This is a genomic window from Anatilimnocola aggregata (assembly GCF_007747655.1).
GTDB classification, from domain to species: Bacteria; Planctomycetota; Planctomycetia; order Pirellulales; family Pirellulaceae; genus Anatilimnocola; species Anatilimnocola aggregata.
In genome coordinates, this window is record NZ_CP036274.1 from 6,919,003 (window position 1) to 7,034,345 (window position 115,343).

The 115,343-nt window shown below is 57.3% G+C and carries 82 protein-coding genes and 18 tRNA genes (2 of these 100 only partly in view); 60 read left to right on the forward strand and 40 right to left on the reverse strand.

Annotated features, from left to right (window positions below; all coding sequences use genetic code 11):
* From ETAA8_RS26035 to ETAA8_RS26055, 5 genes are all read left to right on the forward strand, one after another.
* Positions 1-654, forward strand: partial view of a PA14 domain-containing protein gene (locus ETAA8_RS26035; protein WP_145095571.1) — the final stretch only. Its footprint begins 2,106 nt before the window's first position; 654 of the gene's 2,760 nt are visible here — the last part of the coding sequence; its start codon lies beyond the left edge, outside the window; it ends in the stop codon at positions 652-654.
* 58 nt (positions 655-712) lie between these two features.
* Entirely contained in the window at positions 713-2,197 is a 1,485-nt protein-coding gene (locus ETAA8_RS26040) for a PQQ-dependent sugar dehydrogenase (RefSeq protein WP_145095574.1), read from the forward strand.
* Between the two features lie 389 nt (positions 2,198-2,586).
* A complete protein-coding gene (locus ETAA8_RS26045) occupies positions 2,587-3,108 on the forward strand; it encodes an RNA recognition motif domain-containing protein (RefSeq protein WP_145095577.1) in 522 nt (173 codons plus the stop codon).
* Between the two features lie 143 nt (positions 3,109-3,251).
* Positions 3,252-3,722 carry a 6,7-dimethyl-8-ribityllumazine synthase gene (ribH, locus tag ETAA8_RS26050; protein WP_145095579.1) on the forward strand — a complete coding sequence of 157 codons (471 nt, stop codon included), beginning with the start codon at positions 3,252-3,254 and terminating at the stop codon, positions 3,720-3,722.
* Between the two features lie 210 nt (positions 3,723-3,932).
* Complete coding sequence (locus ETAA8_RS26055) at positions 3,933-5,264, forward strand: TMEM143 family protein (RefSeq protein WP_145095582.1); 1,332 nt, start codon at positions 3,933-3,935, stop codon at positions 5,262-5,264.
* Between the two features lie 6 nt (positions 5,265-5,270).
* On the opposite strand, the gene ETAA8_RS26060 is transcribed toward ETAA8_RS26055, so the two are convergent.
* Both ETAA8_RS26060 and moaC read right to left on the reverse strand, forming a co-directional pair.
* Complete coding sequence (locus ETAA8_RS26060; RefSeq protein ID WP_145095585.1) at positions 5,271-6,272, reverse strand: polyprenyl synthetase family protein; 1,002 nt, start codon at positions 6,270-6,272, stop codon at positions 5,271-5,273.
* A gap of 20 nt (positions 6,273-6,292) precedes the next feature.
* On the reverse strand, positions 6,293-6,832 hold the full coding sequence (moaC, locus tag ETAA8_RS26065; protein WP_145095588.1) for a cyclic pyranopterin monophosphate synthase MoaC: 540 nt from the start codon (positions 6,830-6,832) through the stop codon (positions 6,293-6,295).
* A gap of 199 nt (positions 6,833-7,031) precedes the next feature.
* On the opposite strand from moaC, the gene ETAA8_RS26070 reads away from it, so the two are divergent.
* Positions 7,032-7,358 carry a DUF3817 domain-containing protein gene (locus ETAA8_RS26070; protein WP_145095591.1) on the forward strand — a complete coding sequence of 109 codons (327 nt, stop codon included), beginning with the start codon at positions 7,032-7,034 and terminating at the stop codon, positions 7,356-7,358.
* Positions 7,359-7,832: 474 nt separating this feature from the next.
* On the opposite strand, the gene guaA is transcribed toward ETAA8_RS26070, so the two are convergent.
* On the reverse strand, positions 7,833-9,401 hold the full coding sequence (gene guaA / locus ETAA8_RS26075; protein ID WP_145095594.1) for a glutamine-hydrolyzing GMP synthase: 1,569 nt from the start codon (positions 9,399-9,401) through the stop codon (positions 7,833-7,835).
* A gap of 148 nt (positions 9,402-9,549) precedes the next feature.
* On the opposite strand from guaA, the gene ETAA8_RS26080 reads away from it, so the two are divergent.
* The 11 genes from ETAA8_RS26080 (at position 9,550) to ETAA8_RS26125 (ending at position 14,360) form a co-directional block, all read left to right on the forward strand.
* Entirely contained in the window at positions 9,550-9,915 is a 366-nt protein-coding gene (locus ETAA8_RS26080; protein WP_145095597.1) for a DUF4145 domain-containing protein, read from the forward strand.
* A gap of 60 nt (positions 9,916-9,975) precedes the next feature.
* The gene (gene uvsE, locus ETAA8_RS26085; protein ID WP_145095600.1) at positions 9,976-10,932 is read left to right on the forward strand and encodes a UV DNA damage repair endonuclease UvsE; all 957 of its coding nucleotides are present in this window, start codon (positions 9,976-9,978) and stop codon (positions 10,930-10,932) included.
* Between the two features lie 43 nt (positions 10,933-10,975).
* Positions 10,976-11,203, forward strand: coding sequence for a hypothetical protein (locus tag ETAA8_RS26090; RefSeq protein WP_145095603.1), 228 nt, complete (start codon positions 10,976-10,978; stop codon positions 11,201-11,203).
* Positions 11,193-12,962, forward strand: a complete 1,770-nt coding sequence (locus ETAA8_RS26095) for a proteasome accessory factor PafA2 family protein (protein ID WP_202921281.1) — start codon at positions 11,193-11,195, stop codon at positions 12,960-12,962. Before ETAA8_RS26090 ends, ETAA8_RS26095 begins: the two co-directional genes overlap by 11 nt.
* Positions 12,963-13,300: 338 nt before the next feature.
* A tRNA-Phe gene (locus ETAA8_RS26100) sits at positions 13,301-13,372 on the forward strand.
* Between the two features lie 121 nt (positions 13,373-13,493).
* A tRNA-Glu gene (locus ETAA8_RS26105) sits at positions 13,494-13,566 on the forward strand.
* A gap of 267 nt (positions 13,567-13,833) precedes the next feature.
* Positions 13,834-13,905, forward strand: a tRNA-Lys gene (locus tag ETAA8_RS26110).
* 58 nt (positions 13,906-13,963) lie between these two features.
* A tRNA-Lys gene (locus ETAA8_RS26115) sits at positions 13,964-14,037 on the forward strand.
* Positions 14,038-14,058: 21 nt separating this feature from the next.
* Positions 14,059-14,129, forward strand: a tRNA-Gly gene (locus ETAA8_RS34945).
* Between the two features lie 76 nt (positions 14,130-14,205).
* Positions 14,206-14,279, forward strand: a tRNA-Pro gene (locus ETAA8_RS26120).
* Between the two features lie 6 nt (positions 14,280-14,285).
* Positions 14,286-14,360 (forward strand) — tRNA-Asn (locus ETAA8_RS26125).
* Positions 14,361-14,432: 72 nt separating this feature from the next.
* Here ETAA8_RS26125 and ETAA8_RS26130 read toward each other — a convergent pair.
* On the reverse strand, positions 14,433-16,835 hold the full coding sequence (locus tag ETAA8_RS26130; RefSeq protein WP_145095608.1) for an arylsulfatase: 2,403 nt from the start codon (positions 16,833-16,835) through the stop codon (positions 14,433-14,435).
* A gap of 552 nt (positions 16,836-17,387) precedes the next feature.
* Between ETAA8_RS26130 and ETAA8_RS26135 the strand changes: the two genes are divergently transcribed.
* Positions 17,388-17,780, forward strand: a complete 393-nt coding sequence (locus tag ETAA8_RS26135; protein WP_145095611.1) for a hypothetical protein — start codon at positions 17,388-17,390, stop codon at positions 17,778-17,780.
* Positions 17,781-17,848: 68 nt separating this feature from the next.
* Here the strand turns inward: ETAA8_RS26135 and ETAA8_RS34950 are convergent, their stop codons facing one another.
* The 4 genes from ETAA8_RS34950 to ETAA8_RS26155 form a co-directional block, all read right to left on the reverse strand.
* On the reverse strand, positions 17,849-18,346 hold the full coding sequence (locus tag ETAA8_RS34950) for a hypothetical protein (protein ID WP_202921282.1): 498 nt from the start codon (positions 18,344-18,346) through the stop codon (positions 17,849-17,851).
* Between the two features lie 253 nt (positions 18,347-18,599).
* Positions 18,600-20,594, reverse strand: a complete 1,995-nt coding sequence (locus tag ETAA8_RS26145) for a hypothetical protein (RefSeq protein WP_145095614.1) — start codon at positions 20,592-20,594, stop codon at positions 18,600-18,602.
* 327 nt (positions 20,595-20,921) lie between these two features.
* A complete protein-coding gene (locus tag ETAA8_RS26150; RefSeq protein ID WP_145095617.1) occupies positions 20,922-21,392 on the reverse strand; it encodes a hypothetical protein in 471 nt (156 codons plus the stop codon).
* 207 nt (positions 21,393-21,599) lie between these two features.
* Positions 21,600-22,463: an FkbM family methyltransferase gene (locus tag ETAA8_RS26155; RefSeq protein ID WP_202921283.1), complete on the reverse strand. Its 864-nt coding sequence runs from the start codon at positions 22,461-22,463 to the stop codon at positions 21,600-21,602.
* A gap of 1,047 nt (positions 22,464-23,510) precedes the next feature.
* Here ETAA8_RS26155 and ETAA8_RS26160 point away from each other — a divergent pair.
* From ETAA8_RS26160 to ETAA8_RS26175, 4 genes are all read left to right on the forward strand, one after another.
* Positions 23,511-24,704, forward strand: a complete 1,194-nt coding sequence (locus ETAA8_RS26160) for a DUF3419 family protein (protein ID WP_145095623.1) — start codon at positions 23,511-23,513, stop codon at positions 24,702-24,704.
* Between the two features lie 44 nt (positions 24,705-24,748).
* A complete protein-coding gene (locus ETAA8_RS26165; RefSeq protein ID WP_145095626.1) occupies positions 24,749-25,477 on the forward strand; it encodes a class I SAM-dependent methyltransferase in 729 nt (242 codons plus the stop codon).
* Between the two features lie 133 nt (positions 25,478-25,610).
* Positions 25,611-27,452, forward strand: coding sequence for a S1C family serine protease (locus ETAA8_RS26170; RefSeq protein WP_145095629.1), 1,842 nt, complete (start codon positions 25,611-25,613; stop codon positions 27,450-27,452).
* 24 nt (positions 27,453-27,476) lie between these two features.
* Positions 27,477-29,924: an efflux RND transporter permease subunit gene (locus ETAA8_RS26175; protein WP_145095632.1), complete on the forward strand. Its 2,448-nt coding sequence runs from the start codon at positions 27,477-27,479 to the stop codon at positions 29,922-29,924.
* Here ETAA8_RS26175 and ETAA8_RS26180 read toward each other — a convergent pair.
* The gene (locus ETAA8_RS26180) at positions 29,895-30,968 is read right to left on the reverse strand and encodes a Gfo/Idh/MocA family protein (RefSeq protein ID WP_145095634.1); all 1,074 of its coding nucleotides are present in this window, start codon (positions 30,966-30,968) and stop codon (positions 29,895-29,897) included. The genes ETAA8_RS26175 and ETAA8_RS26180 overlap by 30 nt on opposite strands.
* A 17-nt stretch (positions 30,969-30,985) precedes the next feature.
* A complete protein-coding gene (tdh, locus tag ETAA8_RS26185; protein WP_145095637.1) occupies positions 30,986-32,095 on the reverse strand; it encodes an L-threonine 3-dehydrogenase in 1,110 nt (369 codons plus the stop codon).
* 219 nt (positions 32,096-32,314) lie between these two features.
* On the opposite strand from tdh, the gene hisD reads away from it, so the two are divergent.
* The 4 genes from hisD (at position 32,315) to ETAA8_RS26205 (ending at position 35,794) form a co-directional block, all read left to right on the forward strand.
* Complete coding sequence (hisD, locus tag ETAA8_RS26190) at positions 32,315-33,670, forward strand: histidinol dehydrogenase (protein WP_145095640.1); 1,356 nt, start codon at positions 32,315-32,317, stop codon at positions 33,668-33,670.
* A 45-nt stretch (positions 33,671-33,715) separates the two neighbouring features.
* Complete coding sequence (gene hisC / locus ETAA8_RS26195) at positions 33,716-34,765, forward strand: histidinol-phosphate transaminase (RefSeq protein WP_145095643.1); 1,050 nt, start codon at positions 33,716-33,718, stop codon at positions 34,763-34,765.
* Positions 34,766-34,773: 8 nt separating this feature from the next.
* On the forward strand, positions 34,774-35,367 hold the full coding sequence (gene hisB / locus ETAA8_RS26200; RefSeq protein ID WP_145095646.1) for an imidazoleglycerol-phosphate dehydratase HisB: 594 nt from the start codon (positions 34,774-34,776) through the stop codon (positions 35,365-35,367).
* Positions 35,368-35,431: 64 nt separating this feature from the next.
* On the forward strand, positions 35,432-35,794 hold the full coding sequence (locus ETAA8_RS26205) for a four helix bundle protein (RefSeq protein ID WP_145095649.1): 363 nt from the start codon (positions 35,432-35,434) through the stop codon (positions 35,792-35,794).
* A 56-nt stretch (positions 35,795-35,850) separates the two neighbouring features.
* On the opposite strand, the gene ETAA8_RS26210 is transcribed toward ETAA8_RS26205, so the two are convergent.
* Both ETAA8_RS26210 and ETAA8_RS26215 read right to left on the reverse strand, forming a co-directional pair.
* Entirely contained in the window at positions 35,851-37,179 is a 1,329-nt protein-coding gene (locus tag ETAA8_RS26210) for a 6-phosphofructokinase (RefSeq protein ID WP_145095652.1), read from the reverse strand.
* Positions 37,180-37,512: 333 nt separating this feature from the next.
* Positions 37,513-39,435, reverse strand: coding sequence for a carboxy terminal-processing peptidase (locus tag ETAA8_RS26215; protein ID WP_238397570.1), 1,923 nt, complete (start codon positions 39,433-39,435; stop codon positions 37,513-37,515).
* A gap of 376 nt (positions 39,436-39,811) precedes the next feature.
* On the opposite strand from ETAA8_RS26215, the gene ETAA8_RS26220 reads away from it, so the two are divergent.
* The 3 genes from ETAA8_RS26220 to ETAA8_RS26230 all read left to right on the forward strand — a co-directional run bounded on the left by ETAA8_RS26220 (position 39,812) and on the right by ETAA8_RS26230 (position 44,610).
* Positions 39,812-40,819 carry an L-threonylcarbamoyladenylate synthase gene (locus tag ETAA8_RS26220; protein WP_202921284.1) on the forward strand — a complete coding sequence of 336 codons (1,008 nt, stop codon included), beginning with the start codon at positions 39,812-39,814 and terminating at the stop codon, positions 40,817-40,819.
* 44 nt (positions 40,820-40,863) lie between these two features.
* The gene (locus tag ETAA8_RS26225; RefSeq protein ID WP_145095658.1) at positions 40,864-43,233 is read left to right on the forward strand and encodes an ATP-dependent helicase; all 2,370 of its coding nucleotides are present in this window, start codon (positions 40,864-40,866) and stop codon (positions 43,231-43,233) included.
* Positions 43,234-43,410: 177 nt separating this feature from the next.
* Entirely contained in the window at positions 43,411-44,610 is a 1,200-nt protein-coding gene (locus tag ETAA8_RS26230) for a PQQ-binding-like beta-propeller repeat protein (RefSeq protein ID WP_202921285.1), read from the forward strand.
* 19 nt (positions 44,611-44,629) lie between these two features.
* On the opposite strand, the gene ETAA8_RS26235 is transcribed toward ETAA8_RS26230, so the two are convergent.
* A complete protein-coding gene (locus ETAA8_RS26235; protein WP_145095664.1) occupies positions 44,630-45,601 on the reverse strand; it encodes a DUF1559 family PulG-like putative transporter in 972 nt (323 codons plus the stop codon).
* A gap of 67 nt (positions 45,602-45,668) precedes the next feature.
* The gene (locus ETAA8_RS26240) at positions 45,669-46,118 is read right to left on the reverse strand and encodes a hypothetical protein (protein ID WP_145095667.1); all 450 of its coding nucleotides are present in this window, start codon (positions 46,116-46,118) and stop codon (positions 45,669-45,671) included.
* A gap of 584 nt (positions 46,119-46,702) precedes the next feature.
* On the opposite strand from ETAA8_RS26240, the gene ETAA8_RS26245 reads away from it, so the two are divergent.
* The 3 genes from ETAA8_RS26245 to ETAA8_RS26255 all read left to right on the forward strand — a co-directional run bounded on the left by ETAA8_RS26245 (position 46,703) and on the right by ETAA8_RS26255 (position 51,955).
* Positions 46,703-48,883 carry a glutamine synthetase III family protein gene (locus ETAA8_RS26245; RefSeq protein ID WP_145095669.1) on the forward strand — a complete coding sequence of 727 codons (2,181 nt, stop codon included), beginning with the start codon at positions 46,703-46,705 and terminating at the stop codon, positions 48,881-48,883.
* Between the two features lie 265 nt (positions 48,884-49,148).
* The gene (locus ETAA8_RS26250) at positions 49,149-50,468 is read left to right on the forward strand and encodes a glutamine synthetase beta-grasp domain-containing protein (RefSeq protein WP_145095672.1); all 1,320 of its coding nucleotides are present in this window, start codon (positions 49,149-49,151) and stop codon (positions 50,466-50,468) included.
* A gap of 158 nt (positions 50,469-50,626) precedes the next feature.
* Positions 50,627-51,955, forward strand: coding sequence for a dipeptidase (locus tag ETAA8_RS26255; protein WP_145095675.1), 1,329 nt, complete (start codon positions 50,627-50,629; stop codon positions 51,953-51,955).
* A 138-nt stretch (positions 51,956-52,093) separates the two neighbouring features.
* Here ETAA8_RS26255 and ETAA8_RS26260 read toward each other — a convergent pair whose 3' ends face one another.
* The 3 genes from ETAA8_RS26260 to ETAA8_RS26270 all read right to left on the reverse strand — a co-directional run bounded on the left by ETAA8_RS26260 (position 52,094) and on the right by ETAA8_RS26270 (position 58,464).
* Positions 52,094-53,560, reverse strand: a complete 1,467-nt coding sequence (locus ETAA8_RS26260; RefSeq protein WP_145095678.1) for a DUF1501 domain-containing protein — start codon at positions 53,558-53,560, stop codon at positions 52,094-52,096.
* A gap of 16 nt (positions 53,561-53,576) precedes the next feature.
* Entirely contained in the window at positions 53,577-56,669 is a 3,093-nt protein-coding gene (locus ETAA8_RS26265; protein WP_145095681.1) for a PSD1 and planctomycete cytochrome C domain-containing protein, read from the reverse strand.
* Between the two features lie 133 nt (positions 56,670-56,802).
* Positions 56,803-58,464, reverse strand: coding sequence for a hypothetical protein (locus ETAA8_RS26270; RefSeq protein ID WP_145095684.1), 1,662 nt, complete (start codon positions 58,462-58,464; stop codon positions 56,803-56,805).
* A 227-nt stretch (positions 58,465-58,691) separates the two neighbouring features.
* Between ETAA8_RS26270 and ETAA8_RS26275 the strand changes: the two genes are divergently transcribed.
* Both ETAA8_RS26275 and ETAA8_RS26280 read left to right on the forward strand, forming a co-directional pair.
* Positions 58,692-60,200 carry a carboxypeptidase M32 gene (locus ETAA8_RS26275; RefSeq protein WP_145095687.1) on the forward strand — a complete coding sequence of 503 codons (1,509 nt, stop codon included), beginning with the start codon at positions 58,692-58,694 and terminating at the stop codon, positions 60,198-60,200.
* 50 nt (positions 60,201-60,250) lie between these two features.
* On the forward strand, positions 60,251-61,264 hold the full coding sequence (locus ETAA8_RS26280) for a S1/P1 nuclease (RefSeq protein ID WP_145095691.1): 1,014 nt from the start codon (positions 60,251-60,253) through the stop codon (positions 61,262-61,264).
* A gap of 355 nt (positions 61,265-61,619) precedes the next feature.
* On the opposite strand, the gene ETAA8_RS26285 is transcribed toward ETAA8_RS26280, so the two are convergent.
* The 3 genes from ETAA8_RS26285 to ETAA8_RS26295 all read right to left on the reverse strand — a co-directional run bounded on the left by ETAA8_RS26285 (position 61,620) and on the right by ETAA8_RS26295 (position 65,943).
* The gene (locus ETAA8_RS26285; RefSeq protein WP_238397571.1) at positions 61,620-62,306 is read right to left on the reverse strand and encodes a 3-keto-disaccharide hydrolase; all 687 of its coding nucleotides are present in this window, start codon (positions 62,304-62,306) and stop codon (positions 61,620-61,622) included.
* 99 nt (positions 62,307-62,405) lie between these two features.
* Positions 62,406-62,903 carry a ribonuclease domain-containing protein gene (locus ETAA8_RS26290; protein WP_202921286.1) on the reverse strand — a complete coding sequence of 166 codons (498 nt, stop codon included), beginning with the start codon at positions 62,901-62,903 and terminating at the stop codon, positions 62,406-62,408.
* Between the two features lie 4 nt (positions 62,904-62,907).
* Complete coding sequence (locus ETAA8_RS26295) at positions 62,908-65,943, reverse strand: PVC-type heme-binding CxxCH protein (protein ID WP_145095694.1); 3,036 nt, start codon at positions 65,941-65,943, stop codon at positions 62,908-62,910.
* Between the two features lie 89 nt (positions 65,944-66,032).
* Between ETAA8_RS26295 and ETAA8_RS26300 the strand changes: the two genes are divergently transcribed.
* From ETAA8_RS26300 to ETAA8_RS26310, 3 genes are all read left to right on the forward strand, one after another.
* Positions 66,033-67,019 (forward strand): NAD-dependent epimerase/dehydratase family protein, encoded by a 987-nt coding sequence (locus ETAA8_RS26300; protein ID WP_145095697.1) that lies wholly within the window; start codon positions 66,033-66,035, stop codon positions 67,017-67,019.
* A 168-nt stretch (positions 67,020-67,187) separates the two neighbouring features.
* Positions 67,188-69,119: a biosynthetic arginine decarboxylase gene (gene speA, locus ETAA8_RS26305; RefSeq protein ID WP_391484796.1), complete on the forward strand. Its 1,932-nt coding sequence runs from the start codon at positions 67,188-67,190 to the stop codon at positions 69,117-69,119.
* A 121-nt stretch (positions 69,120-69,240) separates the two neighbouring features.
* The gene (locus ETAA8_RS26310; RefSeq protein WP_238397572.1) at positions 69,241-69,864 is read left to right on the forward strand and encodes a transposase; all 624 of its coding nucleotides are present in this window, start codon (positions 69,241-69,243) and stop codon (positions 69,862-69,864) included.
* A gap of 71 nt (positions 69,865-69,935) precedes the next feature.
* Here the strand turns inward: ETAA8_RS26310 and ETAA8_RS26315 are convergent, their stop codons facing one another.
* From ETAA8_RS26315 to ETAA8_RS26325, 3 genes are all read right to left on the reverse strand, one after another.
* Positions 69,936-71,318 carry a DUF1501 domain-containing protein gene (locus ETAA8_RS26315; protein WP_145095700.1) on the reverse strand — a complete coding sequence of 461 codons (1,383 nt, stop codon included), beginning with the start codon at positions 71,316-71,318 and terminating at the stop codon, positions 69,936-69,938.
* Between the two features lie 13 nt (positions 71,319-71,331).
* Entirely contained in the window at positions 71,332-73,833 is a 2,502-nt protein-coding gene (locus ETAA8_RS26320) for a PSD1 and planctomycete cytochrome C domain-containing protein (RefSeq protein ID WP_145095704.1), read from the reverse strand.
* 135 nt (positions 73,834-73,968) lie between these two features.
* Entirely contained in the window at positions 73,969-74,829 is an 861-nt protein-coding gene (locus ETAA8_RS26325; RefSeq protein WP_145095707.1) for a M48 family metallopeptidase, read from the reverse strand.
* 173 nt (positions 74,830-75,002) lie between these two features.
* On the opposite strand from ETAA8_RS26325, the gene ETAA8_RS26330 reads away from it, so the two are divergent.
* The 3 genes from ETAA8_RS26330 to tsaD all read left to right on the forward strand — a co-directional run bounded on the left by ETAA8_RS26330 (position 75,003) and on the right by tsaD (position 78,917).
* Positions 75,003-76,355 carry a Gfo/Idh/MocA family protein gene (locus ETAA8_RS26330; protein ID WP_145095709.1) on the forward strand — a complete coding sequence of 451 codons (1,353 nt, stop codon included), beginning with the start codon at positions 75,003-75,005 and terminating at the stop codon, positions 76,353-76,355.
* A gap of 103 nt (positions 76,356-76,458) precedes the next feature.
* Positions 76,459-77,871, forward strand: coding sequence for a S41 family peptidase (locus tag ETAA8_RS26335; RefSeq protein WP_202921287.1), 1,413 nt, complete (start codon positions 76,459-76,461; stop codon positions 77,869-77,871).
* On the forward strand, positions 77,868-78,917 hold the full coding sequence (gene tsaD, locus ETAA8_RS26340) for a tRNA (adenosine(37)-N6)-threonylcarbamoyltransferase complex transferase subunit TsaD (protein WP_145095715.1): 1,050 nt from the start codon (positions 77,868-77,870) through the stop codon (positions 78,915-78,917). Before ETAA8_RS26335 ends, tsaD begins: the two co-directional genes overlap by 4 nt.
* 358 nt (positions 78,918-79,275) lie before the next feature.
* On the opposite strand, the gene ETAA8_RS26345 is transcribed toward tsaD, so the two are convergent.
* From ETAA8_RS26345 to ETAA8_RS26375, 7 genes are all read right to left on the reverse strand, one after another.
* Complete coding sequence (locus tag ETAA8_RS26345; RefSeq protein WP_145095718.1) at positions 79,276-79,614, reverse strand: hypothetical protein; 339 nt, start codon at positions 79,612-79,614, stop codon at positions 79,276-79,278.
* Positions 79,615-79,841: 227 nt separating this feature from the next.
* Positions 79,842-80,111, reverse strand: coding sequence for a hypothetical protein (locus ETAA8_RS26350; RefSeq protein ID WP_145095721.1), 270 nt, complete (start codon positions 80,109-80,111; stop codon positions 79,842-79,844).
* Positions 80,112-80,116: 5 nt separating this feature from the next.
* Positions 80,117-80,458, reverse strand: coding sequence for a histidine triad nucleotide-binding protein (locus ETAA8_RS26355; RefSeq protein ID WP_145095724.1), 342 nt, complete (start codon positions 80,456-80,458; stop codon positions 80,117-80,119).
* Positions 80,459-80,563: 105 nt separating this feature from the next.
* The gene (locus tag ETAA8_RS26360; protein ID WP_145095727.1) at positions 80,564-81,850 is read right to left on the reverse strand and encodes a beta-ketoacyl-[acyl-carrier-protein] synthase family protein; all 1,287 of its coding nucleotides are present in this window, start codon (positions 81,848-81,850) and stop codon (positions 80,564-80,566) included.
* A gap of 103 nt (positions 81,851-81,953) precedes the next feature.
* Positions 81,954-82,499, reverse strand: coding sequence for a 3-hydroxyacyl-ACP dehydratase FabZ family protein (locus tag ETAA8_RS26365; protein ID WP_145095729.1), 546 nt, complete (start codon positions 82,497-82,499; stop codon positions 81,954-81,956).
* A gap of 86 nt (positions 82,500-82,585) precedes the next feature.
* Positions 82,586-82,978, reverse strand: coding sequence for an acyl carrier protein (locus ETAA8_RS35740; RefSeq protein WP_145095732.1), 393 nt, complete (start codon positions 82,976-82,978; stop codon positions 82,586-82,588).
* A gap of 75 nt (positions 82,979-83,053) precedes the next feature.
* Positions 83,054-83,596, reverse strand: coding sequence for a 3-hydroxyacyl-ACP dehydratase FabZ family protein (locus ETAA8_RS26375; RefSeq protein WP_145095735.1), 543 nt, complete (start codon positions 83,594-83,596; stop codon positions 83,054-83,056).
* A 452-nt stretch (positions 83,597-84,048) separates the two neighbouring features.
* Here ETAA8_RS26375 and ptsP point away from each other — a divergent pair, with 452 nt between their 5' ends.
* On the forward strand, positions 84,049-85,812 hold the full coding sequence (ptsP, locus tag ETAA8_RS26380) for a phosphoenolpyruvate--protein phosphotransferase (protein WP_145095738.1): 1,764 nt from the start codon (positions 84,049-84,051) through the stop codon (positions 85,810-85,812).
* Positions 85,813-85,879: 67 nt separating this feature from the next.
* On the opposite strand, the gene ETAA8_RS26385 is transcribed toward ptsP, so the two are convergent.
* Positions 85,880-87,538: a phosphatase PAP2 family protein gene (locus tag ETAA8_RS26385; RefSeq protein WP_145095742.1), complete on the reverse strand. Its 1,659-nt coding sequence runs from the start codon at positions 87,536-87,538 to the stop codon at positions 85,880-85,882.
* Positions 87,539-87,736: 198 nt separating this feature from the next.
* Here ETAA8_RS26385 and ETAA8_RS26390 point away from each other — a divergent pair, with 198 nt between their 5' ends.
* Positions 87,737-88,054 (forward strand): hypothetical protein, encoded by a 318-nt coding sequence (locus ETAA8_RS26390; RefSeq protein ID WP_145095745.1) that lies wholly within the window; start codon positions 87,737-87,739, stop codon positions 88,052-88,054.
* A gap of 186 nt (positions 88,055-88,240) precedes the next feature.
* Here ETAA8_RS26390 and ETAA8_RS26395 read toward each other — a convergent pair whose 3' ends face one another.
* Complete coding sequence (locus tag ETAA8_RS26395) at positions 88,241-88,708, reverse strand: EVE domain-containing protein (protein WP_145095748.1); 468 nt, start codon at positions 88,706-88,708, stop codon at positions 88,241-88,243.
* An 87-nt stretch (positions 88,709-88,795) separates the two neighbouring features.
* Between ETAA8_RS26395 and ETAA8_RS35685 the strand changes: the two genes are divergently transcribed.
* Entirely contained in the window at positions 88,796-88,918 is a 123-nt protein-coding gene (locus tag ETAA8_RS35685) for a hypothetical protein (RefSeq protein ID WP_261343581.1), read from the forward strand.
* A gap of 205 nt (positions 88,919-89,123) precedes the next feature.
* Here ETAA8_RS35685 and ETAA8_RS26400 read toward each other — a convergent pair whose 3' ends face one another.
* The gene (locus ETAA8_RS26400) at positions 89,124-89,678 is read right to left on the reverse strand and encodes a DUF420 domain-containing protein (protein ID WP_238397573.1); all 555 of its coding nucleotides are present in this window, start codon (positions 89,676-89,678) and stop codon (positions 89,124-89,126) included.
* A gap of 213 nt (positions 89,679-89,891) precedes the next feature.
* Between ETAA8_RS26400 and ETAA8_RS26405 the strand changes: the two genes are divergently transcribed.
* From ETAA8_RS26405 to queC, 4 genes are all read left to right on the forward strand, one after another.
* On the forward strand, positions 89,892-90,479 hold the full coding sequence (locus tag ETAA8_RS26405) for a peroxiredoxin family protein (RefSeq protein ID WP_202921288.1): 588 nt from the start codon (positions 89,892-89,894) through the stop codon (positions 90,477-90,479).
* Between the two features lie 251 nt (positions 90,480-90,730).
* Positions 90,731-90,804, forward strand: a tRNA-Ile gene (locus tag ETAA8_RS26410).
* Between the two features lie 95 nt (positions 90,805-90,899).
* Positions 90,900-92,468, forward strand: coding sequence for an AMP-dependent synthetase/ligase (locus ETAA8_RS26415; RefSeq protein WP_202921289.1), 1,569 nt, complete (start codon positions 90,900-90,902; stop codon positions 92,466-92,468).
* Positions 92,469-92,502: 34 nt separating this feature from the next.
* On the forward strand, positions 92,503-93,204 hold the full coding sequence (queC, locus tag ETAA8_RS26420) for a 7-cyano-7-deazaguanine synthase QueC (RefSeq protein ID WP_145095760.1): 702 nt from the start codon (positions 92,503-92,505) through the stop codon (positions 93,202-93,204).
* 11 nt (positions 93,205-93,215) lie between these two features.
* Here queC and ETAA8_RS26425 read toward each other — a convergent pair whose 3' ends face one another.
* From ETAA8_RS26425 to pilM, 3 genes are all read right to left on the reverse strand, one after another.
* Positions 93,216-95,366 carry a hypothetical protein gene (locus ETAA8_RS26425; protein ID WP_145095764.1) on the reverse strand — a complete coding sequence of 717 codons (2,151 nt, stop codon included), beginning with the start codon at positions 95,364-95,366 and terminating at the stop codon, positions 93,216-93,218.
* Positions 95,367-95,495: 129 nt separating this feature from the next.
* The gene (locus ETAA8_RS26430; RefSeq protein WP_145095767.1) at positions 95,496-97,004 is read right to left on the reverse strand and encodes a hypothetical protein; all 1,509 of its coding nucleotides are present in this window, start codon (positions 97,002-97,004) and stop codon (positions 95,496-95,498) included.
* A 66-nt stretch (positions 97,005-97,070) separates the two neighbouring features.
* The gene (gene pilM / locus ETAA8_RS26435) at positions 97,071-99,563 is read right to left on the reverse strand and encodes a pilus assembly protein PilM (protein ID WP_145095770.1); all 2,493 of its coding nucleotides are present in this window, start codon (positions 99,561-99,563) and stop codon (positions 97,071-97,073) included.
* 582 nt (positions 99,564-100,145) lie between these two features.
* Between pilM and ETAA8_RS26440 the strand changes: the two genes are divergently transcribed.
* From ETAA8_RS26440 to tig, 13 genes are all read left to right on the forward strand, one after another.
* Positions 100,146-100,218 (forward strand) — tRNA-Val (locus ETAA8_RS26440).
* 5 nt (positions 100,219-100,223) lie between these two features.
* Positions 100,224-100,301, forward strand: a tRNA-Leu gene (locus ETAA8_RS34955).
* Between the two features lie 36 nt (positions 100,302-100,337).
* Positions 100,338-100,408 (forward strand) — tRNA-Glu (locus ETAA8_RS26445).
* A 183-nt stretch (positions 100,409-100,591) separates the two neighbouring features.
* Positions 100,592-101,665, forward strand: coding sequence for an SDR family NAD(P)-dependent oxidoreductase (locus ETAA8_RS26450; protein ID WP_145095773.1), 1,074 nt, complete (start codon positions 100,592-100,594; stop codon positions 101,663-101,665).
* Positions 101,662-102,831 carry a zinc-dependent alcohol dehydrogenase gene (locus ETAA8_RS26455; RefSeq protein WP_145095776.1) on the forward strand — a complete coding sequence of 390 codons (1,170 nt, stop codon included), beginning with the start codon at positions 101,662-101,664 and terminating at the stop codon, positions 102,829-102,831. The genes ETAA8_RS26450 and ETAA8_RS26455 overlap by 4 nt, the downstream gene beginning before the upstream one ends.
* Positions 102,832-102,953: 122 nt before the next feature.
* Positions 102,954-103,028 (forward strand) — tRNA-Asp (locus ETAA8_RS26460).
* 26 nt (positions 103,029-103,054) lie between these two features.
* Positions 103,055-103,133: transfer RNA gene (locus ETAA8_RS34960), tRNA-Leu, on the forward strand.
* 8 nt (positions 103,134-103,141) lie between these two features.
* Positions 103,142-103,223 (forward strand) — tRNA-Tyr (locus ETAA8_RS34965).
* A 21-nt stretch (positions 103,224-103,244) separates the two neighbouring features.
* Positions 103,245-103,325, forward strand: a tRNA-Leu gene (locus ETAA8_RS26465).
* Positions 103,326-103,441: 116 nt separating this feature from the next.
* Positions 103,442-103,513: transfer RNA gene (locus ETAA8_RS26470), tRNA-Arg, on the forward strand.
* Positions 103,514-103,544: 31 nt separating this feature from the next.
* A tRNA-His gene (locus ETAA8_RS26475) sits at positions 103,545-103,620 on the forward strand.
* 515 nt (positions 103,621-104,135) lie between these two features.
* Positions 104,136-104,208, forward strand: a tRNA-Gly gene (locus ETAA8_RS26480).
* A gap of 336 nt (positions 104,209-104,544) precedes the next feature.
* Entirely contained in the window at positions 104,545-106,044 is a 1,500-nt protein-coding gene (tig, locus tag ETAA8_RS26485; RefSeq protein WP_145095779.1) for a trigger factor, read from the forward strand.
* Between the two features lie 95 nt (positions 106,045-106,139).
* Here tig and ETAA8_RS26490 read toward each other — a convergent pair whose 3' ends face one another.
* The 4 genes from ETAA8_RS26490 to ETAA8_RS26505 all read right to left on the reverse strand — a co-directional run.
* A complete protein-coding gene (locus ETAA8_RS26490; protein WP_145095782.1) occupies positions 106,140-107,477 on the reverse strand; it encodes a S1 family peptidase in 1,338 nt (445 codons plus the stop codon).
* Positions 107,478-107,801: 324 nt separating this feature from the next.
* Positions 107,802-110,642: a leucine--tRNA ligase gene (gene leuS / locus ETAA8_RS26495; RefSeq protein WP_145095785.1), complete on the reverse strand. Its 2,841-nt coding sequence runs from the start codon at positions 110,640-110,642 to the stop codon at positions 107,802-107,804.
* A 102-nt stretch (positions 110,643-110,744) separates the two neighbouring features.
* On the reverse strand, positions 110,745-113,084 hold the full coding sequence (locus ETAA8_RS26500) for a hypothetical protein (protein WP_145095788.1): 2,340 nt from the start codon (positions 113,082-113,084) through the stop codon (positions 110,745-110,747).
* 93 nt (positions 113,085-113,177) lie between these two features.
* Positions 113,178-115,343, reverse strand: the 3' portion of a protein-coding gene (locus ETAA8_RS26505; RefSeq protein WP_202921290.1) for a PQQ-dependent sugar dehydrogenase. It continues 816 nt past the right edge of the window; the window shows 2,166 of its 2,982 coding nt (coding positions 817-2,982); its start codon lies beyond the right edge, outside the window — the gene reads right to left on this strand; its stop codon occupies positions 113,178-113,180.

A 115,343-nucleotide genomic window follows, 5' to 3' on the forward strand; every position in this document is an offset into this window, starting at 1 on the left:
TTCGACGAAGCGATCATGTATCGCAACTTCATCGAAGGAGCCGGCTCGCGAGCCATCGGTGTGGGCTATCCCGAAAAGCTGAACCTCGCCTTTGATGCCAACAATTTGCGGCTGGCGATGATCTGGCATAACGGCTTTATGGATGCGTCGCGTCATTGGACGGGCCGCGGTGTCGGTTACGAACCGCCGCTGGGCGACAATGTCGTCAAGCTGCCCGATGGTGCACCCTTCGCAGTACTGAAGAGTTCGGCGGATGCCTGGCCGACGGAAAAGCCCAAGGACATCGGGTATCAATTCAACGGCTACCGCCTGGGCGAGAAGCAGCGGCCGACGTTCCTCTATTCGTTTAACGGAATTCAGGTCGAAGACCAGCCCGCTCCGATCGGTGAAGCTGGTGTTTTCACGCTCGAGCGAAAGCTGGCGTTCAAGGTGGCCGAAGGAAGCGAAGTTCCCGCCGACTTACAATACCGGGCCATGGTGGCGGATAAGATCGAAGCGGCCGATGGCGGTTTCAAGGTCAATGGTGAATGGCTGCTGAAGATTAAGTCTGGTCAGCAAGGCATCGTGCGCCAAAGCAACAACAAGAGCGAACTGCTCATTCCGATTCGTTTTGAGAATCGAGGAGCCAATCTGACGATCGAGTACGATTGGTAGTCGTTAGCTATTCGCCTGGGGTTGTTTCAACCAACTAACACATAATCTGGATATATCGATGTCAACTTTCCCGCTTTCCACGCGCGCACTTGCTTTGCTCGGCGCACTTCTGGCAACTGTTACTGCCTCGGCTCAGGCCCCCAAGGAAGAGGACTACTACAAGATCGTCCGCTTCCCCGTTCCCGAATACATCAGCTTGGAAGCGGGGGGGCTCGAATGGATGCCCGACGGCAAGCTGGCGATTTCCACTCGCCGCGGCGATATCTTCTTGCTCGATGAGCCTCTAACGAACACACCTGAGCAGGCGTCGTTTGCCAAATACGCTGGCGGCCTGCACGAGGTTTTGGGGCTGAGCATGAAAGATGGCTGGCTCTACGCCACGCAGCGGTGTGAGGTCACCAAGATTAAGGACGAGAACAAAGACGGTCGTGCAGATATCTTTCATACGGTTAGCGATGGCTGGGAGATCAACGGCGACTATCACGAGTACGCGTTTGGTTCCAAGTTCGATAAGGAGGGCAATCTCTGGGTCGTTCTCTGTTTGACCGGCTCGTTCGACAGCAAAAACAAGTATCGCGGCTGGTGCCTGCGGATCACGCCCGATGGCAAAGTAATTCCAACTTGCAGCGGCGTGCGATCACCGGGTGGCATCGGCATGAACGCAGCGGGGGACATGTTCTATACCGACAATCAAGGCCCCTGGAACGGCGCGTGCAGCCTCAAGCATCTCAAGCCAGGCAAATTCGTGGGACACCCCGGCGGCAACGGCTGGTATGAAGCGACGGACGGTGCCATTGGCCCGCGGCCCGAAGACCCCAAAAGCGGCAGCCGGATGATGGTCGAGGCCAAACGGATTCCTCAATTAGAGCCGCCAGCGGTTTACTTCCCTTACAACAAGATGGGCCAGTCGGCTGCGGGTATCGCCACGGATGTTTCGGGTGGAAAGTTCGGCCCGTTTCAGAATCAATTGTTCGTTGGCGATCAGACCCACAGCACCGTCATGCGTGTGTGTCTCGAAAAAGTGAAAGACCACTATCAAGGAGCGTGCTTTCCATTCCGCTCGGGCATGGGATCCGGTTCGTTGTCGTTGCTGTTCAACAACGATGGTTCGCTTTTTGTGGGTGGCACCAATCGCGGGTGGGGCTCGCGGGGAACACAACCCCACTCACTCGACCGCATTGTCTGGACCGGCAAGACCCCCTTTGAAATTCTCGAGATGCACGCCAAGCACGATGGCTTTGAATTGACCTTCACCGAAAAGGTCGATGCTGCGACCGCTGGCGACCCCAAGTCTTACAAGTTGTCGACCTACACATACATCTATCAGGCCGCCTATGGCAGTCCCGAAGTCGATCAAACGACTCCCGAAATTACGAAAGTAGAAGTCTCTGCCGATGGCCTAAAAGCTCGCTTGTTCGTGAACGGCTTGCAGGAAGGGCACGTACACGAACTGCAATCGGCCGGTGTAACTTCCGCAACTGGCCAACCATTGCTGCACAACATGGCGTACTACACCCTGAACTACATCCCCGCTGCTCCGTAGTCCCATGGAATGGGCAAGTAATTCGGCTATGCGGCGGCAACAGTTTGTGTCGTAGTTCGGCGCTGAGACTGACCATGCGCCAGGCAGATTTTTTTGCCTGACTTGCTCTTTTTACGGGTTTCGCTAACGGTTATATTTCCCCCGAATGCTGGCGCAGTTGCCGCGCGAACTATGACCCGAGCGGTACCACTGGATGGTTGGATTCGCTTGTCCGAGAGCCTTATCTACTGGTCAACGAGGCCGTTTACCTTGGTCGAACGTCCATCTGTTGAACATACGAGGCCCAGGAGATTCGATGGATGCCTGGTCGCTTAGTAACAAGCGGACATGGGCAACTGTTCTTCGGCATGCACACGTGTGTTTTGGGATTATTGTTACAGGATTGTCGTATGAAGCGGATTTATGTGGGCAACCTGCCCTGGTCGTACTCCTCCTCAGACTTAGAAGCGCTGTTCGCCGAGTATGGTCAAGTTGCAGCAGCGGAAGTGGTCATGGATCGCGAAACCGGCCGCTCGCGCGGTTTCGGATTCGTCCAGATGGCGAACGATGCCGACTGCGAACCGGCGATTGAAGGACTGAATCAACAAGATTGCAACGGTCGGCCGTTGGTCGTAAACGAAGCGCGTGAACGCACCTCTCGTCCGAGTGGCGGGGGCGGCGGCGGTGGTTATGGCGGTGGAGGGGGCGGCGGATATGGTGGTGGCCGCGGTGGATATGGCGGCGGCGGTGGTGGTGGAGGTGGATACGGCGGCGGCGGTCGTGAAAGCCGTGGCAGTTACGGTGGTGGTGGCGGTCGGGATGGAGGGAGCCGCGACGGTGGCTACGGTGGTGGAGGTGGTGGGGGCGGCGGTTATGGCGGTGGTGGCCGCGATCGCGACCGTGATGGCGGTGGCGGCGGACGCCGCTACTAAGAAGCTCCCCACAGAACGTTTTCTCGCGATAGAATGAGGTAACGCCAGCGGCACGGCATCGATTGCTGTGCCGCCTCTGTTTTGCAAACTCGTCGCGCCAGTCTCAAACTAGCGCTGACCTCGTATTGAAAGCGTCCCCGCAAATGCCTCGCACGTTCGATGGCGCCACCGGCCCTGTTGCTGGTCGCTTTGCGATTGTCGTTTCCCGCTACAACGAAAACGTCACTGGCAAGTTGTTGCAGGGGGCAATCGAGACGCTGACCCAAGCGGGCATTGCCGACGACGATATCGACGTCGCCTGGGTGCCCGGTGCCTGGGAAATTCCTCTCATCGCCCAGCGCATGGCCGAGACTGGTCACTATGCAGCAGTGCTTAATCTGGGCGCCGTGATTCGTGGCGAGACGACGCACGACGAGCACATCAATCGTCAGGTTAGCTTGAGTCTGGGTGAACTGTCGCTGGTGACCGGGGTCCCCATGCTCTTTGGCGTGCTGACGGTGAATTCGCTGGAGCAGGCGATTCATCGCTCGGGGGGCAACGTGGGGAACAAGGGGATGGAATGCGCAGAAGCGGCGCTGCAAATGGTCCGTCTGCTGGCACAATTGCCCGAGTAGCACCTTCTCTGAATCCCGCAGCTTTCCTGCTTCAATTTGAAGTGTCCCTGCGAGCACACATTCTGTATCCTCCGCGCTGAAATGCTGCAGCGCGAAAGCTAGGGCCGTCGATATTCGAGTCGCAGCGCTACCACTGCGCGCATCCGCAAGGTTGTCCGCGTGCCAGCATCGAAATCTGCATTACAGTTCTGAGGATGGAGCTTGCTGTCGATGACATCAAAACCAAACACGGCCGCCAGCTCAGCTGTTCCCAGTGGCAAAGTCAAAGCACGTGCGCCCAGTTCCGTCGCCCGCGAATTGCCTCACGATCGGACAGCTCGTCCGCTCGAGCACTTCATACCCATTCGGAAATCCGATCTGGCCCGCATCTTGCAAAACGATGCGGCACTCGAACTACACGAGCGCGAACCCTTCGCCCACTTCTGCAAACTGGTCGAAGCCACGCTGCATCATGAATTCCATCAGAACTTGGAAGAGTTGAAGGACGCCTACGCTCCGTTCGATCCTGATGCAGAACCCAAGCCGCGTGAAGTTCTGACCATCGATCAACGTGAGGGACTGGCCTTGCGGTTGTTCGACCGCTTTGGCGAACTGCTACAGCGGGCGAACTTCCGCCGGTTATCGGCCGACGAATTGCAGTACTCATTACAAACGCACAACGAGTTGGGCGTCGAAGTGTTGGCCAACCTGGCCATCTTCGAACGTTTGGAGATCTACGTTCGCGGCGATGTGGTCGGGAAGAAGACGTTTCGCAACTGGAGCCGCTTGGGCCGCTGGCAAGAGGCTGAGATTTGCACTTACCAACGGCTCGCCCTGATGTTCCGGCTCAAGCCCGGGTCAGCCAGCAGTCAGCCGCTCGATCCGTCAGCAGTTGTCCTCAAGCTGTTCAAAAACATTCCTAAATCCGATATCGAGATGCTCCTGCCAGGGACCCAAGTGCGCATGTCGCTCGTCGACAAAGGCAAAATCTGGTTGCCAACACTCTCCGGCGTCGCCTTCACGCTCGTCAAACTGGTGCAAGGGGCAGCTGCGGTGGCGTTCGCCAGTTTTCAAGGGACGCTCGCCTTCCTGGCACTCCTCAGTGGCGTCTTTGGCTACGGGCTCCGATCGTTCTATGGCTACTTGAATACCCGCGATCGGTATCACCTTAACCTGACTCGCAGTTTGTATTTTCAGAACTTGGACAGCAACGCCGGCGTGATCCATCGGCTGCTCGATGAAGCGGAAGAGCAGGAGTTTCGCGAAATTTTATTAGCCTGGTGGCTGCTGCGGCAAAGTGGCTTTGCAGCAGTGACCAGTGAACAACTCGATCGTGATGCCGAAGCCTGGCTCGAAAAGAAACTCGGCCTGCATGTCGATTTTGAAGTCAGCGATGCGCTCGCCAAGTTGCAGCGGATGGGCCTTTGCCGGGAGATGCCGGGTGGGAAGTACCGTGCAGTCGATCTCGAAAGTGCGCTGGCGACACTCGATCGAGCCTGGGATCAACAGTTCGAATTCAATACGTCGCAGCCGCCAAGCATTCCGTTGCGCCGCGCTGCATAGTTCGGCTCAATGCGATCGTTGAACTACGAACTCAGCAACCATCTGCAGGACCGATTTCGCTGGCGAGTCTGGCAAGCAATCGAGCCGGCCGCGCGATTGCGCCGCAAACTCTTGGGCCCGCTGCTTGGCGTATTCCAAGCCACCATAGCGATTCAAATAAGGCAGCAGCGTCGTCGGCGTCGCCTGTTCGGTGGTCAGCAGTTCCAACAGCTGCCGCCGATCTTCGGCCGAAGCTTCGCGCAGCGTGTGAATGAGCGGCAACGTGGGCTTCTGCTTTTCGAGGTCGGTTCCTAGCGATTTACCGGTCGCGTCTTCTTCACCTTCGAGGTCGAGCAAGTCATCGGCTATTTGAAAAGCGATGCCGAGTTCGCGGCCATACAAATCGAGTTGCTCCACCTTCGCTTCCGGTAGTCCCGCAAAGAGCGCTCCGAGACGACAACTGCAGGCAGTCAGTTCCGCGGTCTTGGCTTCGATCACTTGCAGGTATTCCGCTTCGCCCAGATCGAACTGCCCGCGAGTTCCCTTTTGCCGCAACTCACCTTCGCAAACGATGTTGGTGGAGTGACCGATCAGGCGACACCCCAGCACGCTATCGATGGTGCTGGCCAGGTGAAAAGCATGGGTGAACAGATAGTCGCCCAAAAGTACGCTGGCTTCGTTGTCCCACCGGGCATTCACGGTGGCGAGGTGCCGGCGCATCTGAGCGTTGTCGAGCACGTCGTCGTGAACAAGCGTGGCCGTATGCACCATCTCGACTACGGCGGCCAGAGTCAGGTGCTCGCTGGTGACCTTGCCGGCTGCCTTCGCAGTAAGCAGCAACAGGGCAGGACGAAGTCGCTTGCCGCCAAGCAGGCAGCCGTAACGAACAAGTTCATCGACGTATGGATGCGGGTGATGCATCTCTCGCCGGAAAATGGCTTCGACTTGGGCCAACTCTTCCGCTACGGGAGCGTAAAGCGTTTGCAGCGCAGGAGATAACGTACCGGGGTCGGCGGTGAGCGTGGACATAGAAACTGCATCCTGCCGCGTCATGATTCGTGGTCCGGCTGAAGGGCCGGTCCTTCCAAGCTCTTTACCGCAGCGGGGACTGCTGCTTCACGCACAAAATGGCCACTTCGGCCCCCCGTCTTCTCTTCCAACTGAACTCGCTCGATCACCAGCCCGCGATCGATGGCTTTGCACATGTCGTAAACGGTTAAGGCTGCTGCAGATACAGCGACCAGGGCTTCCATTTCGACTCCCGTTTTCGCGCTGACTCGCGTGGTGGCAGTGATAGCCAGAGCATCGCTTCCCAGGTACTCGAAAGCGATTGTCACTCCTTCGAGAGGCAACGTATGGCAGAGGGGAATCCATTCAGCCGTCCGCTTGGCGGCCATGATTCCGGCCAGGCGAGCGACTTCCAGCACATTTCCCTTAGACAGCGTTCCCTGCCGAATTCGCTCCAAGGTCGCGGCCTGCATGCGGACAATCCCGCTGGCGGTCGCAGTTCGCAGGGTCACAGCCTTTGCCGAAACGTCCACCATGCGACTGGCACCCGACTCGTCGAAATGTGTCAGTTCGTCGGGCACGGCAGCAGGTGATTCGCTGTAGAAAACAGGGTGGAAACGAGTATTAAGAATAACTTCCGCCCCCCAACCTGAACAGGCAGGAGGCTGCACGTTGGCGAGGCAATGCTCCGGCCGTTGTGTGGGATTCAAAACGTGTGGAGAATGAGCGGCGTCGGTTGATCGTCTTCGCAGTCCGGCCCCGCCATTTGCCCTTCAAAACATGCTGAACACACCGCTGAGCCGCCTTCGCTGGATCGGCTTCCTGGAAGGACTTTCGTACCTGGTGCTGCTCCTGATTGCGATGCCGCTCAAGTACTTGGCCGATCAACCCGAGGCTGTCCGGATTGTCGGCGGGCTGCACGGCGGGCTCTTTGTCTTATTTGTCCTGGCAGTGGCCGAAGTGACCCTTCGTCGCCCTTGGTGGTCCCCCAAGTTTTGGGGAGCGGCCGCTTTGGCGTCGGTCGTGCCGTTTGGCACCTTCATCTTGGACCGCTGGCTGTATCAAGTCGAACAGCAAGATCTCGCCCATAGATCGCAACTGAAATAACTTCCCAGCAGCGGCCAATCTTGACAGCTAGCAGGTGTATTTTACATCCGCTAACTGAGCGGGTGCGCTGTTAAACCTTGCCGGCAGGCAAAGGGCTGCGGACTGTGCCGCTCGTGCCGTTTGAGGCGAAGCTCCCTTCTTTGCGGCGCATGCCGGGCAATTGCAAAATCATGGTTGTAGGAGTGCGGACTGGTCGATTCCATTCTTGCCGGCAAGTTAATTCCCGAACGAACCGGTCCCGCCAGTAACTCCGCCCGTCTATTGCCCACCCCTCGCTCAGCACACTGACTCACCCCGTCAGTCCTCGACAATCCCCGTGTCGAGTGGGTGCTAGAGCTCTAAGAGGCTCGGTCGTTCCCCGCGACCGAGCCTTTTTCCTTTTCTTGGCGGGATAGGCATCTTGCCTGTCACTTGTAGCGTGGGCTTTAGCCCACGTCTTCTCGAAGTTCTACGTGGGCTAAAGCCCACGCTACATCATTCCCACTCAATCGTGGCTGGAGGTTTGCTGCTGATATCGTAGCAAACGCGATTCACACCCTTCACTTCGTTGATAATGCGAGTCGAAATGCGGGCGAGCACTTCGTAAGGCAGGTGCGTCCAGTCGGCCGTCATGAAGTCGTCGGTATTCACGCAGCGAATGGCGACGACGTTTTCGTAGGTGCGGGCATCCCCCATCACACCGACGCTTTGCACCGGCAACAGCACCGCGAACGCTTGCGAAGTCGTGCGATAAAGCCCCGCAGCCTTGATCTCTTCAATCATCACGGCGTCGGCCTCGCGCAGCACATCGAGCTTCGGCTTCGTAATGTCGCCTAAGCAACGGACGGCAAGCCCCGGCCCCGGAAACGGATGACGCCAGACGAGATCTTCGGGCAGGCCCAGTTCAAGCCCCAGGCGGCGAACTTCGTCCTTGAATAGATCGCGGAGTGGCTCCACCAATTTGAAACCAAGTTCTGCGGGCAGGCCGCCCACGTTGTGATGCAGCTTGATCGTCGCAGCAGGACCGTCGATGGCCGCCCCACTTTCGATCACGTCGGGATAGAGTGTGCCTTGAGCGAGAAACTCAACATCCTTGATTTTCAATGCTTCGCGCTTGAAGCACTCGATGAACGCGTGGCCAATGCGCCGGCGTTTTTCCTGCGGTTCGGTAATACCTTCAAGCGTTTTCAAAAACTCCGTTTCGGCCTGCACGACATGCAAGTCGGTCTTGAAGTGGTTGCTGAACTCGGCGATGACAGCCGCTTGCTCATCTTTTCGTAGTAGCCCGTTATCAACCAGGATGCACGAGAGTCGTGGACCAATCGCTTGATATAGGAGCGCTGCAGTCACTGCCGAATCGACGCCACCGGAGAGGCCGCAGATCACACGGCCATTCCCAATTTGCTCTTTCAGGCGGCCGATCGTTTCGCGAGCAAAATCTCCCAGCTTCCAAGTGCCGCCGCAGCCGCACACGGTCGTCAAAAAATTATGCAGGATGTGACTGCCGAGCGGCGTATGTGTCACTTCTGGATGGAACTGCATCGCATACACGGGTAACGTGCGATGCCGCACGGCCGCGATGGGGCAGGTTCCTGTTTTCGCGAGCGGGATGAAGTCGTCCGAGACGCGGCTGACCTGGTCGCCGTGACTCATCCAGACATCGATCTGAGCGGGAACACCAGCGAACAGGTCTCCCTGCTCGGTGATTTGCACGCGAGCGCGACCATACTCGCGAGCCGGTGCAGAGTCGACTTTGCCGCCGAGCGTATCGCAAGCCAGTTGCATGCCGTAGCAAATGCCGAGCACCGGAACACCCAGCGAGAAGAGTTTTGGGTCGCAGCGCGGCGCACCCTTTTCGTACACGCTGTTAGGCCCACCGGAGAGGATTAATCCCCGCGGGTTATGCTTCTTGATCTGTTCCGCCGTGATATCGTGGCGGACGATCTCGCAATATACGTTGTTCTCGCGAACGCGGCGGGCAATCAGTTGGGCATATTGCGACCCAAAATCGAGCACCAGCACACGCTCAGCCGCAATCCCAGCACCGACAGAATTCGTTGACATCGGCAAAACGCAGACCAAAAGAGGAATGGCGAGCAATCCGGCATTTTAAGCGTCTTGGTCCTCCGCGCAGAGGGGGCCAGCGACGAAAATCCTGGCAGCCTATGCTGACTTGCCTCCCCGGCCTTTTGCCTCTTTTTTTTCGGGCCCTATGAGCGATATCGAACTCGTGGTGAAGCGTTGCAAACGGCTGGAAAGTCTGCTCACGGAACACTTTGGTGCCGATGGTCGGGGACTGCACGAGAAGATCAGCAGCGTGGAACGGGAACTGACGCCGGCGCTGGTTAAGCGATTGCGTTTTATTGCCAGCGTGCGGAACAAGCTGGTTCATGAAGCCGATGCCGACAAGTTGCAAGATCGCCGCGCGTATCTCGAAGCGTGCGACAAGTCGGAACTGGAACTGAAGAAATTGGCCGGTGTTCCGACCGGACTATCGTGGCCGCGGACGTTGCAAACCATTGCGTTCATTTTGTTGTTGATCGGACTCGTAATCATCTTATTCGCGATCCGCAGTTGACGGCGGAGTAAAGTGAAGCCGAAGTCAGTCCTGCATTTCACAACGGGCGATTGAACCACCATGCGACTCGGCCTCTGCTGCCAATTTGCCAACGAGCCCATCAAGTTCAAAATCACGACGGCACTTGCTTGCAAAAAGCTGTCGCGCGAAGCGCGGCTCGCGAAGATCTCGGCCCTGTGCGTCAACAACGCCCAGTCTCTCGAACAGGCAATTCTCTACTGCGAGAATCACCACATCGGTGCCTTCCGTGTGCTCAGTCAATTGTGGCCTTTGAAGACGCACCCCGAATGCGGCTACCAACTGGCGGAGTTGCCGGAAGTGGAGCAAATTGTTGCGCAGCTATTAAAGTGCCGCGAGTTAGCCCGGCAGTCGCACGTGCGGTTGTCGTTCCACCCAGATCAATACGTGGTGCTCAATTCGCCACGTGACGAAGTCGTGGCCAGTTCTCTGGCGGAATTGGAGTATCAGTCCGAAGCGGCCGAACTCATCGGCGCGGATGTCGTGAACATTCATGGCGGCGGCGCGTATGGTGACAAGCCCGACGCGCTCGCGCGGTTTCGACAAAACCTGCAGCGGCTGTCACCGCGTGCTCGCGCGTTAATCACGCTCGAGAACGACGACAAAATCTATTCGCCAGCTGACTTGCTCCCGATTTGCGAGGCGGAACAGATCCCACTTTGTTATGACGTCCATCACCATCGTTGTTTGCGTGACGAACTTTCCGTCGAAGAAGCCACGACTTCCGCCATTCAAACCTGGGCAGCTGATCGCCAGCAAGCGCGCGAGCCTCTGTTTCACATTTCCAGCCCGCTGAACGGCTGGCATAATCCGCAGCCGCAGTTACATCACGATTACATCGATCCTGCCGATGTTCCGAGCACGTGGTTGCACTTGCCGATTGCGGTAGATATCGAAGCCAAAGCCAAGGAACTAGCCATCAACAAGCTGCAAGCGTGGCTGGCGACCAGTGCGATAGCGGGTGAAGTGGTGTCTTCAAAACGTGCGCGAACTTACTGATTCGGCGACCGCGCGCTTGCCGCTTGCGATGACCGCAGTTAGGATGAATTCCTTCGCAGCCTCGCTGGTTGATGACAGCCCGTTCTCCGCTTTTTGTGATGCAGGTGACGACATGGTTCGCAGTGACGTAGTGAAGCCAGAAACAGTCGACATTGCCGAAGCTGCTCCGGTTCGCGACCTGAGCGAAGTGCTCAACCAAATTCAAGTCGACGCCAAATCGCAGGCAGCTGAATATCTGCACGAGACGGAAGTTCCGTACGGTGGCGAGTAAGCCGGCGATCTTCGAGCGCTTGATCGGGCTCGAAACTGAATACGCCCTGGCGATCTCGAATTCGGCAGCAGCTTACACCGAGGCCAGCGAGCCCGGGGGAAAGTACCGTGTTTATCGGCACTTAGTTGCCGAAGTACGCAAACGAGTCCCGACCGTCGAAGCCCGGAACATGAAAGAGGGGATCTTTCATGCCGCCGGCGGTGCCGTGTGGTTCGAAGCGGAACGCCCCGCAGCGGGTGGCGGCCTGATTGAAGGAGCCACTCCCGAATGCCGCAGTCCTCGGCAGCTTTTGGCCTGGCAGCGAGCGCAGGATGAACTTCTTTCGCAGGCCGCCAGCGCAGCCTTTGGCGATGAAGTTCGGTTGCTCAAGAACGATCGCGATGCCCACGGCAACATTTACGGGGCACAAGAAAATTACGAAGTCGACCTGGCCTCTGGGTTCGGACTGATTGCCTGGCGAATCTCGTTGGTCCTAGTGCTGCCTCTTGCAGCTCTTACTTGGATCGCGCTCTGGCTGCTCATTGGAATTGGTCGAACCTATACTTTGCTCGCGCTGATTGGCTACTTAATCGCCTCGCGCTGGATGAAAGAGCCGCAAGGACTCGCGCGAGTTTTGTTTGGCTGCGAACTCGAACGCCTCGAAGAAGCAGGACCGACCGGGCCGCGCTGGCTCGAAGCAACCTTGGCCGTTGTCACCCGCGTGCTGATTTTTCCGATCGCCATTGCTCTTTACTGTCCGCTGGAACTGTTTGCATTTCGCAAATTGCGTCGGCAATTGACGCCGTTCCTCATCTCGCGACCCATCATCGCTGGCACAGGAATGATCGACAACGACGGCAAGTTTCATTTGGCCGACAAAGCACCGGCGATGAATTGCTTGACCGGGTATGGCGGCATGCTGGCGGATCGCCCCGTTTACAGCTTTGGCCATTTCTTCAAAACCGCCTATGCCGATGCCTGGCTCGACCCGCTCGAATATGCGTCTCTTTTTCAGCAGCGGCAACGACTGCAGATCGCGCTCGGCGATTCCAACCGCGCGGATGTCGCCGAGTACCTGCGCATCGGTACCACGCTGCTGGTGATCGACGCCATTGAGGCGGGCTGCCTGCCGGCGGTCGCCCGAATTCGTCAGCCCCTGCGAGCGCTGCGGGCCATTTGTGCCGATCCCACGCTCAAGTTTCAAATCCCGCTCGTGGGCAAGCGAACCTGTACGGCGATCGAATTGCAGCGTTTCTATCTGGATGCATGCCGCGCTTTTGTCGATCAAGCAGACAACCCACCAACCGAAGCGCGGCAAATTTTACGACTGTGGGAAGAGACTCTCGATGCGCTCGAAGAGGATCCGCAGGACCTGGTCGGTTCGCTCGATTGGGTCACGAAGCAATTCCTGCTCAGCAAAGCCGGACCTGATGCAGCGTGGGAGGTGCGAAAGAAAATCGACCTTCGCTACTCCGAACTTTCGGACGAAGGCTATTTCGAACGGCTGCGTAGCACCGGCATCACCGAACAGTTGCTCGCGCCAGCGGAAATCGACTATGCCCTCCGCAATCCGCCGACGGGCACTCCCGCCACGGTGCGCGGGCGCTATATCCGCGAGTTCTCGGGGGGCGAGGAAGCAATTGCCGTCAATTGGCAGCGAATTTATCTCGGTTCTGGCCGCAAAGAGCGTCAAATCGATCTTAGTCGCTATCGCCCGCTTCATCCCCCTGCTCCGCGAGCAAGCAGCAAGAAATCTCGCCGTAAAGATCGTGGCGCATAAGCGAACCGGGAATAATCGGTTCACTGGCCGCATCGAATCTCTAGCGACACGTTTCTAGCGTGAATAGTGCGAACCTTTGTTTTCTGCTGCCGTCTAATCTTACAGACAGTCGCTTTCGCACACCAAGTTGCAGGATTCAGTTCCATGTCAGTCATTCGTCCGGGCATCAACGAACAAGAACGCCAACGGAAACTTCCCGGTCTGCCAGTCGGCAAACCGGTGAATTTCGTGTTTGGTAATCGTTCGCGCTGGTGACACCCGGTCTTGTTGACCGCAACCGCTTTTAAAAGCCCGGTGTCACCAACGCCGGGCTTTTTTCGTGGACTTTTCGCACTTTGGGGTCGGTAGCTGAGACGGTGTAGCGCCTGGTTGAAGGCCAGGAGACGAGGATTCGAGCACCTCCCGACCCACTGAGGAAAGAGATGAGGGATGAGGGATGAGGGATGAGGGATGAGGGATGAGGGATGAGGCGAAACGCATGCTTTGTATTCCTCTCGCATCTCACCTCCCGTCCCTCGCCCCTTCCTCCTTGGCCCGTTCGTTTAGTGGTACAGGATGCCGCTTTTTCAAAGCGGCGAGATGGGTTCGATTCCCATACGGGCTACTGAATAAATGTTTGTTTTTCTGAGCCGGAAGCGTCAGCGCCCGGAGAGCTCACCGAATCACCCGACCAGAAACTCTCCGGGCGCTGACGCTTCCGGCTCACGATCACACATTCACAACCATGGTAGTCGCGGGCTGGTATGCCTGACTTCGGCTGATAACCGAAGCCCGCTGAGTTCGATTCTCAGGACTACCAGTTCAGACCCGCGTAGGAACCAAATCATGCACCGCGATTCAACATCCAAACGCTGGCGACTCGGCAATTTCCAGGGTCGTGGTGTAACGGCAGCATGACGGACTTTTACTCCGTCCGGTGTGGGTTCAAATCCCTCCGGCCCTATGACAGTCTGGTGCCCTTCCCAGCGCGCGAATCGAGGAGCGAACCAAGAACAATCAACGGGACCAAGGTGTTAGTGGCAGCATACTCGGCTCTTAACCGAGCTTGGTGAGGGTTCGAGCCCCTCTGGTCCCACTACAGGCAAGTTTACGATACGCGCCCATGAGGTAACGGCAACCTACTGCTTTGCCAGGGCGGAACTGCGGGTTCAATTCCCGCTGGGCGCTTTGTCGTGGGATAGGCCACCCGCTTGTCAGCGAGCAAGCAATTTGTGACAGGCAGGAGGCCTATCCCACATAACATCAGGATGTAGGAAAGTGGACTACTCCGCGTGCCTCGGGCGCACGAGATCGCTGGTTCGAATCCAGCCATCCTGACTTCATTGCGGTGGTTTCCGTGTTGGTACGGAGCGGCGGCTGTTAACCGCCTCGACGCAGGTTCGATTCCTGCCGCCGCAGCTTCGGGGCGAGCGATTCCCCGCTTCTTCTGCAACGGACCACAGTTCGTTGCGAAAGTGAACCACTCACCCGCTACTTCAAATCAACCGTTACCTGGCGGATTTTGCCGGTGAACTTGTTGTTGCCTGCTTGATAGTCGTCGCTCACTGGCGTTTCGCCATCCTGGCCAACATCGGCACCTTCGTCCGCCGAGAAGATAAAGCCTTGCGTGCGCTCGATGCGCCCTTCGCCGACCTTCTCGCCGTTCACCAGCAGCACTCCCTGGCCACCCTTGCCGAAGCCGCCGCCATCGTAAGTAAACTCGAAACGGATGGTCGCTTTGCCCGGCAAAAGTGGCTTCGTGGCGGCCACTTTATCCGTACGCAGACCAAGGAAGTTGTAAGCGTAAGTTGGCTTGCCATCTTTCACATACAAGCTCCAGCCACCAAAGCGCCCCGCCTGAGCGACAATGACACCGCTTGCACCGGTCGTGGGAATCTCGACATCGGCTGTGATGCTGTGCGATTGGTTCTTGGTGTTGATGAATACGTTCTCCGACATGCCGGTCATGCCTTCATAGACGGTCAGCGACTTGCGACCAGCCATGAGGTCCGGACGACCCACGAGCGTTGCGTTCAGCCGTTCGAGCATCCGATCGTCCAGCGGCAGAACGGTGTACTTGAGCGCCTCTTTGAGGAACAACTCTTGAAGCTCTTTAAGCTTGGCAGGATTCTGGGCAGCCAGGTCATTGGCCGAACTAAAGTCTTCGTCGACGTGATATAGCTCCCAGGTATCCTCGAGGAATGGATGTCGGACCTTCGCTTCCCAAGGAGCCTTATGAACCGTGTGGGCCAGCCAACCATCGTGATAAATGCCACGATTGCCGAAGATTTCGAAATACTGCGTCTTGCGTCGATCCTGGGCAGTTGCATCGGCGAAGGTGTAGAGCAGACTAACCCCTTCGATGGGCGTTTGCGGCGTCGTGTTAACGACCTTAGGCTCTGGCAACTGTGCTGCCTCGAGAATGGTCGGCGCAATGTCGATGACGTGGTGCCACTGCGAACGGAGCTCACCTTTCGCGGCAATGCCTTGCGGCCAGTGGACGACCATGCCATTGCGCGTGCCGCCGTAACTGCCGGCGACTTGCTTGGTCCAGGTAAACGGTGTATCGCCCGCGACTGCCCATCCGGCGGCATAGTGTGGATAGGAATTCGGGCCACCTAATTCGTCGTAATGTTTTAAAATCTCGGCCACGCTTTCAGGCACACCATTGAAATAAGTTGCCTCGTTGAACAGGCCGTTCATCGTTCCTTCGGCACTCGCGCCATTATCGCCCACGATGTAGAAGACCAGCGTGTTATCGAGTTGGCCCAAGTCTTCGATCGCTTGAATCAATCGGCCAGCTTCGTAATCGGCGTACTCGCCAAAGCCTGCGAAAATTTCCATCTGCCGCGCAAAAAGCTTCTTTTCGTCGGCACTCAGCTGGTCCCAGTCCTTGATGGCCTCGGGCTTGCGAGCCAGTTTGGTACCAGCTGGCACCACGCCGAGCTTGATTTGCCGTGCCAGCGTTTCTTCGCGGAGCTTATCCCAGCCTTGATCGAACTGGCCTTTGTATTTGGCAATCCACTCCTTCGGCACATGGTGCGGCGCGTGCGTGGCTCCCGGCGCAAAGTAAGTGAAGAAGGGCTTGTGGGGTGTGAGCGATTTTTGCGAATTCGTCCACCGAATTGCCTGATTCGCCAGGTCGGTCATCAGGTGATAGCCGGGCGCATTCGGGGTCTCGATTTTGTTGAGCCCTTCGTACAGCCCGGGGGCCCATTGGTTCGCTTCGCCCCCAATGAAGCCGTAGAAGTGATCGAAGCCAGAGCGAGTCGGCCAGCGGTCGGTTGGGCCGGACGGGCTCACCTCCCAGGCAGCCGTCTCGTGCGATTTGCCGAAGGCAGCAGTGCTGTAGCCATTCAGCCGGAGCATCTCGGCCAACGGAGCGACGCTATCGGGCCGCTTGCCGGTTTGACCGGGAAAGGCAGTCGCTGTCTCGGTGATCGAGCCCATGTTGCAAACGTGGTGGTTCCGCCCAGACAGGAGTGCGGCCCGTGTGGGTGAGCAGAGGGCCGTGGTGTGGAATTTGTTGTACTTCAGCCCATTTTTCGCGAGCCGTTCGAGCGTGGGCATGTGAACGGGGCCGCCAAAGGCGCTCGACTGGCCGAAACCCATGTCGTCGATCAAGACAATCAGCACATTGGGCGCGCCCTTGGGTGCCGTCACTTGAAACTGCGGTGGTGCCTTGGCGTTGCGGGCATCGAGGGTTGTAATCGGCGCGAGCTTGGGTTCTGGAATCGGCAGTTGCGTCCGATCCAAGACATAGGGTCCAGCTTCGCCGGGTGTTTGCTTTTCTTGGGCCTGCCCCTGGTTCGTCAACTGGCTGTCATTGGCAAAGTAGAGCGCCAGTCCCGCAACACACACGCAGGCAGAATAAATGAGAGATCGTGGATTCATGGTAGTAAACACACTCCGTTTCCGGGCCCAACAGAACATGATGAGTATCAAGCAAGAGTAGAAGGAGTAGCCTAATGCTGGGGGCAGATCGGAGCCAGTCGGGAGCAAAATTATCAGCGCGTCGTGCGACATTCACGCGATTGAATCGCAACATTCATGCGCGCGGGATATGTGCGGTCTAGGTACAGCCTGATGCCAGAAACGGCAGCTGGCCGAATCTTCAGTGGTCTTAAGTTGACAGCGCCGCCGGCAGTCGAAACCCTTTATTCGGGACGCACGCTACAAACGGCGCGGCCCCAACCGCAGGCCAGCTAGACCAGTCATTAAGAGCCGGGAGAACGGCCCGTTATGTGGACTGGCAGAACAATTCGCCTCGATATGGCCGCGATTGCCGCCCGCGGGCATCCGCCTTGCTAGGTAGTTGCCGGCGAAACGAACCGCACCCTGCCCGTGCGCAGCCGGGCATTGTTTGTTCTTGGAATAAGGACAGCGATCAAGAAGTTACCAAGTCCCAATCAGTCCGTGTCGTCGCCAAACGTTGAGGAACCTGCCATGTTGAACACCGCCGAATGTCTCCCCTCTACGAGTCTTACCAAACAGTTCGTCCGCTCGAAGCGAGCAATCGCGATCGTCGTGTCGAACGAATCAGGAAGCGAACCGCTCGCAGCTGATCTTTGCTTCTCATTGCGAGGGTCCTTGTTGCTCGCCTCATCCGGCCAACAGTTGGCCGATTTGACGTGGGATCACGAGATTGTGTTTTGCTCCGTCGGCCTCATCACCGCGGGCAATCCCGATTCAATTTTGACCAGCAGCAACAGCGGCGTCATCCGCCTCTCTCACGGTACTCTCTGGCAAGGAGAGATCCCCTGCTGTCGCCTGCAAGGCCAACAATGGCGCTGGCTCAACCCCGACTGCAGGTGCAACGAGATTCATTTGCATGCGTGAGGCGACCACCATAGGTTCGACCGTTACCTGGAACAACAGCTCTGTTAAGCCAAGTGCCTTTGCCTAAGCTAAGCCGGAGCTGCAGGTGCGGCTTCTGGAGCTGCAGCTGGGGCCGGACCACCGCCTCCTGGGTATGGAGAATAGGCTGGAGCTGGCGCGGGGAAGGCACCACGTTCGCGCCAGGGTTCTAAATTGTAACGCGAACGCATTCCCGGTCCGTACATGATCCAGCGCCCAATCGCCGTTCGCTCAGCGGGGTCAATCGGCTCGCCAATAACCGCTTTAAGAACGGATTCATGAATTTCGCCGGACTCTCCCCGTTGTGTGATTGTCAACCAACGGAGAACTCGACCGCGGTCTTCTGCTGACAACGTGCCACCATCCCGAATTGTTTCAAGTAAACCAGTAGGGGGCATCACCTCGTAATCCACAACGATTCGCTCTAAGCGGCGAGGCTGCACGCGAACACGTTCATTCAACCAATTGTTGATCGGTGCGGCCTCTGCAGGCGTAACGATGCCCGTTGTTAGTGCGGATTCCAAGTTTTCGCGTACAATCGAAGGCATCGCAATTTGCTCATGGAGTTCCGTATACTGGGAAATTGCTAGGCACAAACTTGCAGTGGCTGCAACCAAGCACAACACTGCCATCCAAAGTCCTACCTGAAGCAAAATTCGCGGCCTGGCAGCAACGCCGTCGTTAGGACTGCCAAACGCCAAGTCCTGCCTAAACAGCAGAACGAACGCGATAGGTGTAACCAGGAGCGTGCCGATGATCGTACCAAAAACGAACACGTATGGAGCCACAATGCGTCCTCACTTAGCGAATCTTGGCGGCGCGAAAATGTTGCCTCAGTCGTTCAACCTCCCGCATGCGAGCTTCTTCATCCGAAGGAAAATGCAACGCATCGGGCACGAGAGTGTCAAAGCAAACTCGATCAATCTCCATACCGTCCGTACTAACAACGGCCTCCCACCGACCAGACTGAAGCACCTTCAGTTTCAAATAGGCGCTTACGGTACCCAGTGGGTTAAGAAACCTGTCAACCATCATCACCCGCCCGTTCCACTCTCCCTCGCGAATGCCCCCGAGATCTATTTCGTCCTGGAGTGTAACGTGGTCCACTCCCTTCGGTTCATACAGGGGAGGCGAAAACTGCGAGGCAAACTTCTCAAGCAGGGCAAGTCCAGTTGGAGCTGGAGCTGCCACCGATAACTTTGACGGAGCGGGACGCGTCTTGCGTGGATCAAACTCGTGAAGTCTTCCCGTCCGTTGGTAGTAGCACCAACCAAACGGCATTGGCTCGAAGTGTCGCAATTCGTACTTCTGCCCAGAGAGCGACTCGTAAGTCGCATTCAAGAGCACTTCGTCTCCGAAGTAAACTTGCGTTGTATTTCGCAGGTCGGCAATCGTATCAATGATTTGATACCACACCCCCTCATGTTGAAAGTAGATGGACTCATCTGGCGTCAATGGCTGTTGCAACAATTCGACATACATCGGATACTGAAGAACCGGGGAACCACTTTTTGTGGAGACACTCCATGGCTCTTCCTGATACGCATGAGAGAACTCTCGCTTCCTTAACTCAGCTCGAATTGGGTCCAACTTCACGGGCCAAGGTGAAATATCTCGTCCAGGCCGAGGCAAGTCGATCTGCAAGGAATCACGATGAAGAATCGAGGCATATCCTGTTGCCAAAACCACACCGGACGAAAGTCGAATAATAGCGTTTACATCCAATGCGGGGCCCAACCCAGAATTCCCAATCGCAAACGACGCGAAGCTCCATTCTGCCGTCGGATCCGCATCCAATTCGGACCCGACCACCTGCCCGTAACTGTAATGAAGAGTCGATGACTCAAGGAACGGCGTGTCGTCCAAAGCTGACCAAGGAAACGTCCTCTCTTGTAGGAGGCGCACCCTTACCGATACGTCCGACACAAACTTGGTGCCAATACGCCGCCGATTTCGAATGTCCAACTTCAGCCGATACTCAAAAGACGAAGGTCCGTCCACAGTTAAGCTCGGCGGGATAATCGGCGATTGAAACGAGATTTCCGATGCACCGCGAAACAGCGTGGGCGGTACTACGGCCGACACCTCAGGGTCCAGTGGCTTAGCTGGCTCCACTATAAACTTCTCACGATACGTCCCCGTATTGTTGAAATAAAACTCGGAGAATTCACGCGCTGTTTTCTGACGTTCGGATTCGCTGATTGTCAAATAGAACGGCGACTGCTGTCCTGAGGAACTGACCGAGTAGGGAAAATGCATATCTGCGGACGTCAGCTCAAACCCGTCCTGCAAGGCAAGAAACAACCCAGCAATTGCCGACAGAAGAATCGGCAATGCAATGAGAACTGCCACCACGCGCTGCCGACGTTGCTGGCGCGTCAAAACTAGCACTTCGACATCACGCAGCGCGCTTATCGCACTGCGTAAATGCTTGCGAGATTCAACCCAATGAATGGCGGTGACGTTTTTACTGGCATCGCAGATTGTTTCCTGGATATTCGCAACCTCTGCCTGAATGATTCCACGTAACTCGGCAAGGCGACTACGTCCCGGTCGTGGCACGAGGTGATCAAGAGTACCACGTTGTGACGAAGTGACGGCAGCTGTCGCGGCTTCACAAAGCTCACGGCGGGCGATAACTCGGCCGGGCTCGTCGAGTTCACTAAAAGGAACAGCCAACTTGCGTTCCATTAGTGCCAGGGCATCGTGAAGTGAATTAAACGGACCTGGCGATTCAGTAGCAAATGAGCTTGCAATAGCAGGCAAAACTTCACTCAGCGAAACCATAAACTTCACTCAGCGAAACCATAATGCTTCCCTGTAAAGGCAGCAGTGCAGGCGCACGGATTCGCTGATCTTATCCGAGAACTTCTATAAGTCAAATTATTGCCAAAAATTATACTACACAAAACAGATCGCCGAACCAAAATACTAGTGTTGTCTTTGGCAAATCTGATTTAATATCAGACAGGAGTGACAAATAGTGTCACTCCTTGATAGAGGAATCGACAGCACGCCGGGGACACAATATTCAGCAACTTAGCATAGCGTGTTTGCTGGTTTCTCCTGACTTGAGATTAAAGGGATAGGTTGGAACGCAATATTCCATCAGAACGCGACGTACTATTTGCCCTTCCCTTCCCGAAAGCTGAGGGTCATGAGCAGGACCTCGGCGATGTCGGCGGGGGTTTTGGCTTCGGTGTGAAAGTTGATGCCTTCTTTGGCCGTGGTCGAGGTGACGACGAGGTGGTCGTTCTTGCCGTGGGCGACGAAGATTTGGCGGCCGCCGATGGTAGTCTCTTTGAGCCACTGACGATCGTTCTCGCGCACGCGCAGGGCCTGATTGACCAGGCTGCCGCCGAAAACAGGAGCACCAGGAGGCGGGACGTTCCCCATTTCGAAGTTGATCTTCAGCCCACCTTTCTTCTCGATCACGCCGACAACGCTATCGAAGCCTTGTTTCGGTTCGTAGGCATAGCCGGGGAGCAGGGTAATCTCGAAGCCGCCGGGCAATGCTGTTTGGGCCCAGGCCGGCACAGCTGCGAGCGTGAGGAGCAAACCGCCAACGAGCGCCAGAGTCTGTTGCGAAATCATGGGGGCCTCTGCAAAGGGTAGACAGGTGAAATAAGGGGAGCGGCAACTTGCCGGTCGTTGGGTGCAGGCGCGGGAAGCAAATGGCTCACGGGCTGGGAAGCCTGGACCACGCGAAAAGTCCAGCCGAGCCCACAGGTCAGGGATAAGACGAGAAGTAGAAATGATTGGTTTGCACCCGGCAATAAAGTTTCTTGAGGGAATAATCAACTAGCCTGATCCTAGGGCGAGAAATGCCTGATAATCGTCGCGCCAGCGAGCCTGCGGCGAGAGGATTCGAGGCAAGCGCGATTGAATGCCCGTTTCGCGTGGGATGGCCAGCAGGTTGATATCACCCGTGCCGGGAAAGAGGTTTTCTTTAACGCCCCGGAAGTTGTCCGGAGAGAAAAACGCCGCGAAGTGCCAATAACAGTCGTACGACCTGGCCTGCAGCCAACCAATGGCCTGTGCGGTTGCCGGACCTTCTTTGGCTTCCATGTAAATATGAGGGCGAGTGCGTTCGATCAGGTCGGTGGCACCGAGCAACACGTCGAAGTCCATTCCCTCCACATCGATCTTGATCAATCGGCAGCGCGCGAGGGCCAGTGAATCGAGCGTCACGAGCGGGGTCCGTTCGCCGGGGCCCGAAGAGGTCACGCGCACAGCTCCAAAATTTCCCGCCTGGTCTGGTCCTGGAATCGGAATGAGCACTTCGCCGGCCGACTTACCCACCGCTTCGCGGCGGACCTGGGCGAAGGTAATGCCGTTGAATGTGAGGGTGGCGCACAACGCTTGGGCCACCAAAGGCTGGGGCTCGAACAGGATGAGCTTGCCTTGCGCCCCGACTTTGGCGGCCAAGGCCAACGCAACTGTGCCCACATTGGCCCCAACATCAATCACGACATCTCCCGGCCGCACCAGCTCCGCCATCAGGCGATTTTCGCTTTCCGCGAACTCACCGTAGACTTCGAGCGCTCGGCCAATCACTTCGTCGCGTGGCAAAAAGACCATTGGACCGTGCCGGCAAGTCCGCACACAGAAAACGGTGTTCTGCGAGGCATCTTGCAACTTCAGATCGGGAATGATGTTCGCCATGACGGGTTCGCAATTGCGGTCGGTGCCGGTGAGCATTGGAGCAGGGGAGTGGAATGTTCGCAAATGCCAGTAGCTGAACGATCGATGGATGTCCGATTGCCAGACTTGGTTAACCGGGCCGCTTGCGGCCGTTTGAACTGGTAGTTCGCTTATTTTGCAGTTCACCCTCGCAAGCGAGTGAGTTAACCAGATGACATTTAAAGCTAGTTGGACTACTGGTCACCGTGAGACATTTTTGCCGGAACATTTTGCCAAAATGGCAAGACCAACCTAGTCAACGGTTCGGGGTCTAATGATTGCGGCGTTTTGTCACTGTAGGTTCTGGCCGCTGGCCGGTACTTGGAGCGGTGAGACACCGAAGTGGGAGTTGACGGACGGATGATCCAATGCTGCCCCCAACTACCGACCAGGATCACATCCGGCGGATGTGACCTAGCTTGTGGGCGGTGCAGGGAGATAGCAACTTCGCAAAGTGAAAGGAGATGGTGAATTATGGAAACTGATAGGGCGGAGAGGAAAGTCCCAAGGGAAAGCGATTCGCCCTTGCTTGCGAGCGGAAAGTGGCGAGCAACTGCGGCGCAACTCGGATTTAAGTCGACGATAGTACCTGTTCAAAGTGGAAACATTCCGGAAATAGATTCTGGACATTTCCTTAACACAAATTGCACAAGCCATGAACGGCCAACGGGTTAGGCGAGATTTTCAAATCGACAACATCTGAATTAACGGAAATTTTTCCCCTGTTCAAGCAACCGTAAACGTGAATTTGAACAGGTCTGGCCAGCCGCGTCGAAGCAGGACCAGAGCAGGCGACGGAGATGATTTGCGGCGAGGGAAACTCCCTTAACGAGAAAAGGAAATTCGCCGATTATGGAAATTTCCGCGAGGAAGCGGCGGGGGGAGCGGGTCGGTTCGTTGCCTTGTGACCGATGGGGGAGGCGGTACAATGGGCGGTTTGTAGATTTCAAGGAAGCAGTCGCTGCGGGCCGTCCTTTTGGGGAGCGGATTGCGGCGAGGTGTCAGCCGTTCTTGGGCGGGGATGAACGAATGTCGTTCTTGGATTGGGTTAGCGGGCGGGTTTTCAAATTCGTCCACGGTAACAACCTGGTGTACAACACCTGCTGGGAAGATCCCCGGTTGGATCACGTGGCCTTGAATCTGGGGCCGCAAGACAACGTGCTGGTCATTACGTCGGCTGGTTGCAACGCCCTCGATTACGCCATCAAGGGCCCGAATCACGTGCATGCCGTCGATATGAATCCGCGGCAAAACGCCCTGCTCGATCTGAAGAAGGCCGGCATTCGCGCACTGGAATACGAAGACTTTTTTAAGCTGTTCGGCCAGGGCTATCACCCGAATGCCCGCAAGCTGTATCAGGACAAATTGCGGAAAGAACTGCCGCAGTGGTCGCAGAATTATTGGGATCGCTGGATCAAGTTCTTCGGCGATAAGAACCGCAGCTTTTATTTTCGCGGCACCAGCGGGCAGTTCGCCCGGATGATCAAGATTTATACCGACCGCGTGATTCGCGTTCGCCCGCTCATCGATGCCGCACTCAACGCCAAGTCGATTGAAGAGCAACGTGAGATTTACGACAAACAGCTGAAGGCCAAGTTCTGGTCGCGGCCAATGAAGTTCGCCATGAATCGCGACACGACGCTGTCGATGGTCGGTGTGCCGAAGGCTCAGCGCCGGCAAGTGGAGAAGCAATATGAGGGTGGCATTCTGAAGTTCGTGCAAGACAGCGTGGAAGCTGTTTTTCGCGATTTGCCGCTGCAAGACAACTACTTCTGGCGCGTCTATATGACGGGCAGCTATACGCCCGAATGTTGCCCCGAGTATCTCAAGCCGGATAACTTTCAAAAGCTCAAAGGTGGACTCGTTGACCGCGTGACGACGCACACCGATTCGGTGCAGGCATTCTTGGAACAGCACAAGGGAACCATTTCGCGGTTCGTGTTGCTCGATCACATGGACTGGCTGAGCGACAAGTTCTTTCCGCTGCTGGAACTGGAGTGGCAATCGATTCTCGAACGCGCTGACCCCGGCAAGACGCGAATCATCTGGCGCAGTGGCGGCTTGCGGACGGACTTCATCGAAAAGGTCAGCGTGACGGTCGATGGAAAACAGCGGATGCTCACGGAGTTCCTGAAGTTTCATCCGGACCTGGCGGCCGAGTTGCACGAGAAGGACCGCGTGCATACTTATGGCAGTTTTTATATTGCGGACCTTGCGGCCTGATTTAGTGTTGCACCTTGAGCTTGCCTCGTTAGCGGAATCAATCCATGGGTTGGTGGTCTGATCTGAAAATCCTCTATCACCTGGCACTCAAGCCAGTGCGAGGGAAAGACCACGCTGCAAGGCTCGAGAGTTTTTACTCGGGCCAGGCCGAAGCTTACGACGACTTTCGTAAGCGACTGCTCAAAGGCCGGCAGGAGATGTACTCGGCAGTGCCCATTCCCGAGAACGGCTTGTGGGTCGATATGGGTGGCGGCACCGGCGCAAACCTTGAATACATCGCCGACAAGTTGCCGAAGCTGCGGAAGGCCTATGTGCTGGACCTTTCTCCCTCGTTGCTAGCGGTCGCACAGAAGCGAATCACCAGTCGCGGGTGGACGAATGTCGAAACGGTCGAAGCCGATGCGACCACTTTTCAACCTGCCGATGGCCCGGCCGATGTGGTGACGTTCTCCTACTCGCTGACGATGATTCCCGATTGGTTTGCCGCCATCGAAAACGCGATTGCGATGCTCAAACCAGGGGGCACGTTGGGGGTCGTCGATTTCTACGTTTCGCGAAAATACCCGCGCGATGGCTTGAAGCGGCACAGCTGGCTGACACGGACCTTCTGGCCCACGTGGTTCGCCATGGACAACGTTTATCCGTCGTCCGATCACGTCCCTTTCTTGCATCGCCACTTCGAACCCCAGCGGTTCGACGAAGAGAAGGCCAAGGTTCCATACATCCCGCTGATGCGTATGCCGTATTACGTATTTGTGGGAAAGAAGCGCTAGCCCAACATTGTTCTTGGCAAGAATGCAGTGAGAGATCAAAATAGCGTCTTCGTGGACCTGCAACGGATTGGCAGGTGGGTGCTTGCTTCTCTCCCAAGCATGCAGGCATAAATCGCATTTGGAGTCGCTCTGCATGACCACCTTTTATCGCTCGCTAATCATCTGCTGCGCGGTCGCGCTGGCCAGTTTGAATTTGCCGGCTGCTTCTGGCCAATCGCTGGCGGACTTAAAGAAGGCTCAAGAGCAGACGCACAAGCATCTCGACAAGATGCTGGCCGCTACGATCGGCATTCACTTGGAAGACTCTTCGGGCAGCGGCGTGATCGTCAGCGAAGATGGTTACATTCTGACTGCTGCTCACGTGATTGCCGTGCCGGGCGATATCTTTGAGATTGAACTAAGCGATGGTCGCAAAGTGAAGGCGAAGTCGCTGGGCATGGATCACGACTGGGATGCCGGCATGGCCAAGATCATGGGCGAAGGGAAGTGGCCGTTCGTCGAAATGGCTAAAGACAAGCCCAAGCCCGGCGATTGGTGCCTGGGGACGGGACATCCCGGCGGCATCTTTACCGATCGCAAACCACCGCTGCGACTGGGCCGAGTGCTGGTTGTTGGCGACGGCAAAGATCCAACCAAGGGGATTCAAACCGACGCCACCGTTTATCCGGGCGATTCGGGTGGTCCGCTCTACAATTTGCAAGGCGAAGTCATCGGCATTCATTCGAACATTGGTTACGGCGTGCTGGAGAACCAGCATGTGCCGGTCGAAGTGTATCGTCAGAAATGGGACGACTTCAAGGCGAGTAAAGAATCGGGCGATCCGCTCTATCTGGACGACGAAAGCGATTTTTTCCTGCTCGAATTTGTGCCTGAGTCGATCTTGATTTTTTACGACACCATTGCCAGCTGGTTTACCGAGACTCCCGACTGGTATGGTCTGGCCAAAGACAGTGCCGAAACGCTCTCAGGCGTGGGAACCATCACGACGCCGCTGAAGAGGACGATTGTCGATGTGCTGGCCGACGAAGTCCCTGTCGCGATGGGCGTGGCAGTGAATCGCCGAGGACTGATTCTCACCAAGCTGAGCGTGCTCAAGGGGGAACTGATCTGCCTGATTGATGATGAACCGTTTGCTGCCAAGATCGTGTCTCGCGATGAAGTGCACGATCTAGCGCTCTTGCAAATGGAAGAGCCGCCACCGCTCAAGCCGATCGCCTGGGCCGATCGCTCGCCCCAGACGGGCGATTGGTTGGTAACGCCCGATGTGGATTCGTCGCCCCTGTCGCTGGGGGTAATGAGTAACGCAGTCTGCAAGATTCCTGGCGCACCTGCGGCGCGCGGCGCAATGAAAGTTGAGGTGGGCGATGCCGAAAAGGGTGGTGTGCAGATCAAGCGAGTCATTTTCGGCGGTCCCGCAGCCCGCGCGGGAATCCGCGTGAACGACTGCCTGGTCGAGTTCGAAGGCAAGCAGATTGCCGACGCCGAGGCACTCTTCAAGCAGATGGAGAAAACGAAGCCCGGGCAGGAAATTGGCGTGAAGGTGAAACGGGCCGATCAAGAGTTGCAAATCAAAATGAAGCTGGTTTTGTTTGTCGATGAAGATGAAGAATACTCGGGCAGCTTGAGCGAACGGCGCGGCGGCTTCCCGGCGGTTTTTGCCCACGATACGGCGATCATTCCCGAAGCGTGCGGCAGTCCGGTCCTCGACCTCGAGGGCAAAGTCGTTGGGTTGAACATTGCTCGTGCGGGTCGCGTCACCAGCTATGCCATCCCTGTCGACGAGCTGAAGAGAGTCGTGCCGAAACTTGTTAAGAATGCCCGGCGAGCTACCAAACAGCAACTGGCCAAGGCGAATGCAAAGCCAGCGGCCAAGCCAAGCGTCGAAGCGGCTGACGACAAGCCGATGCCCGCGAGTAAGGCAACGTCGCAGGACGCGAAGACCGCAGTTCCGGCACCCGCCCCAATGGCACCTTAGGCAGTTGCTCGATAAAAAGAGGGCATGTCTCCTCATGCCGGTCAAAGTGCTGTCAGTTTCGTTGTCGACGTATTGCTTCGCGGTCGGTGGGCCTGGCTCCTTTTAGGCATCGTCCTGGCGGCAATCGCCTATCCCACTTCGAAGCAAATGAAGTTCGACCGTAGTGTCGAACGAATGTTCGCTGCCGACGATCCAGTCCTGGCACCATACGAACGGCTGAAGGCGCAGTTCGGCGGCAACGAAGTTGTGCTCGCCGTCTATCCCGATCCCGATCTCTTAAACCCGGATGGCCAAGGCCTCAAAAGATTGGGTGAAGTCAGCAACAGACTAAAGGCCGTCGACGGCGTGAAGGATGTCCTTAGCCTGGCGGAAGTGAATGCCCTGCTGGAGAAGCTCACGGCAGCCCAAAACTTGGGCGGGATCTTCAACTTTGGCAGCAAAAAACCTAAGTGGAGCGGCCCGGCACTGCTGAATCCGGACAGCAAACTAGCGAAGAACTATCTGACGCTATTCGAGGGATATACGCACGGCCCCGACCAGCAAACCGCTGCACTGGCTTGCATGCTGGAGCCCGCTCCACCTGGTGAAGTGCTCGATGCTCGGCGCCGCGACCAGACGATTGCCTCGTTGCGAGCAATTGTCGAGAACCTGCCCGCCGGACTGACCGGCGGAGTACTCGCCGGCGAGCCGGTCATGGTCGTCGAGGGATTTCAACTGCTGGAGCAAGACGGCAAGCGTCTCGGCCAATGGTCTACGATGATGCTCGGCGTGACGATCATCATCTGCTTTTTCAGCCTCCGTTGGCTAGTCGCTCCGATTGCCGTGGTGCAATGGTCCCTTCTCGTTACGCAAGCGATTCTGGTCTGGTCGCAACTGCAACTGACGATGGTCAGCTCGATGCTTTCGGCAATTGTCACGGTCGTTGGCGTGGCCACAGTGGTCCACTTGATCGTCCGTTGTCGCGAACTCGAAACCAGCGGGCTTGATCGCTACACGGCCTTTCGCCAGGCAATGATCCTGCTGGCAATTCCGATCGTCGGTGCCATCGCTACCGACGTCGGTGGCTTCGGTTCGCTTTGGTGGGCCAGCGTCGGCCCCGTGCAAGACTTCGGCACCATGATGGTCATCGGCTCGATCCTCGTCATTCCTGCGGTTGCACTTCTCGTACCCGCCATCGCACTTGTTCAATTCCCATCCTGGTCAATTAAAGACGCAGCACCTCCGCACCAATCGCGGCTCGATTCCTGGCTACATCACATGCTGACCGGCATGTTGCGTGAGTTGCGACGGCGACAAATTAGCGCTGCAATCGTAATCTCCGTTGTGGGGCTGGTGATCGCGCTCGGCGCGGTAAGACTTGATGTTGAAACGGACTTCACTCGCAATTTCCGCTCCGGCAGTCGCGTAGTGATGTGGTACGAGTTCGTTGAGACGCGTCTGGGTGGCGCGGGTGTATGGGATGTCATCATTCCCGCTCCACCAGAACTCGATGAGCCTTACCTGGCTCGCGTACGCAAACTGGAAGAACGGCTGCGCGCGATTGAAGTGCCGGGAACTCACGGCGCGCCGGCCGAGCCGGGCCTGACGAAGGTTCTCAGCCTCGTCGATGTGATGGATGCTGCCAAGGACTCGCAGCTGCTGGCGATTCTGGCACCTGAATCGCGCGCCGAGATGTTGAGCGCAAATCTACCTGTCTTCGCAGCTGCTCTTCGCTACCAACCAGAGGACAAGAACTTGCCCGGACGCATGCGCATCATGCTGCGTGCGCACGAGCGACAGCCTGCCCAACAAAAACGTGCGTTGATTGAAGAGGTTCGCCGAGTCACGTTGGAAGAGTTTCCGCCAAACGCGAATCAGCGAAGTACTGAAAGGGCCGAAGTCACCGGCTTCTTTGTATTGCTAACCAGTCTGATCGAAAGCATGCTCCGCGACCAATGGACAACGTTCGCCCTTGCGTCCGGGGCCATCGCGGCAATGCTGCTCGTTTTGTTCCGCAGCATCAAGCTCATGCTGATCGGCCTGGTTCCCAATGCTCTGCCGATATTTCTGGTGATGGGCCTGCTCGGTTGGCTTGGGCTGCGAATTAACATGGGGGCAGCGATGATCGCGGCCGTTTCGATGGGCCTCTCCGTCGACAGTTCGATTCACTATCTCGACGCGTTTCTGCGGGCCCGGCAACGAGGCTTATCCGTCGCGGATGCGCTAGCCGAAGTGCAAAGCAGTGTGGGGAGGGCGATGCTCTTTTCAACTCTCGCGTTAATCATCGGCTTTAGTGTTTTGTGTACCAGCGAGTTCGTCCCCACGGTCTATTTTGGCGCACTCGTCAGCTTGGCCATGCTTGGCGGACTGCTAGGGAACTTAGTGGTTCTGCCTCTGTTGCTCGGTTGGTTTGTGCGCGATGAGAAAATCGCCGAGACTGGCGGGTATGGTTCGACTGCGCCCCTAGGAAGTACGAACGCCGCTGGCGAGTAAAACGGCTTCTTGCACGGCCAAATCGTGCGCGTACGAATAGTCGCTGGACTTTTCGCCGCGGATGATGGCGGCCATATCGGCAGCATCGCCATAGTAGCGAGGGTAGCCGCCGATCTTGATCTCGTGCGTTCCCTTCTTGTATTCACCCTGGTCGCGTTCAAGTGTGTAGCGAACATTCGGTGCATCGAGCGGCTGAATATGGAACGAGCCACTTGTACCGCAAACGGTAAAGTGGCGGCGCGAACCACCATCGACTTCCACTGCCGACGACTTAACCGATGCGATGGCGCTCTGGTACTCGAAAACGGCCAACATGTTGTCGAGCAGTTGATCCTCGCGCTTCGCAACGTGCCGGGCGACCGATCGCACAGTTGTGGGCTTGCCCAACGTGCTCACGACCAAATCGATAACATGGCAGCCGAGTTCGAACATGATCCCGCCCGGATACTGGGCGAGATTATCCCGCTCGCTGCCACCAACGACTTTGCTCATCACAGTGTGAACTTCGAAGAGTTCGCCCAGCCAGCCTGCAGCGATGAACTTCCTCATCAACACGACAGCTGGGTTGTAGCGAAACATGTAGCCCATCTGGACCAGCAGCTTCTTTTCTTCGGCCTGTTTCAGAATCTGTCGATAATACGGCAGCGACTCTCCAGCGGGCTTATCGAGATGAACATGCTTGCCAGCCGCGATAGCCAGAGCAGCCGCGTTGAGCGAGTCGCGCACTTTGGTCTCAACTAAAACTGCCTGCAGATCGGGGATATTCAGTAACTGCTCGGTGGTCATCCAGGGAAGGTCTTTATAGACGACCGACTTTTCGGCGCGGCCCCGTTCCTGTTCATCGGGCTCGCAAATGCCGACGACTTCATACTCGTCCGACGCGCGGTACACGCCCAGCTTGCTGGCGTGGGCATGACCGGTGCCGATCTGGGCAATCTTGATTCGCTGCTTTACTTTCTGACCATGAACGGCCGGTGCGGCTAGTGCAATTGCCCCCGCAGCGGCGCACCGCAAGATTGAGCGACGTGAGAGCGGGAGAGGCATGCGATCAACTCCAGTGACTAACTTGCGGCCACCGTTTCCAAAGTTCCACTCGCGGCACCAACGTCGGTCTCAGGCATTTCGAGGACTACCTTGATCCCCTCGCCTGACTGCATCAATTGAAAGCCCTTCTCGAACTCGCGCATCGGCAGCGTGTGAGTGACGATGTCGTCGAGTTCCAACCGCCCGCTGAGGAGCAGGTTTTCCATTTGATACCAGGTTTCGAACATTCGCCGGCCATTGATGCCGAGCACGGTCGCGCCTTTAAAAATGATGTCGTTCGGCAAGTCGAGCGCGACCGGTTCTGCGGGCAGACCGAGCAGGGCCGCGGTGCCGCCGTTGCGTAGCGCAGTGAAACCCTGACGAATGGCTTTCGGGTGCCCGCTCATTTCGAGCAGCACTTCGGGCCCTTGGTCGTGGGTCAGTTGCCGCGCCTGCGCGGGCCAGGTGTCATCACCCGCTTCAAAGACGTGATCAGCACCGATCTTCTTGGCGATGGCGAGGCGGCGTTTATCGCGGTCCGTTACGAGGATTAATCCCGCGCCCGCTGCGCGAGCCACAGTCACCGCCATCAGGCCAATGATGCCGACGCCGGTGATCAGCACGCTGCGACCACTCACGCCGGCGGCCATCACGGTGTGAACGGCGTTGCCCAGCGGATCGAAGACCGCGGCGATGTGGTTGGGAATCTTGGGATGAACGGGCCACACATTTTCTTCCGGCACCGCGACATAGGTCGCAAAGCAGCCGTTGCAATCAATGCCGAGAATATCGACCCGCTCACAAATGTGGCCGTTTCCCGTACGACAAGGCTGGCAAACTCCGCAGCCGATGTGTCCTTCAGCACTGACGCGCTGGCCGATCTGAGCCCGAGTCACGGCAGAGCCAAGCTCCACCACATGGCCGACGAACTCGTGCCCGGTGGTAATGCCCACCGCTACGCGACTCTTGCTCCAGGCATCCCATTCGTAAATATGCCTGTCGGTTCCGCAGATGCCGGCGTGGGTCACGGCAATCAGCACTTCGCGTGGCCCGATTCGCGGCAGGGGTGTGTCCTCCTGCAGCCACAAACCGGGCTTGTCATACAATTTGCGAAGCGCAGGCATCGTTTCCGGAAAGCGGGCGTTCATCGGCAATCTCGTGAGAAATGGACCACAAATCGCGGTATCGCGCCGCAGAGATGGGGCCGCAGAAGATGAAGTTGTATTGTAGGGCACGGCGGGTGAATCGCAGCAGGGGGCGAGGCTGACCGATTACGCCCTTTCGCAAGCCCGCCCTCGTGAACACAATGGAGGATTCTGTGTCTTCCCTTGCGACCGCCGCACTCGCCGCCTTTCTATCATTCTCCGATGACGACCCCCTTGCAAATTCAACGCATCGATGCCCGCAGTGAGAACGTAACTGCCGCGCTCGATGTGCTTCGGGCCAAGCTGAGCCCCAGCGGTAATGTGGTGAGCGAAGCTGGCAAACGTCGCACGCTGGAAGTGTTCGGCGAGCCTTTAACGCCGGTACAAGTTGTCGAGCGGATTTGTTCCGACGTGAAGCAGCAAGGCTTGCCAGCGGTCCTGGAATACAGCCGAAAATTAGATAGGGCGGAACTGACGGCAGAAACAATTCGCGTCTCGGCCGCCGAATTGGCGGCTGCACACTCGGCTGCCGACCCTCGCCTGCTTGCTGCAGTCCGCCGAGTGCGGGCGAACATTCTTGGGTTTCAGCAGGCAATTCTGCACCAGGACAAAGAACTTCAGCGCCCCGGCGTGCTGCTCGCCCAGCGCTACGTGCCGCTCAACCGCGTCGGCGTTTGTGTTCCTGGCGGAGCTGCAGCGTACCCATCAACCGTGCTGATGGCGGCTGTTCCTGCCCAGGCGGCCGGAGTGAAAGAAGTAGCTGTCGTTTCTCCACCGACGGCTTTTGGAGCGAACAATCCAGTCGTCTTGGCTACCTGTCACGAAATCGGCATTCGCGAGGTCTACCGCATTGGTGGTGCCCAAGGCATCGCCGCTCTTGCTTATGGCGTCGCGGGGCTGCCAAAGGTCGATAAGATTGTCGGGCCGGGCAATTTATTCGTTGCGCTTGCTAAGCGGCACGTCTATGGCGAAGTTGACATCGACTCTATCGCCGGACCTAGTGAAGTCGTAGTCTTGGCCGATGACACCACCCGCGCTGATTTCACTGCCGCCGACCTACTCGCTCAGGCTGAGCACGCCCCTGGTGCCAGCATACTCATCACATGGAGCGAACGACTGCTCGAAGCGACCGCTGCGGAATTGCAAAAGCAAGTGCAGCAACTAACCCGCTGCCAGCTGGCGCTTGATTCTCTGCGTGACTTCGGCTGCTTGATTCTGGTGCGCGATGCCGAGGAAGCCTGCCGACTGACCGATATGATTGCCCCCGAGCACTTGCACATCGCCACCGACAATGCGGCCGAACTGCTGAAAAAAATTCGCAATTCTGGCGCGACGTTCCTGGGTAACTACAGCCCCGTCGCCCTTGGCGATTATGCCGCGGGCCCGTCGCATGTGCTTCCCACTGGCGGCACTGCCCGCTGGGCTTCCGGCCTGTCAGCGAATCACTTCCTTCGCAGCAGCAGCGTCATTCAGTACGACCAGTCCGCTTTGAAAGATCTCTCTGCCGATATCGAATACCTAGCCCAAGTCGAAGGGCTAACGGCTCACGAACAGAGCGTGGCGATGCGCACCCGCTGATTCGCTTTTCAAAACTGCAATCCAACCCCTCAACCTGCGATACCCATGTCTTTTTTCCGCCCTGAAATTCTCGCAATGGATGGCTACACGCCCGGCGAACAGCCGCAGGCGGGGAAGTTCATCAAGCTCAACACAAACGAGAACCCCTATCCACCGCCGCCGGGAATCCGCCGCGCGATTGAGGAAGTTCTCGATAAAGGACTGCAACGCTATCCCGACCCGATGGCCAACGCGTTTCGAACGCGGGCTGCGGAACTGTACAAGTTGCCGAGCAAAGATTGGGTGCTGTGCGGCAACGGCAGCGACGACATTCTCACGATTTGTACGCGAGCCTTCGTCGGACAAGGTGAATTGCTGCGGCTGCCGTACCCCAGCTACATCTTGTACAAGTCGCTGGCTCAGATTCAGGGCGCGCAGTCGCAAGAAGTGAAGTTCAACGCCGACTGGTCACTACCCGCTTCATTTGGCGACCCGGCAGCCGCCCTGAAGTTAGTATTTCTGCCAAATCCCAACAGCCCGACGGGAACCATGATCTCGCGCGAGGCGATTCTCGAACTGGCCGAACGCTTGCCCTGCCCGCTGATTGTCGACGAAGCCTATGCCGACTTTGCGGAGTTTAACTGCATCGATCTTGTGCAGCAAAACGAAAAGATCATGGTCTCGCGTACGCTCAGCAAGGCCTATGGCCTGGCGGGGCTGCGCTTCGGCTTCTTGCTCGCCCAACCTCAGATGGTCGAGCAATTGATCAAGGTGAAGGATTCTTACAATTGCGACGCCTTTGCGATCGGCGCTGCGACAGCGGCAATTCACGACGAAGCGTGGCAGGCCGATAATCGCCGCAAGATCATTGCGACCCGCGCGAAGCTCGTGGCCGGATTGGAACAACTCGGTTTTACGGTCATTCCGTCGCAAGCCAACTTCGTGTGGTGCAACCATCAGAAGCATGAGGCCCGGCCTTTGTACGAACAACTCAAAGCCCAGAAGGTGCTGATTCGATACATGAATTATGCAGGCTGGCGCGACGGCCTGCGGATCAGCGTCGGCACCGACGAACAAACCGACGTTCTCCTCGCCTTGATCGGCTCGCTCCTGTAAGGATTGCCATGGCTCGCACTGCGTCCCTCGATCGCGAAACCCGCGAAACGAAGATCCACCTCGAACTCAACCTCGACGGCACCGGCCAGGTGAAACTGAACACCGGTGTCGGTTTTTTCGATCACATGCTCGAATTGCTGGCCCGGCACGGTTCGCTCGATCTGACCGTTGAAGCCAAAGGGGACCTGCATGTCGACGCTCACCACACCGTCGAGGACGTGGGCATTTGCCTAGGCCAGGCAATCAAGACCGCCCTTGGCGACAAGAAGGGCATTCGCCGCTACGGGCACTTCACCCTGCCGATGGAAGAAACGCTCTGCACGACCGCGATCGATCTGTCGGGCCGATATTTCCTCGTCTTTCAAGCTCCGATGCCCAGTCCGAAGATCGGCGACTTCGATAGTGAGCTAGTCGAGGACTTCTGGCAGGCTGTCGCAGCCAACGCACTTTGCAATCTGCACGTGCTGATTCACTACGGCCGCAATACCCACCACATCAGCGAAGCCATCTTCAAGTCTGCCGCCCGCGCCTTGCGCATGGCCGTCGAGGCAGATCCGCGGCAGCCCGGAATCCCCAGTACGAAAGGTTCGCTTCTGGGGTAGTGCGGAATTGGGAATTGGGAGTTCGGAATGCGGAGTGAAAGGCAAGAAGGCGGAGTGATGGACGGTGGATACGGGGGAAAGTAAGCTCGTTGATCGGACCAAGCAGTTTGCATTGCGGGTAATCTACCTAGTGCAGAGCTTGCCTAGCAGTGCAACGAGTCGCGTGACTGGGAATCAATTACTGCGATCCGGAACGTCGGTTGGTGCTAATTACCGCAGTGCTCGTCGCGCAAGAAGCCGAGCTGAGTTTTGCGCGAAACTGGGCATTGTTGAAGAGGAACTCGACGAAAGCCTGTACTGGATTGAGTTGCTCGTAGAGAGCAAAATCATGACTCAAAAGCGAGTCGACGATCTCATTCACGAGGGCGACGAAATCTTGCGAATGATCGTCGCCTCGATCGTCACTGTCAGGAAACGCAAAGACTAGCCTTGCATTTCCGGCCTCACACTCCGCATTCTGAAGTCCGAATTCTCCACTCCCAACTATTCATCGACGTACGTTTCCAAGAATCTCGCCAGGCGATGGAAGTCGCTGCTGGTTTCAATGTACCGGACAACAGTGACGAGAGATTCGGGATCGATCAGTTTTTCGAACGGGACGTAGTGCAGTTGGAGTTGGCCGATTACCGAGACCATCACTCCGTTCTTCTTCTCTTCGACAAGTGCCCGATAGGCACCGACACCCAGTTGGCTGCCGAGCATCACATCGAAGGCATGCGGACGGGCACAGCGAGACTCGTAACCGAGTTGCAAACCGGTGACTTTGCGACTCCGGCCGGTTTGCTTTTTAAACGCTTCGGTAACAAGCTTCGAAAACATTCGACCCAGGTTGACATGCGATATCGAGATATGATTGTGCTCATCGCGTGGAATGCCTTCCAAGTACTTTTGGGGCAGCAATTCCGCCAATCCTTCGGCCATCACAATCACGCCAAACTGCTTGTTCTCTTCTTCTCGGGCGATCATCGTCTTCACGATTCGCGCCACCACGCGATCGACATCCATGATCTCGCGAGCTTCGGACTCGCCCGTTTTTTGATTGACGACAGTCTCCTTCAATCGATAGCTGCCGATGATGTCCTCGACGCTGATCACCAGGCTCGCTTCGCCGGCGATCGCCGCACCGTAGGACAACCAGCCAGCGCTGCGCCCCATCGTCTCCGTAAGGAAGTACGACTTCGATGCTTCTGCATCGGCGAGCAGGTTGCGAATTTCTGATGCCAGCGTTTCGACAGCCGTGAAGTAACCAAACGTGAAGTCGATTCCCATGTAGTCATTGTCGATGGTCTTAGGCAAATGCACCACGGGAATTCGCTTGGCACTGGCCGGCAGGCGATCCTGATACATTTTGAATTTGTTCGCCGTTTTCAGCGTGTCGTCGCCACCAATTGAAATCAGCGCGTCAACACCTAATGAACAGAGCCCGTCGTAAACACGGCGGAGCGGAGCGCTCAACTGCGGATCCTCAAGATGCGCGGGAGCTGAAATCAGTTTGCCGGGATTGGCCCGTGCGGTGCCAATCAGGATGCCCTGCGAATTCCTACTCCGCTTGAGCATTTGGGGTGTCAGCAGTTTGTAGTGCTTGTCGGCTTCAAGAGGCTTCTCAGGAGTGTATTCAACAAGTCCCGAATAACCGTACATAATGCCGTAAACTTCGATTCCCGCTCGCATAAACGAGTTAGCTGCGGTCGAGATCACTGCATTCGCAGCTGGTGCGGGACCGCCGGCAAAAAGAATCGCCACACGCTTAAAGGTTGTTTCGCGGCGCGTTGGCGCGGATAAAGAACCTTGGGGAGAGTTTTTGTCGGTCATGAGTGCACTTGCTTCCGTATCCGCCGCCTGTGGAATCGCCTGCTGCATTGCCGCAGCCTCAACTAGCGATTTTAGGACCCCCAGCGATTTTGGCCAAGGCGTTCACCGGCAACAGTCTGGGTTGTGATCGTGTTTTGCCCGCAACCTAGCCTATAGTTTCGCTATGCCGGCTCATTCTCCATAAATCCCAAGCTACAGGAACATTCAGTTGCCTTGTTGAAAGGCCGGGGAACGCGCTAAGTTATTCGAATAAGCACGAAAAAGGCCCCGGCGTGATTCAAGGATCAAACCGGGGCCAGATCAGAACTTTTGGCAAGTTGCTCAAAGCCAAGCCTACTGACGGGCAGCAACCTTGTCCTTGCCGAGGGACCGCAGGTAATCGAGAGTAATACCAATGCACTCGTTGAAGTAAAAGTCTTTGTCGACAACCTGGTCACTGCTGTTGGCCTGTTGTTCGAACGTTTTTTCCTCTTCCTTCTCCGAATCGAGTTCCGCCCGTCGGGCCAGGAACTTGGCTTCATTCAGCGGAATTTCCTTTTTGGTCTTCTGATCGACGTACTTGTCGATGTTTCGCAACAGCTTCTTAAAATCTTCCGAATTCTCGCGGCGGGCGGCCGAGGCTTCTTTCAGCCGGTTGATCAGGGCCGGGGTTACCTGGTCGTAGCTACCGAACTTCGAAGTGGGGATCTTGTCAAAAGCCATCGCATGATCGAGGTCACCTTCGCTGACGTCCATGTGATCGGTGATCGATGGAAGCATCACATCGGCGAGCACGCCGCGGCGCTGTGTGCTTTCGCCATTGGGGCGATAAAACTGCTGCATGGTGAGCTTGAGAGCACCCATATTCGGAGGATTGCCAACCGGAAACATCTCTTCGCCGAGGTCAAGCAGGCTTTGCACGGTTCCCTTACCGTGAGTTGTGCTATCGCCAATGATCAGACCGCGGTGATAATCTTGAATGGCGCCGGCGAGAATCTCACTGGCACTCGCGCTAAACTTGCTCGTGAGGACCACCAGTGGGCCCTTCCACGACATACCTGGTTCCTGATCGTCGTATTGTTGGACGCGACCGTTCGGATCTTTCACTTGGACCACTGGACCAACGTCGATGAACAGACCCGTCAGGTTGATCGCTTCGGTCAAGCTGCCGCCGCCATTGCGACGGAGGTCTAGCATCACCACATCGACACCCTTGGCAGTGAAATCGTCGAGCAGTTTCTTGACGTCACGGGTGGAACTCTTGAAGTCGTTCGGGTTGGCCCGAGCACCTTCCATGTCCATGTAGAAGCTGGGGAGATCAATGACGCCCACCTTGAACGGCGAACCGTCTTGTTTCTTTCCTTCTTCAAAGATCACGCCGCGGGCTTCGCTGTCTTTCAGTTCAATCTTGGCCCGGACGATTTTTACGATCTTCATCTCGCCGCCGCCCGAAGGAACAACGCCGAGACGAACGACCGTGCCCGCTTTGCCGCGAATCTTGTCGACAACGTCATTCAGGCGCATGTCGACAACATCGACCATTTCACCCGTTTCGCCTTGTCCTACACTGACGATCTTGTCCTCTACCTTCAGCAGGCCGGACTTTTCCGCAGCACCACCGGGAATCAGCTTGTTGAGTACCGTGGCACCGTCAATTTCTTGGAGTTGTGCACCGATGCCGTCGAGATTCAGACCCATCTGAATGCGGAAATTGTCGAGCGTGTTTTTCGACATGAAGGTCGTGTGCGGATCGTAAGACGTGGTGATGCTGGTCAGATACATTTCCAGCAAGTCTTCGCTATCGATCTGGTGCATGCGGCGGGCGAAACTGGCGTATCGGCGCTTCAGCCGCGCCTTGGGATCTTCTCCCTTCAGCGAAGTGTCTCCCTTGAGTACGAGCAGGTCGTACTTCAGCCGCTTGCGCCAGCGATCCTTCGCTTCGGCGGGCGTTTTGGCATAAGTCAGTTTGGCTGGATCGGTTACCAGTGTTTCGTCGACCGAAAAATCGAAATCTTCTGTCAACAATTCGTTGACCAGGGCGACCTTTTCGTCGATTCGCTTCAGCAGTGTGTTGTAAACAGTGTAGGCAAAGGAGACGTCGTTCGAACGGAGCATATCGTCCAGTTCGTTCCTACGCTTGTTGAATTCATCGATGTCGGACTGGTAAAAATACAACTTCATTCCGTCGAGCTTTTTCAGGAATTGCTCCAGCCCGCGTTGGGAAATCTCGTCATCGAGGTCGTGCTTCGAAAGGTGCTTCCGCCCTACGAGGCTCATCACAGCTCTGGTAACCTGACGGTCTGCAGGCCGGGGAGCGTTCAGAACGGCATCAGCGCCGCAGGCTGCGGAACTGAACATCGTCAAACTAACCAGGGCAGCACTCAACAGGCCCGTCAGGCCGGTTCGATGTATCCATCCTGATGCTACAGTCGCAGACATCGCATTTGCGGAAAGCGGTCGCATTCGAAAATCCTCGCCTCAGACCCGTTCTTGACTCACCGAACTCGTTTGGCGACTTGTGAGATAAAGCGGGTCAGGTAAACCAGATAAAAAAGAAGGTCGCTTGCGCGAATTCTATCGCACTCGCCACCTCGGGACAACACGAATCGTGCGAAACCTAACAGCCATCGTTACTTGGAGTTGACAAGACCTCGTGGAATTACCTTCGCCCGCTACCACAATTGCCGATTCTTTGCGCCCTCAGATTGAGCAAGCTGCTGCCTTCCTCCGGGCCGGTAAGCTCGTTGCGTTTCCGACTGAGACTGTTTACGGCTTGGGAGCGAATGCTGAAAATGATGCGGCCGTTCGACTGATTTTCACCGCCAAAGGGCGCCCAGCCGATCACCCAGTTATTGTCCATCTGGCCCATGCCCAGCAGATTGAAGATTGGGCAGTCGACATCCCCGCGACGGCTTGGCAATTGGCAGCCGCATTCTGGCCGGGACCGCTGACGCTCATCTTATCCAGGAGTCCGCGAGTTCTCGATGTCGTGACTGGTGGACAAAATACCGTTGGCCTACGTGTTCCCAGCCATCCGGTTGCCCATGAATTGCTGAAACTGTTCGGGGGCGGTATCGCAGCCCCTTCAGCCAACCGATTCGGTCGCCTTAGTCCCACCCTGGCCGCTCACGTACGACAAGAATTGGGCGATTCGGTCGAGTTGATCCTCGACGGGGGAGCGTCGGAAGTGGGGCTGGAATCGACCATTGTCGATCTGACTGGTCCTGAACCGGTATTGCTTCGGCCTGGTGCAATCACCGCCGAGCAAATCGCGGCTGTGCTGAATCAGCCGCTCGGTGATGCCGCAGCGAACGAAACGCGAACATCCGGTCGGTTGCAAAGCCATTACGCGCCGCGGGCAAAAGTGATCGTGGTCGAACCGCTAGCATTACCGGCCACCATCCGTGCTGCTGAGGCAGCGAAAGAGCGAGTAGCTGTCGTCTGCGACGAAGCGTATGTCCGCCCTGCCAACCTCAACCGGGCTCACTGGTTCAAATTGCCGGCGGATCCAGTTACCCGAGCGCAGCGACTATACATCGCCCTCCGTGCTGCCGACGATGCTGGCTACCCAACACTGATCGTCGTTCACGAACGCGATGCCGAAAATCGGGACGCTGCCATCTGGGATCGCTTGCAAAAAGCGGCTGCTCCACGCACTTGATCCGAGGCACTCGGCGGTGACGGTGAATTTGCTACGATAAAACCATGGATGGACAAAACAATCTGCCTCTCACGGACCTGTTTGCCTCGCTGACGGAAGCTCAGCGAACGGCAGTCGCGCACATCGATGGCCCCATGCTCACGCTCGCGGGACCGGGAAGCGGTAAAACCCGTGTCGTGACGCACCGCGTCGCCAACTTGGTTCGGCAGGGAATTCAGGCCCGCAATATCCTGGCACTTACCTTCACCAATAAAGCAGCCGACGAAATGCGGCAGCGATTGGCAGCGCTGGCTCCAGGTCAGCCGGTATGGATGGGGACTTTTCACCGCTTTTGTGTCCGCACGCTGCGGATTCATGCCCCGCTTGTGGGACTTAGCGAGAACTTCTCGATCTACGACATGGATGACAGCCGGAAACTGCTCAAACTCGTGCTGGCCGAAGAACGACTCGAATCGACCCACGCGTCGCCCGATTCCATCGCCCACGCAATTAGTGCAGCCAAGAACAACCTGGTCACGCCCGACAAATATCGCGAAACCGCCCTCTATGGCAGTACGTTGGGAAGTCTCGTCGAACGCGCTTATCCGGCCTATCAGCGGGCGCTGTTGCGGGCGAACGCCGTCGACTTCGACGACCTCCTGCAGCACGTGGCAGTCCTGCTGCGCGAGAACCCCGATGTGCGGAAACAGCAAGACGCCAAATACAAATACATTCTGGTCGACGAGTATCAGGATACGAATCTTGCGCAGTACGCGATCATCCGCGCCCTGTCGATCGACTATCCCAACTTGAGTGTGACCGGCGATCCCGATCAGTCGATTTATGGCTGGCGCGGGGCGAATGTGCGGAATATCCTCGAGTTTGAGAAGGACTTTCCGAACGTCAAAGTGGTGCGGCTCGAGCAGAACTATCGGAGTACGCAATCGATCCTGCGCGTGGCCGATGTGCTGATCGCACACAACAAGCGGCGGAAGAAAAAGCGGCTCTGGACCGAAAACCCCGAAGGGGAGGCCGTGCGATTGGTCTGTTATCCGACGCACACGGATGAAGCCGAACAAATTGCAAGTCAGATTGCGACCGCAGTGCGCCAGGGAAAATATCGGCCGCGGGATTTCGCGATCTTCTTCCGGACGAATGCGCTCTCGCGGCAGTTCGAACATGCCCTGCGCGAGCAAGTGCTCCCCTATCAGATCGTCAACGGACTTGAGTTCTATCAGCGAATGGAAATCAAGGACGTCATGGCCTACCTGCACCTGCTGAACAACCAACGCGACAACGTCGCGCTGCGCCGCGTCATCAATACACCCACCCGCGGCATTGGCAAAAGTACAATCACCAAACTGCAGGAGTACGCGTCTCATCGCGGGCTATCGATGCTCGATGCGGCGCGGCAAGCGGGGCTGATTGAAGGCCTGCCGAAAAAATCGGCCGTCGCCGTGGCAAAGTTCGTCGCCCTGATCGACAAGTTGAGCGAATCGCTCACTGCTGAGGTTGAGCAAATCGTCGGCATGGTGCTGAGCGAATCGGGCTATCGCGAAGTGCTGCAGAACTCCGAGAGCGAAGAAGATCAGGAACGGCTGGCCAACCTGGAAGAATTGCTGACTGCGGCCCGGCAATTCGACATGCATAATCCCCAAGGTGGCAAGCTCGAACATTTTCTCGAAGAGACCTCACTGGTCAGCGATACCGATGCCTGGAGTTCCGACACCGATCGTGTTTCGCTAATGACGATGCATGCGGCGAAGGGGCTGGAGTTTCCAGTCGTTTATATCGTGGCCTGCGAACAAGGTTTGTTGCCGCACGAACGAAGCCGCCACGACGAAGAAAAGCTGGAAGAAGAACGCCGCCTGCTATTCGTCGGCCTGACACGGGCGAGGCAGGAACTGCAACTCAGTTATGCACAGTACCGGATGTTCCGCGGCATTAACGCGCCGACCATTCCCAGTCACTTCTTGCAAGAATTGCCTCGCGACGAGATGCGGCTGCAAGAACCGAAAACCGGGCCACGCCGGCTCATCGATTTTGACTCCCAGCTGCCGGCGGACGATGACCATTTGGACGAAGGTCCTATCGAGCACGCAGCAGCTACCGAGCAGGATATTTCGTTTGAGCCCGAAGAGTTTTCTCAAATCGAACCGAGCGAGGCGCGCAAGAAACCGCAACTCGACAAGCGTTTTTCCCTGATGAGTGGAGCCGACCTGCTAACGCGACAGGCCGATACTGGCCCCCGTTTTCCGCCGAATGTCTTCAAGCACGGAATGAACGTATTGCATCCCGAACATGGCCTGGGAACGATCATCGCGCTGGGGGGCGAAGGCCCAAAACGGACTGCCACGGTGCAATTCGCCAGCGATAACCGCGAACGTCGGTTTTTCCTGATTCACGCGAAGCTGGAACCGGTCGAAATGGAATAGTAATCCACAGCCGGCGCTCTGGAATTTCGCGCACCGGCGTGCGACGATTGAATGATGACCGTCCGCTTCCCAACCTTCAAGAATTCCTCCCACCCGATTGGTCTTGATATGCCTTGCTCACCCCTGTTCAAGCAAATTGCTGTCTCATTCGTCTCCATTGTGTTAAGCGGATCATTCGTGGCACTAATCGCTGCGGAAGAGCAGTGGAATCAATATCGCGGACCAAATGCCGATGGCACTTCAGCTGCAACTGGTCTGCCGACGAAGTGGAGCGAAACTGAGAATGTGAAATGGCGTGCGCCGATTCGCGGGAAGGCGTGGTCGTCGCCCGTTGTTTGGAATCAACAGATCTGGTTGACCACGGCTCCAGCGGACGGAAAAGAACTCTTCGCGATCTGCTTGGATCGCGAAACTGGCAAAGTGTTGCACGATGTCAAAGTATTTGATGTCGCTTCCCCTCAGTATTGCCACGACCGCAATAGCTACGCCTCTTGCACTCCGTTTGTCGAAGCCGACCGCGTCTATGTCCATTACGGAGTGCATGGGACCGCATGTCTCGATACCAAGACGGGCAAAGTGCTGTGGACGCGTAACGACCTGGAATGCAATCACCATCGTGGTGCCGGTTCTTCCCCCATCGTCTGGCAGGACTTGTTGATTTTGACCTTCGACGGCTTTGATGTTCAGTACGTCGTGGCACTCGACAAAGAGACCGGCAAGACCGTTTGGAAAACAGACCGGGGCTTTAACTACGGCACCGATAACGGGGACGTGATGAAGGCCTATGGCACGCCGCGAGTAGTCGAAGTCGGCGGGCAGTTGGAGTTAGTCAGCCCGAGTGCGGGTTCGACAGCAGCCTACGATCCACGAACCGGCAAAGAGTTATGGCAAGTAAAGAGTGGCGGGATGAACGCGGCAGGCCGTCCAGTAGTCAGCAAAGACACTGCATTCATCGGCACAGCTGATGGTGGCATGCATTTATTCGCCGTCAAGCTCGGCGGTCGTGGCGACGTCACTGGTACCCATGTGAACTGGAAGCTTGCCAAGGGATATCCCCGCTATGCTTCGCCCATTCTGGTGGATGGATTGTTGTACATGGGGAACGAACAGGGAATTATCACTTGCGTGGATGCCGAAACGGGCGAAGTGAAATATCAGAATCGACTCGGCGGGCTATTCATGTCGTCCCCGGTGTATGCGGACGGCAAGCTCTACTTCTTTGCCGAAGAAGGGATCTGCCACGTCATCAAGCCGGGCCCCGAATTCGTTTCTCTGGCCGAAAACAAGCTTGCCGGCGGCTTCATGGCCAGCCCGGCCATTGCTGGCAAGGCGCTGATCTTGCGCACGAAGGATGCCGTGGTTTGCGTGGCGGAGTAATCCTTCGCAACGTCTGGAATTAGCCGCCCAGATCGGACGGATTAAACGGGTTGCCATCCTCGCGGCGGCAGAAGTTGAGCATGACGGTGGCAGTAATGTTGTAAGAAACTGTGCGAACGGAGCCATCACCCAAGACGGCATTCATGGCTCCCGGGTGAGCAGATCCGAAACCTTCACGCAGCAACTTCTGAACGGCTCGGGAACCATCAATGTCGACTGCGGCACTCGGCACGATTGGGTCGCGGAAGGGGGCAAACGTACCGGCCAAGGTCAGGTAGGGGAAATTAGTTACGTAACCGCCGTTGCTGATGTCACTTTCCGCCGCCCGCGGTTGTGAAAAATAAGATTGAGCGTCCCAGGGACGTTCCGCGACCATCATCGTGTTCGAGAGACCGTCGGTAATCTCGGCGTAACGGACTGAACTATTCGGCTTAGGTGATGCCGCGGCGATGTCGTAACCCAAATTGAGCGCGCCATCCGTGCCGCCTGCCAGGGTGCCACGATTGCCGGCGTAATCAAGCTGGGCACGCTTTGGCGAAGGCCCGGTGTACGAGTCGTTTTGAAAACACTCCCAGACTTGGGGCGGCCGACGGCTGGGGCAAAAGTAGATCTTGACCGGCGTTTCCATAACCGTTTGGTCATCTTTCTCCATGTAGAGAGCCGTTTGCTCGATGTAGGGCATGATTTGATAAGTCCACACCCAGGCTTGCCTCGTCATGATTGCCGGCACACCGCTGCTTTCGAACGTTCTCGCCATGCGCGAGCCGCGGCCACCGCTGGGCAGGGCATTGTGCGTGTCGTGATGCAATTGAAAACCGAGTCCAATCTGCTTGAGATGATTGCTGCATTGAGTGCGCCGCGCCGCTTCGCGGGCTGCCTGCACAGCCGGCAACAATAAGGCCACGAGCACTCCGATAATGGAGATGACGACCAACAATTCGACCAAGGTGAACGCTGGCCTTATCAACTGCTTGAGGTTTTCCTTGCGCATCAATTCATTCCTGTAACTTCAATCGGCGACTAATTGGAACTGGGCAACAGAAGAGGATAAAAACTTCTTACGAGGCCTCTGGTCGATGCCCCATCACGAACTTCGCCCGCTTGAATTCCTCATCTGTCATTTGGCGAACGTCTCGCGACATCAGGAGCACGTAACGAACTCCATCCTTTCCGTTCTTTTCGTAGGCGAGAATCTCGTCGGAGGCGTAACTGCCGACGTTGGCGCCGTAAATAATGACGTACGGCTCGCCGTCGCGCGACGAGACCAGGATTTCCTCGGGGGGTGGGTTCAGGTTCGCCGAGTGCAGACCTTTGAGCAGCGATTTGATTTCGTCGACATGGCGGGGCGGGTGATGGTCGGCACTCGTGATTATGCCGTACGCCTTAGAAATATGGCTTAAGTCCGTAGTAGTGTCGTCTTCGTTTGGGGTGTACTTCGTCGCACAGCCACTAAGAACACCAAGTACGAAAAGTACGCAGGCACCTGCGCGCGAGATCCAAAAAGGCATTCCTGCATTCCTTCAGGCTGGATGGCAGAAGGTATCGGTGGGACATGATCGGCGTGAGCAAGCAGAGCCGACCGCAGAATGCAGCCGGTGGCAGGGAGAGAGTTGCTGGCGGTAGTCTACAGCAGCCAGCCTATCGAAGCAAAGAAAAATCCGAAGGGTAGTTTGTCGATTAGTCCAACGCCAAGCGCACAACTAATTTCTTTCGTTTCAGTTTTCCACCGCCCCTGGGCGAAGTGTTTTCCGTTCGCTAAGCTCCTCACTGGTCGCGGTGCGCGCGTTTGGCGGAACGATGTATCAGACCCTGACGAAGCGGTTTTCCGCCCGTCTTTGATGCCTCATCCCCATTTTGCCCAGCTCTTGTGCAAGGCTGCTACGAAACCGGGCAAAGTGAGCACTTAATGAACTCTGCAGGACTTGATCGACTCGCGTTAAGTCTTGATGTTCATTGATCTTTCGCACTCTCCCAGCGATTTGCTAGCGGACTTATGGATTGGCACAGAAGGTGCGATTCCGCGGGCCCTTCGGGGAATCGTCCCCGGCAGATTTTCGTTTTTTGGGTTTAGGGTTTAAGGGGGTTACGTCACGTGAGTGGTAGCAAAGCGCGGATGCAGGCCATCGCGGCCGTTACAAGTTACAAGCCATCGTCACCGCCGGTGAACTTCAAGACCGTTTCGTCGAAAGACGTCTTCGGCGCGAATGTTTTCACGTTGGCAGAGATGCAGGCTCGCTTGCCGAAGCCGGTTTTCAAGTCAGTGAAGAAGACGATCGAAACGGGCTCACAGCTCGACAACAGCGTGGCCGATGTGGTCGCGGGAGCCATGCGAGATTGGGCCATCGAAAACGGCGCCACGCACTATGCTCACGTCTTCCACCCGTTGACCGGGTTGACCGCCGAAAAGCACGACAGCTTCCTCTCGCCCGACGGCAAGGGTGGCACGGTCGCCGAATTCACCGGCAAGCAACTGATTCAAGGCGAACCGGACGCTTCCAGCTTTCCCAGCGGCGGCATTCGCGCCACGTTCGAAGCCCGCGGTTACACCGCTTGGGATGTGATGAGCCCTGCCTACATTCTCGAAAACGAGAATGGCACCACCCTCTGCATTCCTTGCTGCTTCGTCAGCTGGACTGGGGAAGCGCTCGATAAGAAGACCCCGCTTCTCCGCTCGAATAAGGCCTTGAATACTCAGGCTCAGCGGATTTTGAAGTTGTTCGGCCACGCCAATCCGACGATTGTTTCGTCGTCGGCTGGTGCCGAACAGGAATACTTCCTGATCGATCGCAACTTCTTTTACGCTCGCCCCGACCTGCTCAACGCTGGTCGCACCCTGTTCGGCGCTAAGCCTCCGAAGGGCCAAGAGTTTGAAGATCAATACTTTGGTCATATTCCTGACCGCGTATTGGCCTGCATGCTTGATACCGAACGCGAGTTGTTCAAGCTCGGCATTCCGGTGAAGACTCGCCACAACGAAGTGGCTCCTTCGCAGTACGAAATCGCTCCGGTGTACGAAGACGCCAACGTTGCCACGGACCACCAGCAATTGGTGATGCTCACGCTGAAGAAGGGCGCTCAAAAGTATGGCATGGAGTGCTTGCTGCACGAAAAGCCGTTCGCCGGCATCAATGGTTCGGGCAAGCACTTGAACTGGTCGCTCGGCAATAGCACGCAGGGTAACTTGCTCGAGCCAGGCGATAATCCTCACGACAACATGCAGTTCCTGGTCTTTGCCGGAGCTGTGATCCGCGCCGTGCATAAGTTCGGTGGTTTGCTTCGCGCCGTGGTCGCCACTGCGAACAACGATCACCGCTTGGGTGCCAATGAAGCTCCTCCCGCAATCATCTCGATCTTCCTCGGCGAACAACTGGCCGATGTATTCGAGCAGATTCAAAAGGGTGGTGCCAAGTCGAGCAAGGCTGCCGGCACGCTGACCGTCGGTGTCGATACGCTGCCCATCCTGCCGAAGGATGCCGGCGATCGTAACCGCACCAGCCCGTTTGCCTTCACCGGCAACAAGTTCGAATTCCGTGCTGTCGGTTCGAGCCAATCGATTGGTGGCCCGCTGGTGGCCCTCAACACGATCGTGGCTGAATCGCTGGACTTCGTTGCTACCGAGCTTGAAAAAGCCACCGGTGGCGATAGCGCCAAGTTGCCTGGTGCCGTGCAGAAGGTTCTGCAAGACATCATGGCCAAGCACGGCGCCGTTGTGTTCAATGGCGACGGCTACTCGCAAGCCTGGCACAACGAGGCAGAATCGCGTGGCCTGCTGAATCTGAAGACAACCGTGGATGCCCTGCCGCAGATCACGACGCCTGAAGTGCTCGCCATGTTCGAAAAATATGGTGTGCTCACCGCTCGCGAAACAACTTCGCGTCAGGACATCTACATCGAGCAGTACGTTAAGACTGTCCTCACGGAAGCCAAGTTGACGGTGGAGATCGCACGCACGATGATCTTCCCCGCTGCGGTTCGCTATCAAAGCGAGTTGGCGGTGACTTGCTCTAACCTGAAGACGCTCGGCTATAGCTTCGACACTGATACGTTGGACACCATCACTAAGTTGGTGAAGGGGTTGCAAGACTCGTCCACTGCAGTCGAAGAGGCGCTCGGTCACCACAGCAGTAGTCTGCTGGAAGAGGCCAAGCACATCTGTCACACGGTACTGCCGGCCATGCTGAAGGTTCGTGAATTCGCCGACAAGCTCGAAGGCCTGGTGGCCGACGACCTGTGGCCGCTGCCAACCTATCAGGAAATGCTGTTTATCAAGTAGTTCTTTCCGAAAACGGCGGGACGCCTCGGTCGCAGCTCGTAAATCTCCTCGATTGCTAGTTGCTACACCGATCCGGAACGGATTCCATTGATCACCACATCGCGAGCGGGAGCTGTGCTTTGTTGAGCAGGGCCTCCCGCTCGTGCTGTTTACAGTGAATGCAGTACGATCTCTCTAGCCGCTGGCGTTTGCTAGTGGTGCTGGCGTTCCTTTCAACAAAAAGGCACGGCTGCTTATTAACTCGTTGTCACTAAAAGGCGTAACTGTGACTCCCCGAGAAATTCTTGCTCTGTGTCGTGAAAAAGAAGTGCAGGCTGTCGACCTGCGCCTGGCTGATCTGAGTGGCGCGTGGCATCATTTGACGATTCCCGTCGCGCGCTTGGACGAAGACGTGTTTGAAGATGGCGTGGGGTTCGATGGCACTGCCTTGTGGGGTGGCCCGCCGACCAACGAGAGTGACCTGCTCGCGGTGCCCCAGCCAGAAACTGCCTACCTTGATCCCGTCGCAGCTGTGCCGACGTTGGCCATTCTGTGCAACATTCAAGATCCACTGACTCGTGAGCCATTTTCGCGCGATCCACGCTACATCGCTCAGAAGGCCGTAAACTACTTGCGCAGCACGGGCTTTGCCGACGAGGCACAGATCGGGCCCAAAGCCCAGTTTTTTGTGTTTGACGAAGCGAAATTTACACAAAGTGGGTCGGGCAGCAGCTGTCAGGTTTCGGCCGCGACCGAAGTCCATTCGCTGCAGTCCGAGATGCTGCAAGCTCTCAACGATGCGGGGCTAAAAGTCGAAGGCGTTCTGCGCTCGTCACAGGCGACGCCGAGCGCTATCGGCCTCGCGCATCAGCCCGTGGTGACGATGGCAGATCATCTGCTCGCCTACAAACACATTATTCGGCACGTGGCTCGACGTCGGCAAAAGCAGGCTACGTTCATGCCTCAACCGTTGGCCGAAGGGCCAGGAAGCGGGCTGCACACTCACTTATCGTTTTGGAAGAAAGAGCAGCCCATTTTTGCCGGTCACGGCTATGCGGGGCTCAGCGATACCGGGCTCTATGCACTAGGTGGCGTGTTGCGGCATGCGCCAGCGTTACTCGCGCTCTGCAGTCCGACGACGAATAGTTACAAACGATTGGCACCCGGCGGTCAGGGGCCCGTTCATTTAGTCTATTCACAGCGTAATCGTTCAGCAGCGTGCCGCATTCCGGTTTACAGTTCGAGCCCCAAGAGCCGCCGTATTGCTTTTCGCTGTCCCGATCCCAGTTGCAATCCTTATCTGGCATTTGCTGCGATCGTCCTCGCAGCCATCGATGGCATTCAAACGAAGTTGCATCCGGGTCAACCGTACGAAGGTGACCGACGCTATGCTTCGCCCGCCGAATTGGCAGAGTTGCCACATGTGCCGGCGACACTCGACGAAGCCCTGCGCGCTTTGGAAGAAGACCAGGAATTTCTGTTGCGGGACGATGTTTTCACTCCCGACGTCATTCAAACCTGGATCGACGAAAAACGCCGCAGCGAGATTCAGCCGTTGCGGCTGCGACCGCATCCATTCGAATTCTGCCTGTATTTCGACGTCTAGCGGCCATTGTTGACCGAGTTCACGGTCCGTATTTCAGGATGCACGTTGGAAGTTCTATTCGGCGCTAACTTTAGTTACCAACGATGCTCACTCCTGGCCTAGAATCCTTGGCTTCCGGCGGTTTGTCGCTCTGATCCTTGTTCGAATCGGGAAGTACCATGACTCAGGCTCTAAAGCGTCGTCGTTTCCTTCTGACCGCAATGGCTACTCCGCTCGTCGCTGCGATGACCAATCGGAGTCGTGCCGCGCGGGCTGCGGAGCGTGTGAAGTTTAATGCTTCAATCGATGCCAGCTGGCAGGCGGGACTCGACGTGCTCAAGCCCTCGCAGGTCGAACTCGATCGCGGTTTAGGTTTGCATGCAGAATCTCTGGTTTTCGATTGCTACGGCTTTGCGCCGCGATGTGCGGTCGATGGTGAAGTTATCGCTCAGGCGGTGGCAGCGGGTGCGTCGGACGAAGAGCTGCAAGACCTGCGCGAAGAAATGGGAATGACTCGCTGCGTGACGAACGAGCAGGAACGCGACGAGTTTGAACTCGCCTGGCGGGCAGCGGGAGTGACCTGCATTTTCCAGAATGCGGGCGAAGAAGGTCAGAATCCTATTCGGCTCCTCAAACGGTTGGGGCGATTCACTTACCTGACCGATCACCTGCGCGAGTTCTTATTCAAAGCGGTTACTCCAGCCGACATTGAACAGGCCAAAAAGGATGGGAAGCACTGCCTGTACTTTACCGGTAATGGTGTGCCGATTGCTGGTGAATTCAATTCGGTCCCCGATGAACTGCGACACATCAAGCTGTTTTTTCAGTTGGGCATTCGGATGATGCACGTCACCTATAATCGCCGCAATCTGCTCGGTGATGGCTGTGCTGAGCCAGCCAACGGCGGGCTTAGCGATTTGGGCCGGGCAGCGGTGGCCGAGATGAATCGAGTAGGCGTGATTGTCGATGTCGCGCACAGCGGCTGGCGCACCAGTTTGGAAGCGGCGCAAGCCTCGAAGCTGCCGATGGTCGCCAGTCACACTGCCTGCGATGCTGTGAATCATCACATTCGCGCCAAGCCAGTCGAGGTCATCAAAGCGATCTGCGATGGTGGTGGCCTGATCGGCATCTGTTGCATCCCCGCTTTTCTCGGGGGTAATGGCGACATTCCCGCTTTGATCGAACACATCGACTATGTAGCCAAACGATTCGGCACGCAGCACGTCGGCATCGGCACCGATATTGCTTACACCTCAAGCTTGTCGTTTCCCGCGACCCGGCAAATTCCTCCGCGTGGTCCGCGGCGCACACGCTACGAAGCGTTCTGGCCGGAAGGAGCACTTGGCAAACGGTTCCCGGGCGAGAAATCGCTCGCTTGGACCAATTGGCCGCTCTTTACCGTGGGCTTGGTGCAGCGCGGTTATCGCGACGAAGACATTCGTTTGATTCTCGGCCAGAACATGCTGCGCGTGTCGCGAGAGTTGTTGAAAAGTCGCGCCGCGAATTAATACGACGCCCGCTCGAGGCGAGTAATCACTGCGCAGGCAACGCCGGCAAAGCCTTGACCTGCAATCACAGTATCGTCAGTGAAACAGAAGGCAGGGCCTTTCTTGTTTGATCCCAAGTCGACGAGAATTGCACTCGTGTTACGCCAGAATCGGCTTCACAACCTTGCCGTGAACGTCTGTCAGGCGAAAATACCGCCCTTGAAACTTGTACGTGAGCCGTTCGTGGTCGATGCCGAGCAAGTGCAGGAGCGTGGCCTGAAAATCGTGGACGTGAACGCCGTCTTTGGCCACATTCATGGCGAGATCGTCGGATTCACCGTAAGTAATACCGGGTTTGATGCCCCCGCCAGCCATCCACACGGTGAAGGCATACGGGTGATGATCGCGGCCCCATTTCACCCGGTCGGCGATGTTCCCCTGAATGAACGGGGTGCGGCCGAACTCGCCCCCCCAGATGACGAGCGTATCATCCAGCAGTCCGCGGGCCTTGAGGTCTTTAACAAGTGCCGCCGAGGGCTGGTCGGTATCGCGGCACTGGTTGTAGAGCTCGGTCGTGATGCTGTTGTGCTGGTCCCAGCCCGCGTGCATCAGTTGTACGTAGCGGACGCCCCGCTCGATCAGCCGGCGGGCCATTAGACAGTTGTATGCAAAGGTGCCGGGTTCTTTCACCAGCGGACCGTACGACTCGAGAGTCGCCGCCGTTTCATCGGAAAAGTCGGTCAGTTCCGGCACGCTGGCCTGCATCCGATAGGCCATTTCGTACTGCGCGATGCGGGTCGAAATCTCTGGATCGGCGAACTCCTGCAAGCGCATGTCATTCAGCTTAGCCAGCGCGTCGAGCTGCGTGCGGCGAGTTTCGCGCGAGAGCCCGTCGGGATTCGTCAGGTACAGAACAGGTTCACCGCTGCCACGAAATTTCACACCCTGAAACTTCGAGGGAAGAAATCCGCTCCCCCAATAGAAGTCGTAAAAGATCTGCCCGCAGCTTGTTCCCTTACTGATGGAAGTCATCACGCAGAAACCGGGAAGGTTCTCCGTTTCGCTGCCGAGACCATAGCTGAGCCAGGCCCCCAGCGATGGCCGGCCAGGCAATTCACCGCCGGTGAGAAAAAACGTAATTGCCGGCGCATGGTTGATTGCTTCGGTGTACATGCTCTTCACGAAGCAAAGTTCGTCGGCAATCTTCGCCGTGTGAGGCATCAAGTTGCTGACCCAGGCTCCGCTCTTACCGTGCTGGGCAAAGGGCTCGACGGGCGCGAGCATCAGCTTGCCTTTGGGCGAGCCGGTCATCGTGCTGAAGCGTTTGCCAGCCGTGTACTCTTCCGGCACGGGCTGGCCGTGCAACTTTTTCAGCTTCGGCTTGTAATCGAACAGGTCCGCATGCGTCGGCGCGCCGTTCTGAAACAGATAGATCACGCGCTTCGCCTTGGGCGCAAGATGCGGCAGCGATTCCAGGCCACCGACTAGCTTGGCAGCAGGCGTTTCCGCAGCTAAGCCATCGCGGTTGAGTAGCGATGCCAGCGCCGCGGTTCCCAAGCCGCAGGCTGAGCGGCCGAAGAACTCGCGGCGATTCACGAGCAATTGATGCTGAAGGTATGGATTCATGGCTGGCACTTCGGCCTTATTCTTTGGAGAGAGCTTCGTCCAGGTTCAGAAGCAGGTTGCAGAGCGCGGTGTAAGCTGCATGCTCGACAACGTCTAACTTTTCATCTCGTGGCGAAGCACCAGTAGTGAGCAACATCTTCGCCCCTTCGCTATCGGCGGCATACTTGGCCCGCAAATCTTCTAACACTTGAAGCAGCAATTGTTCTTCCGCTGCAGACGGTTCGCGAGCCAGCAGTTGCTGATAGGCCAGCTTCACGCGGTCGCGCGGACCAGTTGCTTCACTCATGAGCAGGCGCTGGGCCCACGCGCGCGAAGCTTCGACATAGGTCACATCGTTGAGCGTGGTGAGCGCGTGCAGAGGAGTGTTCGTGCGGGAAGACTTCACCGAACATGTTTGCCGGTTGGCGACATCGAAGAAAACGGTCGGGCCGACAATCCGCCGCCAGAACTGATACACGCTGCGGCGGTAAAGAGCGTCCCCTTTATCCTGCTCGTAGCGAATCTTGCCAAAGGTCGCGTCTTCCCACACGCCCGTTGGCTGATACCCCTTCACCGGCGGCCCACCCACCTTATCGATCAATAAACCGCTGACGGCCAGAGCTTGATCGCGAATCATCCACGAGGGCAAACGGAAGCGGGGAGCGCGGGCGAGCAAACGATTGGCAGGATCTTTTTCCTGCAAGGCCGGCGATGACTTCGACGATTGTTGATAGGCAGCGCTCGTGACAATCAGGCGATGCAAGTGTTTGACGTTCCAGCGATTCGCTTCGCCCGAATGCGCGACACTGGGCTGCGAAACCGTCGACTGTTGAAATTCGCAAGCGAGCCAGTCGAGCAACTCGGGGTGAGAAGGCCGCTCGCTCTGTACGCCGAAGTCTTCCGTCGTCTTCACGATGCCGGTGCCAAAGAACGATTGCCAATAACGATTCACCGTCACACGGGCGGTGAGTGGATGTTCCGGTGACACCAACCAGCGAGCCAGGGCGAGGCGATTGGACGGCGCGTCGGCTGGCAGAGGTGGGAGAATACTAGGGACGCCGTGCGTGACCTTTACTTCCGGTTTGTCATAGGCACCGCGAGTGAGAATGAACGTCTCGCGCGGACCTTTCCGCTCGCGCATCACCATCGTCCGTGGCAACGATTTTTCAAACTGGTCGCGGGCCTTACGTTTGTCCTCGGCCAGTTTCTCCGCGGCAGTCCAAGGTTGATGATTTGCGCGGAAATGATCGGCTAGTTTTTTCTTGTCGGCATCCGTTCGCTTGTCGGCCGGGAGCATCGCCAATCCAATCACTTCCGCTGGCTGGTCCTTCAACTGCGCGCTCGTGGCTGATGTTGCCGACACGCGAAAACAGCCCAGCGTATGCTGGCGGCCAAATTGAAATGAAAGCTTGAGCTGCCACGCTTGATCAGCAGCGAGCTTGAGAGGCTCGGCTAGCGTGAGCGTTAAGGTGTGAGGCTTGCCGAAGGCCGGCATCACGGCCCAGCCTGAGTTCGGCTTGCCGTCGATTGCCCCCGCAGCGGACCAACCTTCTTGCGAAAACTCAGCGGTCGCGGCCGCGATCTTGATCGGTTTCTCACCGGCCGAGAGCGAGATCTCCGACAAGACAAAATTGCCGTTATCGGCTCTGCCGGGGCCCTGATTCACAAATGACTCGTGTGGCAGCGCTTCGAGCTTCAGCGCGGTAATCACCTGCGACTCGCCACTCGTAAACTCAAGCGTGTAGTTGCTCCTGTCTGCATTCTTTCCCTCGGCCAGGACAGCGCCGCTATCGAGCAAGCGCAATTCGACTTCGCTCGTGGCTTTTAATGTCCTGGGAACGAGTGAGTTCCACAGCGACTCCCTGGAATCGCTCGTGCTGGCCAGCGATTGCTCCCATTCAAGTTGCAACTGCGGCAGCTTCTTTTCCAAGTCGTCTTTCGCGTTCTTCGCGAGTTGTTCTTCCTTTTTCAACTCGTCTACCCGGGCTTGTTGCTCGTCAGAAGCAAAGCTGAGGACGGGATTCGCCAGGCCCCCCGCATCGTTGCCGCCGGTCTCTTCGATCGAGTTGAAGTAGGCCGAGAGTTGGTAGTACTCGCGCTGCTTGAGTGGATCGAACTTGTGATCGTGGCAGCGGCAGCAGTTGAACGTGAGGGCCATCCAAACGGCGCCGGTCGTTTCCACGCGGTCTTGCACATAGTCGACGCGCGACTCTTCGGCGATGCGGCCCCCTTCGCCGTTGATCATGTGATTGCGGTGAAAGCCACTGGCGATCAGTTGCTGCCGCGTGGGGTTTGGCAATAGATCGCCAGCCAACTGTTCAATCGTGAATTGATCGAAGGGCTGATTGTCGTTCAGCGCAGCGGTCACCTGGTCGCGCCAGTACCACATCGCTCGCGTCGGATCCCCTTGATAGCCGTTGGTGTCGGCATAGCGGGCTGCATCGAGCCAGTCCCAAACCATCCGTTCACCGTAACGACGCGATGACAACAAGCGATCGACAACTTTCTCGTAAGCCTTCGGTGAATCGTCTTTCACGAAGGCAGCCACTTCTTCCGGCGTAGGGGGCAGGCCGGTCAAGTCGAGCGTCACGCGGCGAATGAGCGTTTCTTTCGGGGCGCGCGGCGATGGCGCGAGACCTTCACTCTCCAGCTTGGCGAGCAAGAAGGTATCGATAGGATTCCTTGCCCACTGGCCGTCCTTCACCAGCGGCAGCGCGGGACGTAGGGGCGTTTCGTAGGCCCAGTGCTTGCCCCATTTTGCTCCGCCGTCGATCCACCGCTTCAGCAACTCAATCTGTTGCTTGGTCACCGTGCGGTTCGATTTCGGTGGCGGCATTTGCGCGTCGGGATCGGTCGAAATCAATCGCTTGAACAGCTCACTTTCGGCACTCTTGCCCGGCACAATCACCGGGCTCTCCGTTCGCAAGGCACCGGCTTCGGTATCAAGTTGCAGATCCGCTTCGCGGTTCTTGGCATCGGGTCCGTGGCAATGAAAACAGTTATCCGAGAGGATCGGCAAAATATCGCGACTGAAGTTGATCGGCGGGTCGGCGGCAAGTGTCGACGCCGAGAGCACAAGCGCACCCCAGCCGGCAACTAGGGCGATTCCAAGGCGGAGACTTCCTGGCATGGTCTGCTCGGTGGGAGGGGGATGAGCGTGGCAGGGGAGACGAATTGCCGCGCTGCCGCGGGTGGCAGTAGCTCCAACTTACTATCTGCCACTAGCGAGCCTCAAGCCGAAGGTGGGATTTCGGCTGGAGAAATCAGCGTCGCAACTGCGTGGGATCGACCGTCTCGGGCAATGGCGCGGGGGCTTCTTTGGGTGGCGGAGGAACCGGGGTCATCGCGGGATCGATGTACCAGAGCAAGCGGCCGAGGAGTCGAAAGTAAAGAAACAGCGGCGTGACGAGGAGCGCGGCACTAAGCGGCGCGACAACCACACTGCCAGTGCTCCAGAGCGAAATGCCCATCGACACCACCAGGCCCAGCACAAAGGTTTCCATATAAAATACGATCCAGCCGTCGCCAGTAAAGCGAAAGCTCTCCCAGAACAAGGGTGACTGATGTGCTCCGGCAAATGACTTGTGCAGCAAAATCGGCAGCCACAGCAGCGGGACGAAAATCAGGAGCGAAATCAGGGCGATTATGCCGCCGAACACGGTTAGTCCATCCTGGCCAAAGTGGTAACCCATCCAAACAATGAGACCAGGGAGCATGCCCAGGAAGATGGCAGCGGGGAGATACAGCGGATTGCCGTGGGGAATGAAGCCCGCTGTCGGCCATTTCTCGATGGCATCGCAGCCTCGGCCGGTGTCTTCGACAACGGCCTGCATCTGGAGCGAAAAGAGCAGAAGCCAAACAAACCCCGTGCCGGCGGCAATCAAAGTGAAGAAGATGCCAGCCGGACTGAACACGTTACCATCGCGGGCGATACTCGCGGCTACGGCCAGTTCAATCGCTGCAATGGGAATGGCTGCCAAAGCCGTGAAGACCAACCAGCGGCTCATGGTGCCGGGATAGAACAAAAACTCGACGATGCCAATCAGGAATGGCCCACGATGAAATCGCGGCTGATTCGGGTCGACTGGTGCATCCCACAATTCGTCGCCATACGATTCCTCTCTCCGTGGTAACTGTCGCCGTGGCGGCAAAGCTGCCGCAGGCGCTGTTGCAGCGGGGGATGCTGGTGGAAATGCGTTCGCAGGAGCTGTTGTCGGTCGTACACCTGGCACTGGGTCGGCAGTCGGCGACAAACGAAAGTTCGGGGCAAACGTGCCCGGCTGAAAAGTTGAAACCGCAGACGATGAAACACCGCCGTTCATGGGCGGAACTGTCGCCGCGGGTGGTTCAGGGGGCAAAGGAGCCAAGCGGAACTCATCGTCCTCGTCTTCATCTCGCCGGGTCTGTTCCACGGGCGAGAACTTTGGCCTTTCAACCGGCGCACTCAGCTGAAAATCTTCGGCACCGACCAGCGTGGGCTTATCGGCGCGATCGACGCGCACCTTCGGCGCGCGCACTTCGTTCTCGGAGTGGCAATCGTGACAGGTGATCATCTGCCCGATCTGCTCCGGACGGGCATGCAGCAGTGAACCACATAAAAAGCAGTGAAAACCAAACTCAGCAGACTTCTTCGGCTTTGGTGGAGGCGTTGGGTCAACCTGCGGAGTTGCTGTTGGGGGAACAGCCGCCGGCTGACTATCAGCAGGATCCACCGCAGGAGAACTCAGCTGCGCTGGAGCAACTGGAGAGATTCCCGGCTTCAGTGCCTTCGGTGCTGCAACTGCTGGCACAATCGCCTCGCCCACTTCGTTCAGCGTGAAGGGCTGGCTGCACTTGGGGCACAAACATCGCTCCCCTGGCGGCAGCGGCGTACGCTTCATCGTCTGCCGGCAATGCGGACACGTGATCCGTTCGGGAGTACTCAAGCGCGGGACTTTCGCGAGTGCATTGATGGTTCAAAACTGAACTTGCTCACCCGCTATTGTATCCCAAGAATCTGCAGCGGATGAAACGATCCCGGTCGGACACGAAGGCACTCTTCGCCCACCCTTGCAAGTGCCGGGCAGTTCTCAGGTCACCGCCGATCAGTTCCAATGGCGAACAGGTTTCGGCGGGCGATCGGTTTTCAACGGACGGCGGGAGCAGCAAACGGATGAATACGGCTTACGAGCAACTGTGTGGGCTGGCGAAAGAAGCAGCGCTGGTGGAATCGGTCGAGGCGCTGCTGGGGTGGGATGAGCGGACCTATCTGCCAGAGGCTGCCGGGGATTATCGGGCCGAGCAGATGACGTTTCTTTCGGGACTTGCCCACCAGAAACGGACGCAGCCGAAGTGGGGTGAGTTGCTCGACGAGTTGGCGGGCAGCGACCTGGCGAAAGACTTGCACAGCGATACCGGCACGACCATTCGCCAGTTGAAACGCGACTACGACAAGCGCGTGAAGTTGCCTCAACTGCTCGTCGAGGAACTGACGCGGGCTTCGGTCCTTGGGCAGCAAGCCTGGGTGAAGGCGCGGGCTGCCAATGACTTCGCCATGTTCCAGCCGCACCTGACGAAGATCATCGAACTCAAGCGGCAGCAGGCCGAAGCCGTCGGTTACGAAGATCAGCCTTATGACGCTCTGCTCGACGATTACGAACCGCAAGCGCGAACCAAAGACCTGACGAGTGTGCTTGGCAAATTGCGGCAAGAACTCGTGCCGCTGGTGCACGCAATCATGGAGAGTGGCAAAGTCGCCCCAGTCGAGATCGTCTCGCGGCTTCATCCGCGAGGTGCGCAAGAAGCCTTCGGCAAGACAGCAGCCGCGGCCATCGGTTTCGAGTTCCAACGCGGTCGGCTCGATGTGACGCATCATCCCTTTTGCACCGAACTGGGCCCCAACGACTGCCGGATCACCACGCGGTACGACGAGCACCATTTCAACGGAGCCTTCTTCGGCATTCTGCACGAAGCGGGGCACGGCATTTACGATCAAGGCCTCCGCAGCGAACTGTTTGGGTTGCCCCCCGGGCAATTTGTTTCGCTCGGAATTCACGAGTCGCAGTCGCGGATGTGGGAAAATCTCGTGGGCCGCAGTAATGCGTTCTGGCAATACTTCTTTCCCAAGTGGCAGGAGTTCTTTCCCGTCGCAGCAGAGGGGGTCACCCAGCAGCAGCTGTTCGCCGCCATCAACCATGTGCAGCCTTCGCTCATTCGTGTCGAAGCCGATGAGGCGACCTATAACTTGCACATCATCGTCCGCTTCGAACTCGAGCAAGCTCTGCTCAGTGGCGATCTGCCGGTAAATGACTTGCCCGCGGCGTGGATGGAAAAATATCGCGAGTACCTCGGCATCGCACCACCCAACGATGCCAACGGCTGTTTGCAAGACGTTCATTGGTCGGCTGCCCTGTTCGGTTATTTTCCCACGTATTCGCTGGGCAATTTGTATGCTTCGCAACTCTTTGAGCAGGCCGATAAGGACCTGGGCGGCCTGAACGACTTGATGAAGCGCGGCGAGTTCCTGCAACTCAAGCTGTGGCTGAACGAGAAGATTCATCGTCACGGACAGTGCTACTCAGCGTCTGAGCTTGTGCAGCGAATCACTGGCAAGCCACTAGGAAGCGAGCCGTTGATGCGACACTTGCGCGGCAAGCTCTTGCCGCTGTATGGGTTGGCTTAACGCATTCGGCTCGGCAGTGGCCTTGCCCTTCCAAATAAGGAACAGTTGTTGTGAAAAACGCTCGCCTCGCGATCATTGCGCTTTCAATGTTCACGCTCATTGCTCCGCCAGCTCAAGCCTGGAATGCGGTCGGGCACTCACTGGTTGCCAAGCTGGCCTATGCCAAGCTGACGCCGGCCGAGCGTGAGAAAGTCGTGGCGCTGCTCAACAAGCATCCTCATGCAGCGTTGTACCTGAAGGCCGATCGCCCCGAGAACGTGCCCGAAGGGGAATGGATGTTCATGCAAGCGGCGGTGTGGAGCGATTGGATTCGCCCGCCACGCAATTTTCAGGGAAACCTAGCCGACCATCCGCGGCACAAGTTTCATCGCGGTCCCTGGCACTATGTAAACCGCACTTACAAGGCACATCAAACAGATTTATCTCCCGGCGTCCCGTTGCCAGCCGAGACCAGCATTCAGCAGCAATTGCCGTTGTCGGTGGAAATTGCCAGTAAAAAAATGGCGGACGATCCGGGCATTGCCGCGGATGTATCTGCCGAGCAGAACCGGGCCGTGCGGCTCTGCTGGGCCTTTCATTTGATTGGCGATATTCATCAGCCCATGCACGTGGCTTCGCTCGTCGATCCAGTTCGCTTGCCCGGAGGCGACGAGGGGGGCAACAAGCTGTCGTTGCGAGTCGACATTGGAGCCGAGCCCACGAAGCTCCACACGTTCTGGGATTCGGTGCTGGGGACCGACGTCGACCCCGAGACGATTCAAGAACTGGCCGATTCCCTGCTGAACGATGCACGTCTCACGCCCGAGAAGTTGCCGCAAGCCAGCAACGGCGATGTGAACGACTGGATCGCTGAAAGTTACAAGTTAGCCGCTCAGCACGCCTACCTAAACGGCGATTTACCCGTGGTGATCTGGGACGACTTCAAAGCAAATACCGTCACCATCAACGACGTCCCGATCCTGCCCGTCGGCACCGAGAAAAACGCCCGGCGGATTGCACGGCAGCAAGTAATGGTCGCCGCACTCCGGCTGGCCGACAAACTTCGGCTGGCAATTGTGGACTAGTCCGCCCGGAGCGTCGCAGACCGGGAGGTTTATCAACACCCCCCTTTTGCGTGCATCGCTACTAAGCCATTTCAAGACAACGAATTGCGTCAAATTCTCCAGTCCTGAAATCATCCTATTTGTTGATAAACCCCTGTGGGAAACCGCGCCGCCATTGTTGAATTCCAGAGGCGAGTTCTGCCCAAAAACAGTTTCTCTCGCAGGCGAGAATTGCTCTCGCCGCGAAAGGAATTGTGCTTCAACCAAGTTGCCAAAACAGACGCTTTACTTATGACAAATTAGTGAACATTTGTCAATCATGTGGCGACGAGATTTTCTTTGTTGTTTTGACTAAGGCTATATAACTCGGTTCGAATTACTTGCTCGATTGGGTCAGCATGATGTCCTTGAACTGCACAAGCATTGGCGGACCAGCGTGAAGCTGCAGGGCCAGAATGCCACTTTCCCTGGCTTTGCCAACCTGACCATCGGTCACGTCGACTGTGGTGAAGCCATTGATCGTCTGCACCAGGTGATTCCCCTTGGCGACAATTTCCAAATCGTTCCAGTCCTCTTTTTTGATGCTGGCGAGAATCTCTTTGTTGTCGGCAGTGGAACCGGTCACCGTCTTTTTACCAGCGCTGTCGATTTCTACCTTCTGCGTCCGTTCGGCAAGAATGCCGCGCCCCTTTTCTTCGTACAGGATGCCGATGTACTTCTCCCCCGCTTCGATATCGGCCTGATAGCCGCCGACCACATGGTTGCCAAGGTCTTTGCTGCGGTACTGAATGCCGCTGTTGCCCCCGACGATGCGGAACTTGAGCTTGAGCGTGAAGTCGCCAATGTCGCCACCCTGCCAGATGAGGAAGGTGTTCCCTTTGGTTGGATTGTCTTTGGTGGTTTGACCAGTAATGACGCCGTCCTGCACCGACCAGAACTTGTCGTTCCCTTGCCAGCCTGCGAGCGTCTTGCCGTCAAACAGATTCTTGGCTTCTTCGGCGCTGGCCAGCGAAGCGAGCGAGCCGAGACAAACGAGCGCGATCAAGCGGAGAGTCATATTCATGGTTACCTTTCAGAATTCAGAAACTTGAAACCTGCAAGCAGAATATAGAAGACAGCGTGAGCGCCGCCTATCAGCCTGCGGTATCAGACACCAGTCCGTTCACCGGCGACCGCGACTGCGAATGGGCAAGCTGCTGAGGGCTGCTTTGATTTTGTTGCGGAAGTCGATTTCCAGGCCCGTGATGATGTAAAACCCGTTTCGCCACTCGGCATCGACCGCAGCCGTGGCCGCGATGCGGTCCTCGTTCGACATCCGCCCCTGCACTCGTTCGTAGTGGCAGGCCGTGAAAAAAAGAATACCCGTACTGCGGGCTACAATCCGCCGCGCTCCGCGATTGGCGATGCCCGGCGTCGGCACGGTGAATTCGCGATATTGCCCGTTGGGCAAGTCCTGAAAGTTGTTGCGGAACTCGGTGTTATCCTCGCGAAACGGAAATGGACCGCCGGCAATAATCAGATCGATGGTCTGCTGCGCTTGCAGGGGCAACTGGTCGTAGTCGATCGCAAACAGCGCGTTTCCCATGCCCGCGCCGCGCCCCAGCAGCCCATACTGCCGCATGGTCACTTGCTCAATCTGCTGATCAACGCTGACGGGCATAGCCTTACTCCAACGTCTTCAAGTACTCGATCAAATCCGTCATGGCCGCCCGGTCGATCTGCTTTTCGAGGCCGACGGGCATCAGTGATTGGCCGGTGCTCTTGAGTTGCTCGATATCGACCCGCAGCACCGTGTCGGTCGCGTTCTCTTGTTTGCGGAGGGTCACGCTGGTGGCGGTTTCGGCAGTCAGCATGCCGCTGAGGGAGCGTCCTTCGGTCGTCAGCACCAGGTAGTTGAGGTACTGCGGATTTACTTCGCGGTTGGGATCAAGGACGTTAATGAGAATTGCCTCCGGGCCGCGGTTCTTCATTGCGGCGAGATTCGGGCCGATCTCGTGGCCAAAGCCTTGCAGCTTATGGCAGGCAGCGCAGTTCTTCTTAAACACTTCCTTGCCGCGAGTGGCATCGCCGGTCTGCTCAAGAACGGGCTTATATTCTGTGACCACCTGCAAGCGATCGCTCGGACGATTCACTTTTGCCAGAGCGAGGGCGCGGCGGCGAACCTCCTCGTTCGAACTCTCGGCCAGCAAGTTAAGCCGGGTGAGATCCAGATCCGCAGCGGCCAACTGTTTCGTTTCGATGGCTTGCAGCAGCGCGAGAGCCCAAGCAGGGCGCGAGATGAGCGCGTCGAGTGCGCGGCTCTTCAGTTCAGGGGTGAGCTGATCGAAACGCGAGAGCAGGAACGTGGCGACCTCTTCACTTTCGGCTGCAGCCAGCGTGGTGATGACAGTAGCCTGCAATTCGGCCGCATTGGCCGGGGTTAGCAGCGCCTCAGCCACTTCCTGCGTCGTCGCGAACTTGGCGAGCCGCAATTGTTTCACGGCGGCAATACGATTTGCGGGGGTCGCCGCGGTATCGAGAGCGGTCTGCTTGGCTGAGGCAATCAATTCCTGCATCCAGGCATCGGCCTGTCCACCGGTGGCAACGGCAATCTGCCTGGCGAGGGGCGAATCCTGCTTCGCGGCCAGACTCTGAATGGCAATCGGCAGCAGTGGCGACTTCTCTTGCGACCATTTTGCCAGTGTTTTGACGAGCAAGGGCAAATCTTCAGCCCGCTGTTGCCGACCCATTTGCATCGTTAGATTTTGCACGAGCGTTTTCACTTCGGGGCGTTTGCTCAGGCTTTCGTCAGCTGCCAACTGCTGCAACATCAGGCCTGCACCATCGGCCAAGGAAGAACTCATGGCCAAACGCTGATCGGCATTGGCAATATCCTGCCGCAACAGCGCGAGGAGCGCTGGCACCCGTTCTTCGCTGGCAAGATTCCCCAGGGCAATCGCCAGCTGAAAGCGGACGCGATCATCGGCATCCGCGGTCATGCGGACCAACTGCTGACGTAAAGCAGGGGACTTCGCAGCAATGCTTGCCGACAAGCGAACGGCCTGCTCGCGAACGCGCGGATGTTCCGCACGGAGCGCCGGCAGCAACAGTTCGTCCGTTAGCGCGCCGAAGGTATCGAGCAGATAGAGCGCACGAATCTGACCTTCCGGGCGTGTGGCGGCTTGAGCGAGTTTTTCCAATGGCTTGATCGCGGCCGCATCCGCGCGCTCAGTCAACAATCTCGCTGCGGTTTCTCGATGCCAACCGTTGGCGTGGTCGAGTGTGGCGACTAGTTCGCCCGTGGTTGCCTTGCTCAATTTCGGCAGTTGGCGCTGCGTGAACTGTTCGGTCGTCACGCGATAGATCCGCCCGCGATCGCGGCCACTGGTCAGGTCGAGATGTTTTTTCAGAATCGGCGGAATGCTCAGCGGATGCTCAATCGTTTCGCGGTACATATCGCAAACATACAGGCAGCCATCGGGAGCATTGGCAAATTGCACCGGGCGGAACCAGGTATCGCGCGAGGCGATGAACTCTTTCTTCTCGTCGATTCGGTGCGCCGTAAAACTGACGCCGTTGGGCTTGAGCGTTTTGCGATGGACGATGTTACTTCCCACGTCGCCGACAAATGCCATGCCGAGAAATTCCGCCGGCCAGGCATCGCCGTTGTAAAGCGTGACGCCCGTCGCGCTGGTGAAATAGCCCGCGGGGCGGCCTCCACCTTCGACGATGCCAGGCACGATCTTGTTCGCCCGCAACCGCGTGCGGACGATTCGCCAGGGTTCAATCGGGCTGAGGCGAAAAACATCAGCCTGCGGACCGTCGACGGCAATACTCCGGCGCACGGCAGGTGCAGCCAACAGCGGATTACGAGCCAGATCGGCGTCGGCAAAGACGACATGTTGAATGTGATCGCTGTTCGAGCAGACGAAGCGATTTCCCCAGCGGTCGGTTGTCGCACCATGCTGGGCACCACCACTGAGTGGTTTGATTTCGAGCGTTTCGGGATTGAGCGAGAAATCGCGACCGCGCAGCGAAATTGGTTTGCTCAATTTATCTTCTGGCTTACGCAACTCGGCACCACTGCTGCTGGTGGCTCCGACGATGCGGTTATCGAGCGACCACTGAAACGTATTCACCAGTCCTTGCACGTTGCTGGTGCCAAAACCGGTGAGGACGACCTTCCGTTCGTCGGCCACACCATCGCCTGTCGTATCCTTCAGGTAAAGCAGGTCTGGAGCATCGGCGACGAACACGCCTCCCTTCCAGCAGTGAATGGCCGTCGGCCAGTTGAGTTTGTCGGCAAAGATGCTGCTCTTATCGAACTTGCCATCGCTGTCGGTATCTTCCAGCAGGCGAATGCAGCTGACTTTGTCGTCTTTATTTTCCGAATAGCCTCGCATCTCGACGACGAACATCCGGCAGTCTTCGTCGAAGCAGATCGCGACGGGATCGGCCAGCAGCGGTTCAGCGGCGACTTGTTCCAGCCGAAAGCCCGGCGCGACGTCAAAACTCTGCAGAGCATCGGCAGGCGACAGCGGTTCGATACGTGGCAACTCGGCCGAATAGTCCTTGTCGACCGAATCGGGCACTGCGGCGGGCTTTTGTTCTTGGGGCTTGGTTTCTTGAGCGTCGGTTTTGTAAGTCGCCAGTTGCGTTAAAATCGCGACGAGTCCAATCAACAAAACAAGCGGCGTGCGGCGGGTATAATCCGAAGCCATGAAAGTCACTTTCGCGGAGGTCAGGCGGGGTTCAAGCTGGGCTTATCTTCGCAAGGCGTGAGTCGGAATTCAACAAGCGGATCAGCAGCGTGCACGCACTCGTCACTGGCGCGAATGGTTTTCTCGGGGGGTGGATCGTCGAGCAACTGCTGGCTCGGGGGGATCGTGTCCGCGCGCTGGTGCGCCGTGATGCTCCGGAATTAGCCGCCCAAGGGGCTGATATTGCCCGGGGGGATATTCGCGACCTGGCATCCCTGCAAGCTGCGACCAAAGGTATTGACGCGGTGTTCCACGTGGCTGCAATTGCGGGAATTTGGGGCCCGAAGCAAACGTTTTGGGATGTAAACGTTACCGGCACTGCGAACGTGCTGGAAGCGTGTCTGCAGAATCAAGTGCCACGTTTGATCTATACCGGCAGCCCGAGTGTGACGTTCGCCGGTGGGGATCAACAGGGTGTCGACGAGAGCGTCCCCTATCCCGAAAAATACCTTTGCCATTACCCGCAAACCAAAGCGGTGGCGGAAGAACTCGTCTTAGATGCCAACAGCCCAGAGCTAATGACCTGCGCGTTACGTCCGCACCTAATCTGGGGACCGCGCGATCAACACCTGATTCCCCGGCTCCTCGAGCGCGCCCGGTCGGGAAAACTGCGCTACGTCGGCGATCGGACGAATCTGATTGATGCCGTTTATGTGGAGAATGCCGCAGCCGCGCACCTGCAAGCGGCCGATGCACTGCAGCCCGGCTCGCCCGTCGGCGGTAAGGCTTATTTCATTACCAACGATGAACCGGTGAACTGCTGGAATTGGATTGACGAACTGTTGGCACTCGCCGGGCTGCCGCCGGTGAAGAAGGGAATCAGCACCCGCGGGGCCTATCTCGCGGGCACGATGCTCGAAGGGCTTTGGACGCTCCTGCGCCGCACCGACGAGCCGCGGATGACTCGGTTTCTCGCGCTGCAACTCGGCACGTCGCACTACTTCAATATTGCCGCCGCGAAGCGCGACTTCGGTTACGAACCAAAAATCAGCATGGCCGAAGGAATGCGGCGGTTAAAAGCGTCGTGGCGCTCCTAGGAAACGCGACCGCGCTCGCCTCGCTCACGACGCAAGTTTCCTGATACTTCGTGAATTTTTTCGCTGGGGCGAACTGGCATCCTTGTCGCCGGGGGGAAGTGCGTATAATCATTCGTTTTCCTTCCTGCGAAATATCATTCGCGAATTGCCCTTGGGGGACTGCCTGAGATGCTGAAAGACACCGTAGATCGTTGGACCGTTACCGATGCCAGCGAGATGTACGATGTGCCACGCTGGGGTAAGGCCTATTTCTCGATCAACGCTCAAGGCCACATGCAGGTTCACCCCAACAAGGACCCTAATATCGGCATCGATATGAAGGAACTTGTCGACCGCCTGCAGCTTCGCGGTCTCGACCTGCCGATTCTGCTCCGCTTTAACGGCGTGCTGAAAGACCGCCTGCGCGAAATGCACGACGTGTTCGCCCAGGCTATCAAAGAGCACGACTACAAAGGCCGCTACACCTGCGTTTATCCCATCAAGGTGAATCAGCAACGGCACGTCGTCGAGCAAGTTGTGCAATACGGCAAGCCCTATGGCTTCGGTCTTGAAGCGGGCAGCAAGCCCGAACTGCTAGCCGTCGTCGCGATGACCGATGCCGTGACTCCAATCATCTGCAACGGCTTCAAGGATGCCGAATTCATCGAAATGGCGATGCTGGCCCAGAAGATCGGCCGCAACGTCATTCCGGTCGTCGAAAAGTACACCGAACTGGCCCTCATCCTGAAGTATGCCGAGAAGGTCGGCGTCCGTCCGCAGATTGGTATGCGCATCAAGCTGGCGGCCAAAGGCTCGGGGCGCTGGCAGTCGTCGGGTGGTTTCCGCAGCAAGTTCGGCCTCACCGTCGGTGAAATCTTGAAGGCTGTCGAAGAGCTGAAGAGTCGTGACATGCTCGACTGCTTCAAGCTGTTGCACTTTCACTTGGGCAGCCAGATCACCAACATCCGCCAGATCAAGGGCGCGATGACGGAAGCCGGCCGCGCCTATGTCGACCTGGTGAAGCGCGGTGCCGGGCTCGAGTATCTCGATGTCGGTGGCGGTTTGGGCGTCGATTACGACGGCAGCCAAACGAACTTCGAATCGAGCATGAACTACACGCTGCAAGAGTACGCAAACGACGTGGTGTATCACCTGCAGAGCGTGTGCGACGAAGCCCAGGTGAAGCACCCAAACATCATTTCGGAGAGCGGTCGCGCGGTTGCCGCTTACCACGCGGCCCTCGTCTTCGGCGTACTTGGTGTTTCGGGCCAGGGGAACCAAGGCCAGAACGGTGAAGAGACTCTGCCCGAGGTCAATCAGGAATCGGAGCAGCCTCTGCACGACCTGATGGATACCTATAAGGGAATCACCGCCCGCAATGTGCTCGAAAGTTTTCACGATGCCCAGCAAGCCATGGATGTGACCATGACGCTGTTTGGCACCGGCTACCTTTCGCTGGAACAGCGTTCGATTGCCGAGACCATGTTTTGGGCAATCTGCCGCAAGATTCGCCGCTTTGCAGAACAACTCGATTACATGCCAGAAGAGCTCGAAGGGCTCGACTTGATGCTGAGCGATACGTACTTCTGCAACTTCTCGCTGTTTCAATCGATGCCCGATAGCTGGGCGATCAAACAGCTCTTCCCCGTGATGCCGATTCATCGGTTGAACGAACGACCGAACCGGCCGGCAGTCCTTGGCGACATTACTTGCGACAGCGACGGCAAGATCGACCAGTTCATTGACCGCCGCGACGTCAAACGTACGCTGCTGCTGCATCAGTACAACGGCCAGCCTTATTATCTGTCCGCATTCCTGATTGGTGCCTATCAAGAGATTCTCGGCGACTTGCACAATCTGTTTGGAGATACGAACACAGTTCACGTCGACAGCACACCGACGGGCGAAGTGATTCTCGAAGCGATCGTGAAGGGTGACACCGTTCGCGAAGTGCTCGACTACGTCGAGTTCGATCACAGCGATCTCGTTACTCGCCTGCAAACGGCCGTCGAGAACGCCGTCCGCGAGAACCGCCTCGACCACCAGGCCGCGGGTCGCTTCATTAAGTTCTATGACGACGCCCTGAACGGCTACACCTACCTGGAAGAACCAGGGGATTAGTTGGAGTTCCGCGTTGGAGTTCCGCCTTTAGGCGGTTATGCTCTGCCATTCGGAATACACGATAAATTCGTTAACAAATGCACCGGCTAAAGCCGGAACTCCAACTTGACGGAGTTTTTGCGTGGACCCTGACCGGCCGATGTATCGGTGGCGACAGCTGACACCGGAACAACGTCAAGCTGTATTGGTAGAGCGCCAATCGCACCGTTTACCCTGGCATGGGCCGCCCCACTACGAAAGTGAAAGCCAACTCTATCTGGTCACGGCGGCCTGCTACGAGCATCAGCCGATCATCGGCTTAAGCCCCGAGCGCATGATTGGTTTCGAAGCGGAACTGATGACAGTTTGCAATGATTTTTCCAAGCAGGTCTTCGCTTGGATTGTTCTTCCCAATCACTATCACGTTTTGTTACATGCTCCGCAGATTAAAACACTGCTAAAGCAGCTTGGACAATTGCACGGCAGTACGTCTTTTCGCTGGAACAGCGAGGATCGTCAACGCGGCCGCCATTGTTGGCATCGAGCGGCAGAAACGGCAATGAAGTCCGAACGGCACTTTTGGGCCACGCTGAACTACGTGCTCAACAATGCGGTGCGGCATCAGTACGTCATGTGCTGGCAAGACTGGCCGCATTCCAATGCAGCACAATACCTCGCCGACGTCGGACGCGAATTGGCAGAAAAGCGCTGGCGCGAGTATCCGGTCCTCGATTACGGCGACGGCTGGGATCCACCCGATCTTTAATTGTTGGAGTTCCGCCTTCAGGCGGTGAAGAGATAGAAGACCGCCTAAAGGCGGAACTCCAACTTCGTCGCTTAAGCGATCACTTCCTGCACGACGCGGCCGTGGACGTCGGTTAGGCGGAAGTCGCGGCCGCCGTAGCGATAGGTGAGTCGCTGGTGGTCGAGACCCATCAGGTGGAGCATGGTGGCGTGCAGGTCGTGCGTGTGAACGCGGCCGTCGATGGCTTCGTAGCCGTAGTCGTCGGTGCAGCCGTGGGCGATACCACCTTTCACGCCGCCACCGCACATCCACATTGAGTAGCCCTTGTGATTGTGGCCGCGACCATTGCGTGTGGGGTCATCGGGCGTGCGACCAAACTCGCCACCCCAGACGACGAGCGTGTCTTGGAGCAGGCCACGCTGCTTTAGATCGGCGAGCAGGCCGGCGATGGGCTTGTCGGTGGCTTTGCTGTTGTTCCCCATGATGGCTTGCAAACTGCCGTGTGCATCCCAGTCGCCGTGGGTGATCTCGAAGTAGCGCACGCCTGCTTCGGCAAAGCGGCGAGCGAGCAGGCACTGCTTGCCGAACTCGGCAGTGGCCGGTTCGTCAATGCCATAGAGCTTAAGCGTGTCGGCCGTTTCGCTCTTGGTGTCCATGACCTGGGGAAACTCGTTCTGCATGCGGAAGGCAAGTTCGTACGCTTCGATCACCCCTTCTAACTTGGGATTTGATTGCTGACTGGCGAGTGAGTCGCGATTGAGTTTTTGGATCAGGGCCAGTTGAGCTTGCTGCTCGTCGGGCGCGAGAACTTTGTTCGCTAAATTGCTGACAACGGCCTGGCTAATCCCTTTGCCATGTTCGCCGACGGGAGTGCCTTGATAGAGGGCAGGCAGGAATGCGCTGCCGTATTGCCGCGCGGTGCCGCTCTTGGGACTGATGGTGATGAAGCCGGGGAGCGATTGGTTCTCGCTCCCCAGGCCGTAGAGCGTCCAGGCGCCAATGCTGGGGCGTGTGAATTGAAAACTGCCGGTGTGAAGTTGATCGAGCGCTTGCGGGTGATTCGGGTTGTCGGTCAGACAGCCGTTGAGCAAGCAGAGGTCGTCGGCATGCTGGGCGACGTTAGGAAACAGTTCCGAGATCCAGAGACCGCTTTGGCCCCGCTGCTTGAACTCCCAGCGCGAGGCCAGGTACTGCATGTTCGGGTTTTTGTGCGACTGCTTGCCGTCGTCGGCTTGCAGCTTGGGCTTGTGTTCGAAGGTTTCGACATGCGTCGGCCCACCGTGCATGCAGAGAAAAATAATACGTTTAGCCTTGGCGGCAAAGTGAGGCTGCTTGGGGGCAAGTGGACTCAGTGGCGCGGCAGCAGCTTGCCCTTCGTTGCACAGGCCAGCCAAGGCGACATAACCAAAGCCACACGAAACGCGCTTCAGCATTTCGCGGCGAGAGAGGGAGCGGGTGGATTGTCGAGGGCTCATGGCAGATTTCATGCTATTGGAGGTACCGGAACTCCGCGCTGGCGTAAAGGCCGTGACAAACGTTCGTCCAAACGATGAGTTCGTTGTCTTTGCTGCGTTCACGACGACTGGCGATGAATTGCAGCATGGTTTCGCGTTCCGCAGCGGATGGGCCACGAGCGACAAACGTTTGATAAAGCCAATCGAGTCGTTGGAAATCGTCGAGTTTGCTTTGAGCCAGTACTCGCTCCGCGGCGAGCTTCGACTGCTGCCACATCCAGGGACTGTTGAGCATGAAGAGAGACTGCGAAGGAATCGTCCGCTCGTCACGTTCGGCGATTAGCAGGTTGGGATCGGCGAAGTCGAAGGTCTGGAGCATTTCGTGCAAGTGCCCGCGCACGACCGGGAGATAGACCGTGCGGCGATTCGATTCTTTCGCAAGCTCGACCAGGTTCACCCGCTCTTCGAGCAGTCCGTTCCGCACAAGTCCTGGATGAGGACCACGCGGCGGTTGCAAATCGAGAGCGCCGCTCACGGCGAGGACCGCGTCGCGAAAAGGTTCGACTTCCAAACGCCGCGGCGTCATGCGCCAAAGATAGACATTGCCAGCGTCGATGTTGTCGCTGGCAGCAGCGAACTGCGTGCTTAATTGATACGTGCGGCTGAGCATGATTTCCCGAATCAACTGCTTGGTCGACCACCCTGAATCCATGAACCGCGTGGCGAGAAAATCGAGCAGTTCCGGATGGCTCGGGCGATCGCCAATCTCGCCGAAATTATCGAGTGTGGTGACAATGCCGCGGCCAAACAGATTTCGCCAGATACGATTCACCGCCACACGGGCAGGAAGGGGATTATCGCGCGAGACCAGCCAGCGGGCGAGTTCCAAGCGACCACTTTGATTGGCAGGCAGCTTGGGTTTGTCGGTGAGTGAGCAGAGGGTGAGAACATCGCGTGGAATGCGATCGCCGGGCTTATCGAATTCTCCCCGAATCCTCAGCGTGCAATCTTCGGGCTGTGGCAACTCCCTCGCGCCAGGCGTGAAGTCCGGTAGCGGCGGAGCTGCTTCTTCCATCACCTTCACTGCGGCCTTCAGTCGCTCGCGTTCGGCAAGTTGTACTTTATGAAGTGCCTGCAACTCTTCGAGCTTGGCATCGGGGGTTTCGATGCCTGCCTTTTTCCGCTCGATGTTCATGCCATCCACTTGCCGCTGTGTGCGGTAGGCCACGACTGCTGCCTGGTCGCGCTGGCCCATCAGTGCCCGCAGTTCATCGCGATATTGAAATGCCGGCTCGCCGAGCTTTTCCGCTTCAGCCCCAATGGCATAGAGGTGGTAGCGTTTATCGAACGCGGGCTTTTGAAAGAAGGCTGGGCCATAGAGCGTGTCGGTACTGCGAAAGATGCCAGCAAGTGCGTAGTACTCTTTGGTCGGAATGGCGTCGAACTTGTGATCGTGGCAGCGAGCACAACTGACGGTAAGGCCCAGGACCGAGCGGGTCGTCACATCGATCTGCTCGTCGATCAGATCCATCGAAAATAGCTCAGGTGCCGATTCAAACGTCTTCGGTCCCAACGCGAGAAAGGCAGTGGCGATGCGCAGCCGATCGCGCTCGTCCCTTGTTTCTGCGGGGAGAAGATCGCCGGCCAATTGCTCGATAACGAACTGATCGTAAGGCAGGTCGGCGTTGTAAGCGTCGATGACGTAATCGCGATAGTGCCAGGCAAACTGCCAATACATGTTGTTGGCCCGGCCGTTCGAGTCGGCATAGCGGGCCAGGTCGAGCCAATGCCGGCCCCAGCGTTCGCCATAGCGGGGAGATGCTAAGAGCCGGTCGATCACCGACGTAAACGCTTGGGGCGAATCATCGGCCAGGAAAGCTTGAAGCTCGTCCGCCGTTGGTGGCAGTCCGGTGAGGTCGAAATAGGCCCGGCGAAGGAGCTGCGACCTATTAGCATCAGCCGCGGGCTGCAGCCCTTTTGCATCGCGGGTTGCTGCGACCAATTGATCGATTTCTGTCTTTGCCCAGGACGACGCTTTTAACCTGGTGAGGTTGGGCTTACGCACGGGCTGGAGCGACCACAACTGGCGGGCCTTGGCGAAATCGATCTCCTTTTTGATGATCGTTTTCGTTGCTTCCCGTGGGTCGTTCGCACCACTTTCGATCCAGCGCTCGAAGTCGGCAATCACTGCATCGGGCAATTTGCCGCTCGGGGGCATTTCGAGGTCTTGGTATTTAAGCGCAGTTAGCAGCAGGCTCTTCGCAGCATCGCCGGGAACCACCGCAGGACCGGTGTCACCCCCTTTGCGCAGACCGTCGCGACTATCCACCAGCAATCCGGCCCGCAGTTCTTTGATTTCAACCGAATGACATTCGTAGCAGTGCTTCATCAGCACCGGGCGAATCTTGGCTTCAAAGAACTCGATCGATTTGGGCTCGAAGTCGGCAGCGAAGGTCGCACGGGCGAATAGGCCGACAGCAAGAATCGCTCGCGAGATCTGGCAGATAGAAGCGGAGAGAGAGGAAAGCCGCGGCATGCAGAAGCCCAGCAGTAGTTTGGTTGGAGTTTGTCAGGCGGGAACCAGGCAAGTGGTCTGATAGTACCCTAACACAGCGATTCGGCAATTTCCACGCGATTCGAACGACGCGTCAGCTGAGAAGCAAGCAGAGGTTTACTTTCGCGCTTGATACAACTTCATGGCTTCGGGCATCCACTCGCGCAGATCGCTGATGCGAGTCTCATGGCTAGGGTGGGTCGAAGCGAACTCAGCAGGTCGCTGACCACCGGCCGTTGCCTGCTGCATGCGTTCCCAAAAGTGAATCGACTCTTGCGGATCAAAACCGGCCGCTGCCATCAGCAACAGCCCCATGTGATCGGCCTCCGATTCATGGTCGCGACTATATTTCAGAATGCCGTACTTCGCCCCAGCATTGAGCGTTTTCAAGATCGTCTCACGTTGCGCCGGATCCATCTCGCTGAGCGAACTATTGGCTGAGTTCAGCAGGATTTCGGCCATTTTCGATTTGGCCATACGCTCGGCACCATGATGGGCCAAGGCATGGGCGATTTCGTGCCCAAGAACCGTGGCCAGTCCTGCTTCGGTCTCGGCGACCGGGAGAATGCCGGTATAGACAACCATCTTGCCGCCCGGCAAGCAAAAGGCGTTCACTTCCTTGCTATCGACCACTTCCACCGCCCAGTCCATTTGCTGCGCAGCCTGTTGCGTCGAGGCCAGAAAAGCGGGGTTCTGAGTCGCTGCAACCAAGCGCTGGGCCACGTCCTTCACTTCGGCAACTTCCATCCCCATGCGAATCACGCGCGCATCGCTGAGCGTCTCTTCAAACGCTTGCAGCCCGAGCGCCTTCTCTTCTTGCGCGTTCATGGCCACGATCTGCTGCCGGCCAAATGGCCCCTGCTGACAGCCCCGGAGTGCCATCCAACCAACGGCCACGAGTCCGATGAGGATCGGCGCAAGCTTAATCGCAAATGGGCGACGGCGTTGCATTCCACCATCGTTGTAACCGGCAGACATCGGTGACCTCGGAGAAAAGAGTTGGGTGGCTGGGGTCGATCAACAATGGAGCTGGAACGACTTGGTTCCAATTATGCCACTTGGCCGCTGGCGCTGGTATGGTATGTCGAACTGGTTTAGCCTGCATCCCTCTCCCAATTCGCACTCCGCCTTCCGCACCCCAGGAGCTCGCCATGTCTCGCGTCACGCCCACGACACCTTCTCGCCGTTCCTTCCTGAAAGTTGCCGCCGCGACCACCATTACCGCGCCGTGGTTTGTTCGCACGCTCAAGTCGGCACCACCCAGCGAGAAGGTTCGCCATGCCAGCTTTGGGGCCTCGGGCATGGCCGCTGCCGACTGGGGAGCGATTTCTCGAGTCCCAAACGTGCAACTAGTAGCGATTGCCGACGTCGACATGGACCGAGCGAATGCGGCCAAAGCCAAACAGCCCGACTTGCGGGTTTATCAAGACTGGCGCGAACTGCTCGATAAGGAACACAAAAATCTCGACAGCGTGAACGTCTCGACCCCCGATCACATGCACGCGCCGATTGGGTTGAGCGCGATGCACTACGGCTTGAACGTTTACGGCCAAAAGCCGCTGGCCCACAACGTAAGCGAGTGCCGCCAACTGGCCGAAACCGCGAAGGCCAAAAAGCTGGTGACGCAGATGGGCATTCAAGTCCACAGCAGTAACGACTACCGCATGGCCGTTCACTTGATCCAAGCGGGTGCAATTGGCCTGGTGAAGGAAGTTCACACCTGGAGCAGTAAGAAGTGGGGCGATTCGTCCCCACTGCCCGAAACGACCGCCACTCCCCCAGCAGCGCTCGATTGGAACGGCTGGTTAGGCGTGGCTGCCGAGCGGCCTTACATCGGGGGCGGTTATTACCACCCCGGCAATTGGCGCAAGCGGCTCGATTTTGGCACCGGCACCTTCGGCGATATGGGCTGCCACATCTACGACCCGGTCTTTGCCGCCCTCGCCCTCACAGCACCGCTGTCGGTGAAGTCGGATGGTCCCGTGCCCACCGAAACGAACTGGGCCATCGACGCCAAGGTGTTTTACACCTTCCCCGGCAACAAGTTCACCGAGGGAAAGACGGTAAACGTCACCTGGTACGACGGCGATCAACGGCCGTCCGCTGAGATTGCGGCCCTGCTGGGCGAACGAAAGTTGCCCAGTCAAGGATCGGTCTTCATTGGCACCAAAGGGCTGATGATTCTGCCTCACGTCAGTGCGCCAATCTTGCTACAGCCAGACGGCAAAGAGGAACTGGCCTTCGAGCGCCCTAAGCTCGAGCCGGCCAATCACTGGCAGCAGTTTGTTGAAGCCGTTCGCGGCAATGGCACCACTTCCGCCAGCTTCGCATATTCCGGCCCCCTAACCGAAGCTGTGCTCCTTGGCGGCGTCGCCTCGCGCTTCAAAGGCGAAACGCTCGAATGGAATGCCGAGAAACTCGCCTTCACCAATCAGCCCGAAGCGAATCAGTACTTGAAACGGGAGTATCGGAAGGGCTGGGAAGTTGTGGGAAGTAAAGCCTGAGTAACGAGCGAATTTGCTGAATTGTTCCGCGAGGCGGTCGTACCTATACTTGAAGGTGGCCGCTATGAGTTCCGAACCAGGCCCTGAAAAAGGATTGACCTGTATGCCGCTGCCAGCTTGCTCGCTCCGCCCCCGCTCGTGGATTGTTCTGTTTCTGGCAATTGGCATCCTTCCTTTAGGTTCTCTCGCCGATCAAGTTCACGGTCAGGAAGCGCCGGCCAAGCCCGCAGAGAAGAAAGAATCAGTTCCCGAAAAGAAGCCCCCGCAAGATACGCTCGATTACGAACTGCTCCGGCTCTTTACTGATTCGCTCGATCAGGTCGAACGGAACTATGTGAAAGAGATCGATCGCCGCGAACTACTCGAAGCGGCGATTAAGGGAATGCTGACAAAACTCGATCCCTACTCAAGTTACATCCCGCCCAACGACCTGGAGAAATTTCGCAGCAGTGTCGAAAACGAATTTGGCGGCATCGGCATCACTGTCTCGGTCGAGAGTGGCGAGTTGACAATCATCAGCCCGATCTTTCGCACGCCCGCCTTTAACGCCGGCCTGCGTGGCGGCGACGTCATCATGGAGATCGAGGGTCAGCCCACCAAGGGGATCACGCTCGACGAAGCTGTGAAGCGGATGAAGGGGAAGATCGGCACGCCGGTGAAGATCAAGGTGAAGCATGTTTCTGAAGACCGCGTGGCCGAGTTGGAAGTCAAGCGCGAGCTGATTCGGGTCGATTCGGTCATTGGCGATCATCGCGAGGCCGACTTCACTTGGAACTATTTTCTCGATGGCGATAAGAAGATCGCTTACATCCGCATCACCAATTTTGCCCGCCATACTGCCGACGACCTGCGGCAAGTCCTCGGCGACCTGACTAAGGCTGAAATGAAAGGGCTGATTCTTGATCTGCGCTTCAATCCCGGCGGGCTGCTGAGCACCGGCATCGAAGTCTGCGATCTGTTCGTCGACGAGGGGAAGATCGTCAGCACCGCGGGACGTAACGCCCCCGAGCGAGTCTGGAAGGCGAAGAAGGAAGGTACTTTTGGCGACGTGCCGATGGTGGTGCTGGTGAATCACTATAGCGCCAGTGCGAGTGAAATCGTGGCCGCTTGTCTGCAAGATCACAACCGCGCCACCGTCATCGGCGAGCGCAGTTGGGGCAAAGGGAGTGTGCAGAACATCGTGGAACTCGAATCCGGCAAGAGCGCACTCAAGCTGACAACCGCCGGATACTTGCGACCCAGCGGCAAGAACATTCATCGTCACGAAGGTGACAAAGACGAGGATGAGTGGGGCGTGAAGCCGAACGAAGGCTTTGAAGTGAAAACCTCAAAGGATGAAGACACTCGCTGGCTGGAAGATCGCCGCGAACGAGACATGATTCGCGCTCCGAAGGCCGCTGAAGGGGATGCGAAGCCGAGCGAAGCGTTCGTCGACAAGACGCTCGAAAAGGCTCGCGAGTTCCTGGTCGAGAAGGCCGCCAAAATCGTGGCCGATAAGCAGGCCGCCGCGAAATGACGGAGCCTGCCCGCGGCCGGCGCTTTTTGCTGGCGATTGAATCGACCTGCGACGAAACAGCCGCCGCCATCATTACCGACGACTTGCAAGTGTTGTCGTCCGTCGTTGCCTCGCAGGAAGAACTCCACCGCCGCTATGCCGGCGTAGTGCCAGAACTGGCGGCCCGCGCCCACGTAGAGCGAATCGTGCCAGTCATCGACGAGGCGATTCGCCGCGCCTCGCTTAAGCCCGCCGATCTCGACTTGATTGCGGTCGCGCATACTCCGGGCTTAGCGGGCTCGCTGATTGTCGGCGTCTCGGCAGCGAAGGCACTGTCGGTGGCCTTAGAGAAACCGCTCGTTGCGCTCAATCATTTGCACGCGCACATTTATGCTTGCCGAATGGCCGCCGCGCGCGATGTCTTTCCCTGCCTCGGGCTGATTGTGAGTGGCGGGCATACCAGTTTGTATCACTGCCGGACTTCGACCGAGTTCGAACCGCTGGGGGGGACCATCGACGATGCCGCGGGCGAGGCCTTCGATAAAGTCGCCACGCTGCTCGGCCTGTCTTATCCGGGGGGCCCGGCAATTGCCAAAGCTGCGGAACAAGGGAATCCGCGCGCGTATCAATTCCCGCGCGGTTTGCGGGGCAAGAGTGGCGGCTTCGATTTCAGCTTTAGCGGTTTGAAGACCGCGGTTCGCTATGAAATTTGGGGACCGGGGCAGCCCATCGACGGGCCACCACCACTGAGCGAACAACAGGTTGCCGATATCGCGGCCAGCTTTCAGTTTGCCGTCGTCGAAAGTCTCGCCGAAAAAACGAAGGCCGCTCTGCAGCACACCCTGTTGCCCAGGCTGTGCGTTGGTGGCGGTGTGGCTGCGAACCGGCTGCTTCGCACGCGTCTCCGAGAAGTCTGCGACCAGCTGCGAGTCGAGTTGCATTTTGCCCCGCCAGAGCTATGCACCGACAACGCCGTGATGGGGGCAATTGCCTGGGAAATGTTCGCGGCCGGCAATTTCGCCGACCTGGACCTCGATGTGCTGCCGGGCCTGGTGCGAAATAAGTAGTCGCCGTTGGGGACGATTCTTTGTAGCCGTTCTCGCTGGTTGGTAGGGTGGGTCGAATCGCGCTACCGGCTTTCCAATCTCGCTGGACACAGCCGCGATGAGGCCCACCGTGAGGGAAGGCAGCTTGGCTAATCTCTCTGGCCGCGAAAGCGCTATCGGTGACCGGGTTGACATACATTCACTCCTTCAATCTTGTCGGCGCTTTCGCGGAACGCGAGACTGCCACCCTTCAGGACCTCCTTGGTGGGCCTCGTCGCGGTGAACTCGATTGCCATAGCCAAGACCACTGACGCGACATCGGCCACACCCTACGTGTAACAGCGTAAGCGGCTACAAATCTCTCCTGCGTTTGACCGGACTAGTCCTGGGACATGCGTCTAATAGAGCGGGGAAGCTCTTTTTCAATTTGGTAGTAACTGCGCGTAATATATGCACATTTTGTCGCATTAACACTGGCGAATAGCGGATGATTACCTTCCCTAAAAGTCAGCAGCTTATCGCGTTGTATTAGGGAGGTAACCAGCAATCCTCCCCGCAATTCGGCCTGAACAGATTGTGGAAATTGAATTCCGGAGCTATCGGCGTGTTTCAAAGACTTACGGCGACCCGAAAGTGCGCAACTGGCCGCCGAGTAAAGCCTTGCAGGAATCAGGAAACTTTGCACAACAAACAGAATAGCGGAAATTTCCTGATTCACGGTCGGCTTAGCTGACCAGCGTGCTTACTCGCAACCAGACGGAAATTATGGAAATTGAATTTGGAACGTTTCACCGAGTTGCTAGGACTTACGACGACCCGAAAGTGCGCAACTGGCCGTCGGGCAATACCTTGCAGGAATCAGGAAACTTTGCACAACAAACAGAATAGTGGAAATTTCCTGTTTCGATGCACGGACTTAAGGGCGTGCAATGAGGCAAGGGGAAGCTAATTTCCAGAGGAACGCTTGGCTGCTTCATGACGGCGCGTCCAGAAGTCGTCAGTGCCGATTGCGGCGAAAGTCAGGACGGCCAGAATTGCCAACTCGCCACCGAGGATTTTCACCCCGTGGTGTTCCATCACCTGCGTCAGTCCCGGTTCGTCGGCGAGCAGCGGGTCAAGCTTGCGCGAAGTCATCACCGTGTAGGCACAGGTCGTCAAAGCGAACACCAGGCCCACGACCATCAGCGCGGCATAGAAGGGATTGATAATTTTCACGGCAACTAGCCTGGCGGCCACTTCATGGGACGGCCACCGAGGATGTGAAAGTGGAGATGATCGACGCTTTGCCCGCCGTGTGGGCCGCAGTTGGCAACCACGCGATAGCCGTCCGCGAGCCCCAGCTGTCCGGCCACCTTTTGAATGACCAGCAGCAGGTGACCTAAGAGCGCCTGGTCTTCTTGCAGGGCTGCGGCGAGGTTGGCGATTTCCTTTTTGGGAATCACCAGCACATGCGTAGGCGCCTGGGGGTTGAGGTCGGGAAAGGCCAGGCACAATTCATCTTCGTAGATCACCTTGGCCGGAATCTCTTTATCGATGATCCGCTTGAAGATGGTTTTGGACATGAGCGCTACCTGCATTTCCTGAGCCCGACGCACGCGGGGGAGAACTGCGAAAAAACTACGATTGCGTGATCACCCCGCGCTGACCGCGTCGGGCTATGTCAGCAGCTAACCCTTGAACCGACCGACGACGAGCGAAATGTTTTGACCACCGAAACCAAAGCTGTTGCTCAGGGCGATGTCGCACTTCGCCTGGCGGGCGACGTTGGGGATGTAATCGAGATCGCACTCGGGATCGGGATTCTCGTAATTGATGGTCGGCGGCAGGACGTTGTCTCGAATGGCCAGCAGGCAAACAATGGCTTCGGTCACGCCGGCTGCAGCGATCAGGTGCCCCATCATGCTCTTGGTGCTGCTGACGGGGGTTTGCATCGCCCGCTGGCCGAAGATGGTTTTGCACGCGAACGATTCGACGCGGTCGTTGACCGAAGTGCTGGTACCGTGAGCGTTCACGTATTGAATGTCGGCGGGAGTGATGCCGGCATCTTCGATGGCCATTTTCATGCAGGCGATGGCCCCGCGACCTTCGGGGTGGATGTCGGTAATGCGATAAGCGTCGGCAGTGGTGCCGTAACCCATAATTTCGCCGAGGATGGTGGCACCACGGCGTTTGGCGCACTCGAGTTCTTCGAGCACGACTACCGCTCCCCCTTCGCCCAGCACGAAACCATCACGAAGGCGATCGAACGGGCGCGAAGCTTTGGTCGGATTGTCGTTGCTGGTGGAGAGGGCCGTCAGCAGGTTAAACCCGGTAACGCCGAAGGGATGAATCATGCTATGAGCGCCACCGGAGAGCATGGCGTCGGCATCGCCGCGGCGGATGATTTCGGTCGCTTCTCCAATGGCCTGGCTGCTGGCCGCACACGCGGTGAGGCAGTTGGCATTGGGGCCTTGAGCATTGAACATGGCAGCCAGGTGACTAGTTGGCATGCTGGGTTCTTGTTCGACTTCTTGAACGGCGCTGAGCGTTTCGAGCCCGACCCGCATGTACTTGGCCAGATCGACACCATCGGGTGTGAGCGAACTGGTGAGCATGCGCGAGAAGGCGATGAAGTCCTGGGTTCCTTCACCACAGCCCAGATAAACACCAAACCGCGTCGGGTCGAGATTCTTATCGTCTTGCAGGCCGGACATTTTCACGGCCTGCTTGGCGGCACCCGCGGCAAAGCGAGTGTGGCGGGCGCGCTCGCTCCAGAGTTTGGGATCTTCACCGGTATCGGTGATGTCCCAGTTCTTGATTTCGGCCGAGATGCGCGTGGGAAATCGGCTGGCGTCGAAGACGGTGGTATAGCCCACGCCCGACTTACCTTCCTTCAGTCCCGCCCACATTGTCTCGACGTCGTTGCCCAGGGGATTGATGCAGCCGATGCCCGTTACTACTACGCGCCGTTTCATATCTGCGTCACCATCTTCCTCAGAGGACAGCCGCCAGCGAGGCCAGCGGCCGGGCATCCTGAAATTGAATCATTCGCCGCGTGGTCATTGGCGGCAAGGCCGGCTAGATCAAACCAGCTGCCTTATAGGCCGCACTTTCGGCCTGCAAGTAGCTTTCGGGCGGTTTAATCGGCTGACCGTGTTCGTCGATCCCCACATCGTACAAGTGGAACGAGCGAAGCATGACGAGGAAGTCTTCTGGATCGAAGAGCGGTCCCTTGGGAAACCGGTCATCCAGAAAGGCGAACATCATGTCTACTTCAGCCCGCAACTCATCACCAACGTGAGCCGTGACGGAAGCAATCGCGCCGTCCTTTTGTACGTCCTGCAGAACGGCATTATACCGGAGGGTATCGCCACATTCGGTCGGCGCATGAAAGACAGCCTTGTTGATTTTGGCCAACACGACCCGTTCCTCAAAGCCACTCATCTCGCCAACGAGAATACCCGCGGTCTGAGCCATCCCTTCGATCATGAGAGACGACGGTAACACCGGATAGCCCGGCAAGTACGAGTCGTGCTGCTCTTCCGACATCGTGACCGCCTTAATAGCGACGGCCCGCTTGCCCCGTTCAAACTCCAGAAATCGGTCGATCCAGTACCAACGCATGTTTGTCTACTCAGTAAAAAGAAGCGACCGATGCGACTCTGGCTAGCGTGGGGTGCGGCCTGCGAACCCTGCGCCAGAACCAGCCTTTAGACAGCGCCGACCTTGCCTTCGACATAGCGGCAAAGATCGCCCACGGTCAGCAGGTTGCTGAACTCGCGGACGTTCGGGTTCGCCTCGAATTTGGTGAAGTTCACGAAGGGCATCCGCTTTTTCAGCTCGGTAATGCCAGCGGGCGTGACCTTGCCGTCCTTGACGTATTCGGCATTGGTCAGGATGTCTTCCGGGGCCAATTCCTTGCGGGGAATTTCGATGCCGAAGCCTTTTTCGAGCTTGAACACGATATCGAGGAAGTCGATCGATTCGGCACCCAGATCGCCCACCATCGTGGCTTCCGGAGTTACTTCTTCTTCGTCGACACCGAGAGCATCCACCAGAGCGGCTTGCACCTTCTTGAATACTTCGTCTTTCGTGACTGCCATGGGAATCGATTCTCCAAAACTAAAAAGGGTGGCAACCGTCCATCAGTGGGATCCGCCGAGGCTCATCCGTAGGCCTCAAGGCTGCGCGGAAACCAAATGTGAATTGACTTGAAAATGGGGATGCGGCGAACTGGGGTTGGGTTCTGGGACTGGCTGCATCAGTCGCAGGAACACCTTCTTCATCCATTGCCGCAAATAGTGATCGCTCATGGCACGGGCCGGGAAGCGATCGCCGATATTGAACTTTTCGAGCACCAGGCGAGCCGAAACGGCCACATTGCCGTTGATCGTCCCCTGAGTCTTAAGGGTGGCAGTTGTATCGTCTTGTTTCAACAACTCAGCGGTAACTAGCAACTCTTTGCCGGGGGTGACAAAGTCGCTGTACTTCACGTTGCGGGCTTCCTTCAGCAGGATCGCTGCGTGCTGGAAGTCTTCTGAACTGCGCACGAGCCACATTCCCGCTTGATACATCGTTTCCAGCATCAAGACCCCCGGCATTACCGGGAATCGCGGAAAGTGATCGCGCAAGTAGTCTTCTTCTGGCCGCAGCAACTTGACCGCGGTGATCTTCGCCCCGGGTTGGAGGTCGATGATGCGATCAAGCAAGCAAAACCGCATGGTTGACATTCCCCTGCGGAGGGTGAACCCCGTCCGCGACTACAATTTCAAAGTCTGTTGGTTGCTGATGCTGGCAAGGAGTATCGACGGTTCTGGTTAGTCTTCTCGCGAGTCAGGGAGACTCAGCGCCAAAAGCTCGCCAAACCATCATTCTCTGCATTATCGGCAAAGTCCGCAACTATAGTCCCCTTCGCGAATTACCACAACGGATCATCAGCTGGCAGGGCAATTTCCTCGACTTCCAGCCAAGACGCTTGATTGCCTGCATAATCTCCTCCACCTAGTCCATTCAGGTGCCCCCGCCACTTAGCGACGGCCTGACAATCTGGTCGCTCATGACGTTTTGCACTCCTTTAAGGCCGGATAAAGCAAATTTAATCGCCCTTGCGGCTAATTGGGTCACTCCTTGATTTGTCAGCACCTAGGTTTGCTGCTACATTTTCGCTTCAACTATGCGCAAAGGCATTCCCGTTTCACCCGGCGTCGCGGTTGGGGTCGCATACTGTATCCACGAGATTTTCATCAATCCGGATACCAAGCGGCTCGAAGACCACGAAGTAACCGCCGAACTGGCGAACTATGAAACCGCTCGAGATGAAGCGGCAGCGGAACTGCGCGCGCTGCAACACAAGGTCGCTGCCCAAGTTGGCGAAAACGAAGCCCAGATCTTTTCCGCTCACGAACTGATCCTCCGCGACTCGAACTTTACGAACAAAGTCCGCGGCTGGGTCGTCGATGAACGCTTAACTGCCCAAGCGGCGCTCCATCGCCTGCTGGAGCAGTACACCGTGTTGTTCGCGAAGACGAACGACGAATACCTGCGCGAACGGATGAATGACCTACGCGACGTCGTCATACGCATCAATGCTCACCTGACCCAAGCGACGAACACCGACCCTGAACTGCTGAACCAGCCGGTGATTCTGATCGCCGATGAACTGCTGCCGTCGCAAGTCGTGGCGCTCAAAGGGCTAGTAGTAAAGGGAATTGTCACGCAGGCTGGTAGCCAAACGAGCCACGCCGCGATCATCGCCCGCAGCAAGGGCATCCCAGCTGTCTCGGGCCTGCGCAATATTTTAAGGCAGGTGAAGAATGGCGACACTGTCGTTGTCGATGCTCGCGGCGGGCATGTGCTGGTGAATCCAGATCCCGAACAGCGTAGCGCTTATCTCAAACTCGAACGCGAGTTCTTCCTCCTCAAGAACACGCTGGCCGAAAACAAAGACCAGCCCGCCGTTACGGCCGATGGCATCAAGCTGGAACTGCTCGCCAATATTAACGGCGCCATCGACTGCAGCGCGGCTGTCGCCATGGGGTCTGCCGGCGTTGGCCTGTTCCGAACCGAATACATTTATCTGACGCATCCCGACGTTCCCGATGAGGAAGAACAATACATCGCCTATCGCGATGCAATCCTCGCAACGCCGGGCAGCACGATGACCATTCGTACGCTCGATATCGGCGGCGATAAAACGGTCCCTTATCTGGGTCACACGCACCAGGAAGCTAACCCCTTCATGGGCTGGCGCAGCATTCGTCTCTCGTTCGAGCATCCTGAGTTCTTCAACACGCAATTGCGGGCAGTGCTACGAGCGGCGGCCGAAGGGGCGTCGGTCAACACGCAAGTCAAATTGATGTTCCCGATGATTACCACCGTCGAGGAAGTGCGCAAGACTCGCGCCATGGTCCGCAAAGCGGCCCAACAACTGCGAGCCGAGAACAAACGTTTTGCCGAAGTGCCGCTGGGAATGATGCTCGAAGTACCAGCCGCTGCGATTTCTATCAACGATATGCTGCCGCTCGTCGACTTCGTCTCGATCGGCTCGAACGACCTCGTTCAATACCTGATGGCTGCCGATCGCGATAATCCCAAGGTCAGCCATTTGTGCCAACCTCTCGCGCCGCCGGTGCTGCGTGTCCTCGCGACCGTCATCAAGGCGTGCAACAAGGCCGGCAAGCCAGTTACTCTTTGCGGCGAAATGGCGGCCCAACCTCGCGCGTTCGTGCTCCTGTTTGCGATGGGGCTGCGCAGCTTCAGCATGAGTGCCTCGTTCATCCCTTCGATGAAGGAACTTGCCGCGCACCTGACAGAAGAGTCGTGCCGGACCATCCTCCGCCGCGCACTAACGCTTCGCACCACTTCGGCCGTCAAACGCTACATGGCCGAGCAGTTAGCCATCCTCGCGCCCAACCTGCGCATGTTGGATATGGACTAGCTCCTGCTGCACGGTCTGCCTCACTCCACCAAAAGTTTTTTCGCCCGCCCAACGGTAAGGTGACTCGCTATTGCACTAGCGTATTGCGACCAAGCCCGCCGAACAGCCAATCGCGCCCCGCGTTCCCTTCAAGTTGATCGTTGCCGCCGAGACCGTACAAAAAGTCGTTCCCTGCACCGCCGCTAATCACATCGCGCTTCGAACCGCCGATAAGAATGTCGTTCCCCGCACCGCCATAAATGGTCGAAGGAATCGCGATCAGGGCGAGCGAAACGTAGTCGTTGCCACCCCGCGCGTCGATGGCCACCTGCTGCACACTGCTGGCGGCAAACTTCCCTGCCTGTCGACCGCGCATCCAAACGTAAATCGAACTCCCAATTTTCTGCAGTAGAATGACATCAGCCTTTTCGGTGCCAGTCACATACAGCGTGCCGTCTTCCAAACTCGCTTTACCCGGTTGAGGCAGCGCGCGAAAGAATCGCCGAGCAACCCATTCGCCAATGCTGGTCCCCGCGGTCAGGCCATCCTCATTGTCGAACCGCCAATGGATGCCCCCATACAGTCGACTATCGGCCGCTTCTTCCGCAGCCTGCGTAAAACTGGTGAACGACCGGTCGGCTACACCAGCGGCATCGGTCGGCAGCGTGAAGGAAAAATTATCGATGCCGAAGAAGGCTCTCAAGACTGCTGCCCCAGCGCCTGAGAAAGTCGAATGCCCAGAGGTATAGCTGGGAAACGGCGGCGTAGTAAGCAGCGGAGTCCAAGTAGCGTCGACAGTCGTCGCGTCGTTTCCATCGGTATCTCCCGCGCGAATGCCCGTCACGGGACGCCAGAATTCCTGCTCAAATTTCACGTTCCAACACTCGATGGCGGCGTCGGCCAGGGCGACGTTCAGCATTGCGAACAAACGGGCATTTTGTGCGAGCGTGAGGTTCTGCGAGGTCGAGACGATACTTGCCAGAATATTGATATGCCCCGGTGGGGTTGCCGTCCCCGCGCCATCCGACCAGAAGCGAGCGATATCGGTTTGATCTTGCGTGCGCGTCGTACTATCGATGGCTCCCAGCGACTTCACTTCGGCGAACGCTGCTGCGTATTCAGCCGAGTTCAATTCGGGAATCCCGTTCGGCGCGAATTGATTGCCGGTGGTCAAAGTGAACGGAGTCACTTGCCCCCAACCTGGCAGCAGCGCGTTCGCGTTGGCCGGGGGAGTGGGAATCCACTCTCCAACGTCACTGCCGGGCGTGTAAGGGATTGCCGCCGTGGCAGAGCCATCACCATTCCGCAGAGCCAAGATATCTTGGGCCACTTGCCGACCCAGATTCACGCCGGCCGTTTCGTTGGGACCATCGGGAACTTGTTGCAGCGTCAAATCGCGAAAGTTATTAAAAGTGGTGACTTGGGCAGGAAAGATCGCAGTCAGCACTTCGTGCGCAGCTGCGATAACTGCTGCCTCGCGCGAAGCCGTCGCGGACACTTCCAACTGCACCTTGTACGGCGTATGCGTCCGATCGATCGAGTTCACCGCGTCGAAAATGGCGACGTGCAAAATGGCCAGTGCTCGTGAAGCCACCGGCGGCGATGTCGCAGCTAACCTGATCGCATCAAGGGCCACCCCGTTCCATTCCGAAACCACATCCCCCGCCATCACTTCCCGCGCGTCGAGTTGCTCGAACGACAATCGGCGTGGAACTCGGCAATAAAACGACTTACGGCGGGAAATCATGATGTTGCTTCATGCTAAGTGAATTGGGTGTCCGTGACGTGAAACATGCTACTTAATCTGCCGGCTCTCACCAACCTCACTATCTTGCCGCGACCGCAACTCCTCAACTTTCCAACTCCTGCTAATCAGATTCGTCTTGCTCGGTAATAGCCGAAAGCTTACGTTTTCCGCAGCACCCAGTAGCAAGGAGGGGCTGACATGAGCATCGGTTCTCTAGGAGCGGTGGGCAGTTTCGCCGCCACAGCTGCGACCCAGCGTGCCGGCGACGCCGAAAAAACGCAAAACGGTACCGCCGAAAAGAGCCGCGTCGATAATGTCGCGGAAATCGCCGAACGGGCAGCTGGCATCGGCGAAATGGAACAAGATTCCGAAGCGAGCGACCGCGATGCCGACGGCCGCAAATTGTGGGAAGCAAGTCAGCCCAAAAAAGAAGCGGAAGCAACCGCCGAATCCACTCCGCCCCTCTCCAAAGATCCCACCGGCTCAGCCGGCGGGCAACTCGATCTTTCGGGTTAAGCGAATCCTAAGTGTTGAAAAACCCCTGTAATTCTTCAACACCCCACTCTTTCGCAACCTGCTTGCAAGTCTTTCACTCTCATCAACTTGCGACGGAATTGCCATTTTCTGCTTCGACCTATTCGTTGATAAATAGCCGACTTTATCAACAAGTGATCGGCGCCCGAGTCACCGCCAAGCTTAGCCCTACTTCACCCCCGCCTGCTTTAGCACTTCTTTAAACTCGGCCGCGCTCACCGGTTGCACCGACAATCGCGATCCTTTGCGGAGCAGTTCCATCTTCTGCAGTGCCGCGACCGTGCGCAAGTGATCGAGCCCAAGGGGCTGAGCGAAGATGCGATCGAGTTGGATATCGACCATGTACCAAATCGGGTTCTCGGCGGTGCTCTTCGGATCCCAGTGATGGTCGTGCTCGTCGAGCGCCGTCCCATCGGGATAGCCCTCCTTCACCACGCGAGCAGTGCCGACGATGGCCGGCGGATTCGCATTGCTGTGATAGAACAGCACTCGATCTCCCGTCTTCATCTCGTCGCGCAGAAAGTTGCGAGCCTGATAATTGCGCACGCCGCTCCAGCAGGTCGTCTTGTTCGGCGAGTTCTGCAATTCTTGAATCGAAAACGATTCGGGCTCGGTCTTCAGCAGCCAATATTTCATAGATTTAGGCGAATCAGAGGTGTTAGATTATGTTGCGGTCAGTCGGTGCTGCGCAAGTGAAGAGGTTGCTTAATCGGGAGTATAAACATGTTGGCAGTCTTCGGAATTGGCTTTTTCGAACTGCTAATCCTCGGCGCAATCGCTTCGATGATGCTGCTCGGCACAGCCGCAGTTCTCATCGTCTTGCTAGGCAACAAGCGCCGTCAATAAACCCCATTCGGCTACGTATGGCACACATTTTAGACAACACTCCACCATGCAAGCGACTCCCGTGATGTCCTTCGGTCTAATCGCCATCGTCGCCCTCGGGCTACTACTCCTCGTGGGTCTGATCATCGTTGTCGCTGTCGTCGCAGCCTCATCGGGGCGCAAAGATCGTCGCGACGACTAATCGCAACCCGGGTCACCTGGCGGCCTATTTCGTCAGCACAAAAGCCATGACGTAAAAGAACCAGCCCGTGACCGCGGTCATCACCATGCCGCCAGTGGCAATCATGCCCCAACGGCGATGCCAGACGGAATGTGGTCCTGGCAGTGGCGGGCTGGGAAAGTTCCGCAGTGCGCGGACAATCACCACGATCCAGAGCACCAGCGTCGGAATTGCGAACGATAAGTGCACGAGCAGACTGATACCCACCGGGCACGACCATTTGCGCGCCGCATCAAAATAAGGAGAGGGCGCGGCCAGGGCTTCCCAGTCGGTGAACAGCTGCATGTCGATTTCGAAGGCACCCACCGCCAGCAGCAGCACCGTGCCGAGCACGATCTGAAGCTGTTTGTGCAACTGGTAGCGCTGGCGATATTTCACCAGGTACACGCTCCACAGCAGCACTGGAACGACGAGGAACATCGCCAGAAAGACAACATCGAGCATCAGGGAGCCGCGCGAGCCCGGAATAAATCCCGTGTGAGGCGCAGTCGCTGGGGTTGCTGCCGGCAGGGTAGCTTGGGCGACTAGGAACAGCTCCACTCTTGTTACCTCCGTAGTTGATGGCATTTGGGCACCGTTGCTGGCAGATTGTATCAGGAACCAATTTTGCCACGAATGGCAAGCCAAGTCGCATTAACGCCATACTGCATCTTCTCGCTGGCTGGAAAAAACTTGAGGCAGGCCTGGCCCACTGATATGTTGCACCGGCCGCGGAATGTTTCCATGCCTCACCTCCCTCCTAAGGATCCTGCCATGAAACGACACTTGCTCGCCGCACTTTTTGCCGCTGCCACGTTCGGCATCTGCACGGCAGAGGACGCCGCTCCGAAGTCGACGAAAGCTGCCCCTGCGAAGGAGAAGAAGGTCGATATCGGCACGCAGGCTCCCGCCTTTAAGATCAAAGATGCTGCGGGCAAAGAGATTGAACTGTCGGCTCTGACCGCCAAGGGACCGGTGCTCGTCCGTCTCACTTGCGGCTGCTCGGGCTGCGACAAAGAGTTGGCCTACTTTCAAGAAATCAACGAAGCCTACAAATCCCAAGGGCTGACAAGTTTGCTCGTATTCCGCGAACCGGACGAAAAGGTCGCCAAGTACGCTGCCGAGAAGAAGCTCGACATGCTCTATGCGGTCGACTCGAAGGGTACCGCCTGGGAAGCCTTCGAAACCAAGGCCATGCCCACCAACTTCCTGATCGAAAAGGGTGGCAAGATCATCTCGATCGCCGCCGGCTGCGAACCGAATGGCCTGATTGCCAACATCGTCTCGAAGAAAGCCGCCAAGGCCATTGGCGTTGAAGCGGTCAGCGTGGGTAAAGACGCGAAAAAGGTCGAGAAGAAGTAAGCCCCCGCAGCTGACAACCCAATCTTCCCCGAGAGAACCCAACCCCGCGCCAATGACTCGCGGGGCGATAACGATCGTCGCTTCCTGACGATTTTACGGGGTTTGCCCGGCGAAACCGCTTCTTTCCCAGCCCCCCTGACTCATGACAGCAGGTCCGGTTTGCCACTTCGCAGTCCCGGCTTAGAATGAAACCGTCTTCAAGTCGCAACTCGTAGCGAACCATTTCGCTCGCTGCTGCGACTCTCAACTTCGGGGCTGTAGCTCAATCGGTTAGAGCAGCAAACTCATAATTTGTTGGTTCCCGGTTCAAGTCCGGGCGGCCCTATTTGCGGATGGATGAGACGGTGTTGGATGGCAGGCGGTTTGGGAACGAGTTCCATCGAGTCGGATCGCTCGAGCACTACTTGCTCGAAAACTGTAATGGAGTTGCTTGCGCGGCGGGCCGCTGAAGGAGCCAGTTCGGGCGGCCTGCTGGTAATCCGCGATCGCGCGGAACTGTATCGCCTGAAATGGGCCGAGATTGCTGAACTGGCCTGCGCTGCGGCTGATATTTTAGCCAAGCGAGGGGTTGGTCCTGGCGACCGCGTGACGCTGGCCGCTGGCAATTCGCTGGCGTGGATCGTGGCCGATTTCGCGGTGCAGATAATTGGCGCCGTGCTCGTACCGCTGCACACCTCTCTCAGCCCGTCACAATTTGCCTGGCAGATTCAGCACAGTGGCAGCCTGCTAACCATTGTTGATGAAGCGCTCGCACCTCGGCTGCTCGCAGTAGCCGAAATGCTGAATCCTGCCTGGGAAATGCTAACGCTCGCTGCCACGTCGAACTTGTGCGCCAGCGGTTCCGTCACTGCAGGGAGACTGCGCTGGCAACGAACACTGGAGACAGTTACTCCCGACTCGCTGACGAGCATCGTCTATACCTCGGGCACCAGTGGCGATCCCAAGGGAGTGATGTTGACGCAAGGCAATCTCGCAGCCAACGCATTAGGAATCGTGGCGGGCTTCGGCCGTCAACCAACCGACGTCCGGCTGAATGCCCTACCGTTCAGCCATGCTTATGGTCGCATGAGCGATCTGCTGGTCTCGCTGGCCGGGGATACCTGGCTGGCACTCGCGCAGAGTCGCGAGACCTATGTGCGTGATGCTCAACTCGTGCAGCCGACGCTGATGGTCGCTGTTCCTGCACTTCTCGGTCGCCTGCAGCAAGGTGCGCTAGCGCAGTTCGGACCGAGCGATCCCGCTGCCATTCAGAAACTGCTCGGTGGCCACGTGCGCGGCTTTATCTCCGGGGGAGCGAGGCTTGAACCGGCGCTGCTTAACTACTTTGCCGCCCAGCAAACACCCGTCTATGAAGGATATGGCCTGACCGAAGCTGCGCCGGTTGTCACGCTATCGTCGCCAGCCAGCTACCAAGCGGGAACAGTCGGCTGTGCGGTTCCTGGGATCGCACTGAAGACCATCACGGACGGCGAACTGCTGGTGCATGGTCCGAATGTAATGGCCGGCTATTGGCAGGATGCTGCAGCAACGAGTGAAGTGCTGGCAGGCGGCTGGCTGCATACGGGAGATCTGGCGACTATCGACGGCGAAGGCCTGGTAACGCTTGGCGGTCGCAAGAAGGAATTCATTGCCTTGGCCACGGGAAAAAAGGTCTGGCCGGCGACGATCGAGTCGCTGTTCGACGCCGATTCGCTGATTCGCCAGATCATGGTGATCGGCGAAGGAGAACGAAGTCTCGGCGCGCTGGTGGTGCTGAAGAACACAAACGCAGCCGAGCACGATGGGCCCGCGGTTCGGCAACAGGTGCTTGCTCACCTGGCCGCCCAACTTCAACACCTGGCCGCGCACGAACAGATTCGCCGCGTCTGGTTGTTGCCTAATCCCTGGACCGCAGAGCAGAACGAACTTACTCCCAAGCTGACGCTACGCCGCCCAGTCATTTTGCAGCGTTATGCCGATTGCGTGCGGCAGATGTTCTGCGACGATTGAACCTGGGTCCTCCTTCACTTTTTCGAGCCTTGTCATGCCTGCTCCTAAACCCGTGTGTGTTGTGCTGCTCAGCGGTGGGCTCGATTCCGCCACGGTGCTCGCGATTGCGATTGAGCAAGGTTTCGAGCCAGCCTGCCTCAGCTTTCGCTACGGCCAGCGGCATGTCATGGAACTCGACGCTGCCCGCGAAATTGCCGTGGCCAGTCATATCGAACGGCAAGCAGTTGTCGATATCGACCTGCGGCAGTTCGGCGGGTCGGCGCTCACCAGCGATCTCGCAGTCCCGAAGTCGGCAAGCGTAAGTGAGATTGGCGGGGGAATCCCCATCACTTATGTTCCTGCGCGGAACACTATTTTTCTCTCCTACGCGCTTGCCTATGCCGAAACACTGGGAGCAACCGACATCTTCATCGGCGTGAATGCACTCGACTACAGCGGCTATCCCGACTGCCGGCCCGAGTACATTGCGGCGTTCGAGCGACTTGCCAATCTAGCGACGAAGGCCGGCGTAGAAGGCGCACAGCGAATGAAGATTCATGCCCCGCTATTGCAGTTGACGAAGGGGCAGATCATCGCCCGTGGTCTGGCGCTCGGAGTCGACTACAGCTTGACGCGCAGCTGCTACGATCCGGCACCCGATGGTGCGGCGTGTGGCGAATGCGATTCGTGCCTGCTACGAAAAAAAGGCTTCGCCGAAAATGGCGAAGCCGACCCGATTGTTTATCAAACCCGGTAAACGGTCGACGGTTATGGCGCGGCGTTGGCGCGCCGATTTCTCGGCTGCCGAGGAGTATTCAGCAGGTCGTCACCCGGTACCGCCGCATCGGGTCCAAAGACCGCGGGACCGGTCGTCTTCGGCGCTTCGGGCTTGGGAGGTAAGTAGCGGCGGAAGCCCTCGACATCGTCGGCCTCATCCAGCAGTTTCAGGTTCCCTTGGCCATCGAAGACCAGCATTTCGCACGGCTCTTGAACTCGCGGGTCGGAACGTCGTCCCTCTACCGAAGGAATCTCATTGCCACCGGTGAAGTCAACCACGATCGAATCAGTTCGAAACGAATACTTGCCGATGGGGTGAACGAGTAGCTTCGCGGGATGGATCACTTCGACATCTTTATCAAAGTTAAGAATCGACCCGCGAAAGACCTCCTTCTCGCCTGGAACATCGACGGCTTTATTCGCATCCCACATCACCGTCAGCAGGTTGGCAAACGGTTGTGTAGTGAAAACAGGAGGCGTTCCTGGGCGGACGGGATTTCCGGAAGGAGAGGTGGCCTTGCCGGCAAAGTAGCGTGTTAGTTCTGGCAGTTCAACAATGTCGCTCGGTTCGCTGGGGTCGGATTCCAGCAAGAAAGCGAGGTTGCTGTTGGGACCAGCTTCCTTGGCGCGCACGCGATTAAGCACATTCGGGCTCATCGACTGGATCGACGGGCGACGATAGGGCACGGTGCGCGTTGGATCCCACCGCGGCGGGACTTCCTTGCTCCACGGATTGTTGGGGTCTTCGACCAGCAGCTTCACACGATAGCGATACTTGCGCGAAGGCTGGACCGTGGTATCGGTGAAGCGGAGCAATTTGTACTTGGTCAAGGTCATCATCGGCCCACCAGCACCCGGACCTCCTTCGCCAAAACCGTTGGGGCGAAAGCCGGGTTGCATGCCCTGCTGCTGAAATGGCATGCGACCTTCGCCACCCACCCCTGTCATCCCGGGCAGCGGGGCACCGCCGCCAGCACCCGTCAGATCTTCTTCACTGATTTTTGGCGCGACTGGCATGGCACCTTCGACGCCAGGGAGATTCCCCTCCATACCGTTGCCGGGGCCAGCGGCTGGCAACTGTGCTGCGGGAATATCGGGATGTACCAGCGCTTCGTAAATTTCGCGCTGCATGAAGGGTGGAACGCGGTTCGTGAGAATTGCCGGATCGACCGCATTAGGATTAACCACTTCGTGAGGCGAAGGTGCCCAGCTGTACATCTCCGTCAGCGCCTTGGGAAACGAGAGACTTTCCCACTTGGCTTGGGCGGGGTCTTGAGCCGGATCGTCCGTTACATCGGCCCGCTCAACGTGAAACAGAATGTAGCGGGGAATATCACGCGCGGGATCGTAATCGAGCGCGTCTTTAAAGGCGGCTTCGAATTCCTCGAGTTGCTTTTCGAGCGGAACCGCAGCCAAGACGACGACCGCTCGGGCTTCGCGAATTGCCACTTCACCGCTTGGATGAAAGCCCACTTTGGCTTCCGGTGGCAACACGCTGAGGCCGCGGTTATTCATTCCCATTTCACCCTCGCCGAAACCAGCGGGGATGCCTTCCTGCATTTCGCCTTCCAGCAATTCGCCCCCTCGCTTGTTGTTAGGGCGTTTGGTTTTGGGAGCCAACTTATTCACTTTTGGCTGCCGACCTTGCGGATCGTCACCAGCAGCGGGAACTTCAGTGGCGAGGATTGGGTCGATTTCTCCCATTCTTCCCAAATAGGCGAGCGGACCATGCAGCGGGACGACCTTCACCTTTAGGGCAGGGAAAATGCGAGGGTCAATTCGCTGACTGGCTTTCGGATAGTCGGGGGTCTTCAGGGGAATGGTCGGACGATACGGGCCCGCATCATTCGGTTGTTGGCCCTGCCTTACGAGGAGTTGAACTGGGTGCCCGACGACGTCTTGCCCTTCGATCTTGACGATCACTGGCGCGTGAGCTGGATTGTTGATCTCGGTTGTCACTTCGTTGCTGACATTAATCAGGTCGTGGGGAGTCTTGGCGTTGTCCAAGCTCGTGAGGGATGCTCCCTGATAGACGAACCAAATGACTGCCAACAGCACGATGCCGAGGACAATTTTCTCGACGTGCAGCAGCAAGATTTGCTGCAGCTTCGCAGTGTCCAAACTAATTTTTGGTGCCTTCATGTGACTCGCTCCCTTTACCCCATTCTAACCTGGCCCCAGGTTGTCCTGCCCGTCGATTAGCTCGTTCTCATTCGCTTCGTATTCGACTTTTTCATTCCCTTAGCCACCGGCGTCGCGTTTACCCGAAAACTAAGGATTCGCCGCCATAACCGGCACGCTGATAGGAGTCGCCACCTCCTCTAACTTGAGCAGACTGCGATTAACGGGATTGTAGATGTACACAATCCCGTACAACTCCAGCTGGACGAGATTGAAGTCCACCGTCGCGTCCTTCGTCAAACTCGCTGCACCGTTCGGAAAGCCGGCACCCTCACCACGAAAACCAGCAGGCGAAAACCCGCCCATGTTCCCCTCGCCTCCCGCCAGCATGCCACCGGTGCCGGCTTGAAAAAAGCTGTCGGGCGATCCGATCGCTGCAGCGTCGCGATTGATCCGCACTTGTCGAATCTCAACAGGTAGCGGTGCGTTGCCAAACTCGGTTAGTAGCCGATTCATGTGCCGCTGATCGATCTCCAAACGAATGCGTATCGGCATCCGCTTCGCGACGGCAAGCAATGCGTTTTGATTGTCGGTAGTGGGCGCCGGATTGAGCGCTTCGCGCAGTTGAAAGCCAGCCAAGGGGAAATTGTTGGAATCGACATAGCGCCAGTTAGCTGGATCGAGCGGATTAAAGCTGGCGTTTGTTGTTGGCGACACCGGGGGAGCGCCGGCAGTTGCGGTAGGTTGCCCCTGTGGCCCTCCAGCCGCGACCGGCTGTCCGCCCATTCCCTCGTCAAAGCCTCCGCCAGAAGCGACGCCCGGCACCGCGGAACCTACGATCATCACCTGCCCGGCATTGCCGAGAGCCCCTTTTCCGATGCGAATGTATTCGATCTGCTTGACGGTCGCATTGTGGCGTCCTTCAGCTCCCTCGTTTGTCCGCTTGATGATTTCCATCAAATTCTGCAACACCCACAGGTCTTCTTGGGCATACAGCACGTCGAGCGTACTCGGATCGTCTTCTTTCGCTGTAAAACCGAAGTGGGTCGTCAATATCTCTTGTTGATTTGTGGGTGCCCAAAGGACCATCGATCGATCGACCGGCGCGGCGCTCGTACCATCGGCCCGCAACATACCTGCCGGTTGCTCTGAGACCGTTCCATCGCGGCGGGCGTTCCACTTCGTACCGATTGTGGTTGCCAGTTTTGGCAATTCGTCTTCGATAAAGTCGCGATAGCGACGGCGCAAACCATCGGGAATGGTCAAGGCCAAGGGGGTCGCGACCGGAACCTTCTCAATGGGGCGTAAGGGTTTCACCGCATCGTGAAAATCCTGATCGAACGAGGCCGGCCACACGAGCACACCTTCCTGCCGGCGATACTGCTGTTCCCAGCCAGCTGCGACTTCCAGTGCATACTGACGGGTGAGTGCATCGATGGCAGCATTTGAAGCCGGGTTCGGATGCGTGGCAGCCAGCGATCTCAGTCCGCCTACGCCGCTATATACGCTATCGATCTTGCTTTGATTTGCTTGCCGCTGTTCCTCGAGCGTGCCGGTCGACATGTACCAGCTTGCGAGGCTAAGCACCAAAATGCCGCCACACATGATCCAAAACACATGAGGCTGAATTTTGCCCCAAAGTTCCTTTAGTTGACCCATGATTTCCACTCCCAACTACTGCAATTCCGATTGGTCAGACACGCCACTTCCGCCCGCTCATCGCGATCACGCGGGAGGAACGGGTGGTGGTGTGGCTGGCGGAGTTGCTGGTACAGCTCCGGGGCCAGCCGCTGGCTCGGGCACAGCGGGCGACGGTGCAACTGGCACTGCCGCGCCGGGATCAACTGGTGCGGGCATGGGAGCAACAACGGGTGGCACCGCAGGAGCAACGGGAATTGGTGCCGGATTGATTGGCGCAACGGGCACAGCAGCAGGTGCCACTCCGGGAACTGGCACAGCAGATACTGGAGCGCCCGGAATGGGTGTTCCAGCTGCTGCGGCTGCTTGCGCGGCGTCAGCTTTCTTCTTACGTTCTTCGAAGCGCTTGTTCAGCGGCTTTTCTTGCCAGCAGAACTGGACGACAAATTCGCACTTGGGAACCGTAAAGAACTGAGGATTTTTCGGGTCTTCTGGGACCAGCTGCCCAGTCGGTGGCGAGTCAAAACCAAGTCCCGGTCCACCCGCACCAATGCCTGCTCCCGCGTAGTTCGGATTGGCGAGGCGAAACTGTTTGTCGATGGGAATATCGCGGGCCAGAATCGCAAAGCCCAGGCCCAGTTCTTTAAATGTGAACCGCTCGGTCTTGCCACCTGGTCCGCTTGGCAGGTCGACGACTCCCGTTTCGATCGACTTAATCAAAGTTCGCTTCACATGCGCCGAGCCACCAATGGCAGAGTTCGAAGGATCGTTAAAGAAGTGATATCCCTTGATCTCAATGACCCAGCCTGGCCCGGTGGGGCTTTCAATCTGAATCGACGAGACATCAGTGGCACTGGCAGTTCCCGCTCCACCTGCCATCGCTCCATCCATGCCAACCATCGGAGCTGGCGCTGGCTGGCCAGGCTGCGCGGGTTGAGCATTCGGATCGGCGACCAGCTTCGGCAACAGATCGTTCTGTTCGATGTAACGACGCTTTACCGTATCGGTGAACCAAACGGCCAGATCGGGGAAATGCTGCGTTTCCAGATACTCAATTTTCAAATCTTGCCGCTGCGAAAACGGCAACTGCTGATGGTCGGGAATTTGTCCCGCCGGAATTCGCCCCTGCTTGGCCATAGGCGGCAAGGCGTTATTGATCGCTTTCGTGATTTCCAGCCACATCACGCGGCGGTCGGCGGCACCAACCACTTCGTCGCCAATCGCACGCATCTGAGCTAGGATTTTTTTGCGATTCTCATGTTCCGCCTGATAGCTGCCACTTAGAGAGCTGATATTCGAAGCCGTGCTGACGGCGTCAGCCCATTTCACATTGTTCTCTTCATGCAGCTCGTGCACTTTCTCCCACGTCATGTAGTGGAAAATAAAGTTGAGTGCACAGGCCAGCACAATGGCCGCAACACCGGCGACGGCCCATGGCTTTTTGGCCTTGATGATCCGCTGCAGGATCAATTCTCGCGGCAGCAGATTCGTCTTGAGCTTGCTCTTTTCCAGGGCTTGCACGCACAAGCCATAGGCTGCACCAAAAGCCAGCAAGTTGTCTTTGAACGACGGCGATGTCACGACCGACGCACCGGTCAGCCGCCGAAACGCGTCCAACTCGGTGACTTCATATCCCAGGTGCTTGCCCAAGTATTGCGACAAACCGGGGAGTTTGACCGTATTGCCCAGGATCACAATATTCGTGATTTTGGCTTTGCGATCGAGGCTATGAAAAAAGCCGATCGACCGCTGAACTTCGGTCACCATGTCGCCGAAGACGGGTCGCATGGCCTGAAAGATCGCCTTGGGATCTTCCGCCTGGCGAGGATTCCGCTTCAGGTGCTCAGCCTTCGCGAAGGTGAGCTTCAGGTCCTTCGACAATTGCTTGGTGAAGTGGTTGCCACCGAGCGGAATGTTGCGCTGCCAAAGTCGAAAACCATTCGTTACGACCAGGTCGGTCGTTTCGGTACCGATCGAAAGGACGACCGACGAAGCGGGCGGCGAATCCGAGTCGTAGGTTTGGCCGTCCTTCAGCGGATTCGTCATGTCGTGGGCGAAGAAGTTGTAGATCGCAATCGGCGCGAGTTGGATGACATCGACTTCGATCTCGGCATCCAAAAACGGCTTGAGTGCTTTGGCAACTTGCTCGCGCTTCATCGCGAACAGGCCGACTTCCGACTCGAGCGCGAAGCCATCGACTTCCTGCCCACCGGGCATCCGCTGATAGTCCCAGATCACGTCTTCGAGCGCGAAGGGGATTTGCTGCCGCGCTTCGTACTTGACGATGTCGGCAATCTTCTTCACGTCGACCGGTGGCGGCTTGAAATAACGAGCGAGACCCGATTCGCCGGGAACTGAGATGGCGACCCGGTCACCGCGCAAGTTGTTGCGCGACAGAAACTGCTCGAGCGCTTCTTTCACCAATTGAGCTGCATCGGCATCGGCCTGCGTCAACAGCTTGGGATATTCGATGTAATCGTAACCATCGGCTACAACGACGTCGCCATCCATGCGGCAACGCAACGCTTTGAGGGCACAACGACCAACGTCGATACCCCAAACACCAGCACTTCTTGCCATCGGCAAGTCCTCTCACGGTAGAGCGAGCGCCCTGTAACTGACCCGAGTCGCGCAATGGCTGCGCGAGCAAAAATCGCGTGGGGTCGATGATCGCCGTTTGCCGAAAGAGATAAGCTCGACAAGTTTCGCACCCGCTGCAACTGGCCCATTGAGTAAACGAACGCTAGCGAGCCTAAAGCCCATCCAGCACCCTCTACTCATACAGCAACTGCGAGCGCATCATCCGACCTCTGTTCCACAATCTAATCTATCGACGTTGGCCTGCGCATGTCAATCTTTTTACCCCGATGTTACGGGCATTGAGCATGCGGGAATCAGCAACGCCATCTAGTACCCACCCGAAGCTACGAGGGCTAAAGCCCTCAGCATAAAGTCCGAGCCAGGTGTCGAAAGCGACGTTTCGAATTAGAGCCCCGTGCAGGCATGTTCGGCTGCACTCATGCGCACCTACTTTTATGTCCACCAGATCGCTTGCTGTGGCGGTCGTGAACCTTTGGGAGGGACTGCGGGTCTGATCTTTCGAAGGCATTTCGAATTTCGCGGCCTGGCAGGTAAAGCCCGAATTTCGCTCGATGCCTTTTTAGTCCTGTAGCCCAGCGGCGAAGGCAGCACTCTTACAAAGTGACGAACGGTGGTTCGAGTCCACCCAGGACTACCTGCAGCGCGGTACGCAAACAGGAAAAGCGGCGAAGCTTAGAACTTCGTGACTGAGTGTGGGTTCGATTCCCACCCGTGCTACTGACGTGCTCATTGTCCCGCGCGATGAATATCCGCGGCCCGTTCGTTTAGTGGGAGGATGCCGGGTTCTCAGTCCGGAGAAATGGGTTCGATTCCCATACGGGTCACTCGCCTTCGCGAGCGATTCGCCTTCTTGCCAATCATGCTGGCCTGCCTGCTGGGGCATAACGTTTGCTATGAACCCTCGGTAACCGGCATCTACGTCGCTGCCTTTAAGAACCGACGAACTTTGTTGGTTGCAACCCGACCACAGCGACATTTCTGAGGTCAGGGAACGAAGGTGGAAGAGCATGCGATTCATAACGAAGTCCCTGGTGGGTCTAAGCGCCGCCTGGGGCGTCTATCAATTTGGGCGAGTATTGGTCCAGCAAACTCGTCATTTCTACTGGGCGGGCAAAATTGCAATCGTGACTGGAGGTTCGCGCGGTTTAGGATTAGTACTGGCACGGCAACTAGTCGCCCAAGGAGTCAAGGTAACGATCTGTGCTCGCACCGCCGCCGATGTTGCCGCTGCGACTCGCGAACTGCGCGACGCCGGCGGAGATGTACTTGGACTGGTTTGCGATGTGCGCGATCAAGCACAGGTAAATGCGGTCGTAGAAAGCACGGTACGCCATTGGGGAAGCATTGATTTGCTTTTCAATGTTGCCGGCATCATGCAGGTCGGTCCGCTAGATGCGATGACCGTCGAAGATTTCCGCACAGCCATGAACATCAACTGTTTTGGCGCACTGCATTCGGTACTTGCGGTATTGCCAACCATGCGGCGGAACCGCTGGGGTCGAATCGTTAATGTTGCTTCTATCGGCGGCAAACGTGCGGTGCCGCACATGATTCCCTACGACACCAGTAAATTCGCCCTCGTTGGATTGTCGAACGGTTTGCGCACTGAGTTGGCAAAAGATGGCATTCTGGTGACGACTGCCTGCCCCAGCTTGATGTGCACGGGAAGTCCGCGCAATGCCACCTTCAAAGGGCAGCATCGGCAGGAATATGCCTGGTTCAGTATCGGCGGATCGCTGCCCGTTGTCGCACTCACTGCCGAATCTGCTGCGCGGCAGATTCTTAACGCGTGTCAAAACGGTGACGGCGAAGTTTATATCGCAAATTTATTCAGCCCTCCGGTCTGGGCTTCCGAACTTGCGCCGACATTAACGGCTGAGATTTTGGCTTTGATCAACCGTTTCCTGCCCGCAATGGGCGGCATCGGTCAACGCGCAGCTTACGGTTACGAGAGTGAGTCGAGCGTTTCTCCATCGTGGATTACCGCGCTCGGTGATGCTGCTGCCGAGCGGAATAATGAGATGCGACCGCGGCCCGACGAAAGTTCACTTCCCCTTAGCACGACTGGAGTTTTTCGATGAAGGCACTCTGCTGGCATGGAACAGGCGACGTCCGAGTTGATACAGTTTCAGACCCCAAGATTCAGGAACCCCGTGATGCCATCATCCGAATTACCGCGAGTGGTATCTGTGGATCGGACCTCCACTTGCTGAATGGCTATATGCCCACGATGAAAGCTGGCGATATTCTCGGCCACGAGCCCATGGGCGAAGTGGTTGAGCTCGGCAGTGCAGTTCATAATTTGGCAATCGGCGATCGGGTGGTGGTGCCCTTTACGATTGCGTGTGGCAACTGCTTTTTCTGTCGCAAAACACTATTCTCCTGCTGCGACACTTCCAATCCCAACGCCGAGATGGCGCGAAAGGCGATGGGGCATTCTCCCTCGGGTCTATTTGGATTTTCGCATATGCTGGGCGGTTTTTCCGGCGGCCAAGCAGAGTACTTGCGTGTTCCTTTTGCCGATGTCGGGCCCCTAAAGATTGAGTCCAGTCTTCCCGATGAGAAGGTTCTCTTCCTCTCCGATATTTTCCCGACAGGCTACATGGCTGCTGAGAATTGCGGCATCGAGCCGGGCGATACCGTTGCCGTTTGGGGCTGCGGTCCCGTGGCACAGTTTGCCATTCAAAGCGCTTGGATGTTCAAAGCTGGCCGCGTAATTGCCATCGACCGAGTGCCGGAACGATTGAAATTGGCACAGACCGCAGGCAAGGCCGAGGTCATCGACTTTAGCAAGGAAGATGTCTACCAACGCTTGCAGGAAATGACTGGTGGCCGTGGGCCGGACCGCTGCATTGATGCGGTGGGGTGTGAAGCGCATGCGCCGAGCACCATCGGTGTAATTGCCGATCGAGTTTCCGCCGCGGTTGCACCTTCCGATCAAATGCATGCGGTGAGCGAAGCCATTAAGTGTTGCCGCAAGGGCGGAACAGTATCGGTTCCTGGTGCCTATGCCGGCCTGGCCGATAAGTTGCCGTTTGGCGCGTTCATGAACAAAGGCCTAACCTTGAAGACAGGGCAGACGCACATGCAACGTTATATGAAACCGCTGTTGGAAAAAATTGAGGCCGGCGAAATTGATCCGTCGTTTGTCGTTACTCATCGCGTGAAACTGAGCGACGCACCGGCCGCGTACAAGACCTTTCGTGACAAGAAAGACGGCTGCATCAAGGTCGTACTTACACCCTAAGGTCAAACTGGCAAAGAAGGCTACCGGCAGGGACGATTATCGCAATTTGTCGCGTGCCATCGTGAACCTTGAATCGCGTCAGGTGACTATTCAGGCAGTGACAAAAGTTGCTGAATAAGTACGTCCTCATGGAGCAGCCCGGAGTGCTCGCCACCCTGTCACGGTGGAGGCCGTGGGTTCAAATCCCACTGGGGACGCTCGGTTGGAGCCAGTACGGTTTTGCAGCGCGGTACGCAAATAGGAAAAGCGGCGAAGCTCAGAACTTCGTGATTCGAGTGTGGGTTCGATTCCCACCCGTGCTACTGAAAATGTGTCGGTTGGGCATTGGCAAGCCTCGGTGATTGTAAACCACTCGCTTTCGAGCTCTGCAGGTTCAACTCCTGCCCGGCGCACTTGCGTCCGAAACAAATCACAGCCAAGTGGTGAAACGGCAGACACGCGGCCCTCAAAACGTCGCGCCGAGAGGCATGAGAGTTCAAATCTCTCCTTGGCTACTATTGCGATGCCCAGTTGATTCCTCGCTGCGGGTGGGCCAGCGTCCTGCGGAGCCTCATAAGCTTCGCCTGCCGGGTGCGACCCCCGGACCCGCTATTTGCATAGCTTGCCAATCAGCTCGATGGTGAAATGGAAATCATCCCTCGCTTCGAACGAGGGGTTCCGGGTTCGACTCCCGGTTGAGCTGCTTGTTGCTCGCGAGCCAACTGCTCGCCTATGGTGCCGGTAGTGTAGCGGACTCTGCACACCTGGCTGTGACCCAGGAAGTAAGGGTTCGACTCCCTTCCAGCACCCTTTCGATGAACTGAACCGATCGAGCAGAATTCTGGCGAGCCGTTTAAGCGCGACCTTGAATCCACGTAAACGTTCAACTTGCGGCATCTTAATTGGACACCAACTGCTCGGAATCTCGAGAGTTACTTGCATCGCTGTCCAACTATCGACCCCTTAATTGAACACCCCCCATTTGTGGAGCTCGCGTAAAGCTGGGGAACGTTAGGTGATCGCGAATAAATACACCACTCAACTGGCAGTTTGTCGCGTATTTTCGCGTTCCCACCAAAGTCAGAGTCGAGAAAAGCGTGGTATAGTAGCAAGTCGAACAGGACAAAGACTGAATTGGCCACACCGTCGCTCAAGTCGAACGTACGGCTGGTCGATGAGGAATTTTCATCGTTCGATCGTCCAGCGAGGTTGTCGCTGGCGCGAGTTTCTGGCCCGATTTTAGCCTGTTTGGTTTTTTCCAAGCTGGTTCCTGCCGGGGCTTTACAAAGCCGCGGCGATCTGCAAAATTATCGGGCTACTGACACGCGGGTGTAGCTCAGTTGGTAGAGCGCCACCTTGCCAAGGTGGCTGTCGTCGGTTCGAGTCCGATCACCCGCTCTTTTTGGCTGTGGCAAGTGCCTTGCCGGTGCCTGTTCATCGGTTAGTACCTTGCCGCATTAGCACTGCGAAGTTCTACTTACCCGAAGTGCCGCGACCTTTGCTGTACTTCGGGTTTGTCGTTGACGGGCGGGTTCGATTTTAACGATCGTTTCCTACTTGCCGATGGCTCGGGTTTTGCAGCAATCGGAACACGACAATTGTGAAACGGGCTGATGTTGGCTGGTGAGTCTTCGTCCGGTCCAGAACCGTACGAACTCCTACTGCTGACGACTTTTACCTCCTGTATCTGCGAGCTCGCTGCCAAACCGGCTGGGCCGCTGGGTGGAACCTACGATGAGCGCTCCCGAATTGGAAGAAGCAACAACTGCCGAAGCTGCCGCTGAAGAAGCGGTGAAGATGAACCTCGAGGTCAAGGTCGACAAGCCCAGCGCTTGCCAACGGCACGTGACCGTGGCGGTCTCGCGCGAGGACATCGAACGCTACTTCAAGCAAGCCTTCGACGAGCTAGTTCCCAAGGCAGAACTCCCCGGCTTCCGCGCTGGTCGCGCCCCCCGCAAGCTTGTCGAAAAAAGCTTTCGCGAGCAAGTCACCGACCAGGTGAAGGGCAAGTTGGTCATGGAAAGCATGACCCAGATCAGCGATGAACAGCAGTTCTCGGCGATCAGCGAACCCGACTTCGACTACAACAGCATCACGCTGCCAGACGAAGGCCCATTGCGATACGAATTCAAAATCGAAGTCCGCCCCGAGTTTGACCTCCCTGCCTGGCAGGGAATGAAGCTCGAACGGCCTGTGCACACGTACTCGGAAGAAGAAGTCGACGCCTACCTGAAGAAGCTGCTAGCCCGCTACAGCAAGGTGGTCGATAGCGATGAACCAGTCCAAGTTGGCGATCTGCTCAACGTCGACCTGACTTTCACCCACGAGGGAAAACAAGTCGCGCACAAGCACGAGCACGGCGTTGTTGTCACTCCGGTGCTGAACTTCAGCGATGCCAAGCTCGAAGGCTTTGACAAGCTGATGGAAGGCAAGAAGACTGGCGACACGGTCGAAACCAAGATCAAGATTTCGGCCGATGCCGATAGCGATGAACTGCGCGGTCAGGAAATCGATCTGTCGATCAAGATCGAAGCGGTTCAGAAGTACGAATATCCGGAACTGAACGAAGGGTTCCTCGACCGCATTGGTGGCTTTGCCGATGAGGCCGAACTTCGTACCGAAGTTCGCAAGCAGCTCGAAAAACAACTCGGCTATAACCAGCGTCAACGAGTTCGCCAGCAGATCACTTCGCTGTTGACTGTGGCTGCCAACTGGGATCTGCCGCCAGAACTGCTACGTCGCCAGGCACGCCGCGAGCTCGAACGAGCTGCCATGGAACTGCAATCGCACGGCTTCAGCCAAGAGCAGATTCGCAGCCATGCCAACGAATTGCAGCAGAACATCATGGCCTACACGGCACGTTCGCTGAAGGAACACTTCATCCTCGAGCGCATTGCCGAAGATCAAAAGATCGATGCGGAGCCAGACGATTTCAATAAGGAAATCGAACTGCTGGCCGAACAGAACGACGAGTCGCCTCGCCGCGTTCGCGCTCGCATCGAAAAGCAAGGTGCGATGGACACCCTGCGAAATCAGATCATCGAACGTAAGGTGATCGACCTCATCGAGTCGCAAGCCAAGTTCGAAGAAGTTCCGCACGTGCCAGCCAAGACCGATTCGACGGCTATCGATTTTGCCATCGCTGGCTCGCTCGATCGCATTGCCGAAGCGAAATACGGCAACGAAACGCCGACTCCTGGCATGCCGCAACTGAAGAAGGAAAACAAGGACTAAGTCCCTGTTTCCTAAGCCAGACTGAATCAGAGAAGCCCCGGTGAAATCACTGGGGCTTTTTTATTGCCCGGCATGTCAGATTCCCAAACGAGCACTCAATCGTCGTCGCCAACCGCATCGGGCCGGCTGTTGAGTCGCCAAAACTGATACAACAGCCCCAGAAGACCCAGCCCGGCGAGCGCGGTCTTCCCTTGATCCCAAAGCGTGTTGCCGCCGACTTGCTTCCAGGCCGCTGCGATCAGTTGATCGGCCGGTGCCGTTTCGAGCGGTGAAGAAACGGGAATGCGAGAAGGAAGCGGAGTGTGAATGACGTTCAGGGCTTCCGCGGCAATGGGTCCATTATGTCGCTCGGCAGCGGCGAGATCGCGGCCGTCCAGCAGCGGCACGTCGCGATTGGTCGGCGTGGGACGAAGTGCTGTCCGGTCTTCCAATGGCTCTTCGCCGTTCACAAGTGTCAACGGCTCCGCGCGGCGATCGGGGAGTGGCATCAACGGACGCGGTGGCGCGCCCGGCCGATCGACAATCGCCACTTCGGGGCGTGGAGGTGGCGGGGGGCCCGCTTGAACGGCTAAAGCGGGCGACGACGAATGCGATTCCGGGGCCTGTTGTCGGGGCTGCCACTGGCCGTCGTTGTCGGTATCGGTTTGAGTTGCCGCGGCGAACAAGTGGGCATCAGCTGCCGGCGGGTCATTCGTCTCGTTGGGTGCGTTGGGGGTGGGCACGATCGCTGATGGGGCCGCGGCAATCGCGGGCGGAGCGACCGGCACCACGCCTTGCAGAAAATTGGCAACACGGCCAGCATAACTGCCCGATGTCGAACCCTTGCCGGAACCAAACAGCACGCCGGCGATTTCGCCCCGCTCGTTGAAAATCGGTCCACCTGAGTCACCCTGGCGGGCCTCGGCAGCTACTTCCACCATCTCATAGGGCAGGTGCTGAGCTGGCGAAACATACTGGGTGCAGCGCCCGGCCGCTGCGCGGTAGTCCCCCGATCCATAACCGGCAATGCACAGCCATTCACCGGGTTGCGGCGCGGTAGTCGACAGCTTGAGCGGCTGCGAAGCCGGCGGCTTACGAATGCTCAGCGCGGCAAGATCCCAGTCGCGATCGGTCTTGACGACCGTGGCCGGCGTTTGAAAGCCATCTGCGAAGAAAACATAGATTGGTCCCGATGCATCGCGGACCACATGCCAGTTGGTCACCAGGAGCCCATGTTCGCCGCGAACATCGACAAGCGAACCACTTCCAAACGAGACGCCCGTCTTATCCGGCACCACAATCCGCGCGACTGACGCATGCGGCGTGCGCGAAATCAAATAGCCCTGTGGTTCACGACTGGGGGCATTGGCATTCGCCCCCATGATGGGCAGCCAACCTTGCGCGCGAGCGACGGTTGGAGAGCCCCAGCACGACCAGGCACCAACAACGAGCAAGGCGCTCGCTTGGGCAACCCGGCGCGCACCGAGCCACCAACGCGTGGGCGCGCAATCAGGTTTCGTGATGGAATCAATGCCTGCCAAAGTACACCTGGTCGTCCGCCACGCGAGGTGAATGCCTATCGACTAGTTAGATCGACGTTACTCGCTAGCAGGCTGGAGCTTAGGCGCGGTTGCTGGCACAACGTGCGGAGTTGGCAGATCAAGCAGAATGAACAGAACCCAAGTGCCTCCTATAAACGGCACCGGTTGCGAACGGTTGTAACGATGGCGCACATTCTGCGGGGCGCGAGTGCGCTGCCGCAGTCACTTCAGGGCCAACTACTTCACGACGAAGTTCACGAGCTTGCCGGGGACGACAATCGACTTGACGATCGTCTTGCCGGCCAGCAGTTCACTGATTTTGGGATCAGCCTGGGCGGCAGCCAGGATGGTGTCCTGATCGCTGCCTGCAGGCACGATGACCTTGCCGCGCAACTTGCCGAGAATCTGTATCGGGATTTCGATCTCAGAGTCCTTGGTCAGCGCTTCGTCGAACTTGGGCCAAGGCTCATAGGCGAGTGTCTTCTGGCCCCCCATCAGTTCCCACAGTTCCTCGGCAATATGCGGGGCGAAAGGGCTCAGCAGCAGAATGAACGACTTCATCACCGACTTTGGTCGGACGGTCTGCTTGGTGAAGAAATTGGTGAACTCCATCATCCGCGCAATGCCCGTATTGAACTCCATCCGTTCGATATCGCTGGTAACCTGCTTGATCGTTTTGTGTAGGACTCGTGCTTGCTCTTCCGTCGGTTCGATATCCTGTACGGTCGACGATACAACCACCTGTTCTTCCACCCGGTCGTCTACCATCAAACGCCACACGCGATCCAGAAAGCCACGGACACCGCTCACACCGGCCATGCTCCAAGGCTTAGTCGCTGGCAGCGGGCCCATGAACATTTCGTACAGCCGAAGCGAATCAGCACCGTAGTCTTTCACCACGCTGTCGGGGTTGATCACGTTGCCGCGACTCTTCGACATCTTGAAAGCGCGACTCTCAATGCGAATCGTGGGATTCGATTTCAGCACGAACGAGTCACCCTTCTTTTCGACCTCTTCCGCCTTCATCTTCTTCGGCTTCACACCTTCGCCGCTGACGCGCACGATGGCATTGCCGTCGTCATCGTCCACAACATCGACCGCACTCACCATTTGACCATCGGCCCGCTCGTAACCGGTGAACTCTACGTCTCCCAAGATCATGCCTTGATTGACCAGGCTACGAAATGGCTCAGCCGTGCTGACGTGTCCGCGGTCGAACAGCACCTTATGCCAGAAGCGTGCATACAGCAGGTGCAGCACTGCGTGCTCGGCACCGCCGACGTACAGATCGACGGGCATCCAAGCCTTTTCCTTTTCCCGGTCGATGAATGTCTGGTCATTGCGCGGGTCGATGAACCGCAGATAATACCAACAACTGCCGGCCCATTGCGGCATGGTGTTGGTCTCGCGCAGGTATCGCTGGCCGCCGATTTCAGGATACAGCCATTCGACAGGAGCTTTGCCCAGCGGTGGCTCGGGCTTGCCGTGCGGCTTGAAGTCTTCCAGGTGCGGCAGATCGACGGGCAGATCGGCTTGGGGAACGGCGCGAATCAGTCCGGTCGGTTTGTCGAACTCATCGATCTCGTGCAAGATCGGAAACGGTTCGCCCCAGAATCGCTGACGGCTGAAGAGCCAGTCGCGCAGTTTGTAGTTCACTGCTTCACGCCCCAGTCCGGCAGCAAACAGGTCTGCAGTGATTCGCTTCTTGAACTCACCAGTCATCAAGCCGTTGTATTGACCTGAATTGACCGAGACACCCATCTCGGTGCAGCAAATCTTGCCATCCAGCACGTCGAAGCGATTGAACTCTTCGCTGTCGCCCGGATCGACGACCGCAATGACCGGCAGGCTGAATTGCTGGGCGAATTCAAAGTCCCGTTCGTCATGTGCAGGTACCGCCATGATCGCGCCGGTACCGTAGCCCCACAGAACGTAGTCGGCGACCCAAATCGGAACGGGTTGGCCGTTCACTGGATTGATGGCATACGAGCCGGTGAAGACGCCGGTCTTCTTTTTCGTTTCTTCCTGACGTTCGCGATCGCTCTTGCTCGCCGCCTTTTCGCAGTAGGCAGTGACCGCATGCTGCTGATCGGGCTTCGTCAAATGCGTGACGAACGGATGCTCGGGCGCGATGACCATGTAAGTCGCACCGAACAGCGTATCCGGGCGCGTGGTGTAGATACGCAGCACGTCGGCTTCGGCTTTGCGGGGGAACTTGGTGGCCGCGCGGGAGCCCTTCCAGTTTTCGAACTCGCTTTCGGCACCGATATAAAAATCGACTTCAGCGCCTGTACTGCGGCCGATCCAATCCCGCTGCAGCTTCTTGATCCCTTCGGGCCAAGTGACTTGATCCAAGTCTTTTTCCAGGCGATCGGCATAGGCAGTGATTCGCAGCATCCACTGCCTCAACGGCATGCGAATGACCGGATGCTTACCAACCTCGCTCTTGCCATCGATGACTTCTTCGTTGGCCAGCACGGTTCCCAACTTCGGGCACCAATTGACCGGCGCGAACGATTGGTAGGCCAGGCGATGATCGTCTTGATACAGACGAATGGCCCGCTCGCCTTGAATCTTCACTTCATCGGGAATGGGCAATTCGGCGATGGGCCGTCCGCGACTCTGCTCGGCATCGAACCAGGTATCGAACAGTTCCAGGAAGATCCACTGCGTCCAACGAAAATACTCAACATCGGTCGTCGCCAGCACGCGGCTCCAGTCATAGCTGAAGCCTAGCGACCGCAGTTGGCGAGTGAAGGTGGCGATATTCTCTTCGGTCTTTTTTCGCGGATGCTCGCCCGTCTTGATGGCGTGCTCTTCTGCCGGCAGACCGAAGGCATCGAAGCCCATCGGGTGCAGCACGCTTTTGCCTCGCATCCGCTCAAAGCGGCAAACGATGTCAGTCGCGGTGTAACCTTCCGGGTGCCCAACGTGCAGCCCGTCCCCGCTGGGGTAAGGGAACATATCGAGTACATAGACCTTATCCCCGGCCGGCATGTCCGGCACTCGGAAGGTCTGTTGTTGTTCCCAATATTGCTGCCACTTGGGTTCGATGGTGGCCGGATTGTAGCGAGGCATAACGGGTTGGCTGCTGAAGATTTACGACTGACGAGAAACGGAGCATTCTACCCGCGAGTCTCAAGTCGGAAAACGGCGCGTCCCCGGTCATCCTTCGCGACTTTACCGCACGATCATCCAATCCAGCTTGGCATTGGCCGGTGCAGGCTTGGCGAACGTGACGGTGAAACCTTCGGCCGTTTTGTCCGAAACGGCTCGCTCGGTCAGCCAGCTAAGTTCCAGAAACACGGCATAGTCCCCATCCGCTTCGGGACGGGGAAATTTCACCTTGAGTGTGGTAGCTTCCCCAGCAACGACAAGGTTTTTGCCACGAAGGTTCATGGCCGCTCTGTCGTCGCCCGATAGGCCCGCAACGCCGGAGACTGCGCCACCACTGTTGAGACCGCCACCCGCTAGCTGAAATTCTCCCGTCTCCCGACTGACGGTGAGCGACGCTTCCTTGGGAGCCGGCTTGGCATCCATGGGCCGAGCATTGCCAGTGGAAGTCGCCGCGGTTGCATCTTCCTTTGGCGGCATTCCAAAGTGCCACTTGAGGGCCTGTTCGCGATTGGGCTGCTGGAACAGGATGGCAGCGTTTGCAAAATCGGCTTTGAGATTCATGCCGACCGTGGCCGCGGTGTTCACGACAAAGATGTTATCCCAAGCTGGCTTGGGTTCGTGACGCTTGGCGAGATCGTCGAGATTCGCAGGCCCGCCAGCAACGCTGATCACAGAGTAGCGTGAGACCGCACCGTGATTGGCGACGTCGAGTACGGCAGCCGGATATTGACCGGGAACATCCTCCCACATCCAAACGCGCATCGCTTCCGGCTTAAATGGATCGGGGCCGATTGCTTGCTCCAGCTTGTCTCCCTTTTCGAACGCGAAGTTTGAAGCCTGGTCACTGGAAGGAGCAAGTCCCAGCGTGCGTTGGCCGCCGCGATCGCCACCGACAATCGCGCGGGAGACATCGTTAACGTATGCGCCGGGCGCGATGATATAGCCGAGCGGTCGCTCGTGACCGTCCCAGGTGTAGTTTTCGTTGCGATAAAGCGTGGGACTTCCGGCGCTTTTTGCACCCCACCAGAACCGCTGAATCTCGATTTCCTTGGTCCCGTCGCCGTTTTGACGGAAGGCCGTGATGAGATACCAGCGGTAATTTCCCTTAGGAGTTCTTTCACTCTTATCATCGACCGCAAAGTACCGACCCACGACCGACTGATCCCAGGGGCAGTCCTTATCGCCACGAATCAGCCCGCCGAACTTCCGTTCCGTTGAGTTGGTAATCGGGTTCTTGATCAGGCTGGTGCCGTAGTTCTTTCCTTCGAAGATCGACATCTGCGCATCGGGCTGATCAAACTCCGAGCGGCCGGGGACGATCAGCACTTTGCCTTTGGTGATGTGCTTGGCAGGATTCAAATTGATCAGCGGACGCGAGTTGCCGAGCGTTTCGATGTTGGAAGCACTGTTGCCGAACACAAGGCGGGAAGCAACAGGATCGAACGAGTCAACGCTGCTGCGGAAGTTGTTGTCCTTGCTGCGAATGAAGGCAGCAAAGCAGTTGCCGTTCTCGTCGCCCGCGGCAGAGTGAACGTTGCTCATGTAGTTGAAATCGCAATAGTAAATGTAGGTGTCGCCGTGGGCGTATTGATTGCGAATCACTTTCACGTCGTAAGTTTGATTGTCAGCGTTGCTGTTCTGAATCATGTGAATCAGGCCGGTGTTGCTCTTGTTGTGAGCAATCGCACCAGCTTTGTGGTCGATACTCGTATCGGCGATGAAATAGTGCAGCTTTTTGTCTGCGTCGTAGCCAAGTCCTTTGATGTTGGCCCGCGTGACACCGCCGCCATAGCCCGAGTGGCCATGCACGTTGATGAATTGTCCAGGGACGAGGCCTCGAACGGTAGGAACGTAGAACTTGCGGTCGAGACCTTTTTCCACGTCGGTCTGGATCCAATCGAGATAGCTGACCGAGCCATAGATCAGATCGTTCTTCAGTTGCAACATCGGATGCGTACCCCAATGCGGTACGCTGTCGCCATCTTCCAGCCGCATTTCACGCTCCATCCGCAGGCCGCTTAGCGGTGGAACATGAATGATGGTTTGCTTCTCGTCCGCCGTGATGATGGTCACGCCCGGCCCTTCGCGCCACTGTTTGGTTTCGGCCGGACTGCTGGGCAAACGAACGAGCCCTTGCTGAGCCGGGTGCTGCTTCAATTGCTTCCAGGCCTCGGCCGGCACCACGAGCAGGCCGCCAGTTGCCCGCAGGGCTTCGACCGCTTTGTTGTAGGTTTCCTGCAAGTCCGTTGGCTTCGCGACCGGCCCGAACTCTGGCAAGGTCCGTCCAATGCTCACTGGGCGTTCAACTGTGGGATTCGTTTGTCCCAGCAAAGTCGCTGTAAGGTTGCACCAAACGAAGGTCACGACAAGAAACGAAGCAGCAGACATGCGCGGCAAGTTCATACAGACAAACTCCAGAGAGGGAGAGGTAGGTTCGTGGTGAGCAGAAGCAAGGCGAGACGATGCAGAGTAGTTAGCGGAGCTGTCGCCGGCAAATTACTTGAGACTGCTCAGGTACTCGAGCAGGTCGGCCACTTGGGCCGCAGTCATTTCCTTGAGCAATAGTTCCGGCATGATCGATTTCTGCTGCGTGGCGAACTGCTCTACATCGGCAGCAGCGATCGTGGTGTCCTTGCCGTCCGCACCGCGGAGCAAAACACCCTTGTCGCTGCGGCTGATGAGCACGCCGGCCAGTACGCGACCGTCGACCGTTTCTACAAGAGACGTCACATACTTGGGGTCAATCGTCTTGGATGGTTCGAGGATGTTTTCCAGCAACTTCGCGCGATCGAGCTTCTTTCCAATTGCGGTTAGGTCAGGGCCAACTTCCTTCCCTTGTATGCCGACGCGGTGACAGTTACGGCACTGCACACTGGCCGCTTCGAGAAACAGGTATTTACCGCGCGCCGCATTGCCGGGCAGAGCGAGAATGTCGTCCGGGCGAATGACTGTTCCCAACCGTTTCACCCGTTGTTCTTCGGGCAGATAGCGCTCGAACAAATCACGCACCAGCGGATCGTCAACTTTGTTCCCGAGTTCAACGGCCTGATCTTTGATCTTGCGCGCGATCGGCTCACGATCGAGCGCGGCGATCAACTGCAAGGCGCTACCAGACGAACTCAACAGCGATTGCAGCGATTTGCCAGCCGCCGCAGCATCTTGGCTGCCCAATGCTTTCTTCAGCAAACCCGCTCGTTCGTTGCGAGCCCGTTCCGCGGTCTTGTGCACAGGGTCGTCGTTCGCAGGCGGCAATGAAGCAATCCAGTCATGAATCAGCTTCACGCCCTCGGCGTCGACAACGTTGGAACCGAACTGAGGCATACGGCCGTGACCCAGTTTCGCCAGGCGGTAATAGAGAACCGAGCGATAAGGATCTCCCGGTGCAACCACCTGCGCGCCATGGATACCGAAAGTCCCTTGCGTGGGACGAGTATTCAGCCTGGTCGTATCGAAAGGAATGTCGAACTGCACATCGAATGAAGCGGAGCCACCGCCGCCGCGGCGATGGCAGTGCGCACAGTTCACATGCAGATAGGCTCGAGCGCGAGCATCAAGGTCAGCTTGGGCATCGTGAATGTTAGGCCACGCGTCCACATTCGCGGGGAGGGGTTCAGCAAACAGGCCGATGTGATTCAGCGTGGCCAATTGCGGAGCTCGAACGCTTGCGTAATCCTGCTCGCGATTCAGTTGGGGCAGGCGAAAGCCATGAATCGACGCAGCGCGCGTCGTGTGGCAGAGGATGCACTCCGTCCGACTGGCATGATGCCAGGTCTGCTGGCTTTGGCCGTTTGGGGAACTTTTGTCTCTGATCGAAAGCGTACGATCACGACTTTCATCGGGAGCGAGAATGGCATCGGTTTGCTCGTCGTTCCAAATATAGTTGTAAGCCTTCCAGGTATCGACGTCGTAGTGGAGCACCTGCGTTTCCAGACGCCGGTGCGACTTCGGATTGCCTGCTTCCATTTCGAGTGAAACGGTCTTCACCAGCACGCCATCGCTGGGGAACTCGAACTCCCCTTTGATCCAGCCCATTTGGACGTCAGTTTTCTTATACGTGCTGAGCTGGGTTTGATCCTTGAGAGCCACAAATCGCTCGGCGGTTGTGCCATCGGCCCAAGGCTCGCTGTTGATGCTGTAGGGAATGACTCCCGCCGCAGGCTGATGTTTGGCCACGTCGACAAACAGACCGGTGGCACTGAGCGTCTTAGGGAAATCGCTATTCACGCCGCGGCGAGGATTCTCTTTTAGCCGCAGCAGCGTGCCCGCGTAGTCGATGATGTAAACCTCGCCCGCGTGATCGAGCCCAAAGCTGACGATTTGCACCGGCGTATCGACCAATTCCTGCTTCCAAGTGACTTTGCCATTTTGATGACGTACGCCCCACATCTTGCCGGTGACATAGTCGCCATAGACATACGCACCGCGCAGTTCGGGCAGCCGATCGGTCTGCGAAAAGTAACCGCCAGTAATCGAGCGGGCTTCGGTGTGGTCGTGTTCCACAGTGGGTGGCAGAATCGGTGAGGGTCCGCGCTGGCGTTCGCGATGCACGGGCTGTCGCCCTTCCATCAAGCTCCAGCCATAGTTGCCGCCGCGCTCGATCCGATAAATCATCTCCCACAATTCCCAGCCCACATCGCCAACCCACAACGAGCCGTCGGCGGG

What these genes read in the sequence shown, in the direction of transcription:
- ETAA8_RS26040 (WP_145095574.1), top strand. Translation starts at nt 713, where the DNA reads ATGTCAACTTTCCCGCTTTCCACGCGCGCACTTGCTTTGCTCGGCGCA.
- ETAA8_RS26045 (WP_145095577.1), top strand. Translation starts at nt 2,587, where the DNA reads ATGAAGCGGATTTATGTGGGCAACCTGCCCTGGTCGTACTCCTCCTCA.
- ribH (WP_145095579.1), top strand. Translation starts at nt 3,252, where the DNA reads ATGCCTCGCACGTTCGATGGCGCCACCGGCCCTGTTGCTGGTCGCTTT.
- ETAA8_RS26055 (WP_145095582.1), top strand. Translation starts at nt 3,933, where the DNA reads ATGACATCAAAACCAAACACGGCCGCCAGCTCAGCTGTTCCCAGTGGC.
- ETAA8_RS26060 (WP_145095585.1), bottom strand. Translation starts at nt 6,272, where the DNA reads ATGTCCACGCTCACCGCCGACCCCGGTACGTTATCTCCTGCGCTGCAA.
- ETAA8_RS26070 (WP_145095591.1), top strand. Translation starts at nt 7,032, where the DNA reads ATGCTGAACACACCGCTGAGCCGCCTTCGCTGGATCGGCTTCCTGGAA.
- guaA (WP_145095594.1), bottom strand. Translation starts at nt 9,401, where the DNA reads ATGTCAACGAATTCTGTCGGTGCTGGGATTGCGGCTGAGCGTGTGCTG.
- ETAA8_RS26080 (WP_145095597.1), top strand. Translation starts at nt 9,550, where the DNA reads ATGAGCGATATCGAACTCGTGGTGAAGCGTTGCAAACGGCTGGAAAGT.
- uvsE (WP_145095600.1), top strand. Translation starts at nt 9,976, where the DNA reads ATGCGACTCGGCCTCTGCTGCCAATTTGCCAACGAGCCCATCAAGTTC.
- ETAA8_RS26090 (WP_145095603.1), top strand. Translation starts at nt 10,976, where the DNA reads ATGAATTCCTTCGCAGCCTCGCTGGTTGATGACAGCCCGTTCTCCGCT.
- ETAA8_RS26130 (WP_145095608.1), bottom strand. Translation starts at nt 16,835, where the DNA reads ATGAATCCACGATCTCTCATTTATTCTGCCTGCGTGTGTGTTGCGGGA.
- ETAA8_RS26135 (WP_145095611.1), top strand. Translation starts at nt 17,388, where the DNA reads ATGTTGAACACCGCCGAATGTCTCCCCTCTACGAGTCTTACCAAACAG.
- ETAA8_RS34950 (WP_202921282.1), bottom strand. Translation starts at nt 18,346, where the DNA reads ATGCCTTCGATTGTACGCGAAAACTTGGAATCCGCACTAACAACGGGC.
- ETAA8_RS26150 (WP_145095617.1), bottom strand. Translation starts at nt 21,392, where the DNA reads ATGATTTCGCAACAGACTCTGGCGCTCGTTGGCGGTTTGCTCCTCACG.
- ETAA8_RS26155 (WP_202921283.1), bottom strand. Translation starts at nt 22,463, where the DNA reads ATGGCGAACATCATTCCCGATCTGAAGTTGCAAGATGCCTCGCAGAAC.
- ETAA8_RS26160 (WP_145095623.1), top strand. Translation starts at nt 23,511, where the DNA reads ATGTCGTTCTTGGATTGGGTTAGCGGGCGGGTTTTCAAATTCGTCCAC.
- ETAA8_RS26165 (WP_145095626.1), top strand. Translation starts at nt 24,749, where the DNA reads ATGGGTTGGTGGTCTGATCTGAAAATCCTCTATCACCTGGCACTCAAG.
- ETAA8_RS26170 (WP_145095629.1), top strand. Translation starts at nt 25,611, where the DNA reads ATGACCACCTTTTATCGCTCGCTAATCATCTGCTGCGCGGTCGCGCTG.
- ETAA8_RS26175 (WP_145095632.1), top strand. Translation starts at nt 27,477, where the DNA reads ATGTCTCCTCATGCCGGTCAAAGTGCTGTCAGTTTCGTTGTCGACGTA.
- ETAA8_RS26180 (WP_145095634.1), bottom strand. Translation starts at nt 30,968, where the DNA reads ATGCCTCTCCCGCTCTCACGTCGCTCAATCTTGCGGTGCGCCGCTGCG.
- tdh (WP_145095637.1), bottom strand. Translation starts at nt 32,095, where the DNA reads ATGAACGCCCGCTTTCCGGAAACGATGCCTGCGCTTCGCAAATTGTAT.
- hisD (WP_145095640.1), top strand. Translation starts at nt 32,315, where the DNA reads ATGACGACCCCCTTGCAAATTCAACGCATCGATGCCCGCAGTGAGAAC.
- hisC (WP_145095643.1), top strand. Translation starts at nt 33,716, where the DNA reads ATGTCTTTTTTCCGCCCTGAAATTCTCGCAATGGATGGCTACACGCCC.
- hisB (WP_145095646.1), top strand. Translation starts at nt 34,774, where the DNA reads ATGGCTCGCACTGCGTCCCTCGATCGCGAAACCCGCGAAACGAAGATC.
- ETAA8_RS26210 (WP_145095652.1), bottom strand. Translation starts at nt 37,179, where the DNA reads ATGACCGACAAAAACTCTCCCCAAGGTTCTTTATCCGCGCCAACGCGC.
- ETAA8_RS26215 (WP_238397570.1), bottom strand. Translation starts at nt 39,435, where the DNA reads ATGAGCCTCGTAGGGCGGAAGCACCTTTCGAAGCACGACCTCGATGAC.
- ETAA8_RS26225 (WP_145095658.1), top strand. Translation starts at nt 40,864, where the DNA reads ATGGATGGACAAAACAATCTGCCTCTCACGGACCTGTTTGCCTCGCTG.
- ETAA8_RS26235 (WP_145095664.1), bottom strand. Translation starts at nt 45,601, where the DNA reads ATGCGCAAGGAAAACCTCAAGCAGTTGATAAGGCCAGCGTTCACCTTG.
- ETAA8_RS26240 (WP_145095667.1), bottom strand. Translation starts at nt 46,118, where the DNA reads ATGCCTTTTTGGATCTCGCGCGCAGGTGCCTGCGTACTTTTCGTACTT.
- ETAA8_RS26255 (WP_145095675.1), top strand. Translation starts at nt 50,627, where the DNA reads ATGACTCAGGCTCTAAAGCGTCGTCGTTTCCTTCTGACCGCAATGGCT.
- ETAA8_RS26260 (WP_145095678.1), bottom strand. Translation starts at nt 53,560, where the DNA reads ATGAATCCATACCTTCAGCATCAATTGCTCGTGAATCGCCGCGAGTTC.
- ETAA8_RS26265 (WP_145095681.1), bottom strand. Translation starts at nt 56,669, where the DNA reads ATGCCAGGAAGTCTCCGCCTTGGAATCGCCCTAGTTGCCGGCTGGGGT.
- ETAA8_RS26275 (WP_145095687.1), top strand. Translation starts at nt 58,692, where the DNA reads ATGAATACGGCTTACGAGCAACTGTGTGGGCTGGCGAAAGAAGCAGCG.
- ETAA8_RS26285 (WP_238397571.1), bottom strand. Translation starts at nt 62,306, where the DNA reads ATGAATATGACTCTCCGCTTGATCGCGCTCGTTTGTCTCGGCTCGCTC.
- ETAA8_RS26290 (WP_202921286.1), bottom strand. Translation starts at nt 62,903, where the DNA reads ATGCCCGTCAGCGTTGATCAGCAGATTGAGCAAGTGACCATGCGGCAG.
- ETAA8_RS26295 (WP_145095694.1), bottom strand. Translation starts at nt 65,943, where the DNA reads ATGGCTTCGGATTATACCCGCCGCACGCCGCTTGTTTTGTTGATTGGA.
- speA (WP_391484796.1), top strand. Translation starts at nt 67,188, where the DNA reads ATGCTGAAAGACACCGTAGATCGTTGGACCGTTACCGATGCCAGCGAG.
- ETAA8_RS26315 (WP_145095700.1), bottom strand. Translation starts at nt 71,318, where the DNA reads ATGAGCCCTCGACAATCCACCCGCTCCCTCTCTCGCCGCGAAATGCTG.
- ETAA8_RS26320 (WP_145095704.1), bottom strand. Translation starts at nt 73,833, where the DNA reads ATGCCGCGGCTTTCCTCTCTCTCCGCTTCTATCTGCCAGATCTCGCGA.
- ETAA8_RS26325 (WP_145095707.1), bottom strand. Translation starts at nt 74,829, where the DNA reads ATGTCTGCCGGTTACAACGATGGTGGAATGCAACGCCGTCGCCCATTT.
- ETAA8_RS26330 (WP_145095709.1), top strand. Translation starts at nt 75,003, where the DNA reads ATGTCTCGCGTCACGCCCACGACACCTTCTCGCCGTTCCTTCCTGAAA.
- ETAA8_RS26335 (WP_202921287.1), top strand. Translation starts at nt 76,459, where the DNA reads ATGCCGCTGCCAGCTTGCTCGCTCCGCCCCCGCTCGTGGATTGTTCTG.
- tsaD (WP_145095715.1), top strand. Translation starts at nt 77,868, where the DNA reads ATGACGGAGCCTGCCCGCGGCCGGCGCTTTTTGCTGGCGATTGAATCG.
- ETAA8_RS26355 (WP_145095724.1), bottom strand. Translation starts at nt 80,458, where the DNA reads ATGTCCAAAACCATCTTCAAGCGGATCATCGATAAAGAGATTCCGGCC.
- ETAA8_RS26360 (WP_145095727.1), bottom strand. Translation starts at nt 81,850, where the DNA reads ATGAAACGGCGCGTAGTAGTAACGGGCATCGGCTGCATCAATCCCCTG.
- ETAA8_RS26365 (WP_145095729.1), bottom strand. Translation starts at nt 82,499, where the DNA reads ATGCGTTGGTACTGGATCGACCGATTTCTGGAGTTTGAACGGGGCAAG.
- ETAA8_RS35740 (WP_145095732.1), bottom strand. Translation starts at nt 82,978, where the DNA reads ATGGCAGTCACGAAAGACGAAGTATTCAAGAAGGTGCAAGCCGCTCTG.
- ETAA8_RS26375 (WP_145095735.1), bottom strand. Translation starts at nt 83,596, where the DNA reads ATGCGGTTTTGCTTGCTTGATCGCATCATCGACCTCCAACCCGGGGCG.
- ptsP (WP_145095738.1), top strand. Translation starts at nt 84,049, where the DNA reads ATGCGCAAAGGCATTCCCGTTTCACCCGGCGTCGCGGTTGGGGTCGCA.
- ETAA8_RS26385 (WP_145095742.1), bottom strand. Translation starts at nt 87,538, where the DNA reads ATGATTTCCCGCCGTAAGTCGTTTTATTGCCGAGTTCCACGCCGATTG.
- ETAA8_RS26390 (WP_145095745.1), top strand. Translation starts at nt 87,737, where the DNA reads ATGAGCATCGGTTCTCTAGGAGCGGTGGGCAGTTTCGCCGCCACAGCT.
- ETAA8_RS26395 (WP_145095748.1), bottom strand. Translation starts at nt 88,708, where the DNA reads ATGAAATATTGGCTGCTGAAGACCGAGCCCGAATCGTTTTCGATTCAA.
- ETAA8_RS35685 (WP_261343581.1), top strand. Translation starts at nt 88,796, where the DNA reads ATGTTGGCAGTCTTCGGAATTGGCTTTTTCGAACTGCTAATCCTCGGC.
- ETAA8_RS26405 (WP_202921288.1), top strand. Translation starts at nt 89,892, where the DNA reads ATGAAACGACACTTGCTCGCCGCACTTTTTGCCGCTGCCACGTTCGGC.
- ETAA8_RS26415 (WP_202921289.1), top strand. Translation starts at nt 90,900, where the DNA reads ATGGAGTTGCTTGCGCGGCGGGCCGCTGAAGGAGCCAGTTCGGGCGGC.
- queC (WP_145095760.1), top strand. Translation starts at nt 92,503, where the DNA reads ATGCCTGCTCCTAAACCCGTGTGTGTTGTGCTGCTCAGCGGTGGGCTC.
- ETAA8_RS26425 (WP_145095764.1), bottom strand. Translation starts at nt 95,366, where the DNA reads ATGAAGGCACCAAAAATTAGTTTGGACACTGCGAAGCTGCAGCAAATC.
- ETAA8_RS26430 (WP_145095767.1), bottom strand. Translation starts at nt 97,004, where the DNA reads ATGGGTCAACTAAAGGAACTTTGGGGCAAAATTCAGCCTCATGTGTTT.
- pilM (WP_145095770.1), bottom strand. Translation starts at nt 99,563, where the DNA reads ATGGCAAGAAGTGCTGGTGTTTGGGGTATCGACGTTGGTCGTTGTGCC.
- ETAA8_RS26450 (WP_145095773.1), top strand. Translation starts at nt 100,592, where the DNA reads ATGCGATTCATAACGAAGTCCCTGGTGGGTCTAAGCGCCGCCTGGGGC.
- ETAA8_RS26455 (WP_145095776.1), top strand. Translation starts at nt 101,662, where the DNA reads ATGAAGGCACTCTGCTGGCATGGAACAGGCGACGTCCGAGTTGATACA.
- tig (WP_145095779.1), top strand. Translation starts at nt 104,545, where the DNA reads ATGAGCGCTCCCGAATTGGAAGAAGCAACAACTGCCGAAGCTGCCGCT.
- leuS (WP_145095785.1), bottom strand. Translation starts at nt 110,642, where the DNA reads ATGCCTCGCTACAATCCGGCCACCATCGAACCCAAGTGGCAGCAATAT.
- ETAA8_RS26500 (WP_145095788.1), bottom strand. Translation starts at nt 113,084, where the DNA reads ATGAACTTGCCGCGCATGTCTGCTGCTTCGTTTCTTGTCGTGACCTTC.